The sequence below is a fragment of the Pseudoduganella sp. genome (genome assembly GCF_041914865.1).
GTDB lineage: Bacteria > Pseudomonadota > Gammaproteobacteria > Burkholderiales > Burkholderiaceae_D > Rugamonas.
Genome location: NZ_JAYSCO010000004.1, coordinates 73,899 through 168,551, shown reverse-complemented (window position 1 = coordinate 168,551; position 94,653 = coordinate 73,899). Strand labels below are relative to the sequence as shown.

Annotated in this window: 79 protein-coding genes and 1 tRNA gene; 44 read left to right on the top strand and 36 right to left on the bottom strand. The window is 67.5% G+C overall.

What is annotated here, in order from left to right; genetic code table 11:
• Nucleotides 1-59 precede the first annotated feature (59 nt).
• On the bottom strand, nucleotides 60-2,084 hold the full coding sequence (locus ACE3TQ_RS03505; RefSeq protein ID WP_374580554.1) for a M13 family metallopeptidase: 2,025 nt from the start codon (nucleotides 2,082-2,084) through the stop codon (nucleotides 60-62).
• A gap of 169 nt (nucleotides 2,085-2,253) precedes the next feature.
• Here ACE3TQ_RS03505 and ACE3TQ_RS03500 point away from each other — a divergent pair, with 169 nt between their 5' ends.
• Complete coding sequence (locus ACE3TQ_RS03500) at nucleotides 2,254-3,906, top strand: M28 family metallopeptidase (protein WP_374580553.1); 1,653 nt, start codon at nucleotides 2,254-2,256, stop codon at nucleotides 3,904-3,906.
• A gap of 106 nt (nucleotides 3,907-4,012) precedes the next feature.
• Nucleotides 4,013-5,638 (top strand): methyl-accepting chemotaxis protein, encoded by a 1,626-nt coding sequence (locus tag ACE3TQ_RS03495; RefSeq protein WP_374580552.1) that lies wholly within the window; start codon nucleotides 4,013-4,015, stop codon nucleotides 5,636-5,638.
• Between the two features lie 49 nt (nucleotides 5,639-5,687).
• Here the strand turns inward: ACE3TQ_RS03495 and ACE3TQ_RS03490 are convergent, their stop codons facing one another.
• The 5 genes from ACE3TQ_RS03490 to ACE3TQ_RS03470 form a co-directional block, all read right to left on the bottom strand.
• Entirely contained in the window at nucleotides 5,688-6,290 is a 603-nt protein-coding gene (locus tag ACE3TQ_RS03490; RefSeq protein ID WP_374580551.1) for a DUF1579 domain-containing protein, read from the bottom strand.
• A gap of 62 nt (nucleotides 6,291-6,352) precedes the next feature.
• Entirely contained in the window at nucleotides 6,353-6,532 is a 180-nt protein-coding gene (locus ACE3TQ_RS03485; RefSeq protein WP_374580549.1) for a hypothetical protein, read from the bottom strand.
• Nucleotides 6,533-6,875: 343 nt separating this feature from the next.
• Nucleotides 6,876-7,721 (bottom strand): GNAT family N-acetyltransferase, encoded by an 846-nt coding sequence (locus ACE3TQ_RS03480; protein WP_374580548.1) that lies wholly within the window; start codon nucleotides 7,719-7,721, stop codon nucleotides 6,876-6,878.
• Between the two features lies 1 nt (nucleotide 7,722).
• Nucleotides 7,723-8,652: a histone methylation protein DOT1-like protein gene (locus tag ACE3TQ_RS03475; RefSeq protein ID WP_374580547.1), complete on the bottom strand. Its 930-nt coding sequence runs from the start codon at nucleotides 8,650-8,652 to the stop codon at nucleotides 7,723-7,725.
• 88 nt (nucleotides 8,653-8,740) lie between these two features.
• A complete protein-coding gene (locus tag ACE3TQ_RS03470; protein ID WP_374580546.1) occupies nucleotides 8,741-11,317 on the bottom strand; it encodes a TonB-dependent receptor plug domain-containing protein in 2,577 nt (858 codons plus the stop codon).
• 243 nt (nucleotides 11,318-11,560) lie between these two features.
• Between ACE3TQ_RS03470 and ACE3TQ_RS03465 the strand changes: the two genes are divergently transcribed.
• From ACE3TQ_RS03465 to ACE3TQ_RS03435, 7 genes are read left to right on the top strand one after another with little or no spacing between them, the layout of a single operon-like run.
• A complete protein-coding gene (locus ACE3TQ_RS03465; RefSeq protein WP_374580545.1) occupies nucleotides 11,561-12,298 on the top strand; it encodes a substrate-binding periplasmic protein in 738 nt (245 codons plus the stop codon).
• 46 nt (nucleotides 12,299-12,344) lie between these two features.
• Nucleotides 12,345-13,037 (top strand): RDD family protein, encoded by a 693-nt coding sequence (locus tag ACE3TQ_RS03460; protein WP_374580544.1) that lies wholly within the window; start codon nucleotides 12,345-12,347, stop codon nucleotides 13,035-13,037.
• On the top strand, nucleotides 13,034-13,993 hold the full coding sequence (locus ACE3TQ_RS03455) for a stage II sporulation protein M (protein ID WP_374580543.1): 960 nt from the start codon (nucleotides 13,034-13,036) through the stop codon (nucleotides 13,991-13,993). Before ACE3TQ_RS03460 ends, ACE3TQ_RS03455 begins: the two co-directional genes overlap by 4 nt.
• Nucleotides 13,980-15,560, top strand: coding sequence for a hypothetical protein (locus tag ACE3TQ_RS03450; RefSeq protein WP_374580542.1), 1,581 nt, complete (start codon nucleotides 13,980-13,982; stop codon nucleotides 15,558-15,560). The genes ACE3TQ_RS03455 and ACE3TQ_RS03450 overlap by 14 nt, the downstream gene beginning before the upstream one ends.
• Nucleotides 15,557-16,861: a DUF4350 domain-containing protein gene (locus ACE3TQ_RS03445; protein ID WP_374580541.1), complete on the top strand. Its 1,305-nt coding sequence runs from the start codon at nucleotides 15,557-15,559 to the stop codon at nucleotides 16,859-16,861. Before ACE3TQ_RS03450 ends, ACE3TQ_RS03445 begins: the two co-directional genes overlap by 4 nt.
• Nucleotide 16,862: 1 nt before the next feature.
• Complete coding sequence (locus ACE3TQ_RS03440) at nucleotides 16,863-17,855, top strand: AAA family ATPase (protein ID WP_374580540.1); 993 nt, start codon at nucleotides 16,863-16,865, stop codon at nucleotides 17,853-17,855.
• Nucleotides 17,855-19,159, top strand: coding sequence for a DUF58 domain-containing protein (locus ACE3TQ_RS03435; RefSeq protein WP_374580539.1), 1,305 nt, complete (start codon nucleotides 17,855-17,857; stop codon nucleotides 19,157-19,159). Before ACE3TQ_RS03440 ends, ACE3TQ_RS03435 begins: the two co-directional genes overlap by 1 nt.
• Here ACE3TQ_RS03435 and ACE3TQ_RS03430 read toward each other — a convergent pair.
• Nucleotides 19,137-19,646, bottom strand: coding sequence for a DUF805 domain-containing protein (locus ACE3TQ_RS03430; protein WP_374580538.1), 510 nt, complete (start codon nucleotides 19,644-19,646; stop codon nucleotides 19,137-19,139). The genes ACE3TQ_RS03435 and ACE3TQ_RS03430 overlap by 23 nt on opposite strands.
• Nucleotides 19,647-20,213: a DUF805 domain-containing protein gene (locus tag ACE3TQ_RS03425; RefSeq protein ID WP_374580537.1), complete on the bottom strand. Its 567-nt coding sequence runs from the start codon at nucleotides 20,211-20,213 to the stop codon at nucleotides 19,647-19,649. It lies immediately after the preceding gene.
• 182 nt (nucleotides 20,214-20,395) lie between these two features.
• Between ACE3TQ_RS03425 and ACE3TQ_RS03420 the strand changes: the two genes are divergently transcribed.
• Nucleotides 20,396-21,550: a TIGR04552 family protein gene (locus tag ACE3TQ_RS03420; RefSeq protein WP_374580536.1), complete on the top strand. Its 1,155-nt coding sequence runs from the start codon at nucleotides 20,396-20,398 to the stop codon at nucleotides 21,548-21,550.
• On the opposite strand, the gene ACE3TQ_RS03415 is transcribed toward ACE3TQ_RS03420, so the two are convergent.
• Nucleotides 21,547-21,795 carry a DUF1059 domain-containing protein gene (locus ACE3TQ_RS03415; protein ID WP_374580535.1) on the bottom strand — a complete coding sequence of 83 codons (249 nt, stop codon included), beginning with the start codon at nucleotides 21,793-21,795 and terminating at the stop codon, nucleotides 21,547-21,549. The two genes, ACE3TQ_RS03420 and ACE3TQ_RS03415, sit on opposite strands and share 4 nt — an antisense overlap.
• Before the next feature lie 123 nt (nucleotides 21,796-21,918).
• On the opposite strand from ACE3TQ_RS03415, the gene ACE3TQ_RS03410 reads away from it, so the two are divergent.
• Both ACE3TQ_RS03410 and ACE3TQ_RS03405 read left to right on the top strand, forming a co-directional pair.
• Nucleotides 21,919-23,238: a sodium/glutamate symporter gene (locus ACE3TQ_RS03410; protein ID WP_374580534.1), complete on the top strand. Its 1,320-nt coding sequence runs from the start codon at nucleotides 21,919-21,921 to the stop codon at nucleotides 23,236-23,238.
• A 107-nt stretch (nucleotides 23,239-23,345) separates the two neighbouring features.
• A complete protein-coding gene (locus tag ACE3TQ_RS03405) occupies nucleotides 23,346-24,008 on the top strand; it encodes a PEP-CTERM sorting domain-containing protein (RefSeq protein WP_374580533.1) in 663 nt (220 codons plus the stop codon).
• Between the two features lie 59 nt (nucleotides 24,009-24,067).
• Here the strand turns inward: ACE3TQ_RS03405 and ACE3TQ_RS03400 are convergent, their stop codons facing one another.
• Complete coding sequence (locus tag ACE3TQ_RS03400) at nucleotides 24,068-24,928, bottom strand: CsgG/HfaB family protein (RefSeq protein WP_374580532.1); 861 nt, start codon at nucleotides 24,926-24,928, stop codon at nucleotides 24,068-24,070.
• Between the two features lie 126 nt (nucleotides 24,929-25,054).
• On the opposite strand from ACE3TQ_RS03400, the gene ACE3TQ_RS03395 reads away from it, so the two are divergent.
• Nucleotides 25,055-25,351 carry a PsiF family protein gene (locus tag ACE3TQ_RS03395; RefSeq protein ID WP_374580531.1) on the top strand — a complete coding sequence of 99 codons (297 nt, stop codon included), beginning with the start codon at nucleotides 25,055-25,057 and terminating at the stop codon, nucleotides 25,349-25,351.
• Between the two features lie 24 nt (nucleotides 25,352-25,375).
• Here the strand turns inward: ACE3TQ_RS03395 and ACE3TQ_RS03390 are convergent, their stop codons facing one another.
• On the bottom strand, nucleotides 25,376-26,659 hold the full coding sequence (locus ACE3TQ_RS03390) for a hypothetical protein (protein ID WP_374580530.1): 1,284 nt from the start codon (nucleotides 26,657-26,659) through the stop codon (nucleotides 25,376-25,378).
• A 104-nt stretch (nucleotides 26,660-26,763) separates the two neighbouring features.
• Here ACE3TQ_RS03390 and ACE3TQ_RS03385 point away from each other — a divergent pair, with 104 nt between their 5' ends.
• Nucleotides 26,764-27,810 carry an RNA-guided endonuclease InsQ/TnpB family protein gene (locus ACE3TQ_RS03385; RefSeq protein ID WP_374580529.1) on the top strand — a complete coding sequence of 349 codons (1,047 nt, stop codon included), beginning with the start codon at nucleotides 26,764-26,766 and terminating at the stop codon, nucleotides 27,808-27,810.
• Nucleotides 27,811-27,867: 57 nt separating this feature from the next.
• Here the strand turns inward: ACE3TQ_RS03385 and ACE3TQ_RS03380 are convergent, their stop codons facing one another.
• Complete coding sequence (locus tag ACE3TQ_RS03380; RefSeq protein WP_374580527.1) at nucleotides 27,868-29,772, bottom strand: PAS domain S-box protein; 1,905 nt, start codon at nucleotides 29,770-29,772, stop codon at nucleotides 27,868-27,870.
• Nucleotides 29,773-29,841: 69 nt separating this feature from the next.
• Here ACE3TQ_RS03380 and ACE3TQ_RS03375 point away from each other — a divergent pair, with 69 nt between their 5' ends.
• Nucleotides 29,842-30,816, top strand: a complete 975-nt coding sequence (locus ACE3TQ_RS03375; protein ID WP_374580526.1) for a hypothetical protein — start codon at nucleotides 29,842-29,844, stop codon at nucleotides 30,814-30,816.
• Here ACE3TQ_RS03375 and ACE3TQ_RS03370 read toward each other — a convergent pair.
• The 3 genes from ACE3TQ_RS03370 to ACE3TQ_RS03360 are packed head-to-tail and all read right to left on the bottom strand — an operon-like array spanning nucleotide 30,813 to nucleotide 35,947.
• On the bottom strand, nucleotides 30,813-32,249 hold the full coding sequence (locus ACE3TQ_RS03370) for a sulfatase (RefSeq protein WP_374580525.1): 1,437 nt from the start codon (nucleotides 32,247-32,249) through the stop codon (nucleotides 30,813-30,815). The genes ACE3TQ_RS03375 and ACE3TQ_RS03370 overlap by 4 nt on opposite strands.
• A gap of 11 nt (nucleotides 32,250-32,260) precedes the next feature.
• Nucleotides 32,261-34,597, bottom strand: a complete 2,337-nt coding sequence (locus tag ACE3TQ_RS03365; protein WP_374580523.1) for a TonB-dependent receptor — start codon at nucleotides 34,595-34,597, stop codon at nucleotides 32,261-32,263.
• Nucleotides 34,598-34,606: 9 nt separating this feature from the next.
• Nucleotides 34,607-35,947: an aryl-sulfate sulfotransferase gene (locus tag ACE3TQ_RS03360; RefSeq protein WP_374580522.1), complete on the bottom strand. Its 1,341-nt coding sequence runs from the start codon at nucleotides 35,945-35,947 to the stop codon at nucleotides 34,607-34,609.
• A gap of 198 nt (nucleotides 35,948-36,145) precedes the next feature.
• Here ACE3TQ_RS03360 and ACE3TQ_RS03355 point away from each other — a divergent pair, with 198 nt between their 5' ends.
• The gene (locus ACE3TQ_RS03355; protein ID WP_374580521.1) at nucleotides 36,146-36,832 is read left to right on the top strand and encodes a hypothetical protein; all 687 of its coding nucleotides are present in this window, start codon (nucleotides 36,146-36,148) and stop codon (nucleotides 36,830-36,832) included.
• Here the strand turns inward: ACE3TQ_RS03355 and ACE3TQ_RS03350 are convergent, their stop codons facing one another.
• Together ACE3TQ_RS03350 and ACE3TQ_RS03345 are read right to left on the bottom strand one after the other, a co-directional pair.
• Complete coding sequence (locus ACE3TQ_RS03350) at nucleotides 36,833-38,167, bottom strand: GAF domain-containing protein (protein WP_374580520.1); 1,335 nt, start codon at nucleotides 38,165-38,167, stop codon at nucleotides 36,833-36,835.
• Entirely contained in the window at nucleotides 38,164-38,652 is a 489-nt protein-coding gene (locus ACE3TQ_RS03345) for a hypothetical protein (RefSeq protein ID WP_374580519.1), read from the bottom strand. Before ACE3TQ_RS03345 ends, ACE3TQ_RS03350 begins: the two co-directional genes overlap by 4 nt.
• 66 nt (nucleotides 38,653-38,718) lie before the next feature.
• Between ACE3TQ_RS03345 and ACE3TQ_RS03340 the strand changes: the two genes are divergently transcribed.
• From ACE3TQ_RS03340 to ACE3TQ_RS03325, 4 genes are all read left to right on the top strand, one after another.
• Nucleotides 38,719-39,471, top strand: coding sequence for a hypothetical protein (locus ACE3TQ_RS03340; RefSeq protein WP_374580518.1), 753 nt, complete (start codon nucleotides 38,719-38,721; stop codon nucleotides 39,469-39,471).
• Nucleotides 39,455-40,351: a DUF726 domain-containing protein gene (locus tag ACE3TQ_RS03335; protein WP_374580516.1), complete on the top strand. Its 897-nt coding sequence runs from the start codon at nucleotides 39,455-39,457 to the stop codon at nucleotides 40,349-40,351. Before ACE3TQ_RS03340 ends, ACE3TQ_RS03335 begins: the two co-directional genes overlap by 17 nt.
• A gap of 11 nt (nucleotides 40,352-40,362) precedes the next feature.
• Nucleotides 40,363-40,438, top strand: a tRNA-Phe gene (locus ACE3TQ_RS03330).
• Nucleotides 40,439-40,510: 72 nt separating this feature from the next.
• A complete protein-coding gene (locus ACE3TQ_RS03325; protein WP_374580515.1) occupies nucleotides 40,511-41,107 on the top strand; it encodes an outer membrane beta-barrel protein in 597 nt (198 codons plus the stop codon).
• Nucleotides 41,108-41,134: 27 nt separating this feature from the next.
• Here ACE3TQ_RS03325 and ACE3TQ_RS03320 read toward each other — a convergent pair whose 3' ends face one another.
• A complete protein-coding gene (locus tag ACE3TQ_RS03320) occupies nucleotides 41,135-41,512 on the bottom strand; it encodes a nuclear transport factor 2 family protein (RefSeq protein WP_374580514.1) in 378 nt (125 codons plus the stop codon).
• 67 nt (nucleotides 41,513-41,579) lie between these two features.
• Complete coding sequence (locus ACE3TQ_RS03315) at nucleotides 41,580-43,436, bottom strand: LTA synthase family protein (RefSeq protein ID WP_374580513.1); 1,857 nt, start codon at nucleotides 43,434-43,436, stop codon at nucleotides 41,580-41,582.
• A 363-nt stretch (nucleotides 43,437-43,799) separates the two neighbouring features.
• On the opposite strand from ACE3TQ_RS03315, the gene rnk reads away from it, so the two are divergent.
• Both rnk and ACE3TQ_RS03305 read left to right on the top strand, forming a co-directional pair.
• Nucleotides 43,800-44,204 (top strand): nucleoside diphosphate kinase regulator, encoded by a 405-nt coding sequence (gene rnk / locus ACE3TQ_RS03310; protein ID WP_374580512.1) that lies wholly within the window; start codon nucleotides 43,800-43,802, stop codon nucleotides 44,202-44,204.
• 87 nt (nucleotides 44,205-44,291) lie between these two features.
• A complete protein-coding gene (locus tag ACE3TQ_RS03305) occupies nucleotides 44,292-44,825 on the top strand; it encodes a pyridoxamine 5'-phosphate oxidase family protein (protein ID WP_374580511.1) in 534 nt (177 codons plus the stop codon).
• 16 nt (nucleotides 44,826-44,841) lie between these two features.
• On the opposite strand, the gene ACE3TQ_RS03300 is transcribed toward ACE3TQ_RS03305, so the two are convergent.
• The 3 genes from ACE3TQ_RS03300 to ACE3TQ_RS03290 all read right to left on the bottom strand — a co-directional run bounded on the left by ACE3TQ_RS03300 (nucleotide 44,842) and on the right by ACE3TQ_RS03290 (nucleotide 51,600).
• Nucleotides 44,842-47,817, bottom strand: a complete 2,976-nt coding sequence (locus ACE3TQ_RS03300) for a two-component regulator propeller domain-containing protein (RefSeq protein ID WP_374580509.1) — start codon at nucleotides 47,815-47,817, stop codon at nucleotides 44,842-44,844.
• Nucleotides 47,818-47,870: 53 nt separating this feature from the next.
• Nucleotides 47,871-49,061, bottom strand: a complete 1,191-nt coding sequence (locus ACE3TQ_RS03295) for a diguanylate cyclase domain-containing protein (RefSeq protein ID WP_374580508.1) — start codon at nucleotides 49,059-49,061, stop codon at nucleotides 47,871-47,873.
• 88 nt (nucleotides 49,062-49,149) lie between these two features.
• Entirely contained in the window at nucleotides 49,150-51,600 is a 2,451-nt protein-coding gene (locus ACE3TQ_RS03290) for a penicillin acylase family protein (protein WP_374580507.1), read from the bottom strand.
• Between the two features lie 182 nt (nucleotides 51,601-51,782).
• Here ACE3TQ_RS03290 and ACE3TQ_RS03285 point away from each other — a divergent pair, with 182 nt between their 5' ends.
• Together ACE3TQ_RS03285 and ACE3TQ_RS03280 are read left to right on the top strand one after the other, a co-directional pair.
• Nucleotides 51,783-52,487: a glutathione S-transferase N-terminal domain-containing protein gene (locus ACE3TQ_RS03285; protein WP_374580506.1), complete on the top strand. Its 705-nt coding sequence runs from the start codon at nucleotides 51,783-51,785 to the stop codon at nucleotides 52,485-52,487.
• Between the two features lie 67 nt (nucleotides 52,488-52,554).
• A complete protein-coding gene (locus ACE3TQ_RS03280) occupies nucleotides 52,555-53,535 on the top strand; it encodes a cyanophycinase (RefSeq protein ID WP_374580505.1) in 981 nt (326 codons plus the stop codon).
• Here ACE3TQ_RS03280 and ACE3TQ_RS03275 read toward each other — a convergent pair.
• Nucleotides 53,525-54,061, bottom strand: coding sequence for a DUF2058 domain-containing protein (locus tag ACE3TQ_RS03275; RefSeq protein WP_374580504.1), 537 nt, complete (start codon nucleotides 54,059-54,061; stop codon nucleotides 53,525-53,527). The genes ACE3TQ_RS03280 and ACE3TQ_RS03275 overlap by 11 nt on opposite strands.
• Before the next feature lie 53 nt (nucleotides 54,062-54,114).
• Between ACE3TQ_RS03275 and ACE3TQ_RS03270 the strand changes: the two genes are divergently transcribed.
• From ACE3TQ_RS03270 to ACE3TQ_RS03250, 5 genes are all read left to right on the top strand, one after another.
• A complete protein-coding gene (locus ACE3TQ_RS03270) occupies nucleotides 54,115-54,966 on the top strand; it encodes a CAP domain-containing protein (protein ID WP_374580502.1) in 852 nt (283 codons plus the stop codon).
• 87 nt (nucleotides 54,967-55,053) lie between these two features.
• Nucleotides 55,054-55,485, top strand: coding sequence for a nuclear transport factor 2 family protein (locus ACE3TQ_RS03265; protein WP_374580501.1), 432 nt, complete (start codon nucleotides 55,054-55,056; stop codon nucleotides 55,483-55,485).
• Between the two features lie 10 nt (nucleotides 55,486-55,495).
• The gene (locus ACE3TQ_RS03260; RefSeq protein ID WP_374580500.1) at nucleotides 55,496-57,304 is read left to right on the top strand and encodes a tetratricopeptide repeat protein; all 1,809 of its coding nucleotides are present in this window, start codon (nucleotides 55,496-55,498) and stop codon (nucleotides 57,302-57,304) included.
• 47 nt (nucleotides 57,305-57,351) lie between these two features.
• The gene (locus tag ACE3TQ_RS03255; RefSeq protein WP_374580499.1) at nucleotides 57,352-60,339 is read left to right on the top strand and encodes a triple tyrosine motif-containing protein; all 2,988 of its coding nucleotides are present in this window, start codon (nucleotides 57,352-57,354) and stop codon (nucleotides 60,337-60,339) included.
• 32 nt (nucleotides 60,340-60,371) lie between these two features.
• On the top strand, nucleotides 60,372-63,353 hold the full coding sequence (locus tag ACE3TQ_RS03250; protein WP_374580498.1) for a triple tyrosine motif-containing protein: 2,982 nt from the start codon (nucleotides 60,372-60,374) through the stop codon (nucleotides 63,351-63,353).
• 24 nt (nucleotides 63,354-63,377) lie between these two features.
• Here the strand turns inward: ACE3TQ_RS03250 and ACE3TQ_RS03245 are convergent, their stop codons facing one another.
• On the bottom strand, nucleotides 63,378-64,340 hold the full coding sequence (locus ACE3TQ_RS03245) for a DUF4214 domain-containing protein (RefSeq protein ID WP_374580497.1): 963 nt from the start codon (nucleotides 64,338-64,340) through the stop codon (nucleotides 63,378-63,380).
• A 171-nt stretch (nucleotides 64,341-64,511) separates the two neighbouring features.
• Here ACE3TQ_RS03245 and ACE3TQ_RS03240 point away from each other — a divergent pair, with 171 nt between their 5' ends.
• Genes ACE3TQ_RS03240 through ACE3TQ_RS03210 form a run of 7 tightly spaced genes read left to right on the top strand, consistent with a single transcriptional unit; the run spans nucleotide 64,512 to nucleotide 70,857 of the window.
• Nucleotides 64,512-65,486, top strand: a complete 975-nt coding sequence (locus tag ACE3TQ_RS03240) for an alpha/beta fold hydrolase (protein WP_374580496.1) — start codon at nucleotides 64,512-64,514, stop codon at nucleotides 65,484-65,486.
• Nucleotides 65,487-65,489: 3 nt separating this feature from the next.
• On the top strand, nucleotides 65,490-66,935 hold the full coding sequence (locus ACE3TQ_RS03235; protein ID WP_374580495.1) for a catalase: 1,446 nt from the start codon (nucleotides 65,490-65,492) through the stop codon (nucleotides 66,933-66,935).
• Between the two features lie 20 nt (nucleotides 66,936-66,955).
• Complete coding sequence (locus ACE3TQ_RS03230) at nucleotides 66,956-67,612, top strand: hydrolase (protein WP_374580494.1); 657 nt, start codon at nucleotides 66,956-66,958, stop codon at nucleotides 67,610-67,612.
• Nucleotides 67,609-67,866 carry a DUF1427 family protein gene (locus ACE3TQ_RS03225; protein ID WP_374580493.1) on the top strand — a complete coding sequence of 86 codons (258 nt, stop codon included), beginning with the start codon at nucleotides 67,609-67,611 and terminating at the stop codon, nucleotides 67,864-67,866. Before ACE3TQ_RS03230 ends, ACE3TQ_RS03225 begins: the two co-directional genes overlap by 4 nt.
• Nucleotides 67,863-69,797 (top strand): amidohydrolase, encoded by a 1,935-nt coding sequence (locus ACE3TQ_RS03220; protein WP_374580492.1) that lies wholly within the window; start codon nucleotides 67,863-67,865, stop codon nucleotides 69,795-69,797. Before ACE3TQ_RS03225 ends, ACE3TQ_RS03220 begins: the two co-directional genes overlap by 4 nt.
• A 2-nt stretch (nucleotides 69,798-69,799) precedes the next feature.
• A complete protein-coding gene (locus ACE3TQ_RS03215) occupies nucleotides 69,800-70,267 on the top strand; it encodes a DoxX family protein (RefSeq protein WP_374580491.1) in 468 nt (155 codons plus the stop codon).
• Complete coding sequence (locus tag ACE3TQ_RS03210) at nucleotides 70,243-70,857, top strand: YoaK family protein (RefSeq protein ID WP_374580490.1); 615 nt, start codon at nucleotides 70,243-70,245, stop codon at nucleotides 70,855-70,857. Before ACE3TQ_RS03215 ends, ACE3TQ_RS03210 begins: the two co-directional genes overlap by 25 nt.
• Here the strand turns inward: ACE3TQ_RS03210 and ACE3TQ_RS03205 are convergent.
• Nucleotides 70,844-71,491 (bottom strand): response regulator, encoded by a 648-nt coding sequence (locus ACE3TQ_RS03205; RefSeq protein WP_374580489.1) that lies wholly within the window; start codon nucleotides 71,489-71,491, stop codon nucleotides 70,844-70,846. The two genes, ACE3TQ_RS03210 and ACE3TQ_RS03205, sit on opposite strands and share 14 nt — an antisense overlap.
• A gap of 99 nt (nucleotides 71,492-71,590) precedes the next feature.
• The gene (locus tag ACE3TQ_RS03200; RefSeq protein ID WP_374580488.1) at nucleotides 71,591-72,445 is read right to left on the bottom strand and encodes a CsgG/HfaB family protein; all 855 of its coding nucleotides are present in this window, start codon (nucleotides 72,443-72,445) and stop codon (nucleotides 71,591-71,593) included.
• Between the two features lie 158 nt (nucleotides 72,446-72,603).
• Here ACE3TQ_RS03200 and ACE3TQ_RS03195 point away from each other — a divergent pair, with 158 nt between their 5' ends.
• On the top strand, nucleotides 72,604-74,484 hold the full coding sequence (locus ACE3TQ_RS03195) for a putative bifunctional diguanylate cyclase/phosphodiesterase (protein ID WP_374580487.1): 1,881 nt from the start codon (nucleotides 72,604-72,606) through the stop codon (nucleotides 74,482-74,484).
• 7 nt (nucleotides 74,485-74,491) lie between these two features.
• Here the strand turns inward: ACE3TQ_RS03195 and pepN are convergent, their stop codons facing one another.
• Nucleotides 74,492-77,155, bottom strand: a complete 2,664-nt coding sequence (gene pepN / locus ACE3TQ_RS03190; protein ID WP_374580486.1) for an aminopeptidase N — start codon at nucleotides 77,153-77,155, stop codon at nucleotides 74,492-74,494.
• 70 nt (nucleotides 77,156-77,225) lie between these two features.
• On the opposite strand from pepN, the gene ACE3TQ_RS03185 reads away from it, so the two are divergent.
• Complete coding sequence (locus ACE3TQ_RS03185; protein WP_374580485.1) at nucleotides 77,226-77,675, top strand: GNAT family N-acetyltransferase; 450 nt, start codon at nucleotides 77,226-77,228, stop codon at nucleotides 77,673-77,675.
• Nucleotides 77,672-78,013 (top strand): nucleotide pyrophosphohydrolase, encoded by a 342-nt coding sequence (locus ACE3TQ_RS03180; protein WP_374580484.1) that lies wholly within the window; start codon nucleotides 77,672-77,674, stop codon nucleotides 78,011-78,013. The genes ACE3TQ_RS03185 and ACE3TQ_RS03180 overlap by 4 nt, the downstream gene beginning before the upstream one ends.
• Nucleotides 78,014-78,058: 45 nt before the next feature.
• Here ACE3TQ_RS03180 and ACE3TQ_RS03175 read toward each other — a convergent pair whose 3' ends face one another.
• Nucleotides 78,059-78,262 (bottom strand): hypothetical protein, encoded by a 204-nt coding sequence (locus tag ACE3TQ_RS03175; RefSeq protein ID WP_374580483.1) that lies wholly within the window; start codon nucleotides 78,260-78,262, stop codon nucleotides 78,059-78,061.
• Nucleotides 78,263-78,350: 88 nt separating this feature from the next.
• Between ACE3TQ_RS03175 and ACE3TQ_RS03170 the strand changes: the two genes are divergently transcribed.
• Complete coding sequence (locus tag ACE3TQ_RS03170) at nucleotides 78,351-79,751, top strand: PLP-dependent aminotransferase family protein (protein WP_374580482.1); 1,401 nt, start codon at nucleotides 78,351-78,353, stop codon at nucleotides 79,749-79,751.
• A 24-nt stretch (nucleotides 79,752-79,775) separates the two neighbouring features.
• Here the strand turns inward: ACE3TQ_RS03170 and ACE3TQ_RS03165 are convergent, their stop codons facing one another.
• The 5 genes from ACE3TQ_RS03165 to ACE3TQ_RS03145 all read right to left on the bottom strand — a co-directional run bounded on the left by ACE3TQ_RS03165 (nucleotide 79,776) and on the right by ACE3TQ_RS03145 (nucleotide 84,955).
• Nucleotides 79,776-80,534: a tRNA(His) guanylyltransferase Thg1 family protein gene (locus ACE3TQ_RS03165; protein WP_374580481.1), complete on the bottom strand. Its 759-nt coding sequence runs from the start codon at nucleotides 80,532-80,534 to the stop codon at nucleotides 79,776-79,778.
• Nucleotides 80,524-80,970: an AAA family ATPase gene (locus ACE3TQ_RS03160; RefSeq protein ID WP_374580480.1), complete on the bottom strand. Its 447-nt coding sequence runs from the start codon at nucleotides 80,968-80,970 to the stop codon at nucleotides 80,524-80,526. Before ACE3TQ_RS03160 ends, ACE3TQ_RS03165 begins: the two co-directional genes overlap by 11 nt.
• Nucleotides 80,970-81,839: an alpha/beta hydrolase family protein gene (locus ACE3TQ_RS03155; protein WP_374580479.1), complete on the bottom strand. Its 870-nt coding sequence runs from the start codon at nucleotides 81,837-81,839 to the stop codon at nucleotides 80,970-80,972. Before ACE3TQ_RS03155 ends, ACE3TQ_RS03160 begins: the two co-directional genes overlap by 1 nt.
• A 106-nt stretch (nucleotides 81,840-81,945) precedes the next feature.
• Complete coding sequence (locus ACE3TQ_RS03150; RefSeq protein WP_374580478.1) at nucleotides 81,946-84,093, bottom strand: DEAD/DEAH box helicase; 2,148 nt, start codon at nucleotides 84,091-84,093, stop codon at nucleotides 81,946-81,948.
• Nucleotides 84,094-84,148: 55 nt separating this feature from the next.
• Nucleotides 84,149-84,955, bottom strand: a complete 807-nt coding sequence (locus tag ACE3TQ_RS03145; protein WP_374580476.1) for an SDR family oxidoreductase — start codon at nucleotides 84,953-84,955, stop codon at nucleotides 84,149-84,151.
• A gap of 89 nt (nucleotides 84,956-85,044) precedes the next feature.
• Between ACE3TQ_RS03145 and ACE3TQ_RS03140 the strand changes: the two genes are divergently transcribed.
• The gene (locus ACE3TQ_RS03140) at nucleotides 85,045-86,664 is read left to right on the top strand and encodes a M28 family peptidase (protein WP_374580474.1); all 1,620 of its coding nucleotides are present in this window, start codon (nucleotides 85,045-85,047) and stop codon (nucleotides 86,662-86,664) included.
• On the opposite strand, the gene ACE3TQ_RS03135 is transcribed toward ACE3TQ_RS03140, so the two are convergent.
• Nucleotides 86,645-89,434, bottom strand: coding sequence for an EAL domain-containing protein (locus ACE3TQ_RS03135; protein ID WP_374580473.1), 2,790 nt, complete (start codon nucleotides 89,432-89,434; stop codon nucleotides 86,645-86,647). The two genes, ACE3TQ_RS03140 and ACE3TQ_RS03135, sit on opposite strands and share 20 nt — an antisense overlap.
• A gap of 130 nt (nucleotides 89,435-89,564) precedes the next feature.
• On the opposite strand from ACE3TQ_RS03135, the gene ACE3TQ_RS03130 reads away from it, so the two are divergent.
• The 3 genes from ACE3TQ_RS03130 (at nucleotide 89,565) to ACE3TQ_RS03120 (ending at nucleotide 91,811) form a co-directional block, all read left to right on the top strand.
• Complete coding sequence (locus tag ACE3TQ_RS03130) at nucleotides 89,565-90,017, top strand: host attachment protein (RefSeq protein WP_374580472.1); 453 nt, start codon at nucleotides 89,565-89,567, stop codon at nucleotides 90,015-90,017.
• Between the two features lie 75 nt (nucleotides 90,018-90,092).
• Nucleotides 90,093-91,325: a sorbosone dehydrogenase family protein gene (locus ACE3TQ_RS03125; RefSeq protein WP_374580471.1), complete on the top strand. Its 1,233-nt coding sequence runs from the start codon at nucleotides 90,093-90,095 to the stop codon at nucleotides 91,323-91,325.
• 42 nt (nucleotides 91,326-91,367) lie between these two features.
• Nucleotides 91,368-91,811, top strand: a complete 444-nt coding sequence (locus ACE3TQ_RS03120; protein ID WP_374580470.1) for a thioesterase family protein — start codon at nucleotides 91,368-91,370, stop codon at nucleotides 91,809-91,811.
• A gap of 6 nt (nucleotides 91,812-91,817) precedes the next feature.
• Here the strand turns inward: ACE3TQ_RS03120 and ACE3TQ_RS03115 are convergent, their stop codons facing one another.
• Together ACE3TQ_RS03115 and ACE3TQ_RS03110 are read right to left on the bottom strand one after the other, a co-directional pair.
• Nucleotides 91,818-92,321 (bottom strand): DUF3016 domain-containing protein, encoded by a 504-nt coding sequence (locus ACE3TQ_RS03115; RefSeq protein WP_374580469.1) that lies wholly within the window; start codon nucleotides 92,319-92,321, stop codon nucleotides 91,818-91,820.
• Nucleotides 92,322-92,448: 127 nt separating this feature from the next.
• Nucleotides 92,449-94,632 (bottom strand): PhoX family phosphatase, encoded by a 2,184-nt coding sequence (locus tag ACE3TQ_RS03110; RefSeq protein ID WP_374580468.1) that lies wholly within the window; start codon nucleotides 94,630-94,632, stop codon nucleotides 92,449-92,451.
• Nucleotides 94,633-94,653: the final 21 nt, after the last annotated feature.

Genomic DNA, 94,653 nt, shown 5'->3' with positions numbered 1-94,653 from the left:
ACAATCTATGCGCTTCGCGCATAGATTGTCCGATTGTCAGACCTGACCCCGAATTGGTTTTACCAGAAGATGACGCGCTGCTCCGGCGCCAGGTACATCTTGTCGCCTTCTTTCACGCCGAAGGCGTCGTAGAAGCCGGGGTGGTTTTTCACGCTGCCGTTCACGCGGAACTCGGATGGCGAGTGCGGGTCGGACTTCACTTGCTGGATCAGGAAGTTCTCGCGCCCTTTGCCGCGGCGGGCCTGGGCCATGCCGAGGAAGATGCGCTGTTCGGCGGTGTAGCCGTCGATCACGGGGCCGGGCTGGCCTTTCATGTAGATGTTGTAGGCGCGGGTGGCCATGATCAGGCCGGCGTTGTCGGCGATGTTTTCGCCCAGCGTCAGCTCGCCGTTCACGTGGTAGCCGGGCAGCGGGCTGTAGCCGTTGTACTGCGCCACCAGCATCTTGCCGCGCGCGGCGAACTTCTCGCCGTCTTCCTTGGTCCACCAGTTGCGCAGGTTGCCGTCGCCGTCGTACTGCGAGCCTTTGTCGTCGAAGGCGTGGCTGATTTCGTGGCCGATGGAGATGCCGACCGCGCCGTAGTTGATCGCCGGTTCCGCCTTGGCGTCGTACAGCGGGTATTGCAGGCGCGCGGCCGGGAAGACGATCTCGTTGAGCGTCGGGCTGTAATAGGCGTTGACGGTTTGCGGCGTCATGCTCCAGGCCAGGCGGTCGACCGGCTTGCCCAGCTTGCTGGTGCTGAAGTTGTGGTTGAACTCGCGCGAGCGCAGCACGTTGCCGACCAGGTCGTTGCGCGCCACCTTCAGGCCGCTGTAGTCGCGCCATTTGTCGGGATAGCCGATCTTCACGTTGATCTTGGACAGCTTGACCTGCGCCTGCGCCTTGGTTTCCGGGCTCATCCAGTCCAGCGTTTCAATGCCTTCGCGGAAGGCGGCCAGGAAGTTCTGTGCCATCTCGGCCACCTGCTGCTTGCGCTCGGCCGGGAAGTGCTCGGCCACATAGGCCTTGCCCACCATCTCGCCCAGCGCGCGGTTCACTTCGGCGATGCCGCGCTTTTGCAGCGAGCGCTGCTCCTTGGCGCCGGTCAGCACCGCGCCGCGGAAGGCGAAGTTCTCGTCCGCGATCTCTTTCGTCAGGTAGGGCGCGAAGGAGCTCAGCATGTGGAACTCGAAGTAGGCTTTCCACACCGGCAGCGGGGTGGCGTCGATCAGCTTGTCCAGCGCCGACAGGTAGCTTGGCTGGCTGACGATCAGCGCGTCGACCTTGCCGGCAATGCCGACGCCTTTCAGGTAGGCGTCCCAGTCGAAGCCCGGCATCAGCGCTTTCAGCTCGGCCAGCGACAGCTTGTTGTAGGTCTTGACCGGGTCGCGGTTCTCCACGGCGGACCAGTGGGCGCGGGCGATCCCGGTTTCCAGCGCGACGATCTGCGCCGCTTCCTCGGCGGCCTTGGCATGGCCGGCCAGCGCCAGCATCTTTTCCACGTGCTGCTGGTATTTGGCGCGGATCTCGCCCAGGCGCGCATCCTTCTCGGACAGGAAGTAGTCGCGGTTCGGCAGGCCCAGGCCGGACTGGCGGATACCGACCACGTAGCGGGTGGAGTCGCGCGCGTCCTGGCGCACACCCATGTCGAGCGGGCCGCCGGCGTCGATGCGGTTCAGGTGCGCCACCAGGGCGGCGATGCCCTGCTTGTCCGACAGCGCGGCGATGCGCGCCCGCTCCGCTTTCAGCGGCTTCAGGCCGAGCGCGTTGCGGCGCGCTTCGTCGATGAAGCTGGCGTAGTAGTCGCCGATCTTCTGCGCGTCGGAGCCGGGCTTGCGCGCCTTGTCCTTGCCCGCCTTTTCGATGATGGCTTGCAGCTGCCCTTCCACATTTTCCTGCGCCACGTTGAAGGCGCCCCAGCTGGAACGGTCGGCAGGGATCTCGACGCTACTCAGCCACTTGCCTTGCGAATAGCGGAAGAAGTCATCCTGGGCGCGCACCTGCGGGTCGATGCCCGCCACGTCGATGCCGGAAACCTCATCGGCGGCGAATGCGTGGATCGATACCAGGCCGAAAATCAGCCCGCCAAGAATAGTGCGTTTCATGTGTTGCCTCCAACGGGAAAAATACTTCCGGCAGTATGCCGCATGGCGCCTGCCGGCGGGCCGCGCCGGCCCGGATAGCAACACTGTGTTACATAGCCGGCGCGATTTGACCTGCGGCGTGGCAGGGCCGATACTTGCCGGGTTTATTTATCCATCCAGGAGGTTTGTTGTGAAAAACGCCATGCTGGCCACCATGCTGCTGGCCGCCACCGCGGCCCAGGCGCAGGACGTGCCGAAGATCGATCCGCAGCGCCTGTCGCAGGACGTGAAAGTGCTCGCTTCCGACGAGTTCGAAGGCCGCGGCCCGAACACCGCCGGCGAGGAGAAGACCGTCGACTTCATCGCCAAACAGTTCGAGGCCGCCGGCCTGAAGCCGGGCGGCGACCTGGTGAAGGGCAAGCGCAGCTGGTTCCAGGAAGTGCCGCTGGGCCGCTTCGAGATCCAGGGCCCGGTGGTGCTGACCGCGCACCACGGCAAGGACAACCTGCCGTTCGCGCAGGGCGAGCAGATGGCCGTGCGCGCCGCCATGAACGGCGCCAAGCGCGTCGACTTCGACAAGGTGCCGCTGGTCTTCGTCGGCTACGGCGTGACCGCGCCGGAGCGCAAGTGGAGCGACTTCAAGGGCGTGAACCTGAAGGGCAAGCTGGCGGTGGTGCTGATCAACGATCCCGACTTCGAAACCGGCCAGGGCGAATTCGGCGGCAAGGCCATGACCTACTACGGCCGCTGGACCTACAAGTACGAAGAGATGGCGCGCCAGGGCGCAGTCGGCACCATCATCGTGCATGAAACCGCGCCGGCGTCCTACGGCTGGCCGACCGTGAAGAACTCCAACACCAACGTCATGTACGACATCGTGCGCAAGGACCCGAAAAAATCGCACGCGCCGATGGAAGCCTGGATCCAGCGCGATGTGGCGGTGGACCTGTTCAAGCGCGCCGGCCTCGATTTCGAAGCAGCCAAGAAGCAGGCGCAAACGCGCGACTTCAAGCCGATGGAGCTGAAAGGCGTGAGCCTGTCGGCGCACTACGCGGTCGATGCGCAAGTGATCAAGTCGAAGAACGTGGTGGGCCTGCGCGAAGGCTCGGCAGCGCCGCAGGAAACCGTGATCTACAGCGGCCACTGGGACCACCTGGGCGTCGGCCTGCCGGACGCCAAGGGCGACAAGATCTATAACGGCGCCATCGACAACGGCACCGGCATCGCCGCCCTGATCGAGCTGGCGCGCGCCTACGGCAAAGCGCCGGCGCCCAAGCGCAGCGTGGTGTTCCTGGCCGTGACGGCGGAAGAGAAAGGCCTGCTCGGTTCCGAGTACTACGCGGCCAATCCGCTCTACCCGCTGGCCACCACCGCCGGCATGATCAATATGGACGCCCTCAGCCCATACGGCCCGGCGCGCAACTTCACCATTTCCGGCAGCGCCAAGCTGGACCTGCTCGATGCGCTGGTCGCCAAGTTCAAGCAGCACAACGTCAGCCTCACGCCGGACCCGCACACCGAAGCGGGCTACTTCTTCCGCTCCGACCACTTCCCGATGGCCAAGCGCGGCGTGCCGGCCTTCTCCATCGGCTCCGGCGAGGATTGGGAAGACGGCGGCGTGGCGGCGGGCAAAGCCGCCAACCTGGCTTACACCGCCAACAGCTACCACCAGCCGTCCGACGAGTGGGACGCCAAGTGGCCGTTCACCGGCATGGCACGCGACCTGGGCGTGCTGTACAGCGTAGGGCGCGACCTGGCCGATTCGAAAGCCTGGCCGAACTGGGCGAGCGACTCCGAGTTCCGCACGATTCGTGACCAAAGCGCAGCCAAGCGCGCGAAGTAAAGCGCAAACTAAGCCAAGTCAAGGCCCTCTTCGGAGGGCCTTTTCTTTTTTCGCGAGCCGTGCCATGCTGGATTCACAAAAAAACTATTCGCAGCTGGAGACAACCATGAATTTCACGCAGTCCATGAGTATCGCGAAGAAGTTGGCCGTGCTGAACGCCGGCGCCATCGTCGGCATCATCCTGCTGACGGCCATTTTCCTGATGTCCGAGCGCACCCTGATCCTGGAGGAGCGCACCAGCAATGTGCGGCAGGCGGTGGAAACCGCCTACGGCGTGCTCGACTACTACCAAAAGCAGGAAAGCAGCGGCGCCCTGCCGCGCGCCGAGGCGCAGAAAAAGGCCATGGAGGCCATCAAATTGTTGCGTTATGGCAACAACGAGTATTTCTGGCTCAACGATATGCAGCCCAAGATGGTGATGCACCCGATCAAGCCGGAACTCGACAATAAAGACTTGAGCACGAATAAGGACCCGACCGGCAAATTCCTCTTTGTCGAGTTCGTCAACACCGTGAAAAAGTCGGGCGGCGGTCCGGTCGACTACATGTGGCCGAAACCCGGCAGCGACAAACCGGTCAAGAAAGTGTCCTACGTCAAAGGCTTTGAGCCCTGGGGCTGGGTGCTCGGCTCGGGCGTGTATGTCGACACGGTCGATGCCACCGTGCGCGGGCGCGCCGTCACCTTCGCCATCGGCGCGGTGCTGCTGGCGGCGCTGCTGCTGGGCGTGGGCCTGTTCATCGCGCGCGGCCTGCTGCGCCAGCTGGGCGGCGAACCCGATTACGCCTCGTCCATTGCGCGCAGCATCGCCGGCGGCGACCTGACGGTGCCGATCAGCGTCAAGCGCGACGACGACGGCAGCATGCTCAATGCGCTGAAAGGCATGCGCGACGACCTGGCGCGCATCGTCAGCTCGGTGCGCACCGCCACCGACACCATCGCCACCGCCTCCAGCGAAATCGCGGCCGGCAACAGCGACCTGTCGGCGCGCACCGAAAACCAGGCCAGCTCGCTGGAAGAAACCGCTGCCTCGATGGAGGAGCTGACCGCCACCGTGCGCCAGAATGCCGACAGCGCCCGCACCGCCAACGAGCTGGCCGCCAGCGCCTCGGAAGTGGCGCAGCGGGGCGGCGCCGTGGTGTCGCAGGTGGTGGAGACCATGGCCTCGATCGACAGCTCGTCGCGCAAGATCGTCGACATCATCAGCGTGATCGACGGCATCGCCTTCCAGACCAATATCCTGGCCCTGAATGCGGCGGTGGAAGCGGCGCGCGCCGGCGAGCAGGGGCGCGGCTTCGCCGTGGTGGCGTCCGAAGTGCGCAACCTAGCGCAGCGCAGCGCGGCGGCGGCCAAGGAAATCAAGGACCTGATCGGCGCTTCGGTGGAAACCGTCGGCGTCGGCAACGCGCTGGTGGCGCAGGCCGGCAGCACCATGCAGGAAGTGGTGGACAGCGTACACCGCGTGCGCCAGATCATCAATGAAATCAGCACCGCCAGCAATGAGCAAAGCGTGGGCATCGCGCAGGTCAACGAGGCGATCTCGCAGATGGACGCGGTAACGCAGCAGAATGCCGCGCTGGTGGAGCAGGCCGCGGCGGCGGCGGCCAGCATGCAGCAGCAGTCGGCCGCGCTGCTGCAGGCGGTGGGCGTGTTCCGCCTGGATGGCGATGGTGGCGCGCAGTCTGCCGGCCGCGTCGGCCGCCCAGGCCAGGCGCCGCGCCTCGGCCGCAGCTAAGCGCTGCACGGCGCAACGGGCCAGCCTGCCCGCTGCGCCGCCCGCGCCCTTATTTCACGCGCGCGTAGGCCAGCTCCATCCACTTCATTTCCTTGCCGCCCGGGCCCGGGCCCCACATTTCCATCTTGTGGTTGTCGTTGTCGGCGATGACCAGTTTCATCGTATACGGCACTTCCTTGCCGGCCATCGGGTCGCTCATCATGCCCTTGTAGGTGATGGTGTTGCCGCTCATGGTGCCGCGCGACAGCGTCATGCTGGTGCTGCCGGAATCGATCCAGCTGCCGAAGTATTTTTTGGTCACGTTGTCGTAACCCGATATCCCCATGCCGTCGAAGGCCTGGCCCATGAAGCTGCCCTGGTAGCTCTCCTGCAGGTAGCGGTTACCCATGATCCATTTGCGCTCGGCGGTGCCGGTGCTCTCTTCCGGTGCTTTGGATGGGTCCATCCACATTCTGGATTTGACGCTGAACTTGCCGGCCAGCGCATCGAGCTTCTTGTGCGCCTCGCCCGGGGTGGAAGCCTTGGCCATCGCCTCCATCGCCGCCTTCTCATCCGGCGGACCCGACTTCTTCTTATCCGACGCTGTTGCAGCGCCAGCCAGGGTAAATCCCGCAACGACCACCAGGTACTGCGCGACACGACGGAGCTTCATAGCATCCTCCTATCCAGCAGGTGATTGGGAAGAGCCATTCTCCGCGCCATTCGCGCACCGTGTCAATCACGTTGCCGGTTTTCCCGCAACTTGCGCCGCAGGCGCAGGTTATCCGGCACAGCCGACACCAAGGCCAGCATCATCAACGCGACAATGGCATCTGAATCCAGGTAACGCCAAAAAGCCCATGCAACAAGCGCACAGGCAATGGCAGTTACTAGCAGCCACAACTGGTCCTTCATTATCGAATCATCCTTGTCCGATATACGCTACGACCAATCACCCTTGTTATCATATATCGCAGGATGGCGACGCATGGTGTCCGCCAGCCAAGGTCGATACAATCCGTTGCATCGGATATCCCACAGAACATCGGCCAAAGTGACTCCCCCGCTCAGCGTACGGCCTGTCGCAACAGCGATGCTACCAATAACCGCGCCGACAGCGGGCAACCCAAGGGATTGCATGTTCTCCCGAAAGTAAAAATAGAAGTTGGACATCGACTCCCCCAATCCGAGTGGCGTGAAAGGCAGATTAGCCCGGCTTGATTCCTCGCGGTTTGCGTTGGAGCAAGTGTTTTGCGCTTTAACCCAGTTCGAAGCTCGTGATGCCGTACTGGCGCGCCAGCGGCAGGTCGGGGGCGGGGCCGGTGTACATGCGGGCGGTTTCGAAGCAGGGACGCATGCCGTGCTGTTCGGCCAGCGCGATGGCGGCGCGGTTGGGCTCCGGGACATCGAGGTAGATGGGGGCGCCCGCTGGCACGCGGCCGCGCAGGGCGTGCAGCAGTTCGTCGGCCACGGCCGGCGTTTCGGCGCACAGCGGGCCAACCTTGAAGCCGCTGCGGCAGGGGCGCAGCACGGCGTAGCCGAGCAGTGCGGCGTCGGCCGCGTGCACGTCGCGCACGCCGAGCACGATGCTGCCTTCCTGCGCCAGCCAGTGCCGCAGGAATTTTTCGCGTGGGGCCGGGAAAAAGGCGCGGTCGTATGCCACGATGGCGTCGAAGTCCGGCGCGCCCAGCGGCAGCACGCGGTCCTCGGCCGGCAGGCCGCTGCCCTGCCCTTCATAGCGCACATTGCGGTGCGCCAGGACGAAGCCGGAGCGGGCGTAGTTGGCCTGCTGCGCGGGCACGCCATCCAGGCCGACATTGCGCCCGGCCAGGTGCGCCATGCCGGCGCGCCACACGGCCATGCCATGCCCCTGCCCGCGCCAGCCGGGCCGCACGATATAGCCGCCGATGAAGCCGAAACCCGCGCCATACCGCACGGCGAAAATGCTGGCCACCGGCACGCCGTCGACCAGGCCAAGCAGGAAGCCATCCGGGTCGGCCGCATAAAAGCTGGCGGCATCCTGCCAGCCCGGGTTCCAGCCCTCGGCGGCAGCCCACTCCAGCACCATCTCCAGTTCGGCCAGCGTCATGGCACGGATGTCCATCTCATTCTCCTTGTTCGGCATCATGCAGGGCGAAGGCGGCGCGCACCGCCGCTTCCCAGGCCGCGCCATCGGGTTCGTACAGGGCGCGCGCCGGCACCGGCGCGCCGCGGCTGGCATCGCGCCGGCGGTACAGGAACACCGTGGTCCACGCCACGCTGGGCGGATCGAAGCGCTGCAGCAGCTCGAAACCGGGATGCAGCAGGGGAACGGTGGTGGTGCTGACCAGGGCGCCCTGCGGCAGCTCGCGCGCCAGCTTCTCGCCCAGGCGCTCCATCAGCGGCGCGAAGCAGGTGCTGTACAGGTAGACCACGGTGGCATCGCTGACATCGGCCTCGAACATGTCCTGCTGGCGCAGGCGCACGCGCGCCGCAATGGCGGTCGCCGCCTGCGCATCGCCCGCCGCCAGCAGCGCGGCCAGGCGCGCCTGCGCCATCTCGTGCCGGTAGCCGAGCAGCTCCACCCCGCTGCAGCGCATACCGGGCAAAGCCAGCGCCGCCGTCATCACCACCTTGCCCAGGCCGCTGCCCAGGTCGATGAAATGGCCGCCACCCCGGCCCTGCTCCGGCAGCCACGGCGCCAGCACGGCGAAGTAGTTGTCGAGCTCCTGCGGCGTGAACTCGCCATAGACCAGGCGCCCGTCATCGACCAGCCACTGCGCCAGCTCGGCATCGGTAATCTCGGCCAGGCTGCGCCGCGGCGCCTGCGGCGGCAGCATGCCGTGCCGGTGGATGCCGGCCGGCAGCGGCCCGGCCAGCAGGCGCCGGTGCGGTTTCAGCCGCGCGATAAAGACCTCGCGCAGGGCCGGCGTGCGGAACGCCGCGCGCAGCGCCAGGCCCACCTCCACATAGCGCTGGAACTGCGCCTCGGCCAGTACCGGCCGCAGGTGCTGCTCACCATCGGTGATGGCCTGCCGCAAGGCGGAATGCTGCATCGGGGTCCTTTCGGTCGAGTTCGTTAGAACGATTATGCCAATAAAAAACCGCCCCGAGGGGCGGTTTCTGCCGTGGCAGGAAGGCTGCTCAGAAGCGGTAGTTGAGGGACGCGGCGTACGTGCGGCCCAGCTGGCTGAAGTGCGAGCCGTCGTAGGTCACCATATCGTAGCGGCCGTTGAAGGTGATCAGGTTGGTCTGCACCTTGCGCTTGGCGGCGTCGGCCAGGATCTTCTCGCCTTCCGCATTGAGCGCGCGGAACTCCCACTCCGGCGTGGTGTTGAACACGTTGTTGACGTTGAACGACAGAGTCATATTGCGCGCCAGCTGGTAGTTGAGCGCGAAGTCGGTGACGTTCTTGGTCTTGAACTTGGTCTCCAGGTTGCTGTCCAGGCCCGCCTGGCGGAAGCGGGTCGGGCCGAACACGGTGTTGTTCAGCGACAGGTTCAGCTTCTGGTAATCCCAGTCGGCGCCCAGGATGACCTTGTGCTTCGGACGCGACGTGAACATCAGCGCTTCCTGCGTCGCATCCATCACCGACTGGCCGGCGTCGGCCACCAGCTTCGGATTGTTCACGGCGCCGTCGCGCTCGTTCTTCAGCGTGTAGTTGCCGGACAGGTTCAGCGTCAGCTTGCCGTCGGCCAGCGGGATGTTCTTGCGCGACAGCACAAAGTCCAGGCCTTCGGTGCGGCTGGTGATGGCGTTGATGAAGAAGCTCACCGAGACGATACCGGCCTTGGCCAGTTCCTGGTCCAGCTTGCTCGAGTTGAAGCAGGTCTGGTATTGCAGTTCATCCTCAGCCGGCGGCAGGTCGGGATCGCGGTGGCACTTCGGACCGATTTCCTTGCCCAGCACGATGCGGTCTTTCACCTTGATGTTGTAGTAGTCAACGGTGATGCTGGTGTTGTCGTTCGGCTTCAGGCCCAGGCCCAGGGTGATGTTGTCCGACTTCTCCGCTTTCAGGCGTGGCACTTCCAGCGCCGCCGCCGCCGCCGAGACGTTGTTCACCAGGCCGGACACCTGGATGCCGCCGCCGGCCACGAACGAGTACTGCGCCTTCTGCGTGTAGATCTGCGCCAGCGACGGCGCGCGGAAGCCTTTCGATGCCGAGGCGCGCAGGGTGATCCAGTCATTGGCCTTGTAGCGGGTCGACAGCTTCCAGACGAAGGCCGAACCGAAGTCGGTGTACTTCTCCCAGCGGCCGGTGCCGTCCAGCAGCAGGTCCTTGCTGATGTCCCAGGTGGAACCGGCATACACGCCGTAGTTGGAACGCGACGACGGGAAGGAATTGGTCGGGTGGTTGCCGGCGAAGGAGTCGGCGCCGGTGCCGTCCCACGACGCCTTGTCGCCTGCCTTCACTGCAAACTTCTCGTGGCGCAGCTCGGTGCCGGCGTAGAAGTTGACGCTGTCGGTCAATTGCTTCGAGATGTCGCCGTTGAACACATAGTGCTCGAATTTCACGCCGCCGGCGTAGAACCGGGTCGGCGACGAGGCGCCCATGTCGCGGTTGATGGAGTTACGCACATCGTACTTCTGCTCGTTGCCGCCGTAGGTCAGGCTGAAGTCCGCCGCCCAGCCCGCCAGCTCGGTCTTGAGGCCGCCGGTCAGGTTGTAGTCATCCAGCGTGCCGTCGAAGGTAGGCTGGTAGCCTTCGTACGCCGAGCCGGCCGGGTGCAGCAGGCCGTAGTCGGTCGGCCGCCAGTACGGCGTGCGGTAGTTGGCGAAGGAGTTGATTTTCTTGTTGACGTAGGCGCCGTTGGCGTAGATTGCCGCGCCGTCGCCCAGCTCATAGCGCGTGTTGAACAGGCCCTTCACGGCCTTGGTCTTGGGCGAGCCGTTGATGTTGCGCGCGTCGGGATACTTGGACAGGAAGGCCTGCACCTCGGCCAGCGGGGCGCTGAAGTCGGCCGCTTCGCCCTCCGCGCTGACCACGCCCGAGCGGCTGGCCAGGTTCACGCGCGAGGCGTCGATGGTGTAGTTGAAGAAGCCGCGGTCGCCGCCCAGGGCAAAGCCCTGGTTAAGGCTCAAGCCGCCCATGCCGCCGTCGCTCTCATGGGTGATGCCGGTGCGCGCCGTGACCGAACCGCCTTCGGCATTGTCCTTCAGGATGATGTTGACCACGCCGGCAATGGCGTCGGAGCCGTACTGGGCCGAGGCGCCGTCGCGCAGCACCTCGATGCGCTTGATGGCGTCGGCCGGGATCGCGGAAATGTCGGCGCCCGATTCGCCGCGGCCGGGCGAGGTCTGGGTGTAGACCAGCGAGCTCATGTTCTTGCGCTTGCCATTGATCAGGATCAGCACCCGGCTCGGGCCCATATTGCGGATTTCATAGGGGTCCAGCAGCGACGTGGCGTCGTTGACTGGCGTCTGCACCGTATTGAAGGACGGCACGCGGAACTGCATCGATTTATCCAGGGTGGCCTGGCCCGTCTTGCTCAGCTCGCGCGAGCTCAGCACGTCGATCGGCACCGGCGTATCGACCATGGTGCGCTGCGCGCCGCGGCTGCCGGTGGAGACGATCACCACTTTCTGGATCTCGTCGGTGGTGGTCTCGGCAGCTTGCTGCGCTTGCGCCGGCGCGGCGGCCTCCTGTGCATAGGCATGTCCCAGCAAAACGAAGGGACTGGCGGACAACATCAGTGCTGCAATAGGAAAATGTTTATTCATGTATTTTCTTCTCCTTTACCACGGCTGAGATAAATTAAATTCGAAACTTTCCCCCGATTCCTGCTTCCAGCGCTGAATGTATATGCAACATTTTTATGCGTCCATGATTTCAAGTTATGTCAAACGTAAATACAACAGCGCTGGATCTTTTTTTTGAAGTAATGGGTTACGGAAAAAACAGCGTGCTAGTCTTGGGTTATGGGTTATAAGTGCCTCTGCGTTTTGCTGGCCTGGTGTACCAGCATGAATTGCCATGCTGCAAAGGAGCCGCCGCTGCGCCTGTGCTTTGAAGACGTCAACCAGCGCCCCTGGAGCACGCCGGGCGGCAAGGGCCTCAATTTCGAGCTGCTCCGGCGCGTGGCAGCCCACCTCAGCGAGCAATTCATCTTTTCCCCCAAACCCTGGAAGCGCTGCATGAGCGAGCTGAAGCTCGGGCAGGTCGATGGCGTGATCGGCGCCGCCGACGCCGTCGAACGGCGCGCCTGGTCGCGCATCCCGCAATTGCCCGACGGGCGCGAAGATCCGGCCCGCGCCCTGTTCGAGGATTCAGCCCTGGTCTTCCTGCGCGTGGGCGGCCATGGCAGCTGGGATGGCCAGCAGCTGGTGGCGCCGGGCAAGGTGGTGGTGGCCCAGTCCGGCTACCTGGTCGGGCAGCAGCTGCGCGAGCGCGGCTTTAACACGCGCGATACCGTGAAATCGGCGGCCGATGCGCTGCGCATGCTCGCTTCCGGCAGTTACGATGTGGCCGTGCTGCAAGGCTTCGAGGCCAGCCAGCTGGCGCGCGACGATCCCCGTTTCAAGGGCCGCATCCGCCAGGCGGACTTACCCTACAGCACCATCAGCCTGCACCTGATGGTGGCGCGCCCGACCTACGAGCGCGACCCGCAGCGCATCGAAGCCATCTGGCAGGCGATCGCCGCGGTGCGCCAGAGCAAAGACTACCGCCAGCTCGAAATGGAGGCCCTGCCCCACACTAAATAAAAACGCAATATTTTCATTGAGGAAATTTTATGGTTAAATAAAAGACATGAAATCACTCCTCGACGGCCGCCTCGCGCTGACCACCCCGGAAGGCGTCCGCCTGCAGCTGACGCCGGCCGGTCCGGCCGCGCGCGCCATGGCCTGGGCCATCGACTTTTGCGCCTGGACTTTTGGCGGCTTCACCCTGGTCGCCCTGCTGGGCGCCATCATTCCCTCGCCCAAGCTGTATACCGGCGTCACACTGCTGATCCTGTTCCTCGCCTACTGGGCCTACCCGGTCCTGTGCGAGGTGTATGCCGGCGGCCGCACGCTCGGCAAGTACGTGCTGGGCCTGCAGGTGCTGCGCGCCGACGGCCTGCCGGTGCGCTGGCGCGAATCGGTGCTGCGCAACCTGCTGCTGGTGGCCGACTTCCTGCCCATGTTCTACGCCTCCGGCCTGCTCAGCATGCTGTGCGACCGCCACTTCCGCCGCCTGGGCGATATCGTGGCCGGCACCCAGGTGGTGTACCGCGACAAGCCGCCGGCGCGCGGCCAGGTGCCGGACGCGGCGCCGCTGCCGCTGCCGTTCCCGCTGACGCCGGAGCAGCAGCGCGCCCTGGCCGACCTGTTTGCCCGCGAAAGCCGCCTGCCTTACGGCCGCATGCTGGAACTGGCCGATATCGCCGAGCCGCTGACCGGACGCGTCGGCGAAGCCTCGCTGGAACGCTTGCGCGGCATGGCCGCAGGACTGGTACGATGAAACAAGCGCAATTTGAAACCGTCTACGGTCCGCTCTGGAGCGCGATCGAAACCACGCTGGCCAGCCGCCAGCAAGGGCGCGAAGCGCTGCCCGAGCAATACCGCCGCCTGTGCCAGTGCCTGGCCCTGGCCAGCCAGCGCGGCTACTCGCCGCAGCTGGTGTCGCACCTGCACGACCTGGTCGCGCGCTGCCACCATGCCCTGTACGGCGTGGCGGCCGAGCGCCCGACCGTCCTGCTGCAGTGGCTGCGGGTGGACCTGCCGCGCCGCGTGCGCGCCGAGTGGAAGCTGCTGCTGCTGGTGCTGTTCTGCCTGCTGGGCCCGGCCCTCGCCATCGGCCTGCTGGTGTGGCAGGACGCGCGCCACGCCTACCTGTTCTCCTCGCCGGAAGAGCTGGCGCGCATGCACAGCATGTATGCGCCATCCAGCTTCAAGACCGGGCGCGGCGGCAATGAGGGCGATGTGCAGATGTTCGGCCACTACATCTGGAACAATGTCTCGATCGACTTCCGCACCTTCGCCAGCGGCATTTTCGGCGGCGTGCCGGCGCTGCTGATCGTGCTGTTCAACGGCCTGCACATGGGGGTGGCGGCGGCCTGGCTCAGCCTCGACCCGGCCACCCGCACCAATTTCTGGTCTTTCGTGGTGACCCACGCCAGCTTTGAGCTGGCCGGCCTGGTGCTGTCCGGCATGGCCGGCATCCGCCTCGGCCTCTCGCTCATCAAGCCGGGCCGCCTGCGCCGGCGCGACGCCCTGCAGCAGGCCAGCATCGAAATGTACCCGCTGGTGGCGGGCGCCGCCCTGCTGACCGTGCTGGCCGCCTTCTTCGAAGCGTTCTGGTCGGCCAGCAGCGCCGCGCCGGCCGTCAAGTACAGCGTCGGCGCCGTCTGCTGGGCCCTGGTGATCCTGTTCTTCGCCTGCGCCGGCCGCGGGAAAGGCGCGCATGCAGCTCGATAAACTGCGCCTCGACCTGCGCCCGCGCAGCAATGCGCAAGGGCTGGACCTGGGCTTCGCCCTGCTGCACGCCGGCGGCGCCGACGTGTGGCGCGCCTGGCTCGCGCTGTGGCTGCCGCTGTGCGCCGTGGCCATCGCGATCAGCTGGCACGCGCCCGACCTGGCGCTGGGCTGGCTGCTGCCGTGGTGGCTGCGTCCACTGCTGGAGCGGGCGCCGCTGCATGTGCTGTCGCGCCAGGTGTTCGGCGAACAGGCCAGCTGGCGCAGCGCGCTGCGCGCCTGGCCGCGCGAACTGGGCGGCGGCTGGCTGCGCATGCTGACCTGGTGGCGCCCCTTCATGGCCGGGCGCGGCCTGCACCAGCCGGTGTGGGTGCTGGAAGGCGCGCGTGGTTCGGTTGCCACGGCGCGCCGCGCCACCATCGCGCGCAACGGCACCGGCCTGTCGGCCTTCACCTTCGGCGTGATGTGCTGGGTCTTCGAGATGGTGCTGATGCTGGGCCTGCTCTCCCTGCTCAGCCTGTTCATGTCGAACCACAACCCGGACCCGTTTGCCCTGTTCACCACGCGCGAAACGGCGCCGTGGCAGGCGGCGCTCAGCACGCTGGCCTGGAGCCTGGCTGGCGCCATCGTCGGCCCGATCTACACCGCATGCACCTTCACCCTCTACCTGAACCGGCGCGCCACGCTGGAAGCGTGGGACCTGGAAATCGTGCTGCGCCAGCTGCGCGCCCCGGCCAAGCCAGCCGGCGCACGGCGCAGTGTCAGCGTGCTGCTGGCGGCGCCGCTGCTGGCCCTGGCCCTGGCCGGCATGCCGCCGCCGGTGCAGGCGGCCGCCACCGGCACGCCGGCTGCCGCCGCATGCACCGCGCCGAAAGAACTGCGCAAGGAAGCCAGCGGCCGCGCCGCCGACGCCTCACCGCAGCAGGCCGAGATCCGGCGCCAGCTGGAGCAGGTGTTCGCGCATGAAGACCTGCGCGGCTACCGCTGCGAAGAACAATGGGAGTGGCGCTACAAGCTGGAGCCGCAGGAAAAGAAAAAAACGCGCAGCGAGGCCCTGCTGCCCGCCTGGCTCGGCGCCATCCTGGGCGGCGTGCTGAAGACCGCCCTGATCCTCGGCGCGCTGGCCCTGGTCGGCTGGCTGCTGTGGCGCTATGCGGCGCCGCTGCGCTTCAACTTCGAGCGGGCGCAGGGGCCGCGCCTGGCGACCGAAATCGGCGGCCTCGATATCCGTGCCGAGAGCTTGCCGGACGACGTGGCCGGCAGCGTACGCGCACTGTGGCAGCAGGGCCAGCAGCGCGCCGCGCTGGCCCTGCTGTACCGCGCCACCCTGTCGCGCCTGGTCAACCGCCATGCGCTGCAGCTGCACCAGGGCGCCACCGAAGGCGAATGCCTGGCCCTGGCGCGCAGCGCCCACGCGCACGGCAGCCTCGACGCCGCCAGCCTGGGCCTGGCCGACCAGGCCACCAGCTTGTGGCTGAACGCCGCCTATGGCGCGCGCTGGCCGGCCGGCGACGCGGTGCACGCCCTGTGCGCGCGCTGGCAGGCGCATTTTGAACGCGAGGCCGCATGAAGCGCCAGCACACCCTGCTCATCGCCATCCTGCTCGCGCTGCTGGCCGGCGCCGGCTACAGCCTGTGGCCGGTGCTGTTTGAAAAAGTCTGGCGCGGCACCCTGTACTACTCGGACGCCCAGCTGAAGAACCCGATGCTGGCCGCCACCCGCCTGCTGGAAGCGCGCGGCCACAAGGTGCGGGTCGAACCGATGCTGAACTACCAGCTGCTCAACCAGCTGCCGGACGGCGTGCTGATCCTCTCGCCCTGGGCCCAGCAGCCCGACGCGCGCCAGGCCGAGCTGCTGCTGCAGTGGGTCCGGCGCGGCAATACCCTGGTGATGACGCCGGGCTGGGTGCAGAACAGCGAACAGAAGGAAGACGCCGGCGATGCCCTGAGCCAGGAACTGGCCGACCCGCTCGGCAAGCATTTTGGCGTGGCCATGGCCAGCCGCAGCCGCATCGACGACACTTGCCGCCTCGACCCGCTGGAAGCGCAGCGGCGCGCCGCCGCCGCCGCCAAAGCCGAGGCCGAAGGCCGGACCGAAGACGCGGAAGACGGGGACGAGGAAGCGGAGGAACCGGAAGCGCCGGCGCGCCTGGCTTGCCTGCACGCGCCGGGCGCGCCCAACCGGATCGAACTGCGCCGCCTGTCCGACGTGCTGCAGCGCCTGCCCAGCGAAGGCCCGCAGCCGCTGTGGGGCGACACCTACGGCCTGGCCGTGCTGGTCTTCGGCGAAGGGCGCGGCAAGGTGGCGATGGTGGCTTCCGAACCGGGCGACAGCTATTTCGACAACGACGGCCTGCGCCACTTCGACCATGGCGAGCTGCTGCTCCTGCTGGCCGGGCAGAGCGGACCCAAGGCGCCGGTGCTGCTGGTGCGCCACAATGAAACCGTGGGCTGGGCCGCCTACCTGTGGCAGCACTGGCGTCCGCTGCTGTACGGCCTGGCCGCGCTGCTGCTGCTGTGGGCCTGGGACGCGTCGCGCCGCTTCGGCCCGCTGCTGCCGGCCCTGGCCAGCGAGCGGCGCGCCCTGATCGAACATATCGACGCCAGCGGACGCTGGCTGTGGCGCCTGCCGCAAGGGCGCGCCCTGCTGCTGGGCGCGGTGCGCCAGCGCACGGAAAAACTGCTGCTGCGCCGCCTGCCGGAGCTGCACGCGCTGGACGGCAACGAACGCGCGCGCCGCCTGGCGCGCCTGGCCAGACTGCCCGAGGCCCTGGTCACGGACGCCCTGCTCGGCGCCCCGGCCGCGCGCGCCGCCGAATTCACCCGCCAGATTTCAACACTCCAACAATTGCGAGCCCCTTATGAGCGATAGCATGTCCGCCCCAACTTTCAACGGCATCCCGCCCGACCGCCTGGCGCAGGCCATCGATATCGTGCAGCGCCTGCGCGAAGAAGTCGGGCGCGCCATCGTCGGCCAGCAGGCCGTGGTGGAGCAGGTGCTGGCCTGCTGCCTGGCCGGCGGCCACGTGCTGCTGGAAGGCGTGCCCGGCCTGGGCAAGACCCTGCTGGTGAAAGCGCTGGCGAAAACCTTTGCCGGCGAGTTCTCACGCATCCAGTTCACGCCCGACCTGATGCCGGCCGACGTCATGGGCCACGCCGTGTTCGACCAGAAGGAGCAGACCTTCAGCGTGCGCAAGGGCCCGGTGTTCACCCACCTGCTGCTGGCCGACGAGATCAACCGCGCCCCGGCCAAGACCCAGTCGGCCCTGCTGGAAGCGATGCAGGAGCGCCAGGTCACCATCGAAGGCGAGGCGCACACCCTCGGTTCGCCCTTCATGGTGCTGGCGACGCAGAACCCGCTGGAAAGCGAAGGCACCTATCCGCTGCCGGAAGCGCAGCTCGACCGCTTCCTGATCAAGGCGCGCATCGCCTACCCGAGCGAGGCGGAGGAGACCGCGATGCTGCTGGCGGTGACGCAGGAGCGCGTGGGCGACGGCCTGGACGTGGCCCAGGTGCGCACCCTGATCAAGCCGGACACCCTGGTCGCGCTGCAGCAGCTGGTGGCGCGCATCCGCGTCGACGAAGCGGTGGCCGGCTACGCCGTGCGCCTGGCGCGCGCCACCCGCGCCTGGCCCGGCGTGGCGGTCGGCGCCGGCCCGCGCGGCAGCATCGCCCTGGTGCGCCTGGCGCGCGCCATGGCCCTGATGGCGGGGCGCGACTACGCCACCCCGGACGACATCAAGCAGGCCAGCCTGCCGGTGCTGCGCCACCGCATCGCGCTGTCGCCGGAAAGCGAACTCGATGGCCTGGGCGCGGACGACGTGCTGGCCGCGCTGATCGAATCGGTCGCCGCGCCGCGCAACTGATGAAGCCAACCCGCCGCATGTTCCTGGCCCTGGCGGGCCTGACCGCCCTCGGCGTTCCCGCCAGCCTGTGGCCGCAGCTGCAGGCGCCCTGGCAAATGCTGGGCGGCGCCGTGCTGCTGGCGGCCGGCGCCGACGCCCTGCTGGCGCGGCGCCGCCCCGCCCTGCGCGCCGAGCGCAGCATGGGCGGCGTGCTGCCGGTCGGCGCCTGGCACGAGGTACGCCTGACCGTGCACAACGAAGGCGCGGCGCCGCTGCGGCTGGACGTCTTCGACGACTACCCGCCGGCCTGGGAGCTGGAAGGCATGCCGCATTCCACGCGCCTGGCGCCCGGCGCCTTTGCCAGCATCGCCTACCGCGTGCGTCCGCACGAGCGCGGCGACGGCGCCTTCGGCGTGCCGTGGCTGCGCGTGGCCGGCCCGCTCGGCCTGTGGCAGGCCACACACCGCATCGGCCCGCAGCAGGTGGCCAAGGTCTTCCCCGACGTGGCGCGCCTGCTGGGCCAGGCCCTGCGCGCCACCGACCGCCAGGCCCCCACCAGCGGCTCGCTGGTCAAGCGCCAGCGCGGCGAAGGCACCGACTTCCGCCAGCTGCGCGAATACCGGCGCGGCGACAGCCTGCGCTCGATCGACTGGAAAGCCACCGCGCGCCACCGCAAGCCGATCAGCCGCGAGTACCAGGTCGAGCGCGACCAGCAGGTGGTATTCCTGCTCGACACCGGGCGCCGCATGCTGGCGCGCGACGGCGACATCAGCCACTTCGACCACGCGCTGTACGCCGTGCTGACGCTGTCCTTCGTGGCCGGCAAGCAGGGCGATGCGGTCGGCTTGATGAGCTTCGGGGTGGACAACCGCTGGCTGCCGCCGGCCAAGGGGCGCGTCGGCCTGGACCGCATGCTGGCCGGCGTGTACGACGTGCAGCCGGGCGAAGCGGCGCCGGACTACCTGCGCGCCGCCAACGACTTGCTGAACCGCCTGGGGCGGCGCGCCTTCGTCGTGCTGGTGACCAATGTGCGGGATGAAGATGACGAAGCGCTGCGCCAGGCGGTGGACCTGCTGTCGGCGCGCCACCTGGTGCTGTGCGCCAGCTTGCGCGAGCGCGCGCTGGATGCGGCCAGCACCGCGCCGGTGCAGGGCTTCGACGATGCCTTGCGGCTGGCGGCCAGCGAACACTACCTGGCGCAGCGCCAGGAAGCCATCCGCCGCCTCGGCCTGCGCGCCGGCCACCTGGTCGATGTCGCGCCCGACCAGCTGGCCGGCGCGCTACTGAACCGCTACCTCGAAATCAAAGAAAGCGGCGCGCTATGAGCCAGCCGAGCAACAGGCAGCCGAAGGCCAGCACCGCTTTCACGCGCATGCTGGCCGGCGCCGCTGGCGGACCGAAGCGGTTGGCCGCCGGCGTGCCCGGTGCGACCACCAGGTAGATCAGGAAAACAAACTGGAAGAGCGGCAACAGCAGCAACAAGGTCCACCAGCCGCTGACATCGAAATCGTGCAAACGGCGGCGCACGGCCGTCACGATCGCCAGCCCAAACAATAGTAAGGTTGAGACGTTCAGGCCTTGCGTCGCCCTCGGACGCAGCGCGCCATGTTCATCCATCAGCATGCCCAACACTTCGAGCAGCACGACGCCCAGCACGACATACAGCGCGGTCGCCGCCACGCCCAGCAGGCAATACGCCATAAACTGCAGGCGCCCGATGCGCCCGTTCCAGGCCGGCAGGCGCGGCGTGCCGGCCGGCTCGGGCGCAAGCCCGAGCTCGGCCTGGGGTGCCGCGTACGGATTGTGGGTCAATTACTGACCGTTCTCCATCTGCACCGCCTTGGCTTTGGCAGCGTAATCGGCATAGGCCGGGATGGCGATGGCCGCCAGGATGCTGATCACCACCACCAGCACCGGCATCGACCAGGCCAGGATGATCACGCCAGTGGTGTTTGGCGCCGGCGCCGGACCGAAGTCATTGGACTCGGCATCGCCGGAACCGAACAGCAGCCACAGGAGGACAAACAGGTTGGCGAGCGGAATCAGCACCAGCACGCTCAGCCAGCCGGTCTTGTTCATATCATGCAGGCGGCGGCGCGCCAGGATGATGGACACGGCAAACGACAGCGCGCAGAAAGCCGCCATGCCAAACGCGCTGGCGCTGGCGGCGGCTTCGACACCGCCCGTCATGGCAAACGCACCGATGCCGCCAAACATCAGGATCAACAGCGGCATCATCAACAGTACGGCACCCGTGCTGTAGGCGAGGTAGCGCACGCGGCCGATGCGGCCGTTCACGGCAAAGAACTTCGGCATATATGTTTCCTTGCTGACCGGTTCGGTCAGCTGGGCTTGCGGCATGGAATAGGGATTGGTCACGGAGGGCTCCAGTTAAAGGTCTTTGCAAAAAATTACTTTAAAGAAAATATTACATTATTTTTTTACTAATGCGCAAGCGCGATTTGCTTACAACAGCCGCCTTGCAGACTGCACCTTTGGCTGCGATACTTTCTTAGAAGACTGGACGGTTGCACTAACACACGAAAGCCGCGAACGCCGCCATGGATGCCACCCTCAAGTGCCAGGGCAAGTTTTCCATCAACTGGACCTACCTGAACGCCATCGCCTCCGGCGTTTCGGCAATTGACCTGGGCGGGCTGGCCTTGCGCAACCAGCACGACGCCCGCGAATTCGTGCGCGAGTACGGCTTCGACATCGACAACCCGCATGCGCGCGCGGTGATCGCCCGCGCCCATGGTGAGGCGCTCGACTTCATCTGCAGCAGTTTCCTCACGCCGGACCAGGCCGCGCTGATCCCGCCCGATGTAGCGCGGCCGGCCGATCCGCTCGACCTGCTGGTGTTCGCCTCGCTGCACGGCAATGAACAGGTGGAGCTGCGCCGCATGTGGTCGTGCGCCGTGCTGAAGGTCATGCACGGCATCTTCTACATCGATAACAACCTCAAGCTACGCTACTTCAACATCATCCGCCAGCAGGTGTTCGCCAGCCTGGACGAGGTGATCCGCCAGGAAGATGGCCAGCATTACCTGAGCGATGGCGAGATTTGCCTGCCGCTGCTGCACTTTGACCGCAAGAACAACAAGAGCCGCAACAGCATCCTGCTCAAGCTGCTGCAAAAGGCGGCCTACCTGGCGGCCGACATCTTCGACCACCTGGGCGTGCGGCTGATCTTCAATACCCGCTTCGAATGCCTGCTGGCCCTGCGCACCCTGCAGCGCGCCCACGTCATCTCGGTCACCAATGTCGATTCACAGCGCACCCGCAACACCCTGCTCGACATGGAGGCGGCCAAGGAAATCTTCACCAAGTACCGCTGCATGCTGGAAGCGGCCAACGGCTACCCGGCCGCGCTGCTGGAGAAGATGGACGCCGAACTGATGGCCATTGCCGCGCCGCAGACGCAGGCCGACAACCCGCACAGCGGCGCCGGCTTCAACAGCATCCAGGTCACCGTGCGCAAGATGATCCACGTGCCGTCGGACGACCCGGCGGCCATGGGGCCGGACTACGATATCGGTTTCTTCTTCGAGTACGAGATCCAGCTGATGGACAAGGCCAGCCATGGCCGCACCCTGGAAGGGCCGGCCAGCCACGACGCCTACAAGAAGCGGCAAGTCGACACGGCGCGCCTGCGCGTGCTGGGGCGCGACCTGATCCGCCACCTGGAAGCGCAGCCCGCGGTGCGCGCCGCCTAGTGCGTGCGCACGCCTTCGGGCGCGCCGGTGATGGCGCCCGGCGGCACCACCACTTCCGGCGGCATGCCCTCATGGATCAGGCCGCGGATGGCGCTGCGCAGCTCCGGGCTGTCGGTATGCTTGTGGACCGAGACGGCGTGCTGGACGGCAACCTCCAGCAGCTCGTCGGCACTGTCGGCCGAAATGGCGACACTGCAGTGGGTGTCGCTGGGGAATTCGCGGCAGTCGATGTACTTGCGGCTCATGGCAGCCTCCCTATTGAAAAGCTACTTACACTATAGGCTGCCGCGCCCGCAATGCCATGCTTTGTGGCGGCGCCAGCTGCCTTCGCGTTTGACAGGCACGGGCAATCCCAGCAATATGGCCGGATGACCCTCTCGCCCTGGTGCCTGCTGCTGCTGGCCGTGCCCCTGCTGCTGCTCGGCCAGCTCCTGCTGCGCCGTGTGCCGCTGCTGGCACGCGGCAGCATTCCAGTCCCCGTTGCAGGCGGCCTGCTGTTCGCACTGGCCTGCCTGCTGCTGCGCAGCGCCGGACTGGAATTCAGCTTTGCCACTAAGGTCAGCGCCGGCTGGTGGACCTGGCTGGTCACGCCCGACCACGAATGGCTGGCGCGGCCCGCCAAATCGCTGAACCTGCCCTTGCTGGTCGGCTTCTTCACCTGCGTCGGCCTGGCCGCGCCGCTGCGCTTGCTGGCCAGCGGCGGCCGCATGCTGCTGGTCCTGCTGCTGGGCACACTGCTGCTGGCGCTACTGCAAAACACCGTGGGCATGGCGCTGGCCAGCGCACTGGGCGCCCCGGCGCTGCTGGGCGTGCTGTGCGGTTCCCTGACCCTGGTGGGCGGGCACGGCACGGCGCTTGGCTTTGCGCCGCGCTTCGAGCAGGCCGGCATGGCGGCCGCGGCCACCATCGGCGCCTCCGCCGCCACTGTCGGACTGCTGGCCGGCGCCTTGCTGGCCGGGCCGCTCGGCGCCTGGATGCTGCGCCGCCGCATGGCGCCGGCCGCGCGCGCCCACGGCAGCGCGACCGGGGCGGAAGCAGCCGGCGGCACCGCCAGCGTGCCGGCCCGGCCGCCGGTGGCCGACTTCCTGGCCGATGCACGCGCGCTGGCGGGCATGGGACGCAATGCGCTGCTGCATCTGCTGCTGGTGGCGGCCTGCATCAAGGCCGGCGCCTGGATCAGCTTTGGCCTCGACCAGCTGGGCGCTACCCTGCCAGCGTATATGGGCGCCCTGCTGCTGGGCTTTGCCGTGCGCGCCGCCCACGATGCCGCCGGCGCCGGCTGGCTGCGCGGCGACACCGTCAACCGCATCGCGGCCGTGCTGCTGCCGCTGTTCCTGGTCGTCACCCTGGCCCCGCTCAACCTGGGCGAACTGGCCGGCGTGGCCGGCCCCATGCTGCTGATCCTGGGCGTGAACATCGCGCTGACCCTGGCATTCGCCGCCTGCATCGTCTTCCCCCTGCTGGGCAGGGACCGCGAGGCCGCCGTCGCGGCAGCCGGGCTGGCCGGCTTTGGCATCGGCTCCACCGCCACGGCGGTCGCGGCGATGGACGCCATCACCCGGCAATATGGCCCGGCGCCGCGCGCCGCCACCATCGTGCCGCCCTGCGGCGGTTTCCTGATAGACCTGGGCAATGCCCCCGTGCTCGGCTTTTACCTGTATCTGTCGTCGGTAATCTTAACAACTTAGATATTGATAGTCGCACCCCGCGCACTAAGTTACTAATCTTTAAGTACTTACCCATCGGGCACGGTTCCTGCTTCGTTGTCGCATTTGAGATTACGGGAGGAAACAACATGAAAACCTTGACCAAACTGCTGGCAGCCCTCGTCACCGCCGGCGCTTGCGCCACCGCTGGCGCCGCCCCTATCGTCCTCACCTTCGAGGGCGTCGGCAATTCCGCCAACGTGCTGGAGTTCTATAACGGCGGCACCGACAGCGTCGGCAATAGCGGCACCAACTACGGCATCAGCTTCTCGCGCGCCAGCCTCGGCATCATCGACGCGGACGCACCCGGCGGCACCGGCAATATCGGCAATGAGCCCTCGCCCAGCACCGTCCTGTTCTTCCTGTCCGGCAACGCTGCCACCATGAATGTGGCCGCCGGTTTCAGCACCGGCTTCTCGTTCTATTACACCTCGTCCCGCGCCGGCTTCGTCAACGTGTACGACGGCCTCGATGGCACCGGCAACCTGCTGGCCAGCCTGTCGCTGGCCGCCAACACCGGCAATTGCGCCGGCGACCCGAACGGCAGCTTCTGCCAGTTCGACCCGGTCGGCGTGGCGTTCGCCGGCATTGCCCGTTCGGTCGACTTCGGCGGTGCCGCCGACTTCATCGCCTTCGACAACGTGACGCTCGGTACCAGCAACCCAACCCAGGACGTGCCGGAACCCGGCACCCTGGCCATGTTCGGCCTCGGCCTGGCCGGCCTGGCCCGCCTGCGCCGCAAACACGCTTAAGCAGGCAGCACCTGAAGAAAACGCCGGCGGCTGCCGGCGTTTTCCTTTCCCTCACACTCTCAGTTTTTCTTCTTCGACGGTTTTTTCTCCAGCTCTTTGGATGCCGGCGTCGAGCCGCCCTGCACCCCGAGCGCGCCGCCCGTGCCCATGCCGCCGGCAACTTCCTGCGCCTTGTAATTACGCACAGCCTTCACCAGCTGGTTGTACGAATCCATGAAGGAGGCAATCAGGATCTTGCCCTCCGGCGTATTCGAATAGCCGCCCGCAGCACCGAAACCGCCGCCGCCGAACAGCGCGCCGCCAAGGTTGAAGTCAAAGTTCTTGGCGCTGCCTTCGGCCGCCGCCAGCTGGATGCCGGACCGGTTGTCCACCATCAGCAAGGTGGTCGACGCTTCATTGGCTTTCAGCCCGCCCGCCACCACGCCGGCCACGCTGCCCAGCAGGCCCAGCCCGCCGAGCGCACCGCCCATGCCTTGCGTGCCTTTCTGGCTGAAGGTAATGCTCGGGCTCATGGTGTAGTCGGCCGCCACCATCTGGCCTTTGCCGTAATTGCTGCCGGCCCGCATTTCGCCCGACGCCGCCAGCGAACGCTCCTGCATCAGCTTGCCCATGGCCGCGCCGCGCTCGACCACGACAAAGCAATTCGACTGCTGGATCATCATGCGCAGCACCGGCACGGTCGAACCGAGCTTGTATTGCGACAGGTGGTGATACCAGGGCGCCGCCGTATCCTCCACCACGCCGAGGGTGCCGAGTGGCTTCTCGCATTTTTCCAGCTGCGAGCTGGCATTCGAGGCGGTCGCGCCTCCGGCCGCGCCGGTGGCCACCGTCGGTGCCCCGCCCAGTTTCGGATCGGTGCCGGCGCAGGCCGTCAGCGCCAGCAGGATCATCCCTGACTGAAAGAACTTCTTGTTGTCCATGTTCACTCCCCCGCGCAAATACCACTGGTTAAACCCAACGGCATCTTTAGAGAATAGGTCACATCGACAAAAAATCTATGTATAGTTACTGACGCAAGACCAACTCAACTGTTAGAAGGAACCCTCATGAAAAAACTGATCATTGCTGCGCTGGCCCTGTCTTGTTCGGCTGCTTTTGCCGCGGACCCGGCGCCAGCGAAGAACGCACAGCAATCGAAAATGACGACCTGCAACAAGGAAGCCGAGGGCAAAAAAGGCGATGAACGCAAGGCGTTCATGAAGGAATGCCTGAGCAACAAGCCTGCCGCGCCAGCGACGCAGCAGGACAAGATGAAGACCTGCAATGCGGACGCCGCAGGCAAGAAGGGTGACGAGCGCAAGGCATTCATGAAAGAATGCCTGAGCTCGAAGAAAGCGGCTTAAAGCAAGCCGCTTAACGCAGGCTACTTAACGCAGCCCGCTGGCCAGGCGCGGCGACGACAGCAGCGCCTTGAACGCCTCCCAGCGCTGCTTGCGGGCGGCCACCGGATCGGTGGCCGTCACCTGCTTCTCGACCCAGGCCTTGACCATATCCTTGCCCAGGTTGTAGTTGATGACGTAGCCGCGGTTGGCGTCGTAGAAAGACAGGCGCTGCGCCGATTTCTCCGGCGGCGACAGGGCCACATTCACCAGCCACTCGATAGTCTGCTCGCGCGTCCACTTCCCTTCCAGGTAGGCTTGCGCCGCATCGTTGTCGGCATAGCTCAGCTTACCGAGCAGCTTGATCAGCTCCATATACTTCGGCGCCAGCGCCGGGTCCAGGCCCGCCATCGGGTACAGCACCTTCTGCTCGAACGCCAGGCGCTCGGCATCGGTGAAGGCCATTTCGATGCCGTAGTTGGCGCTGCCTTCGGCGATCAGCGACATCGGCGAATACAGCGGATAGACGCTGAACTCGACCCAGTTGCGCTGCTTGACCAGGGCCTGCTCCAGCATGGCGTTGTACACGTGGTGGCCCGGATACCCCTCATGGCAGCCCAGGTCCAGCGCGCGGTCGATATAGATCGGGAATTCGGTGTTGATCTGGATCAGGCTGTGCGCGTTGCCCTTGTACCAGTTGTAGCCGGACCAGGGTTTGTTGCTGACGAATTCCAGTACGAAGCTTTCCTTCTGCGGCAGCGCCATGAAAGCCGCCGTGCGCTCGCGGCAGGCGGCAATCGAGGCGTCGAACACCTGCTTCAGCTTGTCCTTCGGGATCACGAACTGGGCGCGGAAGGCCTTCAGGCGCTCCGGCAGCGTACCTTCGCCCGGCAGCAGCTTGTCCACCTTCTCCACCAGCGCCATGTAGTAGGCACGGTCATGGTGCGGGCTGACGGCGTCGTACAGCAGCGCGGTCTCCTCGTCGAAGCTGAACTTGCGGCCCTCCATCATTTCGACGCGGGCGTGCATCGCTTTCAGCTGCTTGGACAGGAACTCGATGCGCAGCGCCTCGTCGGCATTGCCGGCCTTGTGCTGCGCGATATCGCGCTGCGCGGCCTGCACGTCGGCGCGGATGGCGGCCAGGCTCTGCTTGTTCTTTGCGGCCTGCTGCTCCAGCTCCGGCGGGCCGTAATAGGCGTCGACATAGCTGCTGTCATGCTGGCCGATGGCCAGCGCCAGCTTGCGGTAACGCTCCGCCACGTCCTGCACCGACGCCGCCATGGCGCTGCCTGCCACCAGCATGGCCAGTCCTCCAAGTACCAGTTTTTTCATCAGTTTTTGCTCCGTGAAACCCCTTCGTTTACGACGGGGAGGAAAGGAGCCGACTGCGAAGCAGTCGTGCGCTCCAGGTTATAAATACTGTATAAAATTACAGCATGGTGATCGTTTACCGCTACCGTGTTAAGTCGTTGAACGGGCTGCTTAATCAGTTGGCCCGCAAGGTAAATTTCGTCTGGAACTATTGCAACGATCGGCAGAAAGATGCCTTGCGGTTTGACCGCCCATGGTTGACCGGCTTTGACTTGAATGTGTTGACCACGGGCAGCAGCAAAGAACTTGGACTGCACTCCGGCACCATCAACGCGGTATGCGAGCAGTTTGCCAAATCGCGCAGTCAACATCGTCGGCCTTTCCTGCGCTATCGCGGCGGAAAAACGCTGGGTTGGGTGCCACTCAAAGGACGCGACCTGCACCGCGAAGGCGATGCGTTCCGCTTTGCGGGCCATACCTTCCGCGTGTTTTACTCGCGCCCTCTGCCGGAAGGCAAGATCAAAGATGGGACATGCTTTTCGCAGGACAGCAGGGGTAATTGGTTTCTCAACATCGTGATCGAGGTGGCGGAGCCTCCTGTGCGCCCGCTTGAACATGGTGTTGGTATCGACCTTGGATTGAAAGAGCTTGCTGTGCTGTCTGATGCCACCAGGATTGAAGCCCCCGGCTTCTACCGTAGGGCCGAAGCGGCGCTGGCGGTGGCGCAACGCGCTCATAAGCGACGCAGGGTGAAGGCCATCCATGCCTACACAGCGTCCTGCCGCCGGGACTACTTGCACAAGGCATCGCTGAATATTGCACGCGCTTTTGACCATATCGCCGTCGGCAACGTCAACGCCGCCGGACTCGCCCAAACCAGCCTGGCGAAGTCCGTGCATGATGCAGGCTGGTCGTCCTTTCGGAGAATGCTGGCGTACAAGGCCATTAGGCATGGCGCACGGTATGTGGAAGTCGACGAACGATTTACCACCCAGACCTGCTCGAACTGTGGCGCATTGCCCGATTCGCGGCCGAGAGGTATCGCAGGCCTTGGAATAAGAGAATGGACTTGCAGCGATTGCGGTGTTGTACATGATCGTGATCTCAATGCTGCGATAAACATTCTCCGTCGCGGACGTGCGACGCTGGAAGCAGGAATCCCCGTCCTTTAGGGCGGGGGGACGTCAATGTCTCCCTCTGAGCTTCTTGTCAAAGGCGACAAGTGTACCTCAGCCGGTGCGCAGCTGGCGTGCCAGGTCGGCCAGGCGGTACGGTTTGCCGACGAAGGCAAACTCGTTCAAGCCTTCGTCCTGCATGCCCGGCTGCGGGAAGCCGGAGGACAGGATGATCTTGATGGCCGGGTAGCGCTGGCGCACTTCGCGCGCCAGGTCCAGGCCCGTCATCCCGTTCGGCATCATCACATCGCTGAACAGCACATCGACTTCGCCGTCGCGCTGCAAGGCGCGCAGGGCGGAGGCGCCGTCGCTGGCCTGCAGGATGGCATAGCCCATGGCCTGGAACAGCTCGCGCGCCGACTCCATCACCAGTGGATCGTCCTCCACGATCAGCACGCGCTCCTCGCGCGGCGGGCGCGGCGCCGGCTGCTCCGGCATGGCGGCGCCCAGCGCCGGCAGGTAGAGGTGGATGCTGGTGCCGCGCCCCGGTGCGGTGTCGATGGTCACGCCGCCGCCCGACTGCACGATGAAGCCGTACACCTGGCTCAGGCCCAGGCCGGTGCCCTTGCCGGTTTCCTTGGTGGTGAAGAAGGGCTCGAAGGCGCGCTCGCGCACGGCCTCGCTCATGCCGCTGCCGGTGTCCATGACGCTGACCTGCACATACTCGCCGGCCGGCAGGGTGGCGGCCTGGTTGGCCGCCAGGCTGGCGTTGCGGGTGGCGACGGCGATGCTGCCGCCATCGGGCATGGCATCGCGCGCATTGACCACCAGGTTCAGCAGGGCGGCCTCGAAGCGCGCCTCATCGATCGAGGCCGGGCGCAACTTCGGCTCCAGGTCCAGTTCCAGCTGCACCAGCGGCCCGGCCGCGCGCCGCAGCACGCCTTCGAAACCAGCCACCAGCTGGTTCAGCTGCTGCACGGTGGGCGCCAGCGGCTGCTGGCGCGCAAAGGACAGCAACTGCTGCGTCAGCGCGGCGCCGCGGTCGACCGCGCGCCGCATGCTGTCCAGCACGCGCGCGCGCGCTTCCGGCGCCGGCCCGGTGCGCAGGATATCGACCCCGCTCGACACCACCGCCAGCAGGTTGTTGAAGTCGTGCGCCACGCCGCCGGTCAGCTGGCCGATCGACTCCATCTTCTGCGCCTGGAACAGCGCCGCGCGCGCCTGCTCCAGCGATTCGGCCGCCAGGCGCTTCTCGGTGTTGTCGCGCGTGACCTTGGCAAAGCCGATCAGGCGGCCGCTCTCGTCGTACAGGGCGTCGATCACGGCATGGGCCCAGAAGCGCGTGCCATCCTTGCGCACGCGCCAGCCCTCCGATTCGTAGCGCCCGTCGTGCGCGGCAATGGCCAGCGCGCGCTCCGGCGCGCCCTCGCCGCGGTCCTCGTCGGTGAAGAAGCGCCGGTAATGGCTGCCGATCACCTCGTCCCGCACAAAGCCCTTGATGCGCTCCGCGCCCAGGTTCCAGTTGGTGATCAAGCCCTCCGGCGACAGCATGTAGATCGCATAATCGATCACGCCCTGCACCAGCAGGCGGAAGCGCTGCTCGCTTTCGCGCAGCGCCTCCATCACCTTGCGGCCTTCGCTGATATCGCGCGCCACCATGCCAAAGCCGATATGCTCGCCGTCCGGCGTGTGGACCGGGTCAATCACCACGCTGGCCCAGAAGCGCGAGCCATCATTGCGCAGGCGCCAGCCTTCGCATTCATAGCGTCCTTCGCGCCGGGCCGTGGCCAGGGCCTGTTCCGGTGCGCCGGCCTGGCGTTCGTCGGGCGGGTACAGGCGCGAAAAGTGCATGCCGAGCGCCTCGCCCTCGCTATAGCCGTTGCTGCGCTGCGCGCCGACGTTCCAGCTCGTGATGCGGCCTTGCGGGTCGAGCATGCAGATGGCGTAATCGCTGATGCTGGCCACCAGCAGTTCATAGCGGCTTGACAGGCGTTCCAGCGCTGGCGGGTCGTTGATCATCGGTAGCGGTGCGCACAACTGGCGTGTTCATTGAGCAGGGATTCCAGCAGGATGCCACAATCTGCAATTATGTGGAAATTGCTGTTCCTGTTGGCGGCGGCGCAAGCCGTGCCGCAAGTGGAGGTGCCCAGCACCCGGTCGCCGGTGGACAAGTCCTACCGCCGCATGCTGCAGGGCATGGAGCGCTTTGCGCGCGAGCAGGCGGCCCTGGCGCCGCAGGCCACGCTGCGCTTTCGCCTGCTGCCACGCGAGCCGGGCATGGCGCTGGATGGGGTGCGGCTGCGCGTAGCCGGCGACACGCGCAGCATGGCGCTGCCGCTGGCGCCCGACCACAGCTTCACCCTGCCGCGCGACGAGGGCCTGTGGCGCGAAGATGCCGCCGTGCTGGCCAACCGCAGGACTTTGTCCATGACATGGCGCGCCGAGGTGCGCAGCCCGGGCGTCCCGCCCGGCATGCGCCGCCTGGGCGACTTGCGGCTCGAATGCCTGGTCGGCATGGAGGCCGGGCTGGTCTCCAACAATGCCCACCTGTTCGCCTGGCTGGATGAGGCGCTGCGCAGCCCGCAGCGGGTGTGCGCCGACCCCGAGGGCAATTACCTGTTTTTCGCCGATCGGCCCATCTTCTCCATCACCCTGCAGCACGGCGTGCGCCGCGCCAGCCTGCCCTTCCGCGCCCTGTACGCCGGCAATCCGCCCGCTGCCGAACTACCGTACTGCGACTGCCAGGTGCTGCTGGAGCAAAGCTATTACGCGCCGCTGTGGGACCGCAGCTGGCCGGACGACACGCTGCTCAGCTTTGAATATATGGACCAGCCGCCGCCGGCCAGCGGCGCCGCCCCGCCCGACCGCGCCGCCGCGCGCGCCGCGTTCGGGCCGCCGCACGCCAGCCTGCGCTTCGACAGCGGGCGCGAAGTGTGGCTCTACCATTCGGCACCCGCCGCCGGCCTGGCGCCCGGGCCCGACGGCCAGCCGCGGCGGGGCGAGCACGTGCTGCTGTTCGGCCCCGATGGCGCCACGCTCAAGGCGCGCCAGCGCGCGCCTTAGCCGTCGTTCGATTCCGGGCTGTACTTGTCGGCCTGCACCCGGCCGCCGACGCCGTGCGTGCGCACATCGGCGCTGATCGGCAGCATGCCGGCATCCCACTGCTCCCACTGCGCGCGCAGCGCCGCCAGGCGCGCCGGCTCGCGCTGCGCCAGGTTGGCGCGTTCGCGCTGGTCGCCGGCCAGGTTGAACAGGAATTCCTGGCTGCGGATCTTCAGGTACTTCCAGTCGCCGTCGCGCAAGGCGCGCTGCGCATTGGCCTTGTAGCGCCAGTACAGGGTGCGCGGCTGCACGCCCTGCTCGCCCAGCAGCACCGGCAGCAGGTTGGCGCCGTCCGGCGGATAGGCCGGGTCGGGCGCGCTGCCGGCGGCGGCCAGCAGGGTGGGCAGCCAGTCCATGCTGATGGCCACCTGCGGGCTGACCTGGCCCGGCTTGATGCGCGCCGGCCAGCGCACCAGGCCCGGCACGCGGATGCCGCCTTCCAGCAATTCGGTCTTCTGGCCGGTGAAGGGCCAGGTGCGCGAGAAGCGTTCGCCGCCGTTATCGCTGGTGAAGATGACGATGGTGTTCTCGGCCAGGCCGCGCCGCTCCAGCGCCTCCAGCACGCGCCCGATCGAGGCGTCCAGCGCCTCCACCATGCGGCCGTAGGTTTCCAGGTTGCCGCCGTCGTAGTGGAAGATGTTGCCGACCTGGCGCGCCACCTCCTCGTCCTTCGGCCCTTCCCATGGCCAGTGCGGCGCCGTGTAGTGCAGCGACAGGAAGAACGGTTTGCCCGGCTCCTGCTTGCCGATGTAGTGGGCGGCGCGTTCCCCCAGCAGGTCGGTGTAGTAGCCGACCTGGCTTACCGGCACCTCGCCCTCGAACAGGTCTTCCTTCACATCCGGGCCGACGCCCGGCTTGTGCGTGAAGTAGTCGATGGCGCCGCCGTAGTTGCCGAAGAAGCTGTCGTAGCCGCTTTTCAGCGGGCCGAAGGTGGGCAGGTAGCCGAGGTGCCATTTGCCGACCAGCGCGGTGTTGTAGCCGGCCTTCTTCAGCAGCGACGGCAGGGTCGGATGCTCGAGCGGCAGGCCGTGGTTGCCGGCGGTGCCGGCGATCGGCTCTTCCAGCCCGCCGCGCAGGCGGTACTGGTAGCGCCCCGTGATCAGGCCGAAACGCGTGGCCGAGCAGACGGCGGAATTGGAGTAGGCCTGGGTCAGGCGCAGGCCCTGCCGGGCCAGCTTGTCCAGGTGCGGCGTGCGGAATTCGGTCTGGCCGTACACGCCCAGGTCGCCCCAGCCCAGGTCGTCGGCCAGGATGAACAGGATGTTGGGCTGGGCCGTGCCGCGCGCGGCGCCCTTGCCCGCGCCTTTGGCGGCGGCCAGCGCGGCCGATGGCGCCAGCGCCAGGGTGGACAGGCCGCCGACCACGGCGCGGCGTTTGCGGTTGATGGTGCTCATGCGGGTTCTCCTTAGAATTCGTGGCGCGCGGTGATGCCGGCCGTGCGCGGGGTGCCGATGACGGCGTTGTACGAGCCGAAGCCGCTGTTCCACATGCTGGTGTAGTAGTGGCGGTCGAAGGCATTCTTCAGCCACAGCGACACGTCCCACGCCACGCCGTTGGTGCTGCGCAGGCCGAGCGACAGGTTGCTGACGCTGTAGGCCGGGATCTTCGAGTATTCCGACGCGTCCAGCGTGCCGTAGGTGCTGCCGCGATAGGCGTAGTTGGCGTTGTAGTAGGCCTGCCAGCCCGGCGCCAGTGCGTGCGCATACTGCACGCCCAGGTTGCCGATCCAGCGCGGCGCATTGACCAGGGCATTGCGGCCGCTCAGGTCGCAGAAGGTGCCGCTGCGTTCCGGCGCGCACGGCGCGTTGGTGTATTTCAGGTAGCTGGCGTCGTTGAAGGAGCCGTTCGCGCGCAGCGTCAGTCCCTTCAGCGGCGTGGCGATCCCCTCCAGCTCCAGGCCGCGCGTGCGCACATTGCCGGCATTGGTCAGGTAGGAGGTGCGGCTGACCGGGTCGTAGGCATTGCTCTGGTAGCCGTGCACCACGGTGGCGAACAGGTTGCCGTTGAACTGCAGCTTGTTGTCCAGCAGCGTGGACTTGAAGCCCAGCTCCCACGCATTCGAACGCTCGCTGCCCACCAGCAGCGAGGCGGCGCCGCCGGCGCCCGGCACCGACAGGTTGATGCCACCCGACTTCTCGCCATGCGACAGGCTGCTGTACAGCAGCACCTCCGGCGCCAGCTTGTAGCCCGCACTGAGCAGGGCCGTGGGGCTGAACTGGTCCAGGCCGAGCGGGCCGGAATCGTAGGCGCCGTAGCGGCCGTTGCGCGAGGCCAGCGCGGCGCCGGTGACGGGCGCGCCGCCGAGCGGCGCATCGCGCGTCACGCGCGCCCATTTGTCCTCGTAGCTGGCGCGCAGCCCTGCGCTCAGGTCCCAGCGCTCGCCGGCGTGCCAGGTCGATTGCGCAAACAAGGCATAGCTGTTGACGCGCAGGCTGGAGGGGGCGTAGCTCCTCACGTTGGACCAGGCGCCGGCCGGCGTGCCGTTATACAGGTCGACCAGCGCGCCGTTGACGGTGAACGAGTTGTTGGACAGCTCCTGGTAGTAGTAATACGCGCCGAACACCGACTCCAGCGCGCGCCCGGACGGCGTGGCCCAGCGCAGCTCCTGCGAGAACTGGCGGTGGTTGGCGGAGGCGCCCACGTTCAGGTTGATCGGCACGTCCAGGCCGTCGTCATTGTTCGGGACGAAGTTCCAGCGCCGCCAGGCGGTGATCGACGTCAGGCGCGCATCGTCGGCGAAGGTCCAGTTGGCCTCGGCCGACACGCCGCCCTGGTGCACGCTGACGTGCGAGCCCGAGTCCAGGTTGACCGCGCGCTCGCGCGGGTCGAGCACCGGCGTCGCGCCCACCAGTTTCGCCTGCGCCAGCGCCTTGCCGCTCGGGCCGGCGTTGTAGAAGACCAGGGTGCCGTTGTCGGACTCCTCGCCGTTGTAGTCGGCCACCAGGCGCAGGCTGAAAGCGCGGCCCGGCTCGAACAGGGCCTGGGCCCGCACGCCCTGCCGGGTGCCGCCCTGCACCGGCTTGCCGGTGTAGCGGTTGGTGATATAGCCGTCGTCATGCGTCTTGTAGACCGACAGCCGGCCCGCCACGCTGTCCGCCAGCGCGCCGTTCAGGATGGCCTTGCCCTGCACATAGCCGTACTGGCCGGCGGACAGCTCGATGCTGCGCTCCGTCGCCAGGGTCGGCTTGCGGGTGGCGATATTCAGCACGCCGGCCGTGGTGTTCTTGCCGAACAGCGTGCCTTGCGGGCCGCGCAGCAGTTCCAGCTGCTGGATGTCGAGCGCATCGAAGGCGGCCATGCCGGGACGCGCCAGGTAGACGTTATCGAGATAGATGCCGACGCTGCCTTCCAGCCCGTCGCTGGCCGGGTTGTTGCCCAGGCCGCGCACGGCGAAGCTCATCTGCCGCGCATGCACATAGTTGATGGTGGTGCTCGGCAGCAGCTGCTGCAGGTCCTGCACGCGGTAGGTGCGGCTGCCATCGAGCACGTCGTCGCCCAGCACCGTCATCGGGGTCGGCACGTTCTGCGAACTCTCGACGCGGCGGCGCGTGGTGACATACACGGTTTGCACGGCGCCGACGATGGCGCCGTCGGCCGCAGCGGCGCCGTCGGCGGCGGCCCCCTCCGCAGCCGACGGCGCGGCGGGCGGCAGGTCGGCGGGCGCCGCCTGTGCGGCCAGTGTTAAAACGGCGAGCGCGATCACGCCCAGCTGCGGGCGCAGCACTTTATTCCTGTGAGACACGGTAACCCCTTATTGTTTGTTTGATGCGGCCGGCACCCAGTCGTACGGCACGGGCGTGGCGCGATAGACCCAGTTGGTGCGGACTTTCTGCCCGCCACCGCCAACCGGCGATTCGCCGAAGAAGGGGCTGATGTACTCCCACACGATGTCGCCCTTTGGCGTCACCTGGAAGAAGCGGCCGTTCATCCCTTCATCGACCAGCGTGTTGCCATTCGGGAGCCGGCGCGCGCTGCTGATAAAGGCGCTGTAGAAGCTCCATTGCGTCTGCCCGGAGTTGGCTGCCGTGTACTGCCACACCACCTGCTTCGAAACCGGATCGATTTCGAGTACGCGCGAATGCGGGAAGATGCCCGGGCTGACGCGCGGATAGCCCGCCTCGCCCTGGTTGTCGAACACGAGCAGGTTGCCGGCGCCTGGCAGGCCGGGCGCGATGATGTGCGCGTCGTGCGGCCCGACGATCTGGTCCACCGGGCGCGGCACGTGGCTGCCGGCGATGGCCGGATAATCCGGTCCCAGCGTCCACACCACCTTGCCGCTTTTCTTGTCGACGATGGCGATGAAGTTGGCCTCGCGCGAGCCCACCAGCACATTGTCCGGGTGGAAGCGCTGGTCGCCCTGGTCGAACCATTTGTTCGGCCCCACCACCGCCATCGTATTCAGGTGCAGGATGTCGGCCGCCTGCGCGCCATGGCGCGGCTGGGCCGCGCGCACCAGCTTCAGCGCTTCGGGCGAGAAACCGAATTCCTCGATATGCTCGGACGCGGTCCACTGCCAGGCAAGCGCGCCGGACGGCGTCACCTCGTACACCACATCGTCCAGCACGGGCGACGCAAAGCCCGCCACCTGGTGCACGCGGTTGGCCAGCACCAGCGTGTTGCCATTGGCCAGGCGCCGCCAGTCATGGTGCTGGCGCGCCGCGCCGCCGGGCGCGCCGTGGCCCGCGACGCCGTCGCTGGCGTAGGCCGCCTGCGCGCCCGCGCCCCATTGCCACAGCACCTTGCCGTTCCAATCGAGTTCGCCGATGGCGTTGTTGCCAAGGCCGTTGCCGGCCTGTGCGCCCGGCGTGTTCGACAGCTGCAGCAGGATGTTGCCGCGCTTGCCGCCCGCCAGGGCCGGGTCCAGCAGCAAGGGCGGGAAACCCTCGTATGGCCACTGGTGCACCACCTTGCCGTCGGTATCGATCAAATGGGTTTTCTTGTCCTGCCCCGTAAACAGCACATAGCCCTGGTAAGCGCGCGCGCGGTCGTGCAGCGTGACGCCGGTCGGGAAAACACTGGGCGCCGCCAGGGCGACACAGCAGCACATCTGCGCCATCAACGTTGCATAGATGGTGCTCGCTCTGGCCTTCATGTCGCTCTCCTTGGCTGTGGGGGGAACTTGCATCATATGCAGCAACCCCTGCGCGAAGGAACTAAGCGTTTCTCATACCGTTATGCGGGGCGCCCGCATAACTTAAGAAGTTTTTAAGGTTTGCTGAGGGAGTTTTTAAGAACGCGCCGGGGCCGGAGTGACTACCATGCCCTTCGTACCAACCCGAAGGTGAGAGAAATGAACCAGCCACGAATCAATATGTACTCCGGCATCCACAAGGCGCTGCGCCTCTACATGAGCGATACCCAGAGCCGCCTGGCGCGCACCGATGCCGCCGATCATGAAGACCTGCACGGCGCCCTGGCGCAGGTGCGCGAACTGCTGGGCGCGATGCGCAGGCATGTCGAGCATGAGCGCAATTTTGTGCATCCCGCGCTGAACGCGCGCCGCCCCGGCTCGGCCCAGGTGACGGAAGGCGACCACGACCACCATGAGTGGGCCATCGACAAGCTGCTGGCCCTGTGCGAGCACTGCGCCAGCGCCGCCGGCGCTGCGCGCTTCCAGCACCTGGAGCATTTGCACCTGCAGCTGTCGGTCTTCATCGGCGAGAACCTGGTGCACATGAACCTGGAGGAGACCGAGAACAACGCCGTGCTGTGGGCCTGTTATAGCGATGAGGAGCTGCATGCCATCCACGAGCGCATCGTGGCCGCCATCCCGCCCGAAGAAATGCAGGCTACCCTGCGCTGGATGCTCCCGGCCCTGAACCCGGCCGAACGCGCCGGCATGCTGCTGGGGATGCGCGCCGGCATGCCGCCGCCGGCCTTCGCCGGTGTGCTGGAGATGGCGCGCAGCCTGCTCAGCGTGCGCGATATGCAGAAACTGGAGGCGGCCCTGGCCGCGCCGCAGCCGCTGGCCGCGTGATCAGCCTTCGGCCAGCTGCAAGGGGCGCTCGACGCACAGGCGGAAATGGCCGCGCCCCGTTTTTTCGATGCGCACCGGCGCGGCGCGCTCGCACAGGCGGCGCGCCAGCAGCACCAGGCGCGCCTCCAGGTTGTCGCTGACGTCGGGCAGGCGCACGCGCTGGTCCAGCCGCAATTCACGGTTGCTGAAGGCCGTTTTGCCATGCGCGACAAAATCCTGCAGCAGCGCCCACAGCACCGCGCCCGCCACGCCCTTGATCAGGTAGTCGTTGCCGAAGAAAACGCAGTCGTTGTCGGCGAAATGGCGCACCAGCAGCGGCGCCCCCTGCACGGTGGGCGCGGCCTGCTGCTCCGGCTCCGCTTCCGGCACCGGCACGTTCTGCAGGATGTGCATCACCATCGCCAGCTGGCCGCACAGCGTGACCAGCGCATCCTCGTCGTCGTAGGTAAACCGCAGGTCCTGCGGACTCTCCACATACAGCACGCCGAGCAGGCGTTCGCAGCCCTGGATCGGCACCGCCAGCTGGCTGCGCGACTCGGCCAGGCCCGGATACGGAATCTCAGTCTGCAGCGCCGGCGCCAGCGCGCTGCCCTCGGTCTGCTGGCGGATGGCGCGGCTGTAGCTGTACTCCGCCGTCATGTGGCTGATGCGGATCGGCGTGCCCTCGCGCGCCGCCACCCCGATCACGCCCTGCCCCAGCGCGATCTCCGAGCCGACGCCCGATTGCGCATAACCGTGGCTAGCCACCGTGTACAGGCAAGCCGCCGCCGGATCGTGCAGCAGCAGCATGGCATGGCTGATGCCCAGCGTGCCGTCCAGGCAGGCCATGGTCTCGTCGAACAGCTGCGCCAGGTCGCGGCAGGCCAGCAGGCGCTCGCTGCACAGGCGCAGCGCCGCCAGCATGTTGCGCGGCGGTGGCGCGGCCGGCGTGATATCGCGGTCGACGCAGACGATGTCCGTGACGCGGAACACGTCCGAACCGAGCAGCCTGAAGACCCCGCTCATGCCGGTGTGCGAGGCCAGGCCGGCCAGCTTGGCCTTCATGCTCTCGAACAGCTTGCCGGAGGTTTCCGTGCGCAGGTATCGCAGCGCCAGCGAGTACTGCGCGCCGGTATAGGGGTTCACCACCGTCAGCCGCGCGTGCGGATTGGCCAGGATGTTGGCGCGCGTCTTGTTGAAGAACTGGTAGGACAGCGCCACATGCTCGCGGTCCATGTACTGCACCTGCGACAGGTAGGAGGCATTCGGCATGCCCTCCAGGTCGGCGGTGCCCAGCACGGCCGGGATGACGCCCTCGAAGCACTCGCGGATGGTGTCCAGCGTGACGGCGCTCATTCGCCCGCCTCCAGCTTCTTGCCCGCTTGCGGGCCGGGCGTCTGGCAATACGCCTCGCTCGGGCAGAAGGTCAGCGCCACCAGTTCGTGCGGCGGACAAGACAGCAGCGTGCGCACCATCAGTTCCTGGAAGCCCATCGCGCCCACTTCCGCCACGAAAGCATCGCGGTAGGCTTCCACCAGCTGTGCGTCGCCCGGCGCCAGCGCCACCACGCGCGCGGCGCGGCTCTTCAGCTGCATGGTGCGGTGGGTGGAAGGCTGGGTGAAGGCGACGGCAATGGCGCCGTTGCCAAAGATATCGCGCTGCACCGCCTGCGATTTCGCCTCCGGCACAAAGACCGTGACGTGGCGGCCGTCATCGCTGACCCGGCAGCCGATGGCGCGCACCAGCTGCGGCAGACCATCGCTGCCGCAACTGGCCACACTGATCGACACGCCGCCGCGCATGAAGGCGAGCTGTCCGGCATCGAGGTTGGGTGCACTCATCGCTCGATTCTATCGTATTATTGCCGCCTCGCCCGAGCGGGCAGCCAACCATGCCAGGCCAGGGACATGCAGGACCACATCGCCGCCATCCAGGAGAACCTGAACGATTTCTACCGCGCCGAACTGGCATCCCTGCAACGCTGCGGCGCGCTGGCGGCGGCCGACATGGCGGCGCTTTCCGCCCCCTTCCTGCTGAACGTGGAAGCGGCCCGGCCCTACTTCGCGGCACCGCGCCGCGTCATGTTCGTCGGCCAGGAAACCAAGGGCTGGCTGTGCCGCCTGCCGCAGGTGCTCAGCGCCCCGGACTACCGCCTGCCGGCCCTGCGCGAACGCTATGCCACGGCCCTGCACGCCGCCCCCGGCCGTTCGCACTTCCTGCGCATGAAGCGCCACCTCGAAAATGAGCTGTGCAATCGCGCGCGCGGCGCCGTGCTCTGGACCAACCTGTTCAGGATGGACGTCTACCGCGGCCCCGGCCGGTCGCGCAATGCGCGCAACTACTCGGACGTGCTGACGCAGTTTTCGGCGCGCCTGTTCCGCCATGAACTTGCGCAGCTGCGGCCCCGGGTCATCATCCTCGGCTGCAGCGCCACCCACGACCCGATCGTGAAAGCGCTGTTCGAGGCCCCGCTGCGCCAGCAGGTGCGCGTCTACGAGCCGCGCAAGCTCTGGCATTTCACCTACGACGGCATGCACTGCTTCCGCACCGTCCACCCGGCGGTGGCGCGCTTCGGTAAAGGCCGCGAAGTTCACCAGTACTACCAAACGATCATCGAGACCATCCGACAGGCGGGAAGCACAATTGAAACTGAGGTTTAGCGAAGCGGACTATTTCCCGTACAACGGCGACGCACCCAGCCAGCCGGGGCTCGCGCTGGACGATATCGGGCTGTTCCCGCTCAGCCACCTGGCCGACCACGCGGGGAGTGTTGGCCAGCTGCTGGGTAAAGCCTTGCGCGCGCGCTTCGTGGCGCCACCGCACTTTGCGCTACGCAAGATCCAGGGTGGCGACAGGCACGCGCTTATCTTCGTCAACGGTTTCCTATCCAGCGGCAAACTGGATACCAGCGACTGGGAGCAGACTGCCCAGGGCCAGTTCGGGCACGCCTCCTGGTACCACCTCGACTGGAGTGCCTGCAGCCCTGCCGACATTCTCCCCGCCGAATCGTTCCTCCAGCCCAACGCCGGCATCGTTTTGCAGCCTCTCGTCTCCTGGTACCGCTCAATGTCCAATGCGGAGGCGGCCGGCAAGCTGCTGGCCAAGGCCATCGTTTCCACGCCGGGCTGGCGCTTCACACTGGCCGGTCATTCGCTTGGCGCCCGCGTGATCCACTTCGCTTTGCGCGAGTTGTCCCGGCAGCGCCGGCAATGCGTCGAGAATGCCTACCTGCTTGGCGGTGCGGTGGACGGCGGGGTGAAGGATGACCACTGCTGGCGGCTGGCCACGGCGCCCGTCAAAGGGCATATTTTCAACTGCTACTCCAGGCGCGACGCGGTCCTGGAATGGGCGTACCGGGGGGCCAATGCGCGCTTCAGCGAACCGGTGGGCTTATCCGGCATCAACCTCAAGCATGTGCGCATCGTCGATATCGATTGCACCGGGCTGGTTTCCGGCCATATGGCATGGAAAGGCCAGTTCCAGGAAATCCTGCGGCGCATCGACACAAGCCTTGGCAAACAGAAAAACCCTCTGCTATAATTGCGCGCCTTGGCCTGGTAGCTCAGTTGGTAGAGCAGAGGACTGAAAATCCTTGTGTCGGTGGTTCGATTCCGCCCCGGGCCACCAAGATTCTGGAAAAGCCAACCTCACGGTTGGCTTTTTTGTTGCCCCTGTAGTTAGCAAATAAATAATATTGAAATGAAGAAATCCCTGCTCGCCCTGGCCATCCTGGCCGCCGCCTCCTCCGCCCACGCCCAAGTCGCCCCGGTCGCTGCAGCGCCGGCCAAATCCGTGCACGGCTTTGTCGGCCTCGGCATCACCGGCGGCGGCAAGAAACTCGCCACCGCCGACTACACCGACGGCCGCAGCGCCAACATCAAATCGGGCGGCGGCGTCTACTTCACCGGCGGCGTCGATTTCCGCATCAACGAGCAGTTCTCGGCGCAAACCAGCGTCAACTTCCACGTCGACGACCAGACTGCGTCGAACGGCAGCCTGAAGTTCCAGCGCTTCCCGATCGAAGCCCTGGCCTTCTACCACATCGACCAGAACTGGAAAATCGGCACCGGCCTGCGCTATGTGACGGGTGCCAAGCTGAGCGGCAGCGGCGCGGCCGATATCAACGATGTCAAGTTCGACAACACCCTGAGCAATGTGGTGGAGGCGGAATACCTGTTCTCGCCGCAACTGAGCGTGAAAATGCGTTACGTGAACGAGAAGTTCGAAGTGAAGAACGGCCGCGGCGCCGAGGTGAAGGCCAACCACGTCGGCATTTCCGGCAACTTCTATTTCTAAGGACGACGCAGGCCGGGCCTGGCCCGCTCAGCTGATCGGCTCAACCAGATGGGCGCGGTTCGCGGGCGGGTCGTACGGTTCCGGCCAATACTCGACCAGGCGGGTGATTTTTCCCTCGCTGAGGGTGAAGAAGGAAATGGCGCGTGCCTTTTGCACGCCGTCGGTGACTTCCACATCCGACACGCCCTCTCCGTTACCACCAACAATGCGCTGCACCGTGAACTGCCACGGACCGTGCGCCGGATACTCGGCATTCATCTGGATGAAGCGCGCCGCGCCACGGATGCGTTCGCGCGATTGCGGCCATTCGAGCACAAAGTCCGGGCCGAGCAGCGCGCCGGCTGCGGCAAAGTCGTTAGCCGCCATACGGCGCCAGAATTCCGCGATGATCTCGCGCTCGCGCATACCCGTCCCCCCAATGAGAAATAGCGCAATGTAGCGCCAGGCCGGGCATCCGGCAAGGCCGGCGCGCTTACTGGCGCTGCCAGTCTCCAATCAGCCGCAGCAGCTCGCTGTACTCGCGCGTACCGGGCCGGACCTGGTTCAGCGGCAGGGGCTGCGCCAGCCAGGGGGCCGACACTTCGTTACTGCCCTGGTTGACGGTCAGGCGCGTGTCGTCGCTGTAGCGATAACCGAGGAATTGCGGGGCGGACATCACGCCCACCACCTGCAGCACGCCATCGCCCTGCCCGGCCGCCGCAGCGGGCGGCTGGATGCGCGCGCCAATATTGCGCAGCATGGCTGCCGCCAGCTCCGTTTGCCCCAGCAGACGGGCAAACTCCGGCAGCGGGCGGTTGGCCACCAGCATGGCATGCATCTGGGTGTCGCTGACCTGCATGCCGTGCCCGAGCACGCCGTCGTCGAACAGCGATTCGCCATGGTCGCCGGCAGCCACCACCAGCGTGCGCTGGTAGACCTCGCGCTGGCGCAGGCGCTTGACCAGCTCGCCGGTCGCCCAGTCCGAATAAGCCACCGCATTCAGGTATGTCTGCTGCAGCTGCCCGCGCTTGTCGCTGGCGATTTCGTGGCGCGCCAGCGGCTGCTGCACCAGCGTTTTCGGCATGGCCTTGTGGTAGTACGGGAAGTGCGCCGCCTGCAGGTTCACGTACAGGAAGACGGGCCGCTTCCAGTCGATGCGCTCGGCAATGCGGTCGAACTCGGCCAGCAGGCGTTCGTTGGACAGCGCGGCGCTGCCGGGCGAGGCGGAGACGAAGACGCGCTCATCCACCGCCGAACGCGCATCGAAGAAGATGTCGGCCAGCTCGCGCGAGCGGCTGTACTTGTCGATCTCGCCGAACGATTCATCCTGGCCGGACAGCACGACGATCTGGTAGCCCTGCGCTTTGAGCACGCCGAACAGGGTGTCGCCCAAGGGCAGTTGCTGGCCCAGGCTGCCGCGGAAAATCGCTTTCAGCGAGCTGGTGGTGAAGCCGGTATGGCTGAAGTACTGGCGTCCGACCACGCCTTCGGCGCCCAGGGCGCGCCAGTGGGGCGTCACCGCCTGCCCGCCGGCGCTGGCATCGATCACGTCGGCGCGCGTGCTTTCCGCCACCACCAGCAGCAGGTTGTCTTTGCGCGCGCCGAAGCTGACGGCGGCCGGTTCCTGCGGCCCCGCCGCAGCGGCAGCGCGATAGTGTTGCTGCATGAATTGCACCAGGCCCGGCGCCTCACTCGGCGCAACCATCTCCAGCAGGCCATTGGCGATGGCATAGGCGGTGACGCGGGGCAGGTTCTTCTTGGCCGCCGGCATCGATTGCGCGGCCGGCACAATCGCCAGCAGGCCGGCCAGGCACCACAGCGCGCGGCGTCCGCTGCGCAGGCGGAAATGGCGGTCGGTCGGCAACGCCTTGCGGCCCCAGCGTTTGCCCAGCACCTTCCACGCCAGCACGGCGCCCAGCACCGCCAGCAGCAGGCCGAGGGCGACGATGAAGGCTTCGTTGATGGCGTACAGCAGCGCGCCGGCCAGGCTGCCGCCGCCCAGGTTGCGCACCACGGCCATGCTCATGAAGTCGCCAAAATAGCTGAGGATCTGGTAGCGCAGCACGACCAGCAGCAGGCTGACGCCGCCGTACAGCACTACAAACAGGTAATTCACCATCTGCAGCGGCAGGCGCCGCCAGCTGCCCAGCAGCAGCACCAGCTGGCTGAAAAAGCCGGCCAGCAGCAGCTCGGCGCCCAGCAGCATGCCGAGGAAATGCAGCCGTTCGCCCGCGCCGGACAAATGGGCGTCCTGCAGGAAGCCGCCGCTGAAGAGGTTGTACTTTTTTTCCAGCAGGAGCAGGTCGGTCAGGGTCAGCAGCAGCGCAATGACGAAAACATACAGGCCCATCGAGCGCGATGAGCGACGAAGATAAGAAAACATGACGAACAGGGGGAACGGAGGCGGGATGTAGGATTATACCTACATAAGTTACTTCTGGTGAAAATTTATTGCTTATTAGATATCAATATTGGCATTTATGCAAAACACACCAGCCAGCCGATAAAGCGCTATACTCGCGCCCATGACGACCATGGCCGCCCCTGCTGCTCGCTACGCCGCCTCCCTGCCGGGGAGCGCTGCCCGCACGCCCGTCATCACCTGGCTTTCCTGAGGCTCGGTGGGCCAGCCCGGGTATTCCCCGGCCTGCTTCGCCTCCCGAGCCGCTCCAGCCCGACCTTCCCCACGCTGAAACGACACCAGGAGATTGCCATGCAACCCCAGATCACCATTTCTTCGCTCGACCTTGAACGGCTGGAAGCCCTGGTCGACGCCCTGCCGCCCGGCCACAGCGCCGGCACCGCCCTGCTGGCCGAACTGGCGCGCGCCGACGTGCGCGCCCCGCAGGACATGCCGCCCAATGTGGTCACCATGAACTCGACGGTACGCTTCGCCATTGAAGGCGCGGCGGACGAGTGCTGCCTGACGCTGGCCTATCCGAAAGACATGGCCCAGGTGAAAGATGGCATTTCCATCCTGACCCCGGTCGGCACCGCCCTGCTCGGCCTGGCGGTGGGCGACCGCATCAGCTGGCCGCGCCCGGATGGCCAGCTGGCGCAGGTGCGCCTGCTGGACGTGCTGTACCAGCCCGAGCGGGCTGGCGAGTTCTTCCGCTAACGCGGCCCTTGCGTGGCCTGACGTACAAACACGCCAGGCGTGCGCCCCTAGAATTGCCCTGGACAACACCACCTACAGGGAGGATGCATGAGCTCGATCAACCAGCAACAAGCCGAGCACAATGTCAGCCATCTGGCGGGCCAGGCCGCCATCGACAAACTGGCGGCCCTGGCGCGCGACGCGCACACCTGCTTCTTCTGCACCGCGCCGCTCGGGCCGGACGGCGGTGAGCGGCCGATGACCGTGCTCGATGTCGACGCCCAGGGCAACCTCTGGTTCCTGAGCGCCAGCGACAGCCAGCAAAACCAGGAAATCGCCGCCAATCCCCAGGTCAAGCTGTTCTTCCAGGCGGCCCAGCACGGGCCGTTCATGGTGCTGCAAGGCCGGGCCAGCATTTCGCGCGACCGCGCCCGCATCGAACAGCTGTGGCGCTTCCCGCACAAAACCTGGTTCACCGGCGGCCAGGACGACCCGCGCATCACCGTGCTGCAGGTCGCGCCGACGCAAGGCTATTACTGGGACAACAAGCACGGCAGCGCCGTGGCCGGGGTCAAGATACTGATCGGGGCGGTGCTGGGGGAAACGCTGGACGATTCGATCGAAGGCAAGCTGCGCCCCTGACGCGCAGCAGCCGGCGCTAGGCCTCGCTCAACTGCGGCGCCGCCGCGCCGGCCGGACCACACACGCGGTTGCGCCCCTCGCGCTTGGCGCAATACAGGGCCGCGTCGGCCTGCTGCACCAGCTGCTCGACCGCCGCGCCCTGCACCGGATGGCACACGGCCACGCCCAGGCTGAGGGTGATCACCGGCGCCACGGCGGACGCCGGGTGCGGGATGGCCAGCGCGGCGCAGGCAGCGCGCAATTCTTCGGCGATGGCCAGCGCGCCTTCCAGCCCGGTATTGGCGCACAGGAAAACGAACTCCTCGCCGCCGTAGCGCGCCGCCAGGTCGCCGGCGCGCCGCACATGCTGCTGCAGCACGCCCGCCACCGCCGCCAGGCAGCGGTCGCCCTCCTGGTGGCCCAGCGCGTCGTTGTAATCCTTGAAGTAGTCGATATCGCACAGCACCAGCGCCAGCGGGGCGCCGTTGCGCGCCGCGCGCTGCCATTCGTCGTGCAGCGCCTGGTCGAAGCGGCGCCGGTTGGCCAGCCCGGTCAGGGCGTCGGCAAAGGACAGGCGCGACAAGTGTTCGTTGGCCTGCTTCAGCGCCTCGGTCTTTTCCGCCACCAGGCGCTTCATCTCGGCCTGGCGCCGGCGCAGGTGGCGCACGCGCAGGCGGTACAGGCCGTAGAAGGCGCCCATGGTGGCCAGCGCCAGCAAGACGGCAAACCAGCGCGTCTGGTAGAAGTACGGCGGCACCGTCAGCTGCAGGCCGTCGCCGGCTTCGGCCCAGCGCTGGCCGTCGATGCTGGCCGCCACGCGGAAGCGGTAATTGCCGTGCGCCAGGGCCGGGAAGGTCACGGCGCGGCTCGGGCCGACGTCGATCCAGTCGCCGGACAAGCCTTCCATCCGGTAGCGGAAGCGCACGCGCTCGGCATGCACCAGGGTCTTGGCATGGTACTGGATGGACAGGGTGAGCGGCCCGGGCGGCAGCAGCAGCTCGGGCGCCAACGGCTGGCTGGCGCCGTTGACCGTCACCCGCTGCAGTTCCACCGCCGGCGGGCGCGCCGAATCGGGCAGCTTGCGCGGGTCGACCGTCACCACCCCGCGCGCCGACGGCAGCAGCAGGTTGCCGGCGCTGTCGATGGCGCTGGTGGGCTGCAGGCCGCCGGCGAAGGTGGTGCTGCGCATCACGTCGGCCGGGCCGAAGCCGTCCGACTGCACGCGCGCCAGCTTGCCCTCGGCGAAGGCGTCCAGCGCGCGCCGCGCCACGCGGTAAAAGCCGCGGTTGCCGGTCAGCCACAGGTAGCCGTCGCGGTCTTCCAGGATGCTGAGGCAGGTGCCGTCCCACAGGCCGTCGGCCGGGCGGATGCTGGCCAGGCGGTCCTGGCGCATGCGGTTCAGGCCGTCGCCATTGGTGCCGATCCACAGGCTGCCGTCGCCGTCTTCGTACAGCGCCATGATCCAGTTCGACAGCAGGCCGTCGGCCGCGGTCAGGGTCTTGAAGGCGCCGCCGCGGTAGCGCACCAGGCCGTCGCCGGTGGTGCCGATCCACAGCGTGCCGGCGCGGTCCTGCAGGATGGCGCTCACGCCGCCGCTCGGCGCGCCGGGCGTGCGCACCGCCTCGAAGCCCTGGCCGCCCAGGCGCGCCAGGCCGGACTGGGTGCCGGCCCACAGCACGCCCTGGCGGTCCTGGTACAGCACGCGCACATCGGAGCTGGGCAGGCCGTGCGCCGTATCGAACACGGTGACCTTGCCGTCGCGCAGGCGCGCCACGCCGCCGGTATAGGTGCCGATCCACAGCGTGCCGTCGCGCTCCTCGAGCAGGCTGGAAATCTCTTCGCTGGGCAGGCCGGCCTGTTTGCCCAGCACGCGGATGCCGTCGGCATCGATGCGGTTCAGGCCGCCGCCGGCGGTGGCGATCCAGGTCACGCCCTGGCGGCCCGGCAGCACCGAACGCACATTGTCGTGCGACAGGCCTTCCGGCACGCCGAGCACGGCGAACGGGCGGCTGCGCAGGCGCGCCAGGCCGCTGACCCAGGTGCCGACCCAGACGCTGCCTTCGCGGTCGGCCAGCAGCGACCAGATATGGTCGCCGGCCAGCCCGCCGCTGCTGGCGATGCTGCTGAAGCGTTCGCCCTCCATGCGCACCACGCCGCTGCCCCAGGTGCCGATCCACAGCGCGCCGCTGGCATCGCGCGCCAGCGCCGTCAGCTGGTCGGTCGGCAGGCCGTCGGCCACCGTGTACACCTTGATGCGTTCGCCCTGCACGCGCACCAGGCCGCCGCCTGCGGTGGCGGCCCACACGCCGCCGGCCGGGTCGGCCAGCACCGAGCGCACCTGCAGATGCGGGAAGCCGTTGCCGGGGTGGTAGGTGCGGAAGCGGCCGCCCGCATACGCCACCAGGCCGCCGCCCGAGCTGGCGATCCACAGCACGCCGTCGCGGTCGAACGCGAGCGCGCGCAGGCGGTCGGTGGGCAGGCCGTCGGCCTGGCGGAAGTAGCGCGCCTTGCCCTGCTGCCAGCGCACCAGGCCGTCGCTCGTGGCGGCCCAGATCGCGCCGTCCGGCGCCTGGGCGAAGGACCAGACGCGCTGGTCGCCCAGCGGGCCGGCCGAGAACATCTGGCGGAACTTGCCGTCGCGGTAGACGGCGGCGCCCTTGTTATGGCCGATCCACAGGTTGTGCTGGGCATCCTGCATCAGGCCCACCACCGGCTGCGAGGCGATGTCGGCCGCGCCGGCCGCGTCGAAGGTGGTGAAGCGCTGGCCGTCAAAGCGCACCAGGCCGGCCAGGGTGCCGACCCACAGCGAACCATCGCTGGCATGCACCAGGGCCGAGACGGCGTTCTGCGGCAAGCCCTGCTCGACCTGCCAGCCCTCCAGCCGGTACTGGCTCAGGGCGCGCTCGGGCGCGCTGCTCAACAGTGGGACGGCGGCGGGCGCGCCGGCCTGCGCGGCGGCCGCCATGGCGCCCCATGCGAGGGCCGCGCACAGCAGGCGGCGTGCATGTGCCAACAGGATACCCACATCAACCTCGACAGCGAAAAAAGATGACATTTTAACCAGTTTCACGCCTCGGCGGCTTTGCGCGCAGCCTTGCAGGCATACATGGCCTGGTCGGCATGGCGCATCAGCTGGTCAATCACTTCCCCGTGTTCGGGATACAGGGCGATGCCGATGCTGGCATGCGGGGTATGGAGGCAGCCGCCCAGCAGCAGCGGCGTGGCGATCACCTGCTCGATCTTGCCGGCCACCGCGGCGGCCTGGTGCAGGTCGTCCACGTTTTCCAGCAGGGCGACGAACTCGTCGCCGCCGATGCGCGCCACCGTGTCGGCTTCGCGCACGCAGGAGGTGATGCGGCGCGCGATGGCCTGCAGCAGCTGGTCGCCGGCCAGGTGGCCATGCACGTCGTTGACTTGCTTGAAATCGTCCAGGTCGATGAACAGCAGCGCGCCGCGCGACTGGCCGCGCCGGCAGCGCGCGATGGCGGACTGGATGCGGTCCTGGAACAAGCGCCGGTTGGGCAGCCCGGTCAGCTCGTCGTAGCGCGCGGCATGGGCCAGGTCGGCATGCAGCGCCAGCCGTTCGATCACGGCGCCGGCCTGGCCGGCGGTGAATTGCAGCAGGTCGAGCTCCTCGGCCGTCAGCGCGCCGCTACGGTCCAGGTCGAGCTGCAGTTCGCCGAAATGCATGCCGGGCGCCGACAGCGACACGTGGTGCCAGCCGGTCGCCTGCGGCGCCAGCCCGCCGCTGGCATAGGCCACCCGTTCGCCGGGCTGCAGCACGGCCGCCATGCCGCGCAGCGGCAGCAAGTCCTGCAGGATCAGGTGGAAGCTGCGGAACAGCTCGGGCAGCGTCTCGGCGCCATGGGCGGCGGTGGCCAGGGCCAGCATGCCGGCCTGGCGCTGCTCGGCGCGTTTGCGGCCGCTGATGTCGCGCGCCACGCCGATGCGCAGGCGCTCCTGCGGCGACCAGCGCGCCGACCACATGATGTGGGCCACGCTGCCGTCCTTGCGCAGGTAGCGGTTCTCGAAGCCGAGGCGGGGCTGGCCTTGCATCACCTGTGCCATTTCCGCCACAGTGCGCTCGCGGTCGGCCGGGTGGATGAAGTCGAGCACGCGGCAGCCGATCATCTCTGCCGGGGCGTAGCCGAAGATGGCCTGGCAGGCGCCGTTGACGAAAGCGATGCGGCCGTCCTCTTCCACCAGGAAGACGGCATCCAGGAGTAGCTCGGGCAGGCGCTGTAACGCATCAGTCATGCCTTGAGGATACAGCAAAAGGAGTCACTGCCGGGAAGCGATTTTCCGTTACTTTCCATGCGGAAATGGCGCCCCCCGGCCGGGCCGCTTACTCCGACACCTCGATCACCTTGTAGTTCGGGTCGGCCGTGATCTGCGCCTCGGTGTACGGCAGCTTGGCCCACTGGCCCTTGGCGTACAGCTTGGTCTGGTCGTTGAAGTACGGGCTGTCCGGGTCGGACGACTGGCTGTAGGTCAGGATGCCCTCCGCCACCGGCCCGGCCTCGTCCCAGGTCACGAACTGGATGTAGCTGTTGCCGTAGGCGCCGGCATTGGTCTTGGAGTCGGCCGTGTAGACCACGATGCCCGGATACAGCTCATTGCGCACGCCGCGCCAGTTCATGAAGGTGTAGCGCCCGCCCGGGATCGGCAGCGCGCCGTCCGGACGCGACACGGTCTGCACCTGGGCCGGCGTGGTGCGGCGCTTGGCGGCGGTGTCGAACTGGCTGCCGGCCACCAGGCTTTCCAGCTTGGCCAGGGCGGCCGGCACGCTGGACGCTGCCGCGCCGCGCGGCGTTTCCAGCGGGTCGGCCGGGTCGTACGGCACGCTCCACCAGCTGGCGGCATTCAGCTCGCCCAGGCCGGCGTACAGCTCGTAGAACAGGATGGCGCCCTGGCTGTTCGGGGCGTGCGTCTTGTCCCATGCCGCCAGCACGCTGCAGGCGTCCTTGGCCGCCGCGCTGGCGCTGGACGAGGCCAGGCAGGCGGCGGTGAAGTCCGGCAGCCATTTCTGCGCCTTGAAGAAGCGCGCCTGCAGGTACAGCTGCTGCAGGTTGGCCATGGTGAAGCGGTTGCCGGCCAGGCCGTCGGCGCTGGCCAGGCGGTCGCGCACCATGGCGTGGCCGGTGCGGGTGCGGTTGTTCTGCGGCAGGCCTTCCGCATTCGGGCCGGTGGCGATGATCTTCGGATAGCCGGCCAGGTATTGGCCGACGGTCGGCCACCAGTGGCTGTCGTTGGCGTTCAGGATGTAGTCGCTGCGCTTGATCCATGGGCGCTGCGCGGCCGGAACGGCGCCGGCCCAGTCGCAGGCTGCCGTGGTGCCGGCCATGACCACCACGCCGGTGCTGGCCATGATGTCCTGGAACGGCGCCCCCTGTGCCTTGCCCGGCACGCAGGCGGCCAGCTGGGCGTCCAGCACGTTGGCCGCCACCGAGTAGTTGGCGTACAGCGTGTCGCCGGCGCGGTCGGCGGCCATGGTGTTCACCCACGGCATGGCGGTGAAGGTGGCCGCCGCTTCGCGCAGGCTGTCGACGCTGGTGGCCTTGCCGTTCAGGATGACCTGGTCGATCAGCTTGTAGTTGCCCAGGTTGGCGTCCTGGATGGCGAAGGCCGAACTGCTGCCCCAGGCGAAGGAGCTGTCCATCAGCATCGGGCCGTATTCGGTGGTGTACAGGGTGCGCGAGAGCTGGGTCACGGCGCCGTCGGCGCCCTTGACGCTGATGGTCAGCGGCACCGCCGTCATCGCCACCGCCTTGCCGTCCTTGATGTAGCGCGTCGGGTTGCTCGGGTCGAGCGCCAGGTAGCGCAGGGTGAAGCGGTTGTCGGTGGAGAAGGTGTGGGTCCAGGCCACCTTGTCGTTAAAGCCGATCAGCGGCAGCGGCACGCCGAGCAGGGTGGCGCCCATCACGTCGTAGCCCTTGCCGGTCACGGTCAGGTGCAGCTGGTTCAGGCGCAGCGCGCCCCACCACGGGAAGTGCGGGTTGCCGAACACCATGCCCTTGCCGCTTTGCGTCACTTCCTTGCCCAGGCCGAAGCCGTTGGAGCCGATGGTGTGCTCGTGCAGCGCCTGCATATTGCGGAAGATCGAGGAATTGGTATAGCTGGCGGCGGCCAGCAGGCGCTCCTTGCCCGGCTTGCCCAGGGCGGCGGTGCGCGCGGCCGGCGGCTGGGCCGAGCCGATGGCCTTGATGAAGGCCATCGAGCTGCCCGCCATGGCGGCCTGGGCGAAGCGCAGGTAGGCGTCGTCCTCGGTCATCGGCTGCACCCAGGCCGCGTTGCGGCAGCTGGCCGGCAGGCTGGCGGCCGGGGTCTCTTTCAGGTAGCGGTTATAGCCGGCCACAAAGCCGGAGGTCAGGTCCTGCGCATCCTGGCTGGAAGCGGCCTTGATCTTGGCCGCCAGCGCGGGCGTGAACAGCAGTTTGTAGAAGAAATCGGAATCGACGTTGGGGAAGGTGTCGCCCAGCTGCCCCAGGTAGCCGCCCGTGCCGCCGAAATGCTTGGAACGCTCGCCGTGCAGGGTGACCAGCTCCTCCGCGTACAGGCAGATATTGTCCTTGGCGAAGGCATAGCCGTAGCCGTAGCCGGCGCCCTTGAAGTTGGCGGCCTTGATGTGCGGCACATTGTGCGAGGTGTAGCGGATCGAGGCGACGTAGGTGCTGCCGCTGATCGGCGGCGTGGTCGGGGTGGTCGGTGCCGGGGCATCGTCGCTGCTGCCGCTGCAGGCCGCCAGCACGGCCAGCGGGATCAACCTCAGGAACCGGGATACAGAATGCTGCTTCATCTTATCTCCTCTATTTTTCTGCTTATAAATTGAACTGCCGGCCAATCATACTATGCATTTATCGCAACAAAACCGGCCAGGCGGCCACTTCATGCACCAGTTAAACGAAGAAATTAGAGGGCGGCGTCTAATTGCCGTTTGCCGCATAATCGCAGGCATTCCCAACCACGAAAGCAACACTCATGACTGGTATCGCCGATTTCCCGATCAATGCCAAATGGCCTGCGCAACACCCGGAACGCCTGCAGCTGTACTCGCTGCCCACGCCGAACGGCGTCAAAGTCTCGATCATGCTGGAAGAAACCGGCCTGCCCTACGAGGCGCACCTGGTCGATTTCGAAAGCGGCGACCAGATGACGCCGGAATTCCTGTCGCTTAACCCGAACAACAAGATCCCGGCCATCATCGACCCGGACGGCCCGGGCGGCCAGCCGCTGCCGCTGTTCGAATCGGGCGCCATCCTGCTCTACCTGGCGGAAAAGACCGGCCAGCTGCTGCCGCAGGAGCCGGCGGCGCGCTACGAAACCATCCAGTGGCTGATGTTCCAGATGGGCGGCATCGGCCCCATGTTCGGCCAGGTCGGCTTCTTCCACAAATTCGCCGGCAAGGCGTATGAGGACAAGCGCCCGCGCGACCGCTACATCGCCGAGTCGGCGCGCCTGCTGAACGTGCTGGAGCAGCGCCTGCAGGGCCGCCAGTGGATCATGGGCGACGCCTACAGCATCGCCGACATCGCCATCTTCCCCTGGGTGCGCAACCTGGTCGAGTACTACGGCGCGGGCGACCTGGTGGGCTTCGAGCGCTTCACCAATGTGCAGCGCGTGCTGGCCGCCTTCGTCGCGCGCCCGGCTGTTGCGCGCGGGCTGAAGATTCCGGCGCGCGCCTGAAATACCGCAGCGCCAGGCGTACAATGGCCGGACTGGGCTGATTGCCCGTCCTGCCAGGAGCCTTGCCATGGAATGCCTGAAGCGCTGCGCGACTTTCCTCCTTATGCTGGCCGCCCTGGCGGCGGCGCCGGCCCATGCGGGCAAGCCCTACCAGCACTTCGTCGTCGGCGACGGCAGCAATGTGGTGCTGCCGCAGCCGGCCAAGCCCGCCATGGTGCTGATGGGCGGCGGGCCCGATGTCGATGCCGCCTTCGCCTGGATGATCCAGAAAGGCGGCGGCGGCAATTTCGTCGTGATCCGCAGCCGCGGCACCGACGCCTACAACCCCTATATCTACGCCAAGGGCGGCGTGCAGTCGGTGGAAACGCTGGTGATCCCGAGCCGCGAGGCGGCCAACGATCCGTTCGTGGCGCAGCGCATCCGCAACGCCGAAGCGCTGTTCATCGCCGGCGGCGACCAGGCCGACTACCTCAATTACTGGCAAGGCACGCCGGTGCAGGCCGCCATCCAGGAGCTGGCCAGCCGCCGCATCCCGATCGGCGGCACCAGCGCCGGCATGATGGTGCTGGGGCGCTTCATCTATTCCGCCCTGAACGGCAGCATCACCTCGCCCGAGGCGCTGGCCAATCCCTTCGACAAGCGCATCACGCTGGCGCGCGACTACCTGGCCATGCCGGACCTGGGCAGCGTGGTGACGGACGCGCACTTCGACACGCGCGAACGGCTCGGGCGCCTGGTGACGTTCATGGCGCGCATCGTCAACGACGGCTGGGCCGGCATGGCGCGCGGCATCGGGATCGATGTGGAAACGGCGTTGCTGGTGGAAGACGGCAAGGGCACGCGGGTCGGCCTGGGCGCCGTGACCTTCGTGCAATCGGTGGGCCAGCCGCAGGTGTGCAAGCCGCGCCAGCCGCTCACCTACCTGAACCTGGCTGGGCAGCGCCTGGCCGGCGGCGGCAGCTTCGACCTGCGCAACTGGGCCAGCTATGACGGCGGCACGGTGGGCTTCACCGTGTCGGCCGATAAGGGGGTATTGCTTACCAGGTGAAGTCGTCCGGGATCTTGTAGTCGGCGTACGGGTCGTCCTCGGCCGGCTCGCTGGCGGCCTTCTTGACCGTCACCACCACCTGCGGCGCGCGCTCGGCGATCTTCTCGGCCACCACGCGCGGCACCAGTTCGGCCACCTCGTCCAGCACCACGATCACCAGGCGGCCGTTGACCAGGTGCTGCTGCACCGCCGCCGACACGTGGATGCGCTCGATCTTGCTGCCGAAGGTGAAATTGTAGGCCACATCGCCATTGCCCTTGGGCTGGCGGTGCTGCTGCACCATCTGCACCACCTGCGCCATGATGGCTTTCTCGGCGGCGGCCGCGTCGCGCTGGGCATTGAGCTCGCGCGCGCGTTCGGCCTGCTTGCGCTGCTGTTCCAGCGCAGCTTCGCGCGCCTGGTCCACCGCCTTTTCGCCGGTGCGCAGTTCCTCTTTCCACTGCTTGGATTTATCCTGCTTGGCCTTGTTGACCTTTTTCTTGTCGACCAGGCCAGCCTTCATCAATTGTTCTTGCAACGAAACCATATGCTTCACTCCTTTCACAGCCGCAGTTTAGCAGAGCGCGTTATAGTGCCGGCATGAACCGTCTTGTCCCGCTTGCGGCCATCCTGGCCGCGCTGCTGCCGGGTCCCGCCGCCGCCAGCGATGGCGCGCAGCTGGTGGCCCTGGTCAATGCCTGGCGCGCCGCCCCCGCCTCCTGCCAGGGCCGCATGCGCCCGGCCCTGCCGCAGCTGGCGCCGCGCGCCGTGCTGTCGCGCGTGGCGCTGCGGCCGGGCAGCATCCTGCTGGCCGAGCTGGACCGTGCCGGCTACGACCCCGAGCTGGCGGACGCGGTGCAGGTGGCGGGCCCGGCCGACGCGCGCCAGGCCTTCGACATCCTGCGCGAGCATTACTGCGCCACCCTGTCCAACCCGCGCTACCGCGACATCGGCGCCCACCGCGACGGCAATGAATGGACGGTGGTGCTGGCGGCGGCCATGCCCGACCCGCAGCTCGTGCTGCCGGGCCAGGAACAGGCCGGACAGGAAGTCCTGGCCGCCACCAATGCCGCGCGCGCCGTGCCGCGCGATTGCGGCGGCGTGGCCATGCCGGCCGCGCCGCCGGTGCGCTGGAGCGCGCGCCTGGCGGCGGCGGCCCTGCAGCACAGCCAGGACATGGCGCAGCAGGGCTATTTCTCGCATACGGACACGCAGGGCAACGACGTGGCGCAGCGCGCGCTGGCGGCCGGTTACGCCTGGCGCAGCGTGGCCGAAAATATCGCGCGCGGCCAGAACAGCGCGCAGGAAGCGGTGGCCGGCTGGCTCAACAGCCCGGGCCATTGCCGCTCGCTGATGGATGCGCGCATGAGCGAGATGGGCGCCGCGTATAGCATCCGCAGCAACAAACGTTCCACTGCCTACTGGACCCAGGTGTTTGCCAGCCCGCGCTGAGCTTGACATCTTCCCCGGCCGTACTACGCTGACCTGATCGGCAGCCTGCGGCATGCCGCTGCGGGTGTCGTTGTTTCGGGGGATGCCATGGACACCAAGAAACTGATCAGTGAAGGTTACCAGCTGTTTGCCAGCGGCGACCTGAAGGCCCTGCTGGACCGTTATGTGGACGATGCAGAGCTGATCAATCCGGAATCGGATTACCTGCCCATCTCGGGCAGCTACCGCGGCAAGCAGGAAATCGCCGCCTACTTCGTGACGCTGAACGAAGCCCTGCAGTGCCTGCAGCTGGAACCAAAGACCATGGTGGCGGAAGGCGACACGGTGGTGGTCACCGGCGACTCGCGCTGGCTGGCGCGCAGCACCGGCATCCGCTACGACAACCCCTTCGTCCATGTCTTCAAGGTACGCGACGGCAAAGTCGTGTCGCAGCGCGCCTACTTCGACACCAGCAAGATGGAGCATGCGCTGCACCCCGCCAGCACCGGCCAGGCGGCCGGCCAACCGCTGCACCACTGACAAGGAGACGATGATGCCGACTGCCCGACCCAAGCTGCACAAGCTGCGCCTGGCGGCCGGCGCCGCCGCGCTGACCGCCTTGTGCGCCACCGGCCCTACGCAAGCGCTGCGCGAACCCGGCGCGCAATTCGACCCGCTGCTCGATGGCGCACGCTGCGCCAGCCCGGCCGGCGGGCCGCCGCTGCTGCTGGCCATGCTGGCGCAGACCGAGACCGCGCCATTCAAGCCGGCGCAGCAGGTGCCGCAGGCGCAAGCGGCCGGCGCGCCGCCGCTGTACCAGGACCTGGGCCGGCTGCAGATGCCCGTCACCACCAGCAGCCCGCGCGCCCAGGCCTACTTCAACCAGGGCCTGCGCCTGCTGTTCGCCTTCAACCACGCGGAAGCGGCGCGCGCCTTCCGCGCCGCGCAGCAGGCCGACCCGCAATGCGCCATGTGCCACTGGGGCGAGGCGCTGGTGCTGGGACCGAATATCAACGCGCCCATGTTCCCGGACGCCGTGGCACCGGCCGCCGCCGCGGCCGCACGCGCGCAGGCTGCCGCCGGCGCGGCCAGCCCGGTCGAACAGGCCCTGGTGCGCGCCGTGGCGCAACGCTACGCGGCGCAGCCGCCGGCCGACCGCGCCCCGCTCGACCAGGCCTATGCCGCCGCCATGACGGAAGCGGCGCGCAGCTTCCCCAACCACGACACGGTGCAGGTGCTGTTCGCCGAGGCGCTGATGGACCTCTCGCCCTGGGACTACTGGGAAGCGGGCGGCGCCCGCCCCAAAGGCCGCACGGCGGAAGTGGTCGATGCGCTGGAGCGCGTGCTGGAACGCAACCCGAGCCACCCGGGCGCGATCCACTACTACATCCACGCGGTGGAAGCCTCGACCCATCCGGACAAGGCGCTGCCCTATGCGCGCCAGCTGGCGCGCCAGATACCCGGTGCCGGCCACATCGTGCACATGCCTTCGCACATCTACTACCGCGTCGGCCTGTACAAGGAAGCCCTGCAGTCCAACCTGGACGCCATCGCCATCGACGAAAAGTACTTCAAGGGCGCCGCCAGCGACGCCGTCTACAAGGGCGCCTACTACCCGCACAACATCCACTTCGCCATGGTATCGGCGCTGATGGGCGGCGACGGCAAGGCCACCCTGCACGCCACCCAGCGCCTGGAGAAGTCCATCAATGCCGATCTGCTGCGCGCCATCCCCGCCCTGCAGCCGGTGCGCGCCGCGCCCTATTTCGCGCATGTGCAGTTCAGCGCGCCGGACACCCTGCTGGCCCTGCCGGAGCCGGACGCCGAGTTCGTCCTGCTGCGCGCCATGTGGCATTACGCGCGCGCCGTCGGCTTTGCGCGCAAGGGGCTGTGGACCGAGAGCCAGCAGCAGGTCGACGCCATCGTCGCCATCGAGCAGAAGGCCGACTTCAAGCCGATCACCGACTGGGGCGTGCCGGCCCCGCTGATCGCCCGGACCGCGCGCCTGGTGGCCAGCGGCAAGCTGGCCGAAGCCAAAGGCGAATTGCCGGCGGCGATCGGCGCCTTCACGGAAGCGGTGGCGGTGCAGGACAGCCTGCCATACACCGAACCACCGTACTGGTACTACCCGGTACGCCAGTCGCTCGGCGCGGTGCTGCTGAAGGCGGGCCGGCTGGACGAGGCGGAAGCGGCCTTCCGCGCCTCCTTCGCCAAGACGCCCAGCAACGGCTGGGCGCTGCGCGGGCTGCTCGCCGTGTACGAGCAGCGCGGCGACCAGGCTGCGGCGGCGGCCACGCGCAAGCGCTTCGCCGCCACCTGGCTCGGCCCGAAAGGCGGGCCGGACCTGGCCCGGCTCTGAGCAGGAGGACAGGCAAGGCGGCCTGGCAAACCCTATAATTTGCCAGGATGAAAAGATCACTGCTGCTGCCCGCCCTCGCCCTGCTCGCCTCCCTGGCCGCTGCCGCGCCGCCGGCGCGCCTGCTATCGGATTACACCCACACCGCCTGGACCCGCCTGCAGGGCGCGCCCAGCGATGTGGTCAAGTTCGCCCAGACCAGCGATGGCTGGCTGTGGATTTCCTCGCCGGGCGGCCTGACGCGCTTTGACGGCGTGCGCTTCGAACGGGTGGAGGCCCTGGGCGGGCACCGCCTGCAATCGGCCAGCACCATGGGCCTGCTCGCCACGCGCGACGGCGGCCTGTGGATCGGCCACCGCTTCGGCGGCATCACCGCCCTGGTGGGCGGCCAGGTGCGCGAGTTCGGCACCGAACACGGCTTGCCGCCGTCTGGCGTGTGGAGCCTGGCCGAGGGTCCGGACGGCAGCATCTGGGCCTGCGTTGGCGGCGGCCTGGCGGTGCTGGCGCCGGGCGCCGCGCGCTTTGCCGCGCTGACGCCGGACAGCGGCCTGCCGGCCGGCGTCGCGCGCCAAGTGCTGTTCAGCCGCAGCGGGCGGCAGTGGGTCTCGGTGCAGGGTGGCGTCTACTGGCGCGACGGGGGCGGCCGCTTCCGCCGCGCCTGGCCGCAGCTCGACCTGATGTCGCTGGCCGAGGGCCCGGACGGCACGATCTGGGCCACCGACGGCCAGCGGCACGGCTACCGCGTGCTGCCGGAAACGCCGCCCGGCAAGCCCGCGCCGCGCCCGGCCGTGTCAGCCAACGGCATCCACTTCGACCGCCACGGCACCATGTGGCTGCTGAAAGGCGACGCGCTGGAGCGCGGGCCAGGCGGCGACAGCAGCCAGCAGCTGCGGCGCGAGAACGGCATCAGCGGGCCGCTGCCGCAAACCTGGTTCGAAGACCGCGAAGGCAATATCTGGGTCGGCACCGCGTCCGGCCTGGACCGCTTGCGGCGCAACCGCCTGCGCCTGCTGGCCACGCCGCAGCCGCTCGACCACCCGGGCCTGCTGGCCGACGCCGACGGCCAGCTGCTGGTGGCCAACCAGGCCGGCGGCGTGCACCGCTTCAGCAGCGACGGCGTGCCGCTGCAGCGGGAAGGCAAGCTGATGACGGCCGGCTACCGCGCCCCCGACGGCGCGCTCTGGTTCGGCAACGACAGGGAGCGCTGGCGCAAGGCGCCATCGGGCCTGGTGTCCTGGTACCCGCACCCGCCCGAGTACGCGCAGCACGATGTGCAGGCCATGACCCTGGACCGCAGCGGCCGCATGTGGCTCTCGCTCGCGCGCCATGGCCTGTTCAGCGCCGAGGGCAGGCAGTGGACCAAGGATGGCGGCGTGGCGGGCCTGCCCGACGGCCTGGCGCCCACCGTCGCCAGCGACGCGCGCGGCCGCATCTGGGTCGGCTACCTGCGCAGCCGCGTCGCCGTGATCGACAACGGCAAAGCGCGCGTGTTCGGCGAGGCCGACGGGCTCCAGGTCGGCAATGTGCTGTCGCTGCTGGTGGACGGCGAGCGGGTCTGGGCCGGCGGCGAGTACGGCGTGGCCTGGTTCGACGGGCGCGGCTTCCACATGCTGGAGGCGCCGCTGCGCGGCATCTCCGGCATGGCGCGCACGGCGCAGGGCGAGCTGTGGCTGCATGGCTCGGAAGGCATCACGCGCATTGCGGCGCCGGAGGTGGCGCGCCTGCTGGCCGAGGCGGAGCAGGGCGCCGGATCCGGCCAGCCGGTGCGCTACGAGCGCTTCGACGCGCAGGACGGCCTGCCGGGCGGCGCCGAGCAGTTCCGTCCCCTGCCCTCGCTGGTGCAGGGCAGCGACGGCAAGCTGTGGTTCTCCACCGCCAGCGACGTGGCCAGCATCGACCCGGCCCGCATCGCGCGCAACCCGCTGGCGCCGCCGGTGCAGATCAGCGCCCTGCGCTCGGGCGGCGTGGCGTACATGCCGCTGCCCGCAGTGCGCCTGCCCAAAGGCAGCCGCGACATCGAGATCGCGTTCACTGCACTCAGCCTGGCGATGCCGGAGCGGGTGCGCTTCAGCTATATGCTGGAAGGGGTGGACAGCGGCTGGCGCGACGTGCAGGGCCGGCGCGAGGCGTTCTACACCAACCTGGCGCCGGGCCAGTACCGCTTCCGCGTGCTGGCCGCCAACGAGGACGGCGTGTGGAATGCCGAAGGGGCCACGCTGCAGCTGGAGATCCCGCCCACCTTCACCCAGACGCCCTGGTTCATCGCCCTGCTGGTGCTGGGCGGCGCGCTGCTGCTGGCGGCCGCCTACGCGCTGCGCGTACGCCAGCTGACGGCGCGCCTGCAGGACCTGCAGCAGGAACGCCTGGCCGAGCGCGCCCGCATCGCGCGCGGCCTGCACGACACCCTGCTGCAAAGCGTGCAAAGCCTGATCATGTTCTTCGACCGCCAGGCGGCGCGCCTGGCGCCCGGCAGCGAGGAAAAGGCCAAGGTCGAGCAAACGCTGGAGCTGGCCGACCAGCTGATGGCCGAGGGCCGCAACTACATCATGGACCTGCGCTCGGGCGGCGGCGCCGACCAGCTGGCGCAGGCACTGCGCCAGTATGGCGCGGTGCTGCTGCACGAACGCTTCCATGTCGCCAGCACCGGCCAGCCGCGCGCCATGCCGCCCCAGGTGCAGGAGGAAGTGCTGTCGATCGCGCGCGAAGCGCTGTTCAACGCGGCGCGCCACGCGCACGCCACGCGCGTCGAACTGCGGCTCGATTACGGCGCCAGCTTCTTCCTGCTCGAAGTGCGCGACGACGGCTGCGGCCTGCAGCGCGCCCATGCGCCCGGACCGGGCCGGCTGGGCCACTACGGCCTGGTCGGCATGCGCGAGCGCGCCGCCGCGCTGGGCGCCACCTGCAGCATCGGTTCCCCGGCCGAAGGCGGCACCGCGGTGCGCCTGCAGCTGGCGGCGCAACTGGCCTTTGTCGAGCGGCGCCAGGCCAGCTGGCTGGCACGCGTGCGGCGCTGGCTGCCATTCGCCACTTCCAAGTAAGATGCGCGTTTCGCAACTTGCAAGGATAAAGCATGTCTATACAACGCTGGCCGCTGCTATTGCTGCACTGGCTGCTGGCCCTGGCGGTCCATGCCGCGCCCGCCGACGCCGGCCGCGCCGCCAGCCTGGCCGCGCCGCAGCCCGACGGCCAATCGTTCGAGCGGCGCCGCTGGACCCAGGTCGACGGCGCGCCGCAGATGGGCAACGGGCTGGCACAGACGGCCGACGGCATGTTGTGGATCGGCTCGGCGCTCGGCCTGTACAGCTTTGACGGCGTGCGCTTCCGCAAGGTGCAGCAGGTGTATGGCCAGCCGCTGCAGTCGAGCAATATCAGCTTCATCTATAAATTCGACGATGCGCTGGCAGTCGGCTATTACTTCGGCGGCCTGAGCATCTTCACCCCGCGCGGCGCCACCCACCATCGGGCCGGGCGTGGCTTCCCGCGCGGCTCGATGCAGGGCTTTACCGCCAGCAAGGACGGCAAGCAGTATGCGATCACCACCACCGGCCTGTTCATGCAGCAAGGCGGGCAGTGGGTGGCGCAAGGGGAGGATAGCCTGCCGGGCGGCGGCAGCTGGGTCGCCCATGACCGCGCCGGGCGCCTGTGGGTGCGGGTCGACCGCGATTACTACGTGCGGCCGCTGGGCAGCACACGCTTCGTACGGCTGCCGGTCGAGCAAGACGTGCGCACTGCATGGACCATGGACGGCTTGTTCGTGCTGCCGCGCGGCGGGAACGTGCGCCCGCTCGATGTAGCGCCGCTGCCACCGGATTTGCCGGCCAGGCAGTTCGTCCTGCCCGACCAGTTCCGCAGCCCGCCCCTGCCCGGCCCGCACGGCACGCTGTGGAGCACCCGCAGCGACGGCCTGGTGCGCCTGGCGCCCGGCGCCGACGGCAAGCTGCAGGTGGCCGAGCTGTTCGCCAGCAGCGAGGCGCGCGACGCCATGATCAACCGCATGACGATCGACCGCGAAGGCAACCTGTGGATCCTCAACCCGGGTGGTGTCGAACGCTTGCGGCGCCACCGCGTGCAGCGCCTGCCGGGCGCCGCCAACGCTTTCTTCTGGCTGGGGCAGCGCGGCTTCGGCGATGAGCTGTGGCTGGGCGCCAACGGCCTTCCGCTGACACGGGTCAAGGCCGATGGCAGCCGCCAGGAGACGCCGGTCAGCATGGCCAATGTACTGCTGCGCCTGACCGACGACCATGTCTGGGTGGGCGCCGCCAAGGCGCTCTGGGAATTCCACGGCGATCGCCAACAGCAGTGGGACTTGCCGCCGGGGCTGGGCAAGGCGGCCGAGGTGCAGGCCCTGGCGCGCGAACGCGGCGGGCGCCTGCTGGTCTCGCTTACGCGCAACGGCCTGTGGCATTTTGACCAGGGCAAGTGGCAGCGCGACCCGCGCCTGGCGGGCGTGGACGAAGCCATCCCGACCACGATGCTGACCGACAGCCAAGGCATCACCTGGCTCGGCCTGACCAATAACCGCCTGTTGTGGCTGGAAAACGGCACCCTGCAGACCTTGCCTGCCAGCGCCGGGCTGCAAGTGGGAAATGTGCTGACGCTGGCCGACATTGGCGGCAAGCTGCTGGTCGGTGGCGACCTCGGCGCCGCCTGGCTGGAGAATGGCACAGCCCACCCGCTGCGCTTGCGCAATGTGGAGAATTTCCAGCGCATCACCGGCATGGTCACCGACCGCCAGGGCAGCCTTTGGCTGCACAGCAACGACGGCTTGCACCGTGTCAGCGCCGAGGCCCTGGCAGGCTTCTGGCGTGCGCCGGCGCACGCGCTGCAGGCGGAGCTGTTCAACTTTGAGGACGGGATCCACGGCATGGCCGCGCAGTCGCGCCCCCTGCCCTCGCTGTCCCTGGCGCACGACGGCCGCCTGTACTACGCCACCATGACCGAGACCGGCTGGCTCGATCCGTCCGCCATCGCGCGCAACCGGCGCGCGCCGACCGTGCTGCTGCAATCGCTGCGCAGCGGCGAACGCGAATACGCGGCGCAGGACGGGCTGGTGCTGCCGCAGCAGACCTCGGCCGTCGAACTGGCCTTCACCGCCACCGCGCTGTCGATCCCGGAGCGCGTGCGCCTCAAGTTCCGCCTGGACGGCGTCGACCGCGACTGGCGCGAGGCCGGGCCCGAGCGGCGCGCGCAATACACCAACCTGGCGCCCGGCGAGTACCGCTTCCGCGTGATCGCCGCCAACGAGGACGGGGTCTGGAATACCGAGGGCGCGCAGTTCAGCTTCCGCATCGAGCCCGCGCTGTGGCAGACCACCGGCTTCCGCCTGGCCTGCGCGCTGGCGGCCCTGCTGGCGGCGCTGCAGCTGTACCGCTGGCGCGTGGCCGTGATCCAGCGCCGCGCCGAGCAGCATGCCGCGCTGCGCCTGGAAGCGACCCTGCAGGAGCGCAGCCGCATCGCGCGCTCGCTGCACGACAACCTGCTGCAGGCGGTGCAGGCCTTGCTGCTGCGCTTCCACCTGGTGGAGCAGAAGCTGGTGGCGCAGCCGGAGCTGCGGCATATGGTGGGCAGCGCCCTCGATTACGCCGAAACGCTGGTGGCCAGCACGCGCGACGAAGTGATGGAGCTGCGCCGCGCGCCCGGCGCCGACGCGCTGTTCGAGTCGCTGCGCCAGGCGGCCGAACAGGCGCTGCCTGGCGCCGGCCAGCGCCTGAGCTTTACCGTCAGCGGCCGGCCGCGCCACCTGGCCCTGGAAGCCGGCGCGGAGCTGGGCTGCGTGCTGCGCGAGGCGGTGTGGAACAGCGTGCGCCATGCCGGCGCGCGCCAGATTGCCGTGCGCCTCGAGTATGGCGCCGAAGCCCTGCTGGCGCAGGCCTGCGACGACGGCGTCGGCCTCGATCCCGCCATTGCCGAACATGGGCGCGATGGCCACTGGGGCCTGGCCGGCATGCGCGAGCGCATCGGCCGCCTGGGCGGGCGCATCGCGATCGCGGCCGGTGCGCAAGGCGGCACCGAAGTGCGGCTGGCAATCCCGGCGCAGCAGGCCTATGCCTGAGGGGCGCGCCAGCGCGGCCGGGCGCTAGGGCGTGCCGCCCTCGAACCAGCGCTTGATGATGTCGCGCTCGGCGTCCGTCATGCCGGTCTGGTTCCCCAGCGGCATGGCGCGCAGCACTACCACCTGCAGGTAGATGTCGGGCGCGCGGTTGCGGATGCCGGCGTCGGAATCGAGCCGCACGCCGCTCGGCGCGCCGGCCCCGGCATGGCAGGCCAGGCAGCGCGCCTGGATGATGCCGCGCACCGTGTCGAAGGACGGCACGGCGCTGGCCAGCAGCTGGGCGATGGTGGCGTCGATCACGGGGCCGTAGGCGTTGGGGTCGCTGTCGGCCGTGACCCCGGCCAGCATGCTGCGCACGGCGGCGGCGGCGGCGTTGCCGCTGTAGGCGCTGGCTTTGGCCTGGGTGTCGAGCGCGCTGGTGAAGGCGCGCGCCACGGCGATGCGGTTGCGCACCAGCCGGGCATCCAGCAAGCCTTGCGGCGAGGTGTTGATCAGGGCGCCGGCCATGATGGTGAAGGAGGCGCGGGCGCGCGTCAGGCCGCCGCCGTTCAGGGCCGCCAGCCAGTAGGCCTTGCCCTCCGCATCCGGCACCCGGTTCAGCACATTGGCGTAGATCGCGTTGAGGAAGACTTCGTTGTCGCCCGAGTACAGCGCGGCCGATTCGGCGCTGTTGCCGAAGCTGTCGATCAGCGCGCGCACGCTGGCATTATTGGTATAGGCGAAATTCAGGTCCTGGATATCGACCGGCGCCGCCAGCCCTTCCATCTGCGCCGTGAAATTGGCCAGGCCGCCGGTATCGGCCGCGCGCCCGAAATAGGCCACGTAGAGCTGCTGCACCACTTCCTGGTAATCGATCGCCGGCGCGGCTTGCACGGCGCCATGCGCCGCCAGGCGCGTGCCGGGCGCGGGCGCCTCGTTGCCGCCACCGCAGGCGGGCAGCAGGGCCGCCGCCAGGCAGCTCAGCAGTATTGCAAGGATGCGTTTCATGGCCACCTCCATCGCTGCAAATCCACCGCCCCATCATGCCACGTTTGCCGCCGCATGTCGCGCCATCCCCCAAAAGAGGTAGGCGGCCCGCCCCCGGATGGGCGATTTGCGAACGGCGGCGGCTGGCTATTCTTCTTGACATCCCAACCACACAAGAAAGAAGGGCCTACCATGTCATCCCCTACCAGCAACCGCCGCCGCAATGTCCTGCTCAGCGCCGCCGCCAGCGCGGTCGCCGCCGGCGCCTCGCTCAGCGCGTCCACCGCCGCCGCTGCCCCCGCCGCCCCCGCCGCCAAGGGCGCCGCCGGCCGCACTTCCGGCACCTTCACCACGCGCGACGGCGTGGAAATCTATTACAAGGACTGGGGCCCGCGCAACGGCCCGGTGGTGGTGTTCAGCCACGGCTGGCCGCTCAATTCCGACAGCTGGGAATCGCAGATGCTGTTCCTGTCCGAGCACGGCTACCGCACCATCGCCCATGACCGCCGCGGCCACGGCCGCTCCAGCCAGCCGTGGGACGGCAACGACATGGACCACTACGCCGACGACCTGGCGCAGCTGCTGGACAAACTGGACGTGAAGAACGCCGCCCTGTTTGGCTTCTCCACCGGCGGCGGCGAGGTGGCGCGCTACCTGGCGCGCCACGGCAGCAAGCGCGTGGCCAAGGCCGGCCTGATTTCCGCCGTGCCGCCGCTGATGCTGAAGACCGCCGCCAACCCGGGCGGCCTGCCGATCGAAGTGTTCGACGGCATCCGCGCCGGTTCGCTGAAGGACCGCTCGCAGCTCTACCTGGACATCGCCTCCGGCCCCTTCTTCAACTTCAACCGCCCGGGCGCCAAGCCGTCGCAGGGCATGATCAACGCCTGGTGGATGCAGGGCATGATGGCCGGCCACAAGAACACCTACGACTGCATCAAGGCCTTCTCGGAAACCGACTTCACGGCCGACCTGAAAAAGATCGAGATCCCGATGCTGGTGCTGCACGGCGACGACGACCAGATCGTGCCGATCGGCGCCTCGGCGCACGCTGCCGCCAAGCTGCTGAAGAACGCCAGGCTGGTGGTGTACCCGGGCGCGCCGCACGGCCTGACCGACACCCACAAGGACAAGCTGAACGCCGACCTGCTGGCCTTCATCAAGGGTTAAACCATGGACCGCCTGTTGACTACCGCGGCCGGCGCGCCGGTCGCGGATAACCAGAACGTGGAAACGGCGGGCCCGCGCGGCCCCCTGCTGCTGCAGGACGTGTGGCACCTGGAAAAGCTGGCCCACTTCCACCGCGAGGTGATCCCGGAGCGGCGCATGCACGCCAAGGGTTCCGGCGCTTACGGCAGCTTCACCGTGACGCACGACATCACGCGCTATACCAAGGCCGCCGTGTTCGGCGCGGTGGGCAAGAAGACCGAGGCCTTCGTGCGCTTCTCCACCGTGGCCGGCGAGCGCGGCGCGGCCGATGCCGAGCGCGACATCCGCGGTTTCGCCGTCAAGCTGTACACCGAGCAGGGCAACTGGGACATCGTCGGCAACAATACGCCGGTGTTCTTCATGCGCGACCCGCTCAAGTTCCCGGACCTGAACCACGCCGTCAAGCGCGACCCGCGCACTAACCTGCGCAGCGCCGACAACAACTGGGACTTCTGGACCCTGCTGCCGGAAGCGCTGCACCAGGTCACCATCGTAATGAGCGAGCGCGGCATCCCGGCGTCCTACCGCCACATGCACGGTTTCGGCAGCCACACCTTCAGCTTCATCAACGCGGCGGGCGAGCGGCACTGGGTCAAGTTCCACTTCGTCAGCCAGCAGGGCATCGTCAACCTGACCGACGCCGAGGCGGCCGAGCTGATCGCGAAAGACCGCGAATCGTCGCAACGCGACCTGTTCGAAGCGATCGAGCGCGGCGACTACCCGCGCTGGACGCTGAAAGTGCAGCTGATGAGCGAGCAACAGGCCGCCGCCGCGCCGTTCAACCCATTCGACCTGACCAAGGTGTGGCCGCACAAGGACTACCCGCTGCACGAAGTGGGCGTGCTGGAGCTGAACCGCAACCCGGACAACTACCACGCCGACGTCGAGCAGGCCGCCTTCACGCCGGCCAACGTGGTGCCGGGCATCGGCTTCTCGCCCGACCGCATGCTGCAATCGCGCCTGTTCGCCTACGGCGACGCGCAGCGCTACCGGCTGGGGGTGAACCACCACCAGATCCCGGTCAACACGCCACGCTGCCCGTTCCACAGCTACCACCGCGACGGCGGCATGCGGGTGGACGGCAACCACGGCGGCAGCATCGGCTACGAACCCAATTCCAAGGGCGAGTGGGCGCAGCAGCCGGCCTACGCCGAGCCGGCGCTGGCCCTGGACGGCGCCGCCGCGCGCTGGAACCACCGCGCCGACGACGACTACTACAGCCAGCCGCGCGCCCTGTTCCGCCTGATGGACGAGCAGCAGCGCCAGGCCCTGTTCGACAACACCGCGCGCTCGCTGCAAGGCGCCTCGCTGGAGATCCAGCAGCGCCACATCGAGAACTGCAACAAGGCCGATGAGGCCTACGGCGCCGGCGTCGCCGCCGCCCTCGACAAACTGAAACCACTCTGGTAACCACCGAAAGGAAAACTGTTATGACCATTACCGCCAAAGCCACCCCGGGTTCCCTGCTGCTGACCCCGCGCGACCACACCCTGATCATGATCGACCACCAGTCGCAGATGGCGTTCGCCACGCACTCGATCGACGCGGTGCAGCTGCGCAACAACGCGGCCCTGGTGGCGCATGCCGCGGCCGGCTTCGATGTCTCGACCATCGTCACCACGGTGGCCGAGAAGAGCTTCTCCGGCCCGGTGTTCGACGAGATCAAGTCCGCCTTCCCGAACGCGGAAATCACCGACCGCACCTCGATGAACACCTGGGAGGACGAGAACGTGATCCGCCGCGTGAACGCCATCGGCAAGAAGCGCATCGTGCTGGCCGGCCTGTGGACCGGCGTCTGCATCGTCGGCCCGGCGCTGTCGGCGCTGGACCAGGGCTTCGAGGTGTACGTGATCGCCGACGCCTGCGGCGACGTGTCGTCCGAGGCGCATGAGCGCGCCATGGACCGCATGGTGCAGGCTGGCGCCCGTCCAATGACCTCCCTGCAGTACCTGCTGGAACTGCAGCGCGACTGGGCCCGCACCGACAGCTATGAGCTGACCACCGGCATCGCCAAGAAGTTCGGCGGCGCCTACGGCCTGGGCATCATCTACGCCCAGACCATGTTCCACGCCAAGGAAGGCCAGTGAAGATTTATCTTCTCTCGCTCGGTGCCGGCCTCTTGGCCGGCATCTTGTACGGCGTGCTGAACGTACGCTCGCCGGCGCCGCCCGTGGTGGCGCTGGTCGGGCTGCTCGGCATCCTGCTGGGCGAGCAGGTGCCGCCGCTGGTGCGCCAGTGGCTGGCGCCCAAGCCGCCGCAGGTATCATGGCTGCAAGAGCAGGTCAAGCCGCACTGTTTCGGCGAACTGCCTTGCGCTGCCAAACCTCAGGAGAAACAATGACCACGCCTGAACTGATCCTTCACAACGGCCGCTTCACGACGCTGGACCGCAGCCAGCCCGAGGCCGCAGCGGTCGCCGTCACCGGCGGCCGTTTTTCACATGTGGGCGAAACGCGCGAGATCCTGCCGCTGGCCGGCCCGCACACCCGCATCATCGACCTGCAAGGGCGGCGAGTGCTGCCCGGCCTGATCGACAACCACCTGCACCTGATCCGGGGCGGGCTGAATTTCAATATGGAGCTGCGCTGGGACGGCGTGCGCTCGCTGGCCGACGCCATGGCCATGCTGCGCGCCCAGGTGGCCATCACGCCGGCGCCGCAATGGGTGCGCGTGGTGGGCGGCTTCACCGAGCACCAGTTCGTGGAAAAGCGCCTGCCCACCATCGAGGAGCTGAACGCCGCCGCGCCCGACACGCCGGTCTTTATCCTGCACCTGTATGACCGCGCCTTGCTGAACGGCGCCGCGCTGCGCGCCGTCGGCTACGACCGCGATACGCCGCAGCCACCGGGCGGCCAGATCCTGCGCGACAGCGCCGGCAACCCGACCGGCCTGCTGCTGGCCAAGCCGAATGCTTCCATCCTGTACGCCACCCTGGCCAAAGGCCCCAAGCTGCCGCCCGAGTACCAGCTGAATTCGACGCGCCACTTCATGCGCGAGCTGAACCGCCTGGGCGTGACCGGCGCGCTCGACGCCGGCGGCGGCAACCAGAATTATCCCGAGGACTACCAGGTGATCCAGCAGCTGGCCGACGCCGGCCAGCTGACCGTGCGCCTGGCCTACAACCTGTTCACGCAAAAGCCGAAGCAGGAGAAGGAAGACTTCCTGCACTGGGCCCAGCACAGCAAGTACCAGCAGGGCGACGACTACTTCCGCCACAACGGCGCGGGCGAGATGCTGACCTTCTCGGCGGCCGACTTCGAGGACTTCCGCGAGCCGCGCCCGGACCTGCCGGCCACTATGGAGGACGACCTGGAAGGCGTGGTCCGCATCCTGGTGCAGAACCGCTGGCCGTGGCGCATGCACGCCACCTACGACGAAACCATCTCGCGCGCGCTGGACGTGTTCGAGAAGGTCAACCGCGACATGCCGCTGGACGGCCTGCACTGGTTCTTCGACCACGCGGAAACCATTTCGCCGCAGTCGGTCGAGCGCATCGCCGCGCTGGGCGGCGGGGTGGCGGTGCAGCACCGCATGGCTTACCAGGGCGAGTACTTCGTCGAGCGCTACGGCGCGGCGGCGGCGGAAGCGACGCCGCCGGTGAAGTACCTGCTGGAGTCGGGCGTGAAGGTATCGGCCGGCACCGATGCGACGCGCGTGGCCTCCTACAACCCGTGGGTGTCGCTGTCCTGGCTGACCACCGGGCGCACGGTGGGCGGCATGCGCCTGTACCCGCAGCGCAACCTGCTGGACCGCGAGGCGGCGCTGCGCATGTGGACCGAGAACGTGACCTGGTTCTCCAACGAGGAAGGCAAGAAGGGCCGCATCGCGGTCGGCCAGCTGGCCGACGTGATGGTGCCGGACCGCGACTTCCTGCGCTGCCCGGAGGACGAGATCGCGGACACGACGTCGCTGCTGACCGTGGTGGGCGGCAAGGTGGTGTACGCGGCCGGTCCGTTCGCCGGGTTCGACGCGCCGCTGCCGCCGGCCATGCCGGACTGGTCGCCGGTGCGGCGCTACGGCGGCTACGGCGCCTGGGGCGCCATGCCGGGCGCCCTGGTCAGCACGGCGCAGGGCGCCTACCGCACGGCCGACGGCCGGCGCGGCGCGGACAATGCCGGCGCCGGCCAGGCGCGCGCGCAGGCGGCCTGCGGCTGCGCGCGCCAGTGCGGCATGCACGGCCACCAGCACGCGACGGCGTGGACGCGTTCCCTGCCGGTCGCCGACCTGCAGTCGTTCTGGGGCGCGCTGGGCTGCTCCTGCTGGGCGGTGTGACGATGGCGCCGCACCTGCCCGGCGCAGCGCGCCTGCGTACCCATCGCGGCGGCCATGCGGGCCGCGCCGCGCGCGTCCTGCACTGGCTGGCCCTGCTGCTGCTGTGCGCCGCCTACCTGCAGGGCGGCTTGAACAAGCTGCTCGACTTCGGCGGCGCGGTGGGCGAGATGCAGCACTTCGGCCTGCAGCCGGCGGCGCCGCTGGCGGCAGCGGTGATCGCCGGCGAGCTGGGGGCGGCGGCCATGGTGCTGAGCGGCCGCCTGCGCTGGCTGGGCGCGGCCTGGCTGGCCCTGTTCACGGTGGCCGCCAGCTGCATCGCCAACCGCTACTGGGAACTGGCGGGCGCCGAACGCTTCATGGCGGCCAACGCTTTTTATGAACACCTGGGCCTGGCCGGCGGCTTCCTGCTGGTGGCCTGGCACGACCTGGCAAACAAGGAAAAAACATGGCAACCCGCGGCGCCAGCCTGAGTTTCATCGCCGGCTATGTCGACACGCTCGGCTTCATCGCCCTGCACGGCCTGTTCACGGCCCACGTCACCGGCAACTTCGTGCTGATCGGGCGCGAGGTGGTCACGCCGGGCAATGACGTGCTGCTCAAGCTGCTCGCCTTCCCCGCCTTCGTGGCCGGCATCGTGGCGGTGCGCGCCCTGGTGCGGCGCCGCCAGCGCGCCGGCGACGACGCGCTGCGCTCCTCGCACCTGCTGCAGGCGGCGCTGATGCTGGCCTCGGCCGCCTGCGGCCTGGCCGGCGCCGGCGACATGGCCACCGGCCTGCTGTGCGCCGCCGCCATGGGCGCGCAGAACGGCTACGGCAAGCTGCTGCTGGCGCAGCTGCCGGCCAGCACCGTCATGACCGGCAATGTGACGCAGCTGGTGATCGACGCGCTGGACCGCGCCGGCGGCGCCGAGCGGCCGGCCCTGGCGGCGCTGGGCGCCGGCGTGCTGGCCTTTGCCGCCGGCTGCGTGGGCGGCGCGCTGGCTTCGCGCTGGGGCATGGGCTGGGGCCTGCTGCCGGCCGTGGCGGCGCTGCTGGCGATGGCCGCCGTCAAAGGGCGATGATGCCGCGCTTGAGGGCGATGGTGACCGCATGCGTGCGGTCATTCGCATCGAGCTTGGACAGGATGCTGCGCATATGCGCCTTCACCGTCTCTTCCGAGATATCGAGTTCGAGCGCGATGCGCTTGTTGGCATTGCCGCCGGCGGCGCAGCGCAATACCTCCACCTCGCGCTCGCTCAGCAGGCCGGCCCCCAGGTGGCTGGCCAGCTGCTGCGCGATCTCCTGCGAAATATAGCGCTGGCCGCCGTGCACGGCGCGGATCATCGTCAGCAGCTCCTTGCGCAGGCTGCTCTTCAGCAGGAAACCGGCGGCGCCGGCCTCCAGCGCGCGCCGCACCTGCACGTCGCCGCCGAAGGTGGTCAGCATGACGACGCGCGCCTGCGGGAACTGGGCGCGGATCGCCTGCAGCGCCTCCACCCCGCACATGCCGGGCATGGCGATGTCCATGATGGTCAGGTCGGGGCGGCAGGCGGCATGCGCTGCCAGCGCCTCATTGCCGTCGCCGGCTTCGGCCACCACCTGCATGTCGGGCTGGCCGGCAATGGCATCGGCCAGGCCGGCGCGCAGCATGGGATGGTCGTCCACCAGCAGCACCCGGATTGGCGCGGCGCCGGTTGGTAAGTTTTGGGTATTCAAAGGGAAAGCTCCGCGCAAAGACTGCAGCGGGGAACTATAGCAAACGGATGGCGCGGCTGGCAATTTGCCGGGCGTGCGCCACGCCCGGCAAACAGGGGATTACTTCTTCTTGGCCTTGGATTTGGCCGGCACTTCCTTCGAGGCCGGGGTGGTGCCGCCCTGCACGCCCAGCGCGCCGCCGGTGCCCAGGCCGCCCGCCACTTCCTGCGCCTTGTAGTTGCGCACTGCGCGCACCACGTTGTTGTAGGAGTCCATGAAGGAGGCCACCAGGATCTTGCCTTCCGGGGTGTTGCTGTAGCCGCCCGCGCCGCCGAAGCCGCCGCCGCCGAACAGGCCGCCGAACATGCCGAAATCGAAGTTCTTGGCGCTGCCTTCGGCCGCCGCCAGCTGCACGCCGGAGCGGTTGTCGACCATCAGCAGCATGGTCGAGGCTTCATTGGCCTTCATGCTGCCGGCCACCATGCCGGCCACGCTGCCGATCAGGCCAAAGCCGCCCAGCGCGCCGCCCACACCCTGGGTGCCTTTCTGGCTGAAGGTGATGGTCGGGCTCATGGTGTAGTCGGCGGCCGCCATCTGGCCCTTGCCGAAGTTGCTGTTGGAGCGCATCTCGCCCGACTGCGCCAGCGCGCGCTCGCCCATCATATTGTCCATGGCTGCGCCGCGGTCCACCACCACGAAGCAGTTCGACTGCTGGATCATCATGCGCAGCACCGGCGTGGTCGAACCGAGCTTGTACTGGCCCAGCTGCTGGTACCACGGCGCGCTGCGGTCTTCCACCACGGCCAGGGTGCCGAGCGGCTTGTCGCATTTTTCCAGCTGGCTGCTGGCGTTGTTGGCGTTTTCGCCGCCGGCGCTGCCGGTAGCGACGGTGCTGGCACCGCCCAATTGCGGTTGGGTGCCGGCACAGCCAGCCAGGAACAGGGCCCCAGCGGCCAGGATCATTGTCGATTTCATACGTATATCCCTTATTTTTTCCACTAAACTGCCGATTCTATAAGAAAGTCACACGCAAAAGTCTCTCGAAATATCACAACAACAGGATGGCTCGGCATGTGACACCGGGCCCGGTTTGGGCGTACCATGAAGGTTCCTAAGAGCAAGGAAATGCTTCCATGAATGGCCCGGACCAGATAACACATTGGCGCGCTGCCATCTTTTCCCGTCTGGTCCAGGTGGTGCTGGTCCTGGGCCTGTGCACGGCGATACCAAGCATCCTGCAATCGGCGCGCGAAGGGCTGTGGGGCGTGGTGGTGGTGGATGTGATCGCGCTCGGCTGGCTGGCCATGCTGTGGCGGCTGGAAGGCCTGGTGTCCTACCAGGCGCGCGCCCTGCAATTCCTGCTGATCACCTTTGCCGTCGGCCTGGCCCTGATGCTGCAGGTGGGCCCGGTGGCGCACACCTACCTGCTGGCCGTGCCCTGCCTGGCGGCCCTGCTGGTGGGCCTGAAGCCGGCCATCTGGCTGCTGCTGGCCGGGGCGGTGGCGATCGTGCTGACCGGCTTTGCGCCGGCGCCCGACCCGGCTGCCGTCGGCCTGTCGGACGACGCCGCCCTGCGCGCCGCCATCGTGGCCCTGAATTACCTGTTCATCGCCGGCATCCTCACCTTCAGCTGCGGCGTGCTGCTGCGCCACCTGGCGCGTTCGCTGGCCGAGGGCGAGCAGCTGGCCTTCTACGACCCGCTGACCGGGCTGCCCAACCGGCGCCTGCTGCTGGACCGCCTGGGTAACTTACTAGCAAGCTCCGAGCGCCAGCAAGTGTTCAGCGCCGTCATGTTCGTCGACCTGGACCGCTTCAAGACCATCAACGACGCGCGCGGCCACGCCACCGGCGACACCCTGCTGCAGCTGGCGGCCGAACGCCTGTCGGAACTGGTGCGCAAAAGCGACACGGTGGCGCGCATCGGCGGCGACGAATTCGTGGTGATCCTGGCCCACCTGGCGCCCGACCTGCAGGCGGCCGGCAGCGCGGCGCAGCTGGTGGCGGAAAAGATCCGCGCCGCGCTGGCGCGCGACTTCGAGATCGGCGGCCAGTTCTACGCCTGCTCCGCCAGCATCGGCGTGACGCTGCTGCCCAAGTTCGGCCAGAACGCCGACGACCTGCTGCGCGAGGCCGATACCGCCATGTACCGCGCCAAGGCCGCCGGCCGCAATGGCATCGCCTTTTTCGAGGCCACCATGCAGGCCGAGGTCGAACGGCGCCTGACGCTGGAGCACGAGCTGGCACAGGCCATCGAGCAGGACCGCCTGCACATGGTGTACCAGCCGCAGTTCGACTGCCAGGGCCGCCTGCACGGCGCCGAGCTGCTGATGCGCTGGGAGCGCGACGATGGCGGCATGGTGTCGCCCGCCATCTTCATCCCGCTGGCGGAGGAAGCGGGCCTGATCGTACCGCTTGGCATGTGGGCGCTGCGCCAGGCGTGCCTGGCGCAGCAGCGCATGGCGGCGCAGGGGCTGTCGTTGCCGCTGTCGGTCAACGTCAGCCCGCAGCAGTTCCGCCAGGCCGATTTCGTGCAGCAGGTGCGCAATACCCTGCAGGAGCACGCGGTGGAGCCGGCCCTGCTGATCCTGGAGGTGACGGAGGGTTTGCTGGTGGAGAAACTGGAGGAGACGGTGGCGCGCATGAACGAACTGGCCGCGCTCGGGGTGCGCTTCTCGATCGACGACTTCGGCACCGGCTATTCCAGCCTGGCCTACCTGAAGCGCATGCCGCTGTACGAACTGAAGATCGACCGCAGCTTCATCATGGACATGCCGGACGACCCGAACGACGTGGTGATCGTGCAGGCCATCCTGGCGATGGCCGAGCAAATGGGCTTGCGCGTGGTGGCGGAAGGGGTGGAAACCCAGGCCCAGGCCGACTTCCTGGCCGCCCACGGCTGCCACGCGCTGCAAGGCTACCTGCTGGGCCGCCCGGCGCCGCTGCCGGCCCTGCTCGACCTGCTGGCGGCGCAGGCCGCGCTGTCGGCGCGCACGCCGGGCACCAGCCCGGCGTGAATCCGCCTTAATCCAGCTTGACCGTCAGCGCGGCGCGCATGGCCACGCAGCGCTGGTCTTCCTGGTGCGCCACCAGCAAAGCGCGGCGGGTGCCGGCGCTCAGGTCCGGATGGGCCGCCGCGGCGTCGGCCAGGCGCTGCACGCTGGCGGCGGTGCAGGTGGCGGGGATCATGGCGCCCGCGTAGTCGCGCATGTAGACCGGACCAGCCGATTTGTCCAGCTGCGGCAGCTGGGCCAGGCGCGCCGCGGCGCTCTGCTCGTTCAGTGCCACCTGCGAGGCCGGGTACAGCGCGTACATGGCGGCGCGGATGCGCGAGAACGGCAGCTTGGTCTGGGTGTCACCGATCCTGGCCAGCCACTCCTGCTTCACCCTGGCGTCCGGACGCGCGGCCTGCGCCGTGACCACGGCCAGCTCGCCGCTGTCGGACTTGTCGCGCGCCTGCTCGGCAGCCAGGCGCGCTTCGGCACCGGCATACGCCTTGCGGTTCAGGATGGCGATCATCTCCCAGCGCAGGTCCTGGCTCAGGGCCAGGCCCGGCAGCTGCTCGCGGCCATCCAGCATGGCGGCGATGCGCGCCAGCGATTCCTTGCTGCCGGCGGCGGCCAGGTAGGTGCCGAACCAGCGGCGCTGGAAGTCGCCCTTGGCGGCCTTGGCCTGCGTCCAGGCCATCTTCTCCAGGCGCGCCGCCACGCTGCGGGTGTAGGCGCCCTCCGGCGCCATGGTGCGCAGGTAGCGCAGCGCCTGGCCCGACTTGCCCAGCACGTCGCCCAGCAGCACATAGTCCTTCTCCAGCGGCGCGTTGATCAGCACCGTGTCGAGGAACTCGTTGAGCGGCAGCGCGCCGTCGCGCACGTTGTCCCACATGCTGTGCCACAGCATGGTGCGCAGCAGCTTGTCCTCCACCTTGCTCACATCCTTGCGCGCGGTGGCGAAGGAACGGCTATCGAGCTTGGCTTTCACAAAGCCCCAGTCCTGGTAGTTCGGGTAGACCAGGTCCGGGCAGGCGGCGCCTTTCAGCTCCGCCACCTCGGTGCTGACGCCCTTGTAGGTCACCGGCAGCACCTTGGCCACGTTCAGCTGCTTGCCCTGCTTCTGCATCAGGGCCAGCTGCACGCGCTGCTCGCGCAGGGTCGGGAACTGCGCCACCGCGCTTTGCTGCAGGCTGAAGGCGTCGATCTTGCCGGCCTTGCAGCTGTAGTTGGCGGTGATGGTGTTCACGCCCGGCTGGTACAGCCAGTCCTGGGTCCACTGGCCCAGGTCGCGCCCGGCGGCGGCGGCCAGGCTGCCGATGAAGTCGTCCAGCTTCGCGTTCTTCCACTGGTACTTGACCAGGTAGTTGTGCACGCCCTTGCGGAACGTCTCCTCGCCCAGCAGGTGGCGCAGCTGCTTGAGGGTGGAGGCGCCCTTCGAGTAGGTGATGGCGTCGATATTGTCGAAGGCGTTGGCGGTGGACGGCACCGGCGTCTCGATCGGGTGCGTGGTGACGCGCTGGTCCATCACATAGGCGGCCGACTTGCCCTGCGAGTAGAAGTACTGCCAGGCCGAGTCCTTGAACTCGGTCGCTTCGGCGGTGGCCAGGGTGCCCATGAAGGAGGCGAAGCTCTCGTTCAGCCACAGGCCGTTCCACCATTCCATGGTGACCAGGTCGCCGAACCACTGGTGCGCCATCTCGTGCATGATGACGCTGGCCAGGTCGTGCTTCTGGGCGCTGGTCGGCTTGTCCTTGTACAGGAAGGAGTGCTCGGCGAAGGTGATGGCGGCGGCATTCTCCATGGCGCCGTACAGGAAGTCCGGCACGATCAGCTGGTCGTACTTGGCGTACTGGTAAGGGATGCCGAAGTAGTTGTCGAACCAGTCCAGGCCCTGCTTGGTGTATTCGAACCACAGGGCCGGGTCGACCTGGTCCGCCACCGACTGGCGCGCGAACAGGCGCATCGGGTACTTCGAACTCTTCGTGTCTTCCCACACCTTGTAAGGGCCGGCGTGCAGCGAGAAGTTGTACGGGCTGAGGATCTTGGAGGCCGGGAAGGTCCAGCGCTTCATGCCGGCCTGGCCGGCGGCGTCCTCCACCTTCGACTCGCGCGTGGTCGATACCACGGTCCAGTCGGCGGGCGCCGTCACGTTGACCTGGTAGGTCGCCTTCAGGTCCGGCTGGTCGAACAGCGCGAACATCTGGTGCGCGGCAGCCGGCTCGAAATGCGAATAGGTGTAGACGCGGCCATCGACCGGATCGACCATGCGGTGCAGGCCCTCGCCATTGGTGCTGTGCGGGCGCTCGAACTCCACCGTCACCGTGTTGCGCCCGGCCTGCAGGTCGGCGGCGGCCAGGGTGATGAACCAGTTGTTGTACTGCGGCGCCGCCACGTTCTTGCCGTTGACCACCAGGCGCTTGACGCTGGCCTTGTTCAGGTCAATGGTCAGCGGCTGGGCGTTGTCCTTCAGGTCGAAGGTCACGGTGGTGGTGTTGCTGAAGCTTTCCTTGCCGGTCAGCGTGAAATCCAGCACATAGGCGACGTTCGACACGCGCGCCGAACGGGCGGCGGCATCGGCCTGGCTCAGGTAGGGGTTCTCGGCGCGGGCGGTGGGCGCCTTGTTGTCGGCCGCGATGCCGCTGGTGGCGGCAAGCACACCAACTGCCAGTGCAATGGCGTGAGGGACTAGCGATTTCATGGTTATCCTTATACATGTCTCGCCCCGGACCGGCCCCGGTCAGGTGGCGCAGGGATGATACCATTCCGGGATGGACATCAAACTCGAATCCCCCAACCAGCCGGAAGTTGTGGCACTGATCGACCAGCTGGACGCCTACCAGCTGTCGCTGTACCCGCCGGAGAGCGTGTATGCGCTCGACATGAATTCGCTGCTGCAGCCGAACGTGCTGTTCGCCGTGGCGCGCAACGCCGACGGCGCGGCAGTCGGCTGCGGCGCCATGGTGGTGACGCCGTCCTACGGCGAGGTGAAACGCATGTTCGTGCATCCGGCCGCGCGCGGCCAGGGCGTGGCGCAGCGCCTGCTCGGCATGCTGGAAGCGGAAGCGCTGGCGCGCGGCTGCCGCCAGTTCATGCTGGAGACCGGACCTGCGCAGCCGGAGGCGATCGGCTTGTATGAACGCCTGGGCTACCGCGTGCGCGGCCCGTACGGCGACTACCGCGACGATCCTTTGAGCGTCTTCATGGAGAAGGCGGCATGAGCCCCGATCCGCTGCTCGACCTGCGCCAGCGCACGCGCGCCTTCGCCGCCGCGCGCGACTGGGAGCAGTACCATACGCCGAAGAACCTGGCCATGGCGCTGTCGGTGGAAGTGGCGGAACTGGCCGAGCATTTCCAATGGCTGCCCACCGGCCGCGCGCCGGAACTGGCGCCAGGCCAGCAGGAAGCTATCCGGCAGGAGCTGGCCGATGTGCTGCTCTACCTGGTGCAGATCGCCGACAAGCTCGATGTCGACCTGCATGCGGCGGCGCTGGACAAGATCAAACTGAACGCGCTCAAATATCCCGCGCCCGACACTGGCCGCCCGCAGGGCCGCTAGCCGGCCAGAGCAAAGCTCCAGCCATCTTCCCACTCATTGTCGCCATCACGGGAGGCCCAGGTCCAGGCCCGAGGTCCGGACCAGGACGTAAGCGGCGAGCCCCAGGCCAAGAAACAACGGCAGCAAGATGGCAGCCACCTTGACGCCGGCGCGGCGCGCGGCGCGCCGCTCCTCCTTCCCCTTGTCGTAATGCCACTTGATGGCGAAGAACATGCCCGTGGCGAACACGAGGAACTTGAACGTAAACAAGACTACAGGGACCCAATCCATTTTTTGAATTTCCAGGCTTTGACTTGGGGCATACTAACCAAAAACAATTTCCATACATAGAGACAAAATGTCCCAGTTGAAATCCATACAAGAAAAGGACGCGCCAAGCTGGCTGCCGCGCCTGGCCGCGCACGGTGGGCCGCGTTTCTTGCAGATTGCGGACGCCTTGCAGGGCGCAGTCGAAGATGGAGCGCTGAAACCTGGTGACCGCCTGCCCCCGCAGCGCCAGCTGGCAGCGCAGCTGGGCGTCGACCTGACGACGATCACACGCGCCTACGACGAAGCGCGGCGCCGCAACCTGCTGGAAGGGCGTGGCGCGCGCGGCACCTATGTCGCGGCGCCCAAAGTCGAATTGACCTCGATCCTCGACCTGGGCATGAATACCCCGCCGCCACCGGATGGCGTGGACTTCGACGACTTGTTGAAGCAAGGCTTGGCGCAGGTGCTGATGCGGGCAGATAACGGCTTGCTGATGGATTACCACCTGGCCGGCGGCAGCGACTCCGACCGCAAGGCCGGCGCCCAATGGCTCGAACCGATGTTTGGCCAGCTGGATTCCCGGCAGCTTATTGTCTGCCCCGGCGCACAAGCGGCGCTCGCCGCCTTGATCCTGGCGCTGACGGAGCCGGGCGACGTTATCCTGGCCGAGCCCACGACTTACCCCGGCTTGCGTGCCGCCGCAGCCCAGTTCGGGCGGCAGCTGATCGCGGTCAGGACGGACAAGCACGGGATGGTCCCCGCACTGCTTGAGGAAGCGTGCCGCCAGCACAAGCCTGCGCTGCTCTACCTGAATCCGACATTGCAGAACCCGACCGCCAGCACGATGCCGGAACGCCGGCGCAAAGAGCTCGCCAGCGTCGCGAAACGCTGCCATCTGCGCATCGTCGAGGACGATCCCTACTGGCTCCTGGCCGAAGCCGCGCCGCCCCCCATCGCCACGTTTGCCCCGCAACAGGTGTACTACATCTCCACCCTGGCGAAATGCCTGACGCCCGGCCTGCGCGTCGCCTTTGTGCTGATCCGCGACCCGGACCAGCGCGATCGCTTCCTGGCCGCGCTCAGGTCATTTGCGCTGACGACCGCGCCGCTGACGGCCGCACTGGCCACCCAATGGATCTTCGACGGTTCGGCCGATGCATTGCTGGAAGGCGTACGCCAGGAAGCGCGCCTGCGGCACCGCATGGCGTGGAATATCCTGGCGGGGCGGGACAGCGGCCCCGGCGACGGCCTGCATGTATGGCTTGAGCTGCCGGCTTACTGGAACCCCTCGCAGCTGGCGCGCGCCGCCGCCAGCGAAGGCATCGCGGTCACACCGGCGGAGGCCTTCGCAACGGGCAGCGATTCCGCCAATGCAATCCGGATCTCGTTAGGGAGCATCAAGGACCGCGCGCGCCTGCAGGCGGGCCTGCAGCGCCTGTCCCAACTGCTTGCGCGGCGGCCCGAGTCGTTCAGCACCGCCGTGGTCTAGCTGCCCAGCGCAGGCAGGCGCGCCTTAACGCTCAAGGAACTGGGCGACGAAAGCGCTGTACTCGTCGCGCATCGGCAGCTCCAGGTCCGTTACGATGGCACGGCGCTGCGAGATGACTGGCAGCTTATCCTTCGGGTTGAAGCCAGCCTTTTCTTCCACACCCCAGTACAGTCCGACGCCACGCTTCTGCCAGTTCGGCAGTTCGTTGAAATTGATTCCGCGGCTAAACAACAGTTCGTTCTTGTCGGCCAGCGTTTTGCCCGCGATGGTGGCTGCGGCGCTGTTGGGATCAACGCCCTCTTTTCTCAGCATCCAGTAGCAGTGGGCATTCAGCGCATTGCGGTGCGCATCCTCGTTCCGCCACCTGAAGTAGTCGACCACCAGGCGCTTGGTGGGCAACTCGGAGATCCGGCAATCGAACGCCCCCAGCTTGCCAAGCATCAGGCTGAATTTTGCCGACGCCTCGCCGGCCAGGATGGAGTTGTACTTCCTTGTCTTACGGCCGAAGACATTGATATCCAGGTCAAACAGCAGGGAAATCTCGTCGCTCTCGGTATAGCCGTAGATCACCTTGAAGCCGCAATTCATCAGGTGCTTGGTGGTTTCGATCATCAAGTCGCGGAAGCGAATGTCAAACGGCGCCTCAAAGCCAGCCGTCTCCTTCGTCAGGCGGGTAAAGCTGCGGCCGTCGATCCGCGCGACCATGTAAATGCCGGGCAATACACATTGATCGTGCGCGGTTTCGTACACACGCATCGCTTCATCGAGTTCATCAAACTTCAATATTCCACTCCTTTACAACACGTTCGCCGTCGATCCAGTCGACGTAAAACAATTCGTCAAAGCCCTCTTCCATGCTGGGGAGCTCCAGGCGCTTATGGGTGCTGAGTATCCCGACACGCGGAATGCACTCCGCGCCCCGGCGCTGGGCATTCCATGCCAATGCCCGATCAAGATCGCTTTTGAAGTAATAGCACTTGATCCTGTAGCCGTGAGTGCGCAGCAGCTCTATATAGCGGGTGCGCACCACTTTGCTCGCATTCGTGTTGTCGATCACCAGCGGCATGCCGGTGTCGAAGCACAATTTGAACATCAGCTTTTCCCTGTTCTTGGTTTTTAGCAGGTCATTGCTGATACGCACATGGGAGTTGAAGAAATGCTCTTTGTAGAAGGTCGACTTGCCAGATGCCTGGATGCCGACAAATATCACCGCTTCCATCAAATTCCCAGCCCCTCGCGAATGCTGGCGTTGACGATGGCCCAGGCCTTCGAGTCAGCGGACACTTCGTCGTAGTGGCTGCCGCCGGGGAGGACGATGACCTCGGCGGGGTCGCCGGCGGCACGCGCGCGGCGGGCGTAGTTTTCGCCGGTGACGGTGGGCGAGATGTCGTCATGCTCGCCGTGGATCAGGATGGTACGCACGCCGGCCGGCAGCATTTCCGCGGGCGAGGTGTCGGCGAAGACGTCGGGACGGGCGGCGCTGGGGTGGCCGGCGATCTGCGCAGTCTCGCGTTCGCAGGTGCGGCGGATCAGGTCCGCTTCGTTGCGCAGGTCGGCCAGGCCACCCAGGCTGATCACGGTCTTGATCGGCAGCGGTTCAGGCGCCCAGGCGGGGCTCCATTCAGGCAGCTTGTGGCGCGAGACGGCCCATTGCGCGAGGTGCCCGCCGGCGGAGTGGCCGACGGCGACGATGCGCGCCAGGTCCAGGTTGCTGGCCTTGGCTTCGTGCTGGAGCAGGTCGACGGCGGTGGCGACGTCCTGGTACATGCCGGGGTAGCCGCCGCCTTCTTCGTCATAGCGTCGGTATTCGATGTTCCAGACCGCGATGCCCTGCCGGGTCAGCGCGCCTGCCATATTGCGCATCTGCTCGATGCCGCCGAAATGCACGGTCCAGCAGCCGCCGTGGATCAGCACCACCACGGGGTGCGGACCGGGACCGGCGGGCTTGAACAGTTCGACGAACTGGCTGGGGGCGGTGCCGTAGGCGACGCGCTTGTCCGGCGCGGGGCCGGTCAGGGCGAGGTAGGCTTGCAGGTCCATCGGCTGGGTGACGATCGCTTCAGGCGATGGGTGGGTCGGTGCGGGCATGCTTTTCCTTGGCGAGGATCGGGATAGCTCGCAGGATAGCATTTGGGCTTGGAGCCGTAAAACCGGGAAACCGGGGTCTGACCCATAGGGTCAGACCCCGAATATGCTAGCGCTTGGGCTTGGTGGTCGGCTTTTTCGGCGGGGTGTGTTTGCCGGACATTGGCGGCATGGCGTCGGCCAGGGTCATTTTCAGCTGTTTGCCGCCGACCCAGACTTTGCGCAGGTGCTTGAAGATGTCGTCCGGCATGCCGTCCGGCATTTCGACAAAGGCGTGGTCGTCGAACAGTTCGATGCGGCCGATGAAGCGCGATTCGAGGCCGCTTTCGTTGGCGATGGCGCCAACCAGGTTGCCCGGGTTGATGCCGTCCTGCGCACCGACTTCCACGCGGTAGGCGCGCATCGGCATCGGGGCGCCGCCTTCGGCTGCCTTGTCTTTCTTCTTGCGCTTGGGCGCTTCTTCGAACATCGGTTCGTCATCATCGGCGCGCGAGGACAGCTCGGGGGCTGGGCGCGCGGCGCGTTCCGCCTTGGCGGCACGCGGGGCTTTGGCCGCTGGCGCCGGTGGCGGGGTTTCGCCGTCGCGGTGCAGGCGCAGCGGCTGGCCGGCGACGCGCAGCACTTGCAGCGCTTCGATGTCGCCCGGCAGCAGGTCGGCCGGCATGTCCAGCAGCGAGTAGTCGTCGTAAATCTCGATGCGGCCGATGAACTTGGAGTCGATGCCGCCTTCGTTGGCGATGGCGCCGACGATATTGCCCGGCTTGACGCCGTGCTCGTAGCCCACTTCCACGCGGTAGGTGGCCATGCCCTGCTCCGGCTCGCGCGCGATGCGTTCCTTTTTCGGGCGCGGCTCACGTGGTTCACGCGGCTCGCGTGGTTCGCGCTGCTCGCGGCCTTCACGCTGCTGCGCCGGCGCGCCGTCTTCGTGCCAGCCTTTTTCGCGCGACTTGTCGAGCAGCAGCGGCTTGCCGCCGCAGGCCATCATGGCCAGCGCTGCGGCCACTTCCACCGCCGGGATATTGTGTTCGGCTTCGTATTCGCGCACCAGGTTTTCGAAGAAGGACAGGCCTTCCTGCGCCAGGGTGTCGGTGATCTGGTCCTTGAACTTGCTGATGCGGACGTCGTTGACCGCCTGCAGGGTCGGCAGCGTCATCGGGGTGACCGGCTGGCGCGTGGTGCGCTCGATCAGTTTCAGCAGGTTGCGTTCGCGCGGGGTGATGAACAGGATCGCTTCGCCGCTGCGGCCGGCGCGGCCGGTGCGGCCGATGCGGTGGGTGTAGCTTTCCGGGTCGTATGGCACGTCGTAGTTGACCACGTGCGAGATGCGTTCCACGTCCAGGCCGCGCGCGGCGACGTCGGTGGCGACCAGGATGTCGATCTTGCCGTCCTTCAGCTGGCCGATGATGCGCTCGCGCGCCGCCTGCTGCATGTCGCCGTTGATGGCGCCGGCCGAGAAGCCGCGCGCCTGCAGGCGCTCGGCCAGTTCTTCGGTGCCGATCTTGGTGCGCGAGAAGATGATCATGCCGTCGAACGGCTCGGCTTCCAGGATGCGGGTCAGCGCGTCCAGCTTGTGCATGCCGCTCACCAGCCAGTAGCGCTGGCGGATGTTGGTGTTGGTGGTGGTCTTGGCGGCCACCATGACTTCCGCCGGGTTGTTCAGGTAGGTGGTGGCGATGCGCTTGACCTGGGCCGGCATGGTGGCCGAGAACAGCGCGGTCTGGCGGCTGTCCGGGGTCTCCTGCAGGATGCGTTCAACGTCTTCGATGAAGCCCATGCGCAGCATTTCGTCGGCTTCGTCCAGCACCAGGGTTTTCAGTTCGGACAGGTCGAGCGAGCCTTTTTCCAGGTGGTCGATGACGCGGCCCGGGGTGCCCACCACGACGTGCACGCCGCGGCGCAGCGCCTGCAGCTGCGGGCCGTAGGACTGGCCGCCGTAGATCGGCAGCACGTGGAACTTCGGGATGTGGGTGGCGTAGCGCTGGAACGCTTCCGCCACCTGGATCGCCAGTTCGCGCGTCGGCGCCAGCACCAGCGCCTGCGGCGCTACCTGCTTGATGTCGATGCGGGACAGGATGGGCAGCGCGAACGCTGCGGTCTTGCCGGTGCCGGTCTGCGCGGTGCCGAGCACGTCGCGGTTTTCCAGCAGGTACGGGATGGTCGAGGCCTGGATCGGGGATGGGGTCTCGTAGCCTACTTCTTTCAGCGCCTTGAGGATGGGGGCGCTGAGGTTCAAATCGGTAAACAGGGTGTCTGACATGGCGGCACTCATAAATGGTTATTGTTGGTACGCCTGATGCGACGCGGGGAAACCGCTATTTTACCCTTTGCGGCTTGACATCATCCTTTAATGCATTTAATGCCATCTTCTCAATCAGCCCGGGCGCCAGCAGCTTGAGCCAGCGTCCCAGCTTGCCTTTGGCGGTCATCACCACCTCGCGCTTGCGCGCCTGCATGCCGTCGATGATCAGGCGCGCGCATTCGGCCACCGGCATGGCGCCCTCCTCGCGCAGGCTGCTCTTGCCCAGTTCCCCGCCGGCGGCGTTGTAGCCGCGATAACGGATCTGGGTGTCGACCACGCCCGGATAGGCGGTGGTGACGCTGACGCCGTGCGCCTTCATCTCGGCGCGCAGCGCTTCGAAGAAGCCGGCCATGGCGAATTTGGTGGCGCCGTAGGCGGTGCGGCCCGGCACGCCGACCAGGCCGGCCAGCGAGGACACGGCGACGATGCGGCCCTGGCTGGCCTTCAGGTGCGGCAGGGCGGCGTGGGTGCACCAGATGGCGCCCCACAGGTTGACGCGCATCAGGTCTTCGTACCAACTTAAGTCGCTCACTTCGTCGAACATGGCGTGGGCGGAGCGGCCGGCGTTGTTGATGAGGGTGTCGATGCGGCCGAAGCGTTCCACGGCGGCGGCGACCAGTTGCCGGCATTGCTCCTGCCGGGCGACGTCGGTCGGGACGACCAGGGTCTCGGCGCCGGCGGCGCGGCAGTCGGCGGCAACCTGCTCCAGCGCGGCGGCATTGCGGGCGGCAAGGACCAGGGCCTGCCCTGTTCCGGCCAGCTGGCGGGCCAGCTCGGCGCCGATGCCGTCGGAGGCGCCGGTGATGATGGTGACGTTCATGGGGACCTTTTTTCAAAACCGGTAAACCGGTGCCTGCCCCGCAGGGTCAGGCACCTTCTTCCGATTCATTATGCGGTAAGATCGGCGCTATGGATACTACGTACATTTTCTTTGCCGGCCTTGCGCTGGTGGCGGCTTCTGCCTCTGCGCAGCAGGCCCCTGTGGTGAAGGAGGCGCCGTTGCGCGCCCACCTTTCGTTCCTTGCCGATGACCTGCTGGAGGGCCGCGGCACCGGCCAGCGCGGCGGCGACCTGGCCGTGCGCTACCTGGAAACCCAGGCGGCGGCGATCGGCCTCAAGCCGCTGGCCAATGGCTTGTACCGCCAGCCGGTGCGCTTCCAGGGCACCAAGCTGGTGGACGGCAGTTCGATCCGCTTTGCGGCGGGCGCCAGCACCTTCACGCCGCGCCTGGGCCAGGATGTGCTGATCGGCACCGGCAGCGGCCGCGCCGAGGTCCTGCTCGATGCGCCGCTGGTGTTCGTCGGCTACGGCGCCATTGCGCCGGAGGAAGGATGGAACGACTACAAGGATGTCGACGTCAAGGGCAAGATCCTGGTCATGATGGTGAACGACCCGCAGCCCACCGCCGAGGAGCCGAACCGCTTTGCCGGCAAGGGCTACACCTACTACGGGCGCTGGATGTACAAGTATGAGGAAGCGGTGCGGCGCGGCGCCGCCGGCGCGCTGCTGATCCACACCACGCCGTCCGCCGCCTACGGCTGGAACGTGCCGTCCACCAGCTTCGCGCTGGAGCGCTTCCACGCGCCCGGCGGCGGCAACCTGCTGGAAGGCTGGCTGACCGAAGACTTCACGCGCACCCTGTTCCGCGCCGCCGGTTTCGACCTGGACACGCTGCGCGCGGCCGCCGAGCGCAAGGATTTCCGTCCGGTGGAGCTGAAGATCGGCGCCCACGCAGAGATCCGCTCCAGCGTGCGCCAGGTGGAACAGTTCAACGTGGTCGGCATCGTGCCGGGCAGCGATCCCAAGCTGCGCAGCCAGGCCGTAGTGTATTCGGCGCACTGGGACCACCTGGGCAAGGTGGATGGCCCGGCCGACGGCACCGACCGCATCTACAACGGCGCCATCGACAACGGTTCCGGCGCCGCCGCCCTGCTGGCCATGGCCGCCGCCGCCGTGCAGAAGCCGGCCAAACGCTCGCAGGTCTTCCTGTGGCCGGCGGCCGAGGAAGTCGGCATGCATGGCGCGCAGGCCTACGTCGCCAACCCGGCCTTCCCGCTCAAGGACACGCTGGCCGACCTGAACCTCGATTCGATGAACTTTGCCGGCCGCACGCGCGACATCGGCGTGGCCGGCGCCGAGCGCAGCTCGCTGTACGACAGCGCGGCCAAGGTAGCCAGGCGCATGGGCCTGAAACTGGCGCCGCCGATCCCGGACCTGTCGGGCGCCTATTTCCGCGCCGACCACTTCCAGTTCGCCAAGGCCGGCGTGCCGGCCTTTAACGTCGGCTCCGCCGTGTTCTCGGGCGACGGCCATTTCGAGTTCGAGCATGCGCACGACACTTCCGCCGCCAAGATCGTCGCCTTCAAGGACGACTACCACCGCGTCAGCGACCAGTACCACGCCAGCTGGGATTTGTCGGGCATGGTGCAGCAGGCGCAGTTTACGCTGAACCTGGGCTACGAAGTCGCCAACGGCAGCAGCATGCCAAGCTGGAAGAAGGGCGACCCGTTCAGCTTTGTGAAACGCTGAGCGACTGTTCGTTCTGCTCGAGCAGGGCGATGAACGCTTCGGCCGGCAGCGGCCGGCCGAAGAAGTAGCCCTGCATATGGCGGCAGCCATGGCGGCGCAGGAAGTCGAGCTGCTCCTGCGTTTCCACCCCTTCGGAAATCACTTCCAGCCCCAGGTTGCCGGCCAGCGCGATGATGGTGGTGACGATGGCCGCATCGTCGGGATCAACCGTCAGGTCGCGCACAAAGGTCTGGTCGATTTTCAGCACATCGATCTCAAAGCGCTTCAGGTGCGCCAGCGAGGAATAGCCGGTGCCGAAATCGTCGATCGCCAGCTTGATGCCGAGCTTCTTCAGCGCGTGCATCACTTCCGTGGCGTGCGCCACGTCGTTCATCACCGCGCTTTCCGTCAGTTCCAGCTCCAGGCAGTGCGGCGCCAGGCCGGTATCGGCCAGCACCTCCGCCACGCCCTGCACGAAATCGGGTTCCGCCAGCTGGCGCGCCGAGACGTTGACCGCCATGCGCAGCTCGTGCCGCCCTGCGCGCTGCCAGTCGCGCAGCTGGCGGCAGGCGGTGCGCAGCACCCAGTGGCCGACCGCCAGGATTTGCCCGGTCTCCTCGGCCAGCGGGATGAAGCGGTTGGGCGCCACCATGCCCATTTCCGGATGGCGCCAGCGGATCAGCGCCTCCATGCCCATGATGCGGCCGCTGGCGGCGTCCACCTGCGGCTGGTAGTGCAGCTCGAACTCGCGCCGCTCGAGCGCGGTGCGCAGCGCGCTTTCGATGCGCAGGCGCTCGCCCAGCTGCTCGTTCATGGCGGCGGTGTAGAACTGGTAGTTGTTGCCGCCCATTTCCTTGGCGCGAAACATGGCGATGTCGGCCCGCTCGGCCAGCACGCCCGGCTCCTTGCTGTCGCTGGGAAAGACCGCAATGCCGGCGCTGCAGGTCAGGAACAGTTCCGTGTTGTCCAGCACCAGCGGCGCGGCCAGGCTGTCCAGCACGCGCTGCAGCTGCTCGGCGCGCGGCGCGCTGCCGCCGTGTTCGGGCAGCAGCAGCAAGGCGAACTCGTCGCCGCCCAGGCGCGCCACCGTGTCCACCGGCCGCACCGCCGCCTGCAGGCGCGCCGCCACGATCTGCAGCAGGCGGTCGCCGCCCTTGTGGCCCAGGCGGCTGTTGGTAAATTTGAAGCGGTCCAGGTCGATCGACACCAGCCACAGCTCGTGCCCCTTGCGCCCCGAGTGCTGGATGGTTTGCGCCAGGCGGTCCTGCAGCAGCACGCGGTTGGGCAGGCCGGTCAGGCCGTCGTGCGTCGACTGGTGGTGCAGCTCGGATTCGTACTCCTTGATGGCGGTGATGTCGTGCTGGATCGAGATGAAATTGGTGACCGCGCCGTGCTCATCGCGCACCGGCGACATGTAGATGTCGTTCCAGAACTGGCTGCCGTCCTTGCGGTAGCAGCGCAGCACGGCGTGGCCGTCGCGCTGCTCGCGGATGGCCGTGCGCAGCTCGTCGATGCCCGGCTGGTCCAGGTCCTCGCCGAACAGCAGGCGCGGGCTGGTGCCCAGCACTTCGGCGCTGCTGTAGCCGGTGATGCGTTCATAGGCCGGGTTGACGTAGACGATCGGGTTGTGCAAGTCGCAGGAGGTGATCACCACCGCATTGGTGCTCGACTCGATGGCGCGCTGGCGCAGCAGCAAGGCCTGGTTGGCGGCCTTCAGTTCCGCCGTGCGGGTATCGACGCGCTGCTGGATCAGCAGCTTGCGCCGTTTCAGCGAATCGACAAAGGCCGAGCCGATCAGGGTGGTCAGGATGCCCAGCGCCAGCGTAAACAGCGAGGCCAGGTGCTCGCTGGCCAGCACGCGCGCCGGCGGCGTCGCCTGCAGCTGCCAGCGCGCCCCCGCCACGTCAAGCGGCAGCGCGACCGGCGCCAGGCGCGCCGGGTACAGCCAGCGCGGCAGTTCCAGGCCGCCGTTGGCGGGCGGCGGCGGCGACTGGTACACCAGGCTGGCCGGATCGGCGCTGGCGGCGGCATACACGCGCAGCGCCAGCGCCGTGCTGTCGGCGCCGGCGCTGGCAAAGATTTTCTTGATCATTTCGCCGGGCAGCAGGGTCAGCGCGGTTTCCCCCACCACCCGTCCGTCGCCGGCATACAGCGGCATCGCCACCACCACGCCCTGGCGCCGCCCTTCCTGGTGGCGCTGCACCAGCGGCACCAGCGGGCCGGCGGCCGGCGCGCCGCTGGCATAGGCGCGCTGGCGCGCACTGCCGTCGCCGTCGGCCTGCAGGGTGTCGAAGCCGAGCGCGCGCATATTGTCGGCCAGCGGCTCAATGTAATCGATCACGCGGTAGCGTTCGCGCGCCGGGGCCGGCACCAGCTGGCCATCGCGCAGGTCGCTGACCGTGGCGCCCGGCCGCAGCGCCTGCAGCGAGGCTTCGAAGGCGGGCCGCTCGGCATGCTCGATGAAGCGCAAATAGCTGATGCCCAGCACATAAGGGTGGCGCGCCAGCAGCGGCGCCACGAAACGGCGGAACTCGGCGCGGCTGGTATCGGGGCGGCTGGCAAACAGCTGGTTGACGGCGTGCAGGCTGCCGACCGCGCCGGCCACGCCTTCGCGCAGCACGAAGGCGCGCGCCTGCACCCGTTGTTCAAAGGCTAACTGGGCGCGCTGCGCCTCCAGCCGGCTGACCCCGGCAAACAGGGCGCCGGTCACGGCAAAGCCGCACAGCAGCGCCAACGCTGCCGTGCGAGTGCGGAAAAATTGCTGCGGTGCTGCGCTGTTCGCTTCGTCCATCGTGCCCCTGCCTTCGCCTTGCCAGCTTACCATTTTCGCACGGCTGGACAATAATTTCCATAGGGCAACAACGCGCCGGGGGCCTGGCGGGCGGCGCTATACTGGCCTGCCAAGCTCTGAGGAGGCGATCATGGACAAAACCTGGGTCGTCGTGGCCGACAGCAGCCACGCCCGCATCTTCCAGTTGCGCGAGCCGCAGCTGGAGCCGGAAGAATTGTTTGACCTGGCCAATCCGCTCGGCCGCGCCGACAACCGCCAGCTGGCGTCCGACGCGCATGGCCAGAATTTCGGCGCCGATGGCCGCGGCCATACCGCGCCGCGCGTGGAAGAGCCGGTGCAGCATGAAGTACGCCAGTTTGCGCGCGCCCTGGGCCACCGGCTCGACACCGCCGCCGCCCAGCAGCGCTTCCAGCACCTGGCCCTGATCGCCGCGCCGCGTTTCCTCGGCTTGCTGCGCGACAGCCTGGACAAGCAAACGCGCAAGCTGGTCACGGTGGAAGTGGCCAAGAACGTGGCCGGCTTCGCGCCGCACGACCTGCAAGCCTGCCTGCGCGACCTGGGGCGGCCGCCGCGTCCGGCCTGAGCTGCGTGGGTTGGCGCACAGATCGCCCTGCCGTCCGGGCCCACACTCGCTAGCTGGACCGTTCTGGAGAGAGACATGGCTGAGCACAGCAAACCCCATCCCACGTCCCACGCCCAACGCACCGGGCTGGCCGCCCTCGCCTGCAGCGCCCTGCTGGCCGGCTGCGGCGGCGGTGGCGGCGGCAGCGCGCCCATCACGCAGCCGGAGCCGCCGCAGCCGCCCACGCCCAGTTTCGCCCTGGCCCTGCGCGAAGTGGCCAGCGGCTTCGACGCGCCGCTGCTGCTGACCGCGCCGGCCGGCGACACGCGCCGCTTCATTGTCGAGCGGCCGGGCCGCGTGCGCATCCTGGCGCCCGATGGCAGCGTGCGCGCCACGCCCTTCCTCGATTTGAGCGGGCTGATCAGCACGACCGGCGAAGGCGGCCTGCTGTCGCTGGCCTTCCACCCCGGCTACGCGCAGAACGGCCGCTTCTACATCTACTACACCGACAAGTTCAGCAATATCGCCATCGACGAAGTCCGCGTGTCGGCCGACGCCAACGTGGCCGACAAGGACTCGCTCAAGCGCATCATCACCATCCCGCACCCGACCTACACCAACCACTACGGCGGCTTGCTGGCCTTCGGCCCGGACGGCTACCTGTATGCCGGCACCGGCGATGGCGGCGGCGCCGGCGACCCCGACAACAACGCGCAGAACCTGGACTCCCTGCTGGGCAAGATGCTGCGCCTGAACGTGGACAACCCGCTGCCGCCGCTCTACACGACGCCGGCCGACAACCCCTTTGCCGGCCAGGATGGCAAGCGCGGCGAAATCTGGGCCTACGGCCTGCGCAACCCATGGCGCTTCGCCTTCGACCCGGCCAGCGGCGCGCTGTACATCGCCGACGTGGGCCAGGACCAGCGCGAGGAAGTCAATATCGTCTCCTCGGCGCTGAAGGCGGCCAACTTCGGCTGGGACATCATGGAAGGCACGCGCTGCTACAACAGCGCCACCTGCAGCCAGCAAGGCCTGACCCTGCCCGCCTTCGAATACGAACACGGCGCCGGCAATGCCAACGGCTGCTCGATCACCGGCGGCTTCGTCTACCGCGGCGCCGCCCTGCCCGAGCTGGCCGGGCGCTACCTGTACTCGGACTACTGCAAGGGCTTCCTGAAGAGCTTCCTGTACGCCAATGGCAGCGTCAGCGAAGCCAAGCAGTGGGACGTGGGCAGCGTGGGCAATATCCCGGCGTTTGGCCAGGATGCGGCGGGCGAAATCTACATGCTGAGCGGGGCCGGCAAGGTTTACCAGATCGTGCGCAAGTAGCGGTTACAATGGGGGCTTTCCACTGCCCCCGACCGTAACGCAATGGCCAGACTGAAGCTCGAGTTCCCGGAAGACCAATTCTGTTTTTCGACCCAGCTGACGGTGCGCGTGACCGACATCAACGCCGCCAACCACCTGGGCAACGATTCGATGATTTCCATGATCTCGGAAGCGCGGGCGCGCTTCCTGTTCGAGTTCGGCGTGCAGGAAACCGAGCCGGACGGCACCGGCATCATCGTCACCGACCTGGCCACCACCTACCGCGCCGAGGCGCATGCGCGCGACCAGCTGCTGTTCGAGGTGGGCGTGATGGACTTCAATAAATACGGCGGCGATGTCACCTTCCGCGTCACCCGCCCGGCCGATGGCAAGGTAGTTGCCATGGCCAAGCAGGGTTTCGTCTTCTACAACTACAAGAGCAGCCAGGTGGTGCCGATGCCGGACGACTTCCGCGCCAAGTTCAGCCGCGTCAACTGGATCGACTGACCGGCCTTATTTCTTGCTCAGCTGGGCCGGGGCGGTAAAGGTTTCCTTGAACCACTTATCGACCATCGGTTTCTCGTAGCGCAGCAGGTCACCCTCGCGGTAAGGGTTAATCCCCTGCAGGTACATCATATTGTTCAGGCTCGAGTTGCCGCTGGCAATCACCTTGCCATCCTGCTCCAGCGAATAGTTCAGCTGCATGGTGGGCCAGTCAGCGCCGCCGCGCAGCACGCGCAAATCGCGCATCGAGTTACGGCGCGGTTCCACCCGGCCGGCCAGGTCAATCTCGGTCACGGTAATGTTCAATTGCTGGTTGGCCGGCAACTGCTTGCCCAGGCGCGCGAAATGCTCGGAAAACTCCTTCAGCACCTCGGTCCGGTCCTGGTCCCAGAACGGCACATCGATGAATTTATCCGGGTCCTTATAGGTGACGTTCACCGTGCCGGCCGACGCGGCGCCAGCCGCAGCCAGCATCAGGGCAGCTGCAATCCAGAGGCGGGTTTGGCGTTTCATGATAGCGATCCTTTCATAGACAACCTTCAATATACTCCTCCGCCGCGCCGCCGGTGCCGATGAAACAGTTTCTAACAAAAAAAACGGGCCGGAAACGTCCGGCCCGTCGCTGCCCCGCTAGCGCGGCTTAGGTGCCGATGCGGCCGCCGTCATTCTTGGTGATGGCGATGGTGGCCGAGCGCGGACGCTTGCCGGCGCCGTAGCCGGCATTGGCCGGCCACTGGCTGGTGTACTTGGCCGGATCGGCCAGGTTGGCCTGGCTGGTGCCCTCGCCCGGGTGCTGGATGTTGACGAACAGGGTCTTGCCATCCGGCGTCTCGGCGATGCCGGTCAGTTCGCAGTCGACCGGGCCGACCAGGAAGCGCTTCAGGGTATCGGCGGTCGGGGTCTTGCCGACGAAGGTATCGACATTGCCCGACGGGTAAGCCAGCGTGACTTTCTTGCCGTCGCCCACGCTGCCCGGCACGCCGGCCAGCATCATGCAGTTGGTGGCATCGGTGTAGGCGCCGTCGTCGGTCTGGATCCAGCAGATGCCGGTGGCCTTGGAGAAGGCCAGGCCGTCCGGGCTGGAGAAGTCCTGGTCCGCGGTCAGGCTGGACAGGTTGACCATGCCCGGGTTGGCGTCGGACTGGGCGCCGAACAGGTAGACGTCCCAGCTGAAGGTGGCGGAGGCGTTGCCGTCCTTTTCCTTGACGCGCAGGATGTGGCCGTTCACGTTGCCGGTCTGCTTGCTCGTGCCCTTCATGTCCTCATAGCTACGCGGGTTCGGGCCATCCGGCGCGGTGCGCGAGCTGTTGTTGGTCAGCGTGAAGTACACCTCGCCATTGGCCGGGTTGACCGAGCACCACTCCGGGCGGTCCATCTTGGTCGCGCCCACAGCGTCCGCCGCCAGGCGGGCATTCACCAGCACGTCCGCCTGGTCGGCGAACTTGTAGGTAGCGTAGCCGGCAATCGCCGCGTTGCTGATGCTCAGCTCGATCCAGGAACCGGTGCCGTCGGCGTTGAACTTGGCCACGAACAGCTTGCCCGCATCCAGGTATTTGTCGCCGGTGGCCAGCAGGTCGGCCGGGGTGGCGTCGGCGTCGCTCCAGGTGGCGCTGGAGACGAATTTGTAGATGTACTCGTTGCGCGAGTCGTCGCCCATGTACACCGCCAGCGGCTGGCCGGCCACGGTCTTGCCGAACGCCGCGCTTTCATGGGCGTAGCGGCCCAGGGCGGTACGCTTGCGCAGGGCGCGGGTCTTGTTGTACGGGTCGGCTTCCACGATGTAGCCCTGGCCGTTCATCTCGTTGCGGTAGTCGTCGGTGCCATCGACCGAAGCGCCCAGCTTGGAGTTGTTCCAACGCGCGTACTTGTCGTCGCTGCCGCCGGTTTCCCAGCCGTGGCGCGAAGCGGCGCCCTGGCTGCGGCCATAGCGCTTGAGCGCAGCCACGCTCTTGTCGTTGCCGCGCGCCGCATCGTCCGCCGCGCCGCGGGTGAAGTAGCCGCTCCAGTTCTCTTCGCCGGAGACGAAGGAACCCCACGGGGTCTTGCCGGTGCCGCAGTTGTTCAGGGTGCCGCGGGTCTTGGTACCGTCCGGCGAATACTTGGTCTTCAGCAGGGCATTGCCCTTGGCCGGGCCGTGGATATCGCACTCGGTCAGGCAGGTGACGCGGCGGTTGTACGCCGAATCCTTGACGTACTCCCACTTGCCGCCATTCTTTCGCACTTCCACCACGGAGATGCCGTGCAGCGCCGTTTCGCGATCCACTTCGGCTGCCGGGCGCGGCAGCGTGTTAGTGCCGCCGTTGGCGTGGATGAAGAAGGACGACAGCTTGTCGTTGGTGGTGGCTTCATGGTTCATGGCCAGCAGGCCGCGCTCATTGCCGTTGGCCGATGGCTTGCCGGCGCTGTCCAGGCCGAAGAACTCCATGCCGTCGTGGTGGTCGCCGGCGCGGTTCTCGAAATCGGCATCGCTGCCATCGTTCTTGTAGGCGGTGGCGGACGCGGTCAGCGGATCGCCCAGGGCGTAGACCACGGTGGCGGTGTAGCCGGCCGGCACGATCACGCTATCGGCCAGGCTCTTGCCCACGGCGGCGAAGCCCAGCAGCTTCTCGCTCGGGGTCGGCACTTCCGGTTTGGTGACGACCGGCGCATCGTCGCCGCCGCCACAGGCGGTCAGCGTGGCCGAACCCATCATCACGGAAATGGCCGAGGCCACCGAGCCGCGCAGCAGGTTGCGGCGGCTGATGCGCTTGTCGAGGATTTCGCTGAAGTGTTCGTTCGGGGTATCGTTGTAGCCGATGTCGTCGTGATCGATTTTGTTTTCCATGACGCTTTCCAAGGGTGGGGG

Coding starts and splice junctions, on each gene's coding strand:
- ACE3TQ_RS03505 (WP_374580554.1), bottom strand. CDS start 2,084: ATGAAACGCACTATTCTTGGCGGGCTGATTTTCGGCCTGGTATCGATC.
- ACE3TQ_RS03495 (WP_374580552.1), top strand. CDS start 4,013: ATGAATTTCACGCAGTCCATGAGTATCGCGAAGAAGTTGGCCGTGCTG.
- ACE3TQ_RS03490 (WP_374580551.1), bottom strand. CDS start 6,290: ATGAAGCTCCGTCGTGTCGCGCAGTACCTGGTGGTCGTTGCGGGATTT.
- ACE3TQ_RS03485 (WP_374580549.1), bottom strand. CDS start 6,532: ATGAAGGACCAGTTGTGGCTGCTAGTAACTGCCATTGCCTGTGCGCTT.
- ACE3TQ_RS03480 (WP_374580548.1), bottom strand. CDS start 7,721: ATGGACATCCGTGCCATGACGCTGGCCGAACTGGAGATGGTGCTGGAG.
- ACE3TQ_RS03475 (WP_374580547.1), bottom strand. CDS start 8,652: ATGCAGCATTCCGCCTTGCGGCAGGCCATCACCGATGGTGAGCAGCAC.
- ACE3TQ_RS03470 (WP_374580546.1), bottom strand. CDS start 11,317: ATGAATAAACATTTTCCTATTGCAGCACTGATGTTGTCCGCCAGTCCC.
- ACE3TQ_RS03465 (WP_374580545.1), top strand. CDS start 11,561: ATGAATTGCCATGCTGCAAAGGAGCCGCCGCTGCGCCTGTGCTTTGAA.
- ACE3TQ_RS03460 (WP_374580544.1), top strand. CDS start 12,345: ATGAAATCACTCCTCGACGGCCGCCTCGCGCTGACCACCCCGGAAGGC.
- ACE3TQ_RS03455 (WP_374580543.1), top strand. CDS start 13,034: ATGAAACAAGCGCAATTTGAAACCGTCTACGGTCCGCTCTGGAGCGCG.
- ACE3TQ_RS03450 (WP_374580542.1), top strand. CDS start 13,980: ATGCAGCTCGATAAACTGCGCCTCGACCTGCGCCCGCGCAGCAATGCG.
- ACE3TQ_RS03445 (WP_374580541.1), top strand. CDS start 15,557: ATGAAGCGCCAGCACACCCTGCTCATCGCCATCCTGCTCGCGCTGCTG.
- ACE3TQ_RS03440 (WP_374580540.1), top strand. CDS start 16,863: ATGTCCGCCCCAACTTTCAACGGCATCCCGCCCGACCGCCTGGCGCAG.
- ACE3TQ_RS03435 (WP_374580539.1), top strand. CDS start 17,855: ATGAAGCCAACCCGCCGCATGTTCCTGGCCCTGGCGGGCCTGACCGCC.
- ACE3TQ_RS03420 (WP_374580536.1), top strand. CDS start 20,396: ATGGATGCCACCCTCAAGTGCCAGGGCAAGTTTTCCATCAACTGGACC.
- ACE3TQ_RS03415 (WP_374580535.1), bottom strand. CDS start 21,795: ATGAGCCGCAAGTACATCGACTGCCGCGAATTCCCCAGCGACACCCAC.
- ACE3TQ_RS03410 (WP_374580534.1), top strand. CDS start 21,919: ATGACCCTCTCGCCCTGGTGCCTGCTGCTGCTGGCCGTGCCCCTGCTG.
- ACE3TQ_RS03405 (WP_374580533.1), top strand. CDS start 23,346: ATGAAAACCTTGACCAAACTGCTGGCAGCCCTCGTCACCGCCGGCGCT.
- ACE3TQ_RS03400 (WP_374580532.1), bottom strand. CDS start 24,928: ATGGACAACAAGAAGTTCTTTCAGTCAGGGATGATCCTGCTGGCGCTG.
- ACE3TQ_RS03395 (WP_374580531.1), top strand. CDS start 25,055: ATGAAAAAACTGATCATTGCTGCGCTGGCCCTGTCTTGTTCGGCTGCT.
- ACE3TQ_RS03390 (WP_374580530.1), bottom strand. CDS start 26,659: ATGAAAAAACTGGTACTTGGAGGACTGGCCATGCTGGTGGCAGGCAGC.
- ACE3TQ_RS03385 (WP_374580529.1), top strand. CDS start 26,764: ATGGTGATCGTTTACCGCTACCGTGTTAAGTCGTTGAACGGGCTGCTT.
- ACE3TQ_RS03380 (WP_374580527.1), bottom strand. CDS start 29,772: ATGATCAACGACCCGCCAGCGCTGGAACGCCTGTCAAGCCGCTATGAA.
- ACE3TQ_RS03375 (WP_374580526.1), top strand. CDS start 29,842: ATGTGGAAATTGCTGTTCCTGTTGGCGGCGGCGCAAGCCGTGCCGCAA.
- ACE3TQ_RS03370 (WP_374580525.1), bottom strand. CDS start 32,249: ATGAGCACCATCAACCGCAAACGCCGCGCCGTGGTCGGCGGCCTGTCC.
- ACE3TQ_RS03360 (WP_374580522.1), bottom strand. CDS start 35,947: ATGAAGGCCAGAGCGAGCACCATCTATGCAACGTTGATGGCGCAGATG.
- ACE3TQ_RS03355 (WP_374580521.1), top strand. CDS start 36,146: ATGAACCAGCCACGAATCAATATGTACTCCGGCATCCACAAGGCGCTG.
- ACE3TQ_RS03350 (WP_374580520.1), bottom strand. CDS start 38,167: ATGAGCGCCGTCACGCTGGACACCATCCGCGAGTGCTTCGAGGGCGTC.
- ACE3TQ_RS03345 (WP_374580519.1), bottom strand. CDS start 38,652: ATGAGTGCACCCAACCTCGATGCCGGACAGCTCGCCTTCATGCGCGGC.
- ACE3TQ_RS03340 (WP_374580518.1), top strand. CDS start 38,719: ATGCAGGACCACATCGCCGCCATCCAGGAGAACCTGAACGATTTCTAC.
- ACE3TQ_RS03325 (WP_374580515.1), top strand. CDS start 40,511: ATGAAGAAATCCCTGCTCGCCCTGGCCATCCTGGCCGCCGCCTCCTCC.
- ACE3TQ_RS03320 (WP_374580514.1), bottom strand. CDS start 41,512: ATGCGCGAGCGCGAGATCATCGCGGAATTCTGGCGCCGTATGGCGGCT.
- ACE3TQ_RS03315 (WP_374580513.1), bottom strand. CDS start 43,436: ATGGGCCTGTATGTTTTCGTCATTGCGCTGCTGCTGACCCTGACCGAC.
- rnk (WP_374580512.1), top strand. CDS start 43,800: ATGCAACCCCAGATCACCATTTCTTCGCTCGACCTTGAACGGCTGGAA.
- ACE3TQ_RS03305 (WP_374580511.1), top strand. CDS start 44,292: ATGAGCTCGATCAACCAGCAACAAGCCGAGCACAATGTCAGCCATCTG.
- ACE3TQ_RS03295 (WP_374580508.1), bottom strand. CDS start 49,061: ATGACTGATGCGTTACAGCGCCTGCCCGAGCTACTCCTGGATGCCGTC.
- ACE3TQ_RS03290 (WP_374580507.1), bottom strand. CDS start 51,600: ATGAAGCAGCATTCTGTATCCCGGTTCCTGAGGTTGATCCCGCTGGCC.
- ACE3TQ_RS03285 (WP_374580506.1), top strand. CDS start 51,783: ATGACTGGTATCGCCGATTTCCCGATCAATGCCAAATGGCCTGCGCAA.
- ACE3TQ_RS03280 (WP_374580505.1), top strand. CDS start 52,555: ATGGAATGCCTGAAGCGCTGCGCGACTTTCCTCCTTATGCTGGCCGCC.
- ACE3TQ_RS03275 (WP_374580504.1), bottom strand. CDS start 54,061: ATGGTTTCGTTGCAAGAACAATTGATGAAGGCTGGCCTGGTCGACAAG.
- ACE3TQ_RS03270 (WP_374580502.1), top strand. CDS start 54,115: ATGAACCGTCTTGTCCCGCTTGCGGCCATCCTGGCCGCGCTGCTGCCG.
- ACE3TQ_RS03265 (WP_374580501.1), top strand. CDS start 55,054: ATGGACACCAAGAAACTGATCAGTGAAGGTTACCAGCTGTTTGCCAGC.
- ACE3TQ_RS03260 (WP_374580500.1), top strand. CDS start 55,496: ATGATGCCGACTGCCCGACCCAAGCTGCACAAGCTGCGCCTGGCGGCC.
- ACE3TQ_RS03255 (WP_374580499.1), top strand. CDS start 57,352: ATGAAAAGATCACTGCTGCTGCCCGCCCTCGCCCTGCTCGCCTCCCTG.
- ACE3TQ_RS03250 (WP_374580498.1), top strand. CDS start 60,372: ATGTCTATACAACGCTGGCCGCTGCTATTGCTGCACTGGCTGCTGGCC.
- ACE3TQ_RS03245 (WP_374580497.1), bottom strand. CDS start 64,340: ATGAAACGCATCCTTGCAATACTGCTGAGCTGCCTGGCGGCGGCCCTG.
- ACE3TQ_RS03240 (WP_374580496.1), top strand. CDS start 64,512: ATGTCATCCCCTACCAGCAACCGCCGCCGCAATGTCCTGCTCAGCGCC.
- ACE3TQ_RS03235 (WP_374580495.1), top strand. CDS start 65,490: ATGGACCGCCTGTTGACTACCGCGGCCGGCGCGCCGGTCGCGGATAAC.
- ACE3TQ_RS03230 (WP_374580494.1), top strand. CDS start 66,956: ATGACCATTACCGCCAAAGCCACCCCGGGTTCCCTGCTGCTGACCCCG.
- ACE3TQ_RS03220 (WP_374580492.1), top strand. CDS start 67,863: ATGACCACGCCTGAACTGATCCTTCACAACGGCCGCTTCACGACGCTG.
- ACE3TQ_RS03215 (WP_374580491.1), top strand. CDS start 69,800: ATGGCGCCGCACCTGCCCGGCGCAGCGCGCCTGCGTACCCATCGCGGC.
- ACE3TQ_RS03210 (WP_374580490.1), top strand. CDS start 70,243: ATGGCAACCCGCGGCGCCAGCCTGAGTTTCATCGCCGGCTATGTCGAC.
- ACE3TQ_RS03200 (WP_374580488.1), bottom strand. CDS start 72,445: ATGAAATCGACAATGATCCTGGCCGCTGGGGCCCTGTTCCTGGCTGGC.
- ACE3TQ_RS03195 (WP_374580487.1), top strand. CDS start 72,604: ATGAATGGCCCGGACCAGATAACACATTGGCGCGCTGCCATCTTTTCC.
- pepN (WP_374580486.1), bottom strand. CDS start 77,155: ATGAAATCGCTAGTCCCTCACGCCATTGCACTGGCAGTTGGTGTGCTT.
- ACE3TQ_RS03185 (WP_374580485.1), top strand. CDS start 77,226: ATGGACATCAAACTCGAATCCCCCAACCAGCCGGAAGTTGTGGCACTG.
- ACE3TQ_RS03180 (WP_374580484.1), top strand. CDS start 77,672: ATGAGCCCCGATCCGCTGCTCGACCTGCGCCAGCGCACGCGCGCCTTC.
- ACE3TQ_RS03170 (WP_374580482.1), top strand. CDS start 78,351: ATGTCCCAGTTGAAATCCATACAAGAAAAGGACGCGCCAAGCTGGCTG.
- ACE3TQ_RS03160 (WP_374580480.1), bottom strand. CDS start 80,970: ATGGAAGCGGTGATATTTGTCGGCATCCAGGCATCTGGCAAGTCGACC.
- ACE3TQ_RS03155 (WP_374580479.1), bottom strand. CDS start 81,839: ATGCCCGCACCGACCCACCCATCGCCTGAAGCGATCGTCACCCAGCCG.
- ACE3TQ_RS03150 (WP_374580478.1), bottom strand. CDS start 84,093: ATGTCAGACACCCTGTTTACCGATTTGAACCTCAGCGCCCCCATCCTC.
- ACE3TQ_RS03145 (WP_374580476.1), bottom strand. CDS start 84,955: ATGAACGTCACCATCATCACCGGCGCCTCCGACGGCATCGGCGCCGAG.
- ACE3TQ_RS03140 (WP_374580474.1), top strand. CDS start 85,045: ATGGATACTACGTACATTTTCTTTGCCGGCCTTGCGCTGGTGGCGGCT.
- ACE3TQ_RS03135 (WP_374580473.1), bottom strand. CDS start 89,434: ATGGACGAAGCGAACAGCGCAGCACCGCAGCAATTTTTCCGCACTCGC.
- ACE3TQ_RS03130 (WP_374580472.1), top strand. CDS start 89,565: ATGGACAAAACCTGGGTCGTCGTGGCCGACAGCAGCCACGCCCGCATC.
- ACE3TQ_RS03125 (WP_374580471.1), top strand. CDS start 90,093: ATGGCTGAGCACAGCAAACCCCATCCCACGTCCCACGCCCAACGCACC.
- ACE3TQ_RS03120 (WP_374580470.1), top strand. CDS start 91,368: ATGGCCAGACTGAAGCTCGAGTTCCCGGAAGACCAATTCTGTTTTTCG.
- ACE3TQ_RS03115 (WP_374580469.1), bottom strand. CDS start 92,321: ATGAAACGCCAAACCCGCCTCTGGATTGCAGCTGCCCTGATGCTGGCT.
- ACE3TQ_RS03110 (WP_374580468.1), bottom strand. CDS start 94,632: ATGGAAAACAAAATCGATCACGACGACATCGGCTACAACGATACCCCG.